Genomic DNA, 115,343 nt, shown 5'->3' with positions numbered 1-115,343 from the left:
GGCGGCGCTCGGCGATCGTCTCGGTGGGCGACGCGTCGTCGAGGCGGTTGTTCACGGTCAGCACGTCGACCCCGGCCCGGCCCAGCAGGCTCGGCAGCACGAGCGAGGACGTGCCGCCCGCGCAGTCGACCACGACCTTCATCTCGGCGTCCTTCACCCCGGACATGTCGATGCAGGCCAGCAGCTCCCTGGCGTACGTGTCGACGGCGCGGGCGGGGAAGGTCAGCTCGGCGATCTCGCCGGGGAAGGCGCGCCGGTATTCCTGCCGGGAGAAGACCCGCTCCAGCTTGCGCTGGGCCGCCTGGGACAGGTCGGCTCCCGTCTCGTCCATGAACACGATGTCGACGCTCTGAGGGTCGCCCGCCGTGGTGCGCACGGCGATGCCGCCCCGGACGTTCTCCCGCGAGGTGTTGAACCGGGCGACCGGCAGGGCGGCGGCCTCCAGGTCGACCACGTTGATCGCGCTGGAGTTCAGCGCGCTGATCACCGCCCGCTTGAGCGCCCGCGCCGCGCGGGAGGCGTCGCGGGAGGTGACGACCGTGTCGCCCTTGCGCAGCGTCGTGGCGTACGCGCTGGCCAGCCGTACGCACAGTTCCGGGGTGATCTCGACGTTGACCAGCCCGGAGACGCCCCGGGGGCCGAACAGGCTGCGCTGGCCGCGCGACTCCCAGATGACACTGGTGTTGACGACCGTGCCCGCCTCGATCGTCTTGAAGGGGTAGATCTTCACCCCGGAGGAGACGTACGCCTCGGACTCGATGACGCACTCGTCGCCGACGACGGCGTTCTCCTCGATCCTGGCGCCGGTCATCACGTCGGTGTTCTTGCCGATCACGCAGCCGCGCAGGTGGGCGGCCGGGCCGACGTACACGTTGTCGCTGACCACGGCCCGGTGCAGGAAGGCGCCCTCCTTGACGACGGCGTTGCTGCCGAGCACGGTGTATTCCCGCAGCTCGGCGCCCGCCTCGACCTTGGCGTAGTCGCCGATGTAGAGGGGGCCCTTGAGCACGGCCTCGGGGTCCACCGAGGCGCCCTCGGCGGCCCACACGCCCGGCGCCAGCTCGAACGCGTCGAAGTCGACCTTGACCTTGCCCTCCAGCACGTCCGCCTGCGCCTTGAGGTAGCTCTCGTGCGTGCCGACGTCCTCCCAGTAGCCCTCGGCCACGTAGCCGAACAGCCGGCAGCCGCGTTCGAGCATCCGGGGGAAGACGTCGGACGACCAGTCGACCGACTGGCCGGGGGCGATCTCGTCGAGGACCGACGGCTCCATGATGTAGATGCCGGTGTTGACCGTGTCGGAGAACACCTGGCCCCAGGTGGGCTTCTCCAGGAAGCGCTGGATGCGGCCGCTGTCGTCCACGATGATGATCCCGAACTCGAGCGGGTTGGGCACGCGCTTGAGCCCGATGGTGACCAGCGCCCGGTTCTCGCGGTGGAAGCGGAGCATGTCGGTCAGGTCGATGTCGGTGAGCGCGTCGCCGGAGATGACCAGGAAGCGGTCGTCGCGGAGCTTGTCGGCGGCGTTCTTCACGCTGCCGGCCGTTCCGAGGGGGACCTCCTCGGTGGCGTAGTGGAGGGTCATGCCCAGCTCGTCGCCGTCGCCGAAGTAGTTGCGGATCAGCGCGGCCAGGAACTGCACCGTCACCACGGTCTCGGTGAACCCGTGCCGCTTGAGCAGCCGGAGCACGTGTTCCATGATCGGCCGGTTGATGATGGGGAGCAGGGGCTTGGGCTGGTTCGCGGTCATCGGCCGCAGCCGTGTCCCCTCCCCGCCCGCCATGACGACGGCCTTCACGGGTCACCCCTTCGTTAGCTGGCGCACCTGTACGACATACAACACCCCCGCCCACCAATACAGACCAGTTCCCCAGATGGCGAAGGCCCATCCGAAGATCGCGGCAATCTCGGCGTACCATCCCTCGTGCGAGGCGAGAAACAGCAGCGGGAACGCGTACATCAGGGCGGCGGTGCCCGCCTTGCCGAGGAAGTGGACGGGCAGCGCGGGGCCATACCCGTGCCGCCGCAGCACCGGCGGGATCCACAGCATCAGCACGTCGCGCAGCGGCACCGCGAGCGCCAGCCACCAGGGGACGGCGCCGCGCAGCACCAGGCCGAGCAGGGTGGCCAGGATGTAGAGCCGGTCGGCCAGCGGGTCGATGAGCCTGCCGAGCCGGCTGATCTGGTTCCAGGCGCGGGCGAGCTTGCCGTCGAGCCAGTCGCTCACGCCGGCGAGCGCCAGCAGCGCGATCGCCCACCCGTCGGCATGGGGTCCCAGCACGAGCCAGAGGAAGACGGGGACGCCGAGCAGCCGCAGGGCGCTCAGCAGGTTGGGCACCGTCCAGATCCGGTCCTCGGCAGCGTTCACGCCCCAGACCCTACATGCCGCTCTCCCGGTCGTTCCGGGCAGGAGCCACGGGGTTGAACCCGGTGTCGACCAAGCCGAACCGGTGCGCCATCACCGCCGCCTGGGTGCGGTTGCGCAGCCCCAGCTTGTCGATGAGCGCGGCGACGTGACTCTTGACCGTCGTGACCCCGACGTGCAGCCGGTCGGCGATCTCGGCGTTGGACAGGCCGACCCCGACCAGGGTCAGCACCTGCGCCTCGCGCTCGGTGAGGCCCGGCGGAAGCGGCACCGCCTGCCGCTCGGCCGCCAGGGCCCGTTCGACGACGCGCCGCAGCACCGACGGCGCGAGCGGCGGCTCCCCCGTCGCGGCCCGCCGCACCGACTCGACCATCCGGGCGGGCGGGTCGTCCTTCACCAGGAACCCGAGCGCGCCCGCACCCAGCGCGGCGTAGAGGTTCTCGTCCTCGGAGAACGTCGTGAGCACGACGATCCGGGCGGACGGCTGGGCGGCGAGGATCCTGCGGGTGGCCTCCAGGCCGTCCACGCGCGGCATCCGCAGGTCCATCAGCACCACGTCGGGGCGGTGCCGCTCGGCCAGCCGTACGGCTTCCGCGCCGTCGGCGGCCTCGCCGCACACCTCCATGTCGCCGGCCGCCTCCAGCATCATCCGGACGCCCGCCCGCACCAGGGCCTGGTCGTCGGCGACCACGACGCGGATCACGCGAGCCTCCCGGTGACGCGGCACACCGGCCGGTTCTCGCCCGGCACCGGCAGCGAGGCGGTCAGCCGCCAGCCGCCGCCCTCGGCCGGGCCCGCGGTGACATGCCCGCCGAAGGCGCGGGCCCGCTCCCGCATGCCCGCGATGCCCTGGCCGTGCGACGGCAGCACCTCCGCGGCACGGGACGTGCCCGGGCCGTTGCGCACCTCGACCGTGAGCGCGTCCGGGCGCATCGCCACGTCGACCTCCGCCCGGGCTCCCGGACCGGCGTGTTTCAACACGTTCGTCAGCCCCTCCTGGACGATCCTCGCCGCCGAGGCCCGCACCACCAGCGGAGCCCGTTCCGCCTCGGGCGCGAGACGCAGATCCACCCGCAGGCCGGCCGTCGTCATCCGGGACACGGCGTCGCGCAGCACGTCGCCGGGGTCGGCCAGCATGTTCGCGAGCATGAGATCGGATCCGAGCGCCTCGCCGGGGTCGCGCAGCACGGACAGCAGGCCGCGCAGGTCCTCCAGCACGCGGTGGCCGGTGTCCCTGATGTCGGCCAGCGCCTCGGCCGCCGGGCCGTCCGCCCCCGCGTACTGCGCGGCGCTCGCGCGCAGCACCATCGCCCCCACGTGGTGGGCCACGATGTCGTGGACCTCGCGGGCGATCCGCTCCCGCTCGGCGAGCCGGGCGGCCCTGGCCCGCTCCGCGGAAAGTTCGGCGGCGTGCCTGGCCTGGGCCTGCCGTACGCCGACGTAGCGGCCGATCGCCACGGGCGCGGTGATCATCGTCATCAACGCCACCACCCGGAACGGAGTGATGTCGGCGGGGTCGTCCACGACCACGACCGCCGCGACCGAGCAGGTCAGGGCGTACGCCGCGGCGACCCACGGCCAGGTGGCGCGGGTCGCGAACACGCCGAGGGCCACCAGGGCGAGCAGCTGGAGGCTGCTGCCGGTCCTCGGCACGTACTGGTCGGCCGTGACCAGTGCGACGCTCTCCAGCAGCAGGACCGCGCCGGGCAGGTGCCGCACGACGCCCAGGGCGAGCCCCGCGAGCATCACCCCGAGCGCGACCGCCCACACGGGCGGCTCGCCGCTGTGCCAGTAGGGCCAGGTGGTCAGCACCGACAGCGCCACCCCGCCGCCCGCGAGCAGCAGGTCGAGCAGCGGCGCGGTGTCCTCCTTGCGGCGCCCCTCCTGACCGCGCAGGTATCGGCCGATCAGCACCGGGGCCGCGATCAGCCCGACGGAGTAGAACCAGGTGTTGCTCGTCAGCGCGACACCGGGGTCGGCGAGGTTCACGCCGGTCGCGGCGGCGGCGAGCACGGCGACCGGCGCCGTCCAGCCCCAGCCGCGCGACCGGGCCAGCACGCCCACCGAGATCGGCAGCAGGACCTGGAGGGTGTTGACGGTGAACGCGCCGAGCTGGTCGCAGATCACCAGCAGCACGGACAGATAGACGGCCACAGGACCGGGCCATCGGCGCAGCAGGCCCATCGGCAGACCGGCCAGCAGGGCGAAGCCCATCCCCACCCACACTGGGACCGGGGTGCTCCCGTCGCCCGAGAAACCCCAGGAGCCGGCGCTGACGAGCACGTCGAGCCCGGTCCCGCCGACCGCGAGGCCGATGTCGAGGGCCGAGCCGCGCGAGAGCGCGAAGGACCGGCCGGCGATGGGCCGGTCGGTGCGGGGACGCTCAATGACGGGAGGGTCGGTGGGGGGACGGTCGGTGAGAGGGCGGTCAGTGGGAGGGCGGTCAGTGAGGGAACGATCGGTGAGTGGACGGTCTGTTAGGGGGCGCCGAGCGACGAACCGGCGCGCCGAGGGCCACCGCATGAGGGAACGCTACCGCCCACCGGGGTGGAAACCCGTCCTCCGGCCGGAGGAGGCTTCTCCTCCTTCTGGCCGCTTCCGCCCGCCGATGGGCCGTACGCGGTGATCCGCCTGGCCACCAGGTCGGTCCGGACGGCGGGCGAGGCAGGCGGTCCGCGGCCATAGCGTCGCAGCATGGCGAACGAAACAGCGGTCTTCTTCGGGCAGTTCCTGCGCTCCCCCGCCGTGACCGGGGCGGTCGCGCCCAGCTCACGGCGGTTGTCCGAGACGGTGTGCGTGCCGGTGCCGGAGCGCGGCGACCCCGTCGTGGTCGAGCTGGGGCCGGGCACCGGCCCCTTCACCGCCGAGATCCAGCACCGCATCGGCGGGCGGGGGCGGCATCTGGCGGTCGAGATCAACCCGCGGCTGGCCGGCCACCTCGGCGCCCGCTATCCGGGGGTGGAGCTCGTGGTCGACAACGCCGCGCGGCTGCCCGAGCTGCTCGCCGACCGGGGCGTGGCCGCCGCCGACGTGATCGTGAGCGGGCTGCCCTGGGCGGCGTTTCCCCCCGCCCACCAGGCGGATCTGCTACGGGCCGTGGTCGCCTCGCTCGCGCCGGGAGGCGCGTTCACGACGTTCTCCTACGTGCACGCCCGCGCCCTGCCCGCGGCCCTGCGGTTCCGCCGCAGGCTGGGCGAGGCGTTCGAGGAGGTCGTGGCCGGGCGCACGGTGTGGCGGAACCTGCCGCCCGCCTTCGTCTACCACGCGCGCCGCCCCCGCCGATGATCTCGCGGCTCGCCGAATGACGTTCTAAAGTGACGGGCATGGACTTCACGCTGCCGGAGAGCGCGCAGGCGGTGCGCCGGGGCATCGCGGACATCTGCTCGCGATACGACATGGACTACTGGCAGCGTTGCGAGGCCGAGAAGCGCTGGCCGGAAGAGGTGTGGGCCGAGCTCGCCAAGGGCGGCTGGCTCGGCCTGGCCGTACCGGAGGAGTACGGCGGAGCCGGGCAGGGCCTGCTGGAGCTGGCCGTGGCCACCGAGACCCTGTCGGCCTCCGGTTCGGCCGGCGGTTCCGCGTTCATGTACGTGCTGACGCCGGGGTTCGGGGCGCTCACGCTGGCCAGGCACGGCTCGGCCGAGCAGAGGGCCGCGCTGCTGCCGAAGCTGGCGACGGGAGAGATCGAGACCTGCTTCGCGCTGACCGAGCCCGACGCCGGGTCCAACTCGCTGGCGATCTCGACCTTCGCCCGCAGGGACGGCGACGACTTCGTCGTCAACGGCCGGAAGATCTGGATCACCGGGGTTCAGCGGGCCTCCTGGATGCTGCTCGTCACCCGGACGATCCCGGCGGCGGAGGCCAGGCCGCGCAGCGAGGGGCTGACGGTGTTCCTGGTGAACGTGCCGGAGGCGGTGGCGGCCGGGCAACTGTCCTACCGGCCGATCCCCAAGATGGGCGCGAACACCACGCCGTCCAACATGGTCTTCATCGACGACCTGCGACTGCCCGCCTCCAGCGTGCTGGGCGAGGTGGACCGGGGGGCCGCCGTGCTGTGGGACGTGCTGAACCCCGAGCGGATCCTGCTGGCGGCCAGCGCCCTCGGCGGGGCCGAGGTGGCACTGCGGGTGGGCGTCGACTACGCGAAGCAGCGGGAGGTCTTCGGCCGGCCCATCGGGGCCAATCAGGCCGTCGCGTTCCCGCTGGCCCAGGTCAAGGCCAAGATCGAGCTGGCCAGGCTGATGCTGCACAAGGCGGCCTGGTCGTTCGACAACCGCCTGCCCTGCGGCACGGAGGCCAACATCGCCAAGCTGACGGCCTCGCAGGCCGCGTGGGAGGCCGCCGACGCGGCGTTCCAGACCCACGGGGGCATGGCGTACTCGCTGGAGTATCCCGTCGCGCGGCTGCTGGCCGACGCCAGGATCGGCCGGATCGCGCCGGTGACCGAGGAACTGCTGCTCAACTACCTGGCCACCCAGGTGCTCGGCCTGCCCAGGAGCTTCTGACCGCCTCCGATCATCTCCGATCGCCTCCGGTCACTTCCGGCCGCTTGCGCGCCGCCGCCGCGGGGCACCTACTTGAGGCAGCGGAAGGAGTCACACATGCGCGGTCCGTACGCCAGCACGGTGATCGACGCGGACGCCGGGGACGTCTGGGCGTTCCTGCGCGAGTTCGGCAACCTCCACGAGTGGCTGCCGGGCGTGGCCACCTGTGAGATCGAGGACGGCGCACCGCCCGCCCCGGGCGCGGTGCGGCGGGTCGAGGGGGCGGGCGGGGTGTTCCGCGAGCGGCTGCTGACCCTCGACGACGAGGCCCGCACGCTCACGTACACGACCATCGAGTCGCCGCTGCCCATGCGCGACTACCACGCGACCTGCCGCGTCGCCCCGGTGACGGACTCCGGGCAGGCGTTCGTGGAGTGGTACGCGACCTTCGAGGCCGACGACCCCGAGAAGATCGCGAAGATCCTTACACGCGGTGTTTTCGTCCCCGGCCTGGAGTCCCTGCGCAAACGCTTCGGCTAGGGCTGCCGGTCGGCGCTCACGACTCCGGGCGGAAGCGGGGCGGGCGCTTCTCGCGCAGTGCCCGCACGCCCTCGGCGGCATCGGGGCCGGTGAAGCCGAGGAACTCCATGGCCAGCGAGGCGTCGAACGACGGCCCGGCCATGCGCAGCCAGTTGTTCAGCGCATATTTGGTCAGCCGGATCGCCTCGGCCGACCCGGCGGCCAGCCGCGTCGCGATCTCCAGCGCCCTTTCGTGGACCTGGTCGTCGTCGACGCACAGGCTCACCAGGCCCATCGCCTCCGCCTGCTCGCCGGTGACCGGCTCGCACAGCAACAGGTGATATTTCGCCTTCGCCATCCCGCACAGGAGGGGCCAGATGATCGCCGCGTGGTCGCCCGCCGCGACGCCCAGCCGGGTGTGGCCGTCGATGATGCGGGCGGTCCGCCCGGCCACCGAGATGTCGGCCAGCAGCGCGACGGCCAGCCCCGCCCCCACCGCCGGGCCCTGGATCGCCGAGACGACCGGTTTGGAGCAGTTGAGCACGTTGTAGACGATGTCGCGGGCCTCGGCGAAGACCTCCAGACGCGTGGCGTGGTCGCGGATCATCTCCTCGATCATCGACAGGTCGCCGCCTGCCGAGAACGCCTCGCCCTCCCCGCGTACGATCACCGCCCTGACCTCGGCGTCGCGGTCGACGTCGCGCCAGATCTCGGCCAGCTCCCGGTGGCCGGTGCGGTCCACGGCGTTGCGCCGGGACGGCTCGCTGATCACGACCCGCAGCACGCCGTCGGCCGCCCAGCCGACCTTCAGCTTCTCGTACTCCCGCACGGCGCCACTCCTCGCCTGATCCCCGCGGCGGGGAAGCCGCGGCCCGCCACCGCCCGGGGGAACAGCATGAGACGACGCTCTTCCGCCTGGGGACGCGCCGCCATGCCCGCACAGTAACAGCGCCCGCCGACAGGACCGCCGAAGCGGCCGCGGCGCGCTTTCCATGCCACCCGCGCCGACCGCACCACCTCACGACGCCGCCTCACGACGCCTCACGCCGCCTCCGGCGACCGCACCGGCCCGGGGACGCGGTCCGTACGGGTCAGGGGCGGGCCGTGTCCACCAGGGCCTCGACCAGGCGGTTGTCCGCGCCGCGCTCGGGATGCCACTGGACGCCGACGGCGAACCGGTGCCCCTGCAGCTCGACGGCCTCGACGATCTGGTCGTCGGCCCACGCCACCGCGATCAGGCCCGTGCCGAGCCGCCGGACGGCCCGGTGGTGCGCGCCGGTCACCTCGGCGCGGTCGCCCACGGCCTTGCCGACCTTGCTCGACACGCTCACGGTGACCACGTGCGCGGCCGTCTCGTGGCGGTCGTGGCCGACGGCCTCCCGCAGCGACGTGATCAGCGTGCCGCCCTGGGCGACGTTCAGCACGTGCATGCCGCGCGAGATCGCCAGCAGCGGCACGTCCGCCTCGACCGCCGCCTGCGCCAGCGCAGTCTCGAACCGGTCGCGCTGGGGCTGCGGCCCGCCGAGCCCGTCGTCGTCCGGCTCCCCCGCCGCGACCTCGCCGTACAGGGCCGGATCGACCTCGACGCCCCCGGCGAGGATGACCGCGTCCAGGCGGCGGATGTAATCGCCCGCGGACACGGGGCTCAGCGGTGGCAGCAGGACGGGCGCGCCGCCGGCCTTCTCCACCGCGCGCGCGTACGCCTGGGGCGAGATCGCCGCCTCACGGACCCACGTGCCCCAGCGCGCGGCCTCTAGATAGGTGGTGATGCCGACGATGGGACGCGCCATGGCCAATCTCCTGAAGGTGTGCGAGCAGGCAGGCCCATCATGGCGCAGATCGTTTTCTTTTGTCAGTTTTCACATCAGTCACAGGCGTCACAGCGAGAGCGTCACGAAAAATAACGAAGTATTCACAGTCGGTTGCCTTGTGGGGAATCGGTTGTGACGCCCGAGAGCGAGTGAAACACTCACCGTTGAGCGATCGGTTGAGCCGGGGCCGCCGCCGCTCGTCACCCGGAGCCGTCAGGGAGGTGGATCGACAGACCGGAGCACTCCTCCGGTCCCTAGGGTGGGACACAACTGATGCCGCTGAATCCGCGCCTCGTCAAGGAGAGCTTCTCGGTCGTCGAGCCCGTCGCCGGGAAGGCCGCGGGATATTTCTACGGACGACTGTTCACGCACTGCCCGCACATGCGGGGCATGTTCCCGCCGGGCATGGAGGTGCAGCGCGACCGGCTCTTCAACGCGCTCACGAGGATCGTCTGGATGCTCGACAGCCCCGAGGGGCTGGCGTCCTATCTCGCCCAGTTAGGGCGGGACCATCGCAAGTATGGCGTGTCCCCCGAGCACTACAAAGTCGTGGGAAACGCCCTCCTCGCCACGATCAGGCACTTCGCCGCCGAGATCTGGACCGACGAGATCGAGGCCGCCTGGACCGAGGCGTACGCCATGGCGGCGAAGATCATGATCGACGCCGCCGACGCCGAGACCACGCCCGCCTGGTGGCTCGCGGAGGTGATCGACCACGAACCGCGCACCCGGGACATCGCGGTGCTCACGCTGCGGCCCTCGCAGCCCATGGACTTCGTCCCCGGGCAGTACGTCACGGTGCAGACGGCCAGGTGGCCGCGCGTGTGGCGGCGGTTCTCCATCGCCAACGCACCCCGGGCGGACGGCACGCTCCGCCTGCACGTGCGCGCCGTGCCGGGCGGCTGGGTGAGCACGGCGCTGGTCCGCCACACCCGTATCGGCGACCAGCTCCTGCTCGGCCCGCCGGTGGGTACGATGACGCCGCCCGAGCCGGGCCGCGACGTGCTCTGCGTCGCCGGCGGCACCGGCCTCGCGCCGCTCAAGGCCGTCATCGAGCACGTCATCGCCTCCGGGGATCGCCCGAACATCCACCTGCTGTACGGCGCCCGGCGCGCGTGCGACCTGTACGACATGCCGGACCTGGCGAGGATGGAGGCCGCCTTCCCCTGGCTGCGGGTCGTGCCGGCGGTCTCCGACGACCCGGCCTACGACGGGATGCGCGGCCGGCTTCCCGACGTGGTCGGGAGGTTCCACTCCTGGGCCGGCCACGAGGCGTACGTCTGCGGGCCCGCGGCGATGGTGAACGAGACCGTACGGCGCCTGCAGATGTCGGGGGTGCCGCTCGCGCGCATCCACCGCGACCCGATACACAGCGACCCGATACACAGCGACGCCGTGCACGGCGACCCATTGCCGGACGGCACGGTTCACGGCAGCACGGTTCACAGCGGCACGGTTCACAGCGGCACGGTCCACGGCACGTCGGTGCACGGCGTCCCTGAGCACGGCGACCCTGTACAGGGCGATCCGGTGCGCGGCGGCACGGTGCGCAGCGAGGCTTGACCGGAACAGCGGGCGAGGTGGAGGGTTTCGTGGCAGGATTCGAATCGAAAACATGATCGAAATCGGCACAGGGAGGATATATGCCCGCACTCCTCGCGATCGGTACTCGCAAAGGATTGTTCCTCGCCCGCTCCTCGGACGGCGGCTCGTTCGAGGTCGAGCCCGTGCGGTTCTCCACCATCGGGGTCCACTCGGTCGCGATCGACACCCGCGGCGCCACGCCCCGCCTCCTCGCCGGGATCGAGTACGGCCACTTCGGCCCGTCGGTGATGTGGTCCGACGATCTCGGCGAGACCTGGGAGGAGGCGACGTCCCCGCCGGTCGCCTTCCCCGAGCGCACCGGGGCCGCGCTGGCCCGGGTGTGGCAGCTCCAGCCGTCGCCGTCCGAGCCGGACGTGGTCTGGGCGGGCGCCGAGCCCGCCGCGCTGTTCCGGTCGGAGGACCGCGGGGCCACCTACACCATGGTCGACGGCCTGTGGGACCACCCCACCCGGTCTCAGTGGCAGCCCGGCGGCGGCGGCCTGTGCCTCCACACCGTGATCCCCCACCCCTCCGACCCGCAGCGCATCGCGGTCGCCGCCTCCGCCGTGGGGTTCTTCCGCAGCGACGACGCGGGGGCCACCTGGCGGCCGTCCAACAAGAACATCCGCGCGCCCTTCCTCCCCGAGGGGGCGCAGTATCCCGAGTTCGGGCAGTGCGTGCACAAGGTCGCCCAGCATCCCTCGGTGCCCGACCGGCTCTACCTGCAGCACCACTTCGGGGTCTACCGGTCCGACGACTTCGGCGACTCCTGGACCGAGATCGGGTCGGGCCTGCCCTCCGACTTCGGGTTCCCGATCGCGGTCGACCCGGGCGACCCGGACAGGCTGTACGTCTTCCCGCTGCACGGCGACGTCGACCGGACGCCGCTCGATCACCGCTACCGGGTGTTCCGCAGCGACGACGCCGGGGCCACCTGGCAGGGCTTCTCCGCGGGGCTGCCCGAGGGCCCGGTGCACTCCTCGGTGCTCAGGGACGCGATGTCCGCCGGGCCCGCCGGGGTGTTCTTCGGCACCCGGGACGGCGAGGTGTACGGCTCGGCCGACGCGGGCGAGACCTGGTCGCTGATCGCCCGTCACCTGCCCGACGTGCTGTGCGTGCGAGCGGCCGTCCTCTGACGACCTCGCCACCGCGGCCCCGCGGCGCCCTTCGGGGCGGCCGCGGGGCGAACACAGGGCCAAACCACAGGGGCAAACCACAGGGACAAACACAGTGCAAGCACAGAGACGAACACAGGGCGAGCACGGCGCGGCCGGCTCACGGCCTCGGCGCCCTCCGGCGGCTCAGGTGCCGGCGGCTCCCTAGCGGGCCGGGCTTCTAACGGCTCAGACCTTGCGGTAGCCGGGCACCCAGGCGCCGTCCTCGACGACGTAGTCGCCGAACAGGGCCGGGGCCTCCTCCCGCATGATCTCCCCGATGCGGTTGAAGACGAGGCGGATCTCCTCCTCGGCTCCGGCGGCCGTACGGGCCTCGATCGTGTGCCGCAGGGTGCGCACGTTGGCCGTCCAGACCAGGCCGGTCCCGACGCCCTCGGGGGCGAAGCGGCGCATGAACGAGGTGCGGTGCTTCTTCTCGGGGAAGGGCACGCCGTCCTCGTCCAGCCCGAAGTGGGCCGCCATCCACTTCTGGAACTCCTCCATGCGGTCGAGCATCTCGGTCGCCCGCTTCATCAGCTCGGCGTCCTCGCGTGCCCACTCGGGGATCCAGAACGGGATGTCGTTCAGCCGGACGTAGCGCAGCGACTCCTGCGAGATCGCCACCCCGGGCCGGTGGCGGACGAGCTCGTGCGTGAGCACCCGCGAGACGTTGTGCAGCACGAAGCTGAAGCTGAGGTGCTCCAGCACGGACCCGTGCGCGCTGGCCAGGATGTTGCGCAGGTACGCGTCCTGGTCCTGCCGGATCCGGGTGACGTTGGGGTTCAGGCCCGGCTCGAACGAGCGGTAGCACAGCCGCCCGGCGAACTCCGCCAGGTTCTGGGCGTCGAACTCGCCCCGCTCCAGCCGCTCAAGCCAGCTCTCCCCGCCGATCTCGTGCAGATAGCGGGCCAGCTCGTCGTAGTCGACAGACGGTTTGGCGACGAGGAAGACCTCGGGCTCGACGCTGCGCATTCACATTCCCCGTGAAGTGGTTGCCGATGGATGACCGTCCAAGCAAACCAGCTCGGGCCCACGATCGCGACCCGGCCCCCTCCCCCGGACCCCCGGCGGGATCCGGGGGCGGCTCCCAAGGCCTGTAGGCCCATACGGGTCAGGTGATGTCGCGGCGGACCGTGGTGGCGGTGGCGACGGCGGCGAAGACCAGGCCATAACCGACCAAGACGATGGCGCCCGCCCAGGCGGGCAGCCATTCCGGCCTGCCGAGGCCGGTGTCCACGTCGATGCTCATCAGCGCCTGCGCGGCGCCGCCCGGCAGCCACTTGCCCACCGAATGCAGGGCCGGGATGCCGGTGAATATGCTCTCGATCACGTACGCCCAGACGACCGCCGCGACGATGCCGGCGATCTGGTTGCGGACGAGCGCCCCCAGCCCGATGCCGAACACCGCGTACAGCGCGAGCGTCACGAGGATGCCGAGGCTGATCTGCGGGATGCGCGAGGCGGACAGGGAGAACTCGCCCCCGGAGAGCGTCACGGCCGGGATCACCGTGATCGCCTGGAAGATCAGCACGGCCAGCGCGAACACCGCGCCCACGAGCAGCCCGGCGATCACCTTGGCGACGATCACCAGGCCCCGCCGGGGGGTGGTGAGGAAGGTGCCGGTGATCGTCTGGTAGCGATATTCGGAGGTCATCATGACGACGCCGAGGATCATCACGAAGATCCCGCCGCTGGACGCGCTCGACCAGGCGACCTCGGCCCACGCCGCGGTGTCCCGCGCGGGCAGCGCGCTGCCGTTCTGCTCCACCCCCGCGAACGCGATGAGGAAGCCGAGCCCCACCCCGACCAGCACCAGCATGACGAGCAGCATGATCCACCACAGCCGCGTGGTGAACAGCTTGCGCAGCTCCGCCTTGACGAGCCCGCTCATCGCCCCTCCGTCAGATCGAGGAAGACCTTGTGCAGCCCGGACCGCTCCTGCGCCACCTCGGTGAGCACGACGCGCCGGTCCAGGGCGACCTGGCCGACGGCCTCCGGGTCCAGCCCGCGCACGCGCAGCAGGCCGTCCTCGACGTGTTCGACCACCCCGCCCGCCGCTTCGAGCGCGGGAGCGAGGTCGGCGGCCTGGGCGGCACGCACCCGTACGGCGTCCGCGCCGTCGCTGGTGAGCTCGGCCAGGCTGCCCTGGCGCACCAGCCGGCCCTTGGCGATGATCACCACGTTGTCGACGGTCCGCTCGACCTCGGCCAGCACGTGGCTGGAGACGAGCACCGCCGCTCCCTGGTCGTGGGCGAGGTGGCGCAGGAACCCGCGCAGCCACTCGATGCCCGCCGGGTCGAGGCCGTTGGCGGGTTCGTCGAGGATGTACACCCGGGGCTGCCCGAGCAGGGCGGAGGCGAGCGCGAGCCGCTGGCGCATGCCCAGCGAGAAGCCGCTCACGCGCTTGCCGGCGGCGTCCGCGAGACCGACCTGTTCCAGCGCCTCGTCCGCGCGGGCGTCGGGCAGCCCGGCGGCCGTGCACAGAATGCGCAGGTGGTTGCGGGCGGTGCGGCCGGGATGGAAGCTCGTGGCCTCCAGCACGGCGCCGATTTCGGCCACGGGATTGGAGAGCGCGACATAACGCTCGCCGTTCACGAGTGCCTCACCCGAATCGGGTGTGACGAGGCCGAGCAGGCAGCGGAGCGTGGTCGTCTTGCCGGCTCCGTTGGGGCCGAGATATCCGGTAACGGATCCGGCCTCCACGCTGAACGAAACGCCGTCCACGGCCTTCACCGGCCCGAACGACTTCACCAGATTTCGAATCTCAATGGCAGCCATCGGGCGCGATTATTCCGCGCGATAGATCGGAAATCATCCTCATAAAGGAGGATCGTTTCGGTTGGGACAAATCCACGAATTTTATAGGCGATAAACCCGGCGCGCGTTTCCAGAGCCGATCATGTGGGCGATCCGGGCGGCGTCGGCCGCGCTCCACTCGCCTTCGGCGATCCGGTCGGCGAGCACGCGGGCCAGGCCGCGGCGATGGCAGAGCGCGGCCAGGAAACACAGCTCGGCGGCGCCGTGGCAGCCGGAGCCGTACATCTGCTTGTGGAACGGCGCGAGTTCGAGCAGCTCGCGCAGCACGTGGGCGGAGCCGGCGGCGGTGTGGGCGACGGCGGGCCCGGCGTCCACGTACACGTGCGGGAAGACGCCCGCCAGGTACGCCGCCTGCCGGTGATAGGGATAGCAGTGCAGCAGGACGACGGGCACCCCGAGCGGGGCGAGGGCGCGGACGAAGCCGGTCAGCAGCGCGGGGTCGGCCAGGTGGCCGATCCCGACGCCGGACAGGCCGCCGCCGGACAGCCCCCAGCCCGACATGCTCAGGCCCGACAGGCCCCAGCCGGACAGACCACAGTGGAACTGCACCGGCAGGCCTCGCTCCCTGGCCACGTCGACCGCCGCCCAGAGCAGGTGCCGCACGAGGACGGGGTCGTCCAGGCGCGACTTGGGGTCGGCGAGCCTGCGCCCGGCCGCCGCGATCACGCTGCCGCGCGAGGGCCGGGAGGGATCGAAGCCGAGGCCGCAGCGGTGCGCCGCGACCGACTTGAGCGCGGTGGCGCGGGCCGCGCGGGCCGCGAGCTCGTCCCGCAGCAGCCCTGCGTAGTCGGCCGCGGGCAGCCCGGCCTCGGCGACGTCCTGCTCGACCTGCTCCAGCCGGACGATCTCGTCGGCGGCGGCGGAGCCGAGACGTCCCATCTCGGCGGGTGAGAGCAGCCCGGGGACGTCGAGCCCGGTGTCGACCAGGAAGGCCGACACTCCCGCGCCGCGCAGCAGCCGCCGGTTGACCTCTGCCGCGCCGAGCTCGGCGCGGCGTGACAGATAGACGGTGGCCGAGGCGTGCGGCTCCAGGCCGAGGACCGGCGCGCACCAGCGGCGGATCGCGGCGCCGGCCGGGGTGTCGAAGTGCGTGGTGCCCGGGGGCGCGGGTGTGCCGCCCTCGCCGATGAGCTGCTCGAATCCCGACCTGGTGGTGTCGTCGCGGCGCACGCCGCAGCAGTGCTGGTCGACCATGGGCGCGAGCAGGGCGGCGCGCACCGCGTCGGGAAGGGGCGTGGGCAGCATGTCGTGTGATCTCGGCTCCGGCACGGCAGTGGACTCTACGGCTCCCCCGCCGCGCCGGCGCCGCCCTAAACGGCCCCTTTACTCAGCCATGACGCGCGCAAAGCCGCAGGACGTTGGCGATGATCCGCGCCCCGGCGCCGCCCTGCGTGGTCAGGATCGACTCGGGGTGGAACTGCACGCCGAAGCGCAGGTTGTCGGTGTCCTCGATCGCCATGGCCGCGCCGTCCGGCGTGAACGCGGTGACCCGGAAGCCCTTGACCCCCGGTTCCTTCGCGTGCACGGAGTGATAGCGGGCCGCGACGAACTCGCCGGGCAGCCCGTCGAGCAGCGCGCTGTCGCCCTCGCGGCGGACCCGGCCGCGCTTGCCGTGCTCCGGGTAGGGCAGCAGTTCGAGCGTGCCGCCCGCCTGCTCGACCATGGCCTGCAGGCCCAGGCACACCCCGAACACCGGCAGGTCCCGGGCGTACAGCGCCTCGATCAGCGCCGAGCAGCCGAAGTCGGACGGCCAGCCGGGGCCGGGCGACAGCACGACGAGCGTCGGCGCGATCTCGTCGAGCTTGTCCAGCGGGAACCCGTGCCGCAGCGTGACCACCGACGCGCCCTGCTGGCGGAAGTAGTCGGCGAGCGTGTTGACGAAGGAGTCCTCGTGGTCCACGAGCAGCACGCGGTGACCCTCGCCCGGCAGGTCGGCCCGGGGCTCCGCCTTCACCGCCTCCTTCGGCCGGGCGGCCGCGGCGAGCGCGCCGAGCAGGGCGCTGGCCTTGAGCTCGGTCTCCCGCTCCTCGGCCTCGGGGTCGGAGTCGTACAGCAGCGTGGCCCCGGCGCGCACGGTGGCGACGCCGTCGCGGATCTGCGCGGTGCGCAGGGTCAGGCCGGTGTTCATCGAGCCGTCGAAGCCGATGAAGCCGACCGCGCCGCCATACCAGCGCCGGGTGGTCTCCTCGTGGTCCTCGATGAACTGCATGGCCCACGTCTTGGGGGCGCCGGTGACGGTGACGGCCCACATGTGGGTGAGGAACGCGTCGAGGGCGTCGAACTCGGGACGCAGGCGGCCCTCGATGTGGTCGACGGTGTGGATCAGCCGGGAGTACATCTCGATCTGGCGGCGGCCGATCACCCGGACGCTGCCCGGCACGCAGATCCGCGACTTGTCGTTGCGGTCCACGTCGGTGCACATGGTCAGCTCCGACTCCTCCTTCACGCTGGACAGGAGGGTGCGGATCGCCTCGGCGTCCTCGACGGGGTTGGCCCCGCGGGCGATGGTGCCGGAGATCGGGCAGGTCTCGACGCGGTCGCCGGTCACCCGTACGTACATCTCGGGCGAGGCGCCCACCAGGTGCTCGCCGTCGCCGAGGTTGAGCAGGAACTCGTACGGCGCGGGGTTCTCGGTGCGCAGCGAGCGGTAGAAGGCGGACGGGTCGGCGCAGGCGCCGTGGAAGACCTGGCCGGGGACGACCTCGAACAGGTCGCCGCGCTGGAACTTCTCCTTGGCCTTGGCGACGACCTCGGCGTAGGTCCCCCGCACCGGGTTCGGCGGGATCTCACGGGGCGCGACCAGTGGGACGGTCTCGCCGGTGCGCTCCAGGCCGCTGGTGGAGACGCCGTCGACGGTGAACTCGTAGCAGTGCTCCACGCTGGTCTCGCGGACGCGGTCGATCACGACGAGCCGGTCGGGCAGGTGCAGCACCAGGTCGCGCTGGTCGCCGGGGCGGGTCAGGCGATAGCGGATGGGCTCGAACTGGAAGGCCAGGTCGTAGCCGAAGGCGCCGTACAGGCCGAGGTGGGGGTCGTCGGACCGGAAGGCCGCGATGATCTCGCGGATGGCGGTGAACACGGTGGGCCTGCGGCTGCGCATCTCCTCGGGCAGCAGGTCCTCGGACTCGGGGACGTGCACCTCGATGTAGCCGTGGGCCGGCTCGGACACCGGCTTGCCCGCCGCCAGCAGGCAGGAGGCGACGACCGGCAGCACGACCTGTCCGCGCTCGTTGAGCGCGCGGGCGGAGATGCGCCGCCCCCGCGCCACGATCTCCAGGCAGGGATCGACGTAGCCGAACGCCCACCTGCTATAGCGGCCGGGGTAGTCCATGCCGGACGAGAAGGCCCCGCCGCGCCGCTCCCCCAGCGACGTGACGATCTCCTCCAGCGCCTCCTCGGGCACCTCGCGCACCCGGCGCTCGACCGCGATGCCGCCGGCCGTGGTATATCCGCTGATCTCCACTGTCCACGCCCCTTTTTTCGTATGCCCCGGGGCGGACATACAGAAGGCCGCCACTCACGGGGCGGCCGGTCTATTCGACGCGAATGCGAAAACGCCGCCTGTCAGCGGCGCCACCACTGCGAGGGTGCTTGAGTTCGCATGGGCCAAGGGTAGCGGCGGGAAGCGCGATCATGCAACGCGGCGCGACTGGAACGGCGAATGGCGGATAGATATTCTGTTACTGGTGGGGAAACCTCACTCTCGGCGCGGGTCGATCGGCCCGATGCCGGGGAAGGAGGGGGCATGGCCCGCGTGCCGGTGCACCGCCGCGGTCCAGCCCGGCAGGTCGGCCTTCAGGGCCACCGCGTCCGGGTCCGCCGCGACATGCCCGTACCGATGCCGGACGGCGTGACGCTCCTGGCCGATCACTACACACCGGTCGGCGCCGACCGGCCGCCGACGATCCTGATCCGCACGCCGTACGGCAGGAGCGGGGTGGTCGGCTGGATGTACGGCTGGACCTTCGCGCGGCACGGGTTCCAGGTGCTGCTGCAGAGCTGCCGGGGCGGCTTCGGCTCCGGCGGGCGGCTCGACCCCCTGGTCCACGAGCAGGAGGACGGCCTGGCCACGGTCGAGTGGATGCGGGAGCAGTCGTGGTATGGCGGCAGCCTCGCCATGCACGGGCCCTCCTACCTCGGCTACACCCAGTGGGCCATCGCGGCCGAGACCCCCGACCTGCGGGCGATGGCCGTCCAGGTGACCGCCTCCTGTTTCCGTGACGCGGCGTACGTCGGGGGGTCGTTCGCGCTGGAGTCGACGCTGATCTGGACGACGCTCACCGCGCACCTGGAGGGCCGGCTGGGCGGCGTGGCCGCCCTCATCGCGCCCCGGCGCACGCGGCGGGCCGTGCTGTCGGGCCGCCCGCTGCACGAGCTCGACCTGCTGTCGGCCGGCAGGCCGCTGCCGTTCTTCCGCGAGCTGCTGGCCCATCACGGCGAGAGCTACTGCTCTTACTGGGACAGGGTGGACTTCTCCGCGTCGGTGGAGCAGGTCGGCGCGGAGATCACGATGACCGGCGGCTGGTATGACGTGTTCCTGCCCTGGCAGCTCAAGGACTACGCGGCGCTGCGGAAGGCCGGGCGGCAGCCCTACCTGACCATCGGGCCCTGGTATCACGCCGACATCCGGCACGGGTGGGCCGCCAACACGGACGCCCTGGCCTGGTTCCGCGCCCACCTGCTCGGCGACCCGTCCGGGCTGCGTCCCTCCCCTGTCCGGCTGTACGTGACCGGCGCGGGCGAGTGGCGGGACGAGCCCGACTGGCCGCCGCCCGGCATGCGGCGCGAGCGCTGGCACCTCCAGCCGGGCTTCGCCCTGTCGCGGGACAACCCGGCGGGCGGCGAGCCGGACCGCTACCGCTACGACCCCGCGCATCCCACCCCGGTGATCGGCGGCCCGGTGCTGATCGGCAACTCCGAGCCGAGGGACAACCGGCGTCTCGAGGCCCGGCGCGACGTGCTCGTCTACACCTCCGAGGTGCTCGGCCGCGACACCGACATGATCGGCCCGGTGAGCGCCGAACTGTTCGTGCGTACGAGCAGGGAGCACACCGACTTCGTCGTACGGGTGTGCGACGTGCATCCCGACGGCACGTCGATGAACGTCTGCGAGGGCGTGCGCCGCCTGACCCCGGCCGACCGCTGCGACGAGGACGGCGTGCGCCGGGTGGAGATCGACCTGTGGCCGATGGGCCACCGGTTCCGCCGCGGCCACCGCATCCGGGTGCAGGTGGCCAGCGGGGCCTACCCGCGCATCGCGCGCAACCCGGGCACCGGCGCGCCGCTGACGGCGGGCACCCCGTTGGTCGCCTCCGACCAGGAGATCCTCCACGATTCCCGCCGCCCCTCGGCCGTGATCCTCCCCGTGCTGCCGTGAGCCGGCTCCCGGCGCCGTTGCTACCCTCGCGATCATGGCGATCAGGAACTCCCACTGCTCCTTCTGCGGAGCGGCTTACGCGCCCGGCCTGCCCTGGCCGCGGACCTGCCAGGAGTGCGGCAGCACCGCGTATCTCAACCCGCTGCCGGTCGCGGTCATGGTGCTTCCGGTGGACGACGGCCTGCTCGTGGTGCGCCGGGACGTCGAGCCGCACCGCGGCCTGCTCGCCCTGCCCGGGGGCTTCGTCGACATCGGCGAGTCCTGGCAGCAGGCCGCCGCCCGGGAGCTCCGCGAGGAGACGGGCGTCTCCGTCGAGGCGGCCGGGGTGCGGCTGTTCGACACGGTCAGCGCGCCCGACGGCACCGTGCTGGTCTTCGGCCTCGGGCCGCGCACGACCGCGGACGCCCTGCCGCCGGTCGCGCCCACCGCGGAGACCAGCGAGTGGCTGGTGATCGACGGCCCACGGGAGCTGGCCTTCCCGCTGCACACGCAGGTGGTGGCCCGCTACTTCGGCCGATCGTCGTGACGCGGCGGACGGGCGGTCAGCCTTCGTGGATCCGGCCGGCCTCGACGTCGATGCGCCGTGTCGTGTGGACCGCCTTGAGCATGCGCCGGTCGTGGGTGACGAGCAGCAGGGTCCCGGTGTAGGAGGCGAGCGCCGACTCCAGCTGTTCGATCGCCGGGAGGTCGAGGTGGTTGGTGGGCTCGTCCAGGACGAGCAGGTTGACCCCGCGGGCCTGCAGGAGGGCGAGGGCCGCCCTTGTACGCTCACCTGGCGACAGCGTGGCCGCCGGACGGAGCACGTGGTCGGCGCGCAGGCCGAACTTGGCCAGCAGCGTGCGGACCTCGGCGGGCGGCAGGTCGACGAGCGCGCCGAACGCGTCGAGCAGCGGCTCCCCGCCTTCGAAGAGGGCGCGGGCCTGGTCGACCTCGCCGACGACCACGCTGGGGCCGAGCGCCGCCGTCCCCTCGTCGAGGGGGATCCGGCCGAGCAGGACGCCCAGCAGAGTGCTCTTGCCCGAGCCGTTCGCGCCGGTGATCGCGACCCGGTCCGCCCAGTCGATCTGCAGGTCGACGGGCCCGAGCGTGAAGGCGCCGCGCCGCGCGACCGCTCCGCGCAGCGTCGCGACCACGGCTCCGGAGCGGGGCGCGGCGGCGATCTCCATCCGCAGCTCCCACTCCTTACGCGGCTCCTCGACGACCTCCATCCGCTCGATGAGTCTCTCGGTCTGCCGGGCCTTGGCCGCCTGCTTCTCGGTCGCCTCGGTGCGGAACTTCCGCCCGAGCTTGTCGCCGTCGGGGGCCTTGCGGCGCGCGTTCTTGACGCCCTTCTCCATCCAGGCACGCTGGGCCCGGGCGCGGGCCTCCAACGACGCCCTGGTGTCGGCGTACTCCTCATACTGCTCGCGGGCGTGCCTGCGGGCGACCTCGCGCTCCTCCAGGTAGGCGTCGTAGCCGCCGCCGTACGCGCGGACCTGCTGCTGGGCCAGGTCGAGCTCGACCACCCTGGTGACCGTACGGGCGAGGAACTCGCGGTCGTGGCTGACGACCACGGTGCCGGCGCGCAGACCCGTCACGAAGCGTTCGAGCCGGTCCAGGCCGTCGAGGTCGAGGTCGTTGGTGGGCTCGTCGAGCAGGAACACGTCATAACGGCTGAGCAGCAGCGAGGCCAGCCCCACCCGGGCGGCCTGGCCGCCCGACAGCGACGTCATCTCCTGATCCAGGCCGACCGCGAGCCCGAGGTCGGCGGCCACCTCCGCGGCCCGCTCCTCCAGGTCGGCGCCGCCGAGGGCGAGCCAGCGATCGAGGGCCTCGGCGTACGCGTCGCCGGGGTCGCCGCTCACGAGCGCCTCGGTGGCCGCGTCGAGGGCCCGCTGCGCGGCGGCGACCCCGGTGCGGCGGGCGAGGAAGGCGGCGACGGTCTCACCGGGCCGCCGTTCGGGCTCCTGCGGGAGATGCCCGACGTTGGCGGTGGGCGGGCTGAGCCGTACGCTGCCGTGCTCGGGGGCGGCGAGGCCGGCCAGCAGGCGCAGCAGCGTCGACTTGCCCGCGCCGTTCACCCCCACCAGCCCCACGACGTCCCCGGGTGCGACGACCAGATCGAGATCCGCGAACAGGACGCGGTCGCCGTGCCCGGCGGCGAGTTCCTTCGCGACAAGAGTGGCGCTCATCAGGACACCGACCTTACTGGGTCCCGCGTGAGCTCCGCCGTACGGCGTGGCGCCGCGACGGCGAGCCGTGCCGGAGTTCGAGGGCGAGCGAGCGCAGCCACGGTTCCGCGAAGGACGGCTCCCGCGCCATGACGCGGGCGAGCGCGGTGCGGACCTCCGGGGTTCGCCCGCGCCCGACGACGGCGACGGCTTCGGCCAACGCGTCCAGGGTCTTCTCGTCGTGACGGGGCCGGGCCACGGTCTCGTCGGTCCAGCGGGTGGGGCGGAAGGACGGCGTCAGCTTCTTCTGGTGGTCCCCAGGTAGAACCAGAAAAAGCGGCCGACGGAGACGTTGGTGACCGCGCTGCGCGGCAGGTCCGCCGTCCAGGCGCAGTCCTGCCACCAGCGCCACGTCTTCGGGCTGGTCTTCCCTCGTTCGGTGATACCGAGAAAGCGCAGCTTCAGCCGGATCACGTCCCACGCCTCGCGCTCCTCTTCGATCCAGTCGCGCAGGAGCTCGTAGAGACGGGTGAAGGTGTATCCCCGCTGCGGGCCAGGACCTTCGCGCCACACTCGACCAGGTCGTCCAGATAGGGCAGGGCGGGCTCGGAACGGCCGTCGAGAAGGGTGCCGAGCGGGTCGGGCCTGATGAGGTTCCAGCGGTAGGGCAGGTTCGGCGTCGTCATCGCCCTCATGGTGGCGTGCCGACTCGGCCCCGGTCATCCGGATATTTCCTCGCGGTCCTCGGCGAGCGCGAGCAGGCGGGTGACGGTGTTCCAGTTGCGCATGGTGGCCGGGCCCGTCGAGTGCTTCTCCAGGAGAGGCGGCAGCTTGGGCCGCCGCAGGCCGTCGGGGAAGTAGACGTAGAGCTCCCGCTCGATCGCGGCGGCGATCGAATCGGCGTCCCCTGCGGCGGTGAACAGGGCGTTCCCGCTGCGCAGGTGGGTGCGCACGCCGCCATACCCGAGACGTGTCAGCAGGGCCCTGAGATCGCCCATCGCCAGCGTGGTGGCGGGGTTGACGTTGATGCCGCGCAACAGCGCCACGTAGCACATCTGATCGCCTCCTTCCGATGGGACGTTAGCGCCCGTTCCTGTCAGACAGCGTCAGGTATCGGAATGTCAGGGGCGCCGGTCGTCGCTGGGCGCGCCAACACGACCGTTCGGCGATCAGTGATGTCCCTGTTACCTGTGCGTCCTTACGCTGCCGCCGATAACCGTCCCGCTGATCCGCGCGGCGGCCCGTCACGCGGATCAGCCGGGCACGCCTGGTCCGTGTCCGATTGGAGAACGTGTGACGACCCCCCGTGCCGACCACGGCCGAAACCCCGACAAGAGCCCGCTGAACTGGCTGCTCCTCTTGCCGATCGTCATCCCGCTCATCACGCCCCTGTTCAACGCCGAGGAACCGCGTCTGTTCGGCATCCCGCTGTTCTACTGGCTGCAGCTCGCCTTCATCATCCTCGGCGTGAGCTCCACCACCCTCGTCTACCGCGCCACGAGGAGGAGCCGGTGAAGACCACCGAGATCGTCATCTTCACGCTCCTGTTCCTGGCCGTCAGCGGCATGGGCTTCTTCGCGGCCCGCTGGCGCCGCCCCAGCGACCTCGCCAGCCTGGACGAGTGGGGCCTCGGCGGGCGCAGTTTCGGCAGCTGGATCACCTGGTTCCTGATCGGCGGCGACCTCTACACGGCCTACACCTTCGTGGCCGTGCCCGCCCTGATCTTCGGCGCGGGCGCCATGGGGTTCTACGCCGTGCCGTACACGGTGATCGTCTACCCGATGGTGATGCTCGTGCTGGTCCGGCTGTGGTCGGTCTCGCACGTGCACAACCTCGTCACTCCGGCCGACTTCGTCCGCGTACGCTTCGGCTCCCCCACGCTGGCGCTGCTGGTGGCCATCACCGGCATCGTCGCGACCATGCCGTACATCGCGCTGCAGCTCGTCGGCATCGAGGCGGTGCTCAAGACGATGGGGCTGACCGGCGACCTGCCGCTGATCATCGCGTTCGCGATCCTCGCGGCCTACACCTACCAGTCGGGGCTGCGGGCCCCCGCGCTCATCGCGTTCGTCAAGGACTCGCTGATCTACCTGGTGATCCTGGTCGCGATCGTCTACATCCCGGCCAAGCTCGGCGGCTGGGACTCGATCTTCGACGCCGCGAAGGCGAAGTTCGACCGCGCGGGCAGCGGCGGCATCACGCTCAACGCCAACAACCAGCTCCAGTACATCACGCTCGCGTTCGGCTCGGCGCTGGCGCTGTTCCTCTATCCGCACAGCGTCACCGGCATCCTCGCGTCGCGGAACCGCAACGTCATCAAGCGGAACATGTCGGCCCTGCCGGCCTACAGCCTGCTGCTCGGCCTGATCGCGCTGCTCGGCTACATGGCGATCGCGGCCGGGGTCACGCCGATCGGCAAGGACAACAACACGATCGTCCCGCAGCTGTTCGACAACGTCTTCCCCGACTGGTTCGCCGGGGTCGCCTTCGCCGCCGTCGGCATCGGCGCGCTCGTGCCCGCCGCGATCATGTCGATCGCCGCGGCCAACCTGTTCGCCCGCAACGTCTACAAGGAGTACATCAACCGGGACGCCGACGCGGCCCAGGAGGCCAGGGTCAGCAAGATCGCGTCGCTGGCCGTGAAGGTCGGCGCGGTGCTGTGCATCCTGCTCATCGACCCGCAGTTCTCGATCGACCTGCAGCTCATCGGCGGCGTGATCATCCTGCAGACGCTCCCGTCGGTGGGCCTCGGCCTCTACACCCGGTGGTTCCACCGGGGCGGCCTCATCGCGGGCTGGGCGGGCGGCATGGCGGCCGGGATGCTGCTGCTGTACAACATCTCCAACCCGGCCACCAACCACGAGCACTTCGGCGGCTCGGCCTTCCCGCTGTCGCAGCTCGGGTTCGACACCAAGATCACCGTGTACGCCGGGTTCCTCGCGCTGATCGTCAACCTGGTCGTCGCCGTGCTCGGGACCTTCGTGGCCCGCGCGCTCAAGAGCGCCGACGGCCCGGACGCCACCAAGCCGGAGGACTACTTCGCCGACCAGGGCGACCCGCGCGTCCACGAACTGGAGACGACGGCGCCCGCTTCCTGAGGTCCCCCAGCACCGTGACCTCCTGATCTGGCGCCTGATCGGGGCCCCGCCTGATCGGGCTCCGTACGGACTTGTGGCCGGCTTCACGCGGCGGCGCGCGCCGCGTGGAGTCGGCCACAAGCATGCGGTGGGACAAAGAGGCATCACCTCGAACGACCAAGGAGCCAAGGATGCCTCTCAGCAACGACCTCATCGTGACCGGCGGTCACGTGATCGGCATGGACCCGGCGGTGCCGGACGGCCCCGCAGACGTCGTCGTCCGCGACGGCGTGATCGTGTCGGTCGGCCCCGCCGCCGAAGCGTCCCCGGAGGCGGAGGTCGTGGACGCCTCCGGCTGCGTGGTGATGCCGGGCCTGGTCGACACCCACCGCCACACCTGGCAGTCCTCGCTGCGCCACATCGGGCTGGACTGGAGCCTGATGGACTACCTCGGGGCCGCGTTCCTCCAGCTCGGGCCGAACTTCCGGCCCGAGGACGTCTACGCGGGCACCCTGCTCGGCGCGCTCGGCGCACTCGAGGCCGGGATCACCACGCTCGTCGACTGGTCCCACATCCAGAACACCCCCGAGCACAGCGACGCCGCCGTGGCCGCGCTGCGCGACAGCGGCATCCGGGGCGTCCTCGCCTACGGCTGGCCGCAGATCGACCCGCTGACCTGGGTGGGCGACCACAGCGACGCGGAGCTCCCCGCGGACGTCCGCCGGGTCAGGGACGTGCTCCGCGACGACACCGCCCGCGTGACGATGGCCCTGGCGGCGCGCGGCCCCGAGATGTCGGCCCCCTCCGCCGCCCGGCGCGACCTGCTGCTCGCGCGGGAGCTCGGCCTGCGGGCCACCATGCACATCGGCTCGGCCGACAAGGCCGGCAGCGTCGGGTGGCTGCACGACGAGGGCCTGCTCGACGAGACGATCACCCTGGTGCACGCGAGCGCGACCGGCGACGACGAGCTGAAGGCCGCCGCGGACGCGGGCGCGACCGCGAGCGTGTCGCCGTTCATCGAGATGACCCTGCCCGGGCTCGGCACACCGGCGACCGGCCGTCTCCTGCGGGCGGGCCTCGTCACCGGCCTCAGCACCGACACCGAGGTCGCCACCTCGGGAGACATGTTCACGCAGATGCGGGCGGCTCTGGCGCACCACAGGTTCACGCAGGACCCGGCGCCGCTGACCGCCGCCGGCCTGCTGCGGATGGTCACCGCCGACGGCGCCGCGGTGGCGGGGCTGTCGGCCGTCACCGGCAGCCTCACACCCGGCAAGCGCGCCGACCTCATCGTGGTCGACGCCGGCACCCCCGCCATGGCCCCGATGCTCGACCCGCGCGCCGCCGTCGTCCTCGCCGGCCACCCCGGGCTGGTCCGTACGGTCGTCTGCGACGGCGTTGTCGTGAAGCGCGACGGCGTGCTCACCGGGCCGGTCGGGCGGGCCATGGAGGCCGCCGCCGCGAGCGTCGCCCACCTCTGCGAGGCCGTGCCCGGGGTGCTGGGCGCCTGAAAAGCGGATGCCGCGTGTGGAGGGGCAGCGGCGCGCACCGTCCGCGGGCTCAGTGCCGGCCGATGATCGTGGCACAATCCCGGCATGGCGGTCATGTTCCGGGTGCTCGGCCCGGTCGAGGCGTACGTCGACGGCGTTCCCGTCGACCTCGGCGGGCCGCGGCCCCGGCTGCTGGTGGCCCGCCTGCTGATCTCCAGGGGCGCGACCGTGTCGGTGGACGCGATCCTCGACGACCTGTACGACGGCGCGCCGCCGCCGCGCGCCCAGAGCACGTTGCACAGCTACATCTCCAACCTGCGCCGGGTGCTCGAACCCGGCCGCGCTCCGCGCACGCCCTCGTCCGTGCTGCTCAGCCGCCCACCCGGGTACGCGCTCGGGCCGCACGAGGTGGACGCCGACGAGTTCGTCCGTCTGTCCCAGGCCGGCGAGCCGGAACGCGCCCTGGCCCTGTGGCGCGGCACGCCGTACGAGGAGTTCGGCGACGTGCCCTGGCTCCGGCCGGAGATCGAGCGGCTCGCCGAGGCGCACCTGGTGACGCGGGAACGCCTCCTGGCCGGGCGGGTGGGCGACCCCCATGTGGTGGGCGAACTGGAGACCCTGGTGGCCGCGCACCCCCTGCGGGAGGGGCTGTGGGAGCTGCTCGCCCGCACGCTCTACGCCCTCGGCCGGCAGGCGGACGCGCTGGAGGCGCTGCGCACGGCCCGGGGCCACCTGGCCGACGAGCTCGGCCTCGACCCCGGCCCGGCGCTGCGCCGCCTGGAGGAGGCGATCCTCGCTCAGGACCCGGCCCTCGACGCCCCCGTACGGCAGCAGGCATCGGTCCGGACCGCACCGGCCGAGGCGGCGCTGGCAGAGACAGCGCAGCCCGGGACGGCGCAGCCCGGAACAGTAAGGCCCGGGCGGCCGGAACGGCGCGCCGTCGGCAGGGGGACGCAGGTCGACCGGCTCGACGAGCTGGCGCGCGACGTGGTCCAGGCGGCCCGGGGAGTGGCACAGCGCGGGCCGGGGATCGCCGTGCTCTCCGGCGAGCCGGGCATCGGCAAGACGTGGCTGGCGGAGGCGTTCGCGGAGCGGCGGGCAGCCGAAGGCTGGCTGGTCGCCTGGGGGCGGTGTCACGAGACTTCCGGCGCGCCCGCGCTGTGGCCGTGGCAACAGGTGGTGCGGGGTCTCGCCGCTCAGGTCCCCCCATCCCCCGCGCAGGCCGCCGCCCTGCGGGTGCTGCTCGGCGACGCCGCCCCGCAAGACGACGCGGCGACCGGGGCCGGACGTCCCTCGGAGGCGAGCGAGGCCAGGTTCCGGCTGCACCAGGCGACCGCGGCCTACCTGCAGACGGTCGCGGCGGATCAGCCGCTGCTCGTGGTGATCGACGACCTCCAGTGGGCCGACACGGGGTCGCTGGGCCTGCTGTCCGACCTCGCGCTGCTGCTGCGCGGCGCGGTCGCCGTCGTGATCACCGTACGGTCCGGCGACGGCCCGGCCGCGGTGCACGACACCCTCGGCCTGCTCGGGCGGCACGACGCCCTCCGTCTGCCGCTCGCCGGGCTCGATCCCGAAGCGGTGGCCGAGCTGTCGGGGCTGCGCGACGCGGCGAGCGTGGCGGCGCTCGCCGAGCGCACCCGCGGCAATCCGCTGTTCATCCGCGAGACCCTCCGGCTGGCCGAAGACCAGGGCATCGACAGGGCGCTCACCGGGGTGCCCGAGGGCCTGGCCGACGTGCTGCGCCGCCGCCTGCTCGACCTGCCCGCCCGGCACCGTCCCGCCGTCGACGCGGCGGCCGTGCTCGGCACCGGCGCGGACCGGTGGCTGCTCGCCGAGGTCGTCGCGAACGCCTGGGACACCCCGGACACCTCGGACACCTCGGACGCGGACGGGAACGTGGATGTGGACGAGGCGCTCGACGCCGCGACCGCCCTCCGCGTTCTCGGCGAGGACCTGCGCTTCACCCACGACCTGGTCCGGGAGACGGTCTACGCCGACATCCCGCCGCGCCGCCGGGCCGGGCTGCACCTGGCCGCGCTCCGGGCGCTCGAACTGCGGCCGGGGGCCGACCTCGCGCTCCTCGCCAGGCACGCGATGGCCGCCGGGCCCGCCGCCGTCGCTGACGCGGTGCGCTGGGCGTCGGCCACGGCGGGGCAGGCGGCGGGACGGCACGCGTACGAGGACGCCGCGCAGTGGTGGCGCCGGGCGGTCGAGGCGCACGGGACGCTGCCCGGCGCGGACCCCCACGAGCACGTCGAGCTCCTGCTCCGGCTCGTCCGCGCACAGCTCGCGGCCGGTCACGGCTTCGAGGCCCGGCAGACCCGGGCGGAGGCGGTGCTCGCGGCCGACAGGTCGGGCGACCCGCTGCTCGCCGCCCGGGCGCTGACCAGCCTGGACGCCCCGGGACTGTGGAAGTTCTACACCTACGGCGACGTCGAGCTGCACACGGTGCGGCGGATCGAGGACGCCCTCGCCGCACTGCCCGAGGGGGACTCAGAACTGCGCTGCCGGCTGCTCGGCTGCCTGGGGATGGAACGTTACGACGGCTCGAACGACCCCCGCTGCGACACCGCCACGGCCGAGGCGCTGGCGATGGCCCGCCGCCTCGTGGCCTCCGGGGAGGCCGGCCCGGAACTGCTGGCGATCACCCTGAACGCGCGCTATCTGGGCGTGCAGCTTCTCGAGCGCATGGCGGAGCTCGACGCGATCGGCGAGGAACTCACCCGGCTCGGGCTGCCCGGGTTCGAGCTGCTCGGTCACATGATCAGGGAGCGGACCCGGATCGACCTGTTCGACGTGGCGGGCGCCGACCGGGCCGCCGAGCGGGCGGGGGTGCTGGTCGAGCGGCTCGACCTGCCCTGGCCCCGGTTCCAGCACCTCATCTGGACCGGGACCCGGCGCCTGCTCGACGGGGACTTCGAGGGCGCGGGCAACGCGTACGCCGCGGCGGCCGAGGCCGGTGAGCGGCTCAACCTGTGGCACACGAGCGCCACACTCTCTTCGGCGCTGCTCGCCCGGCACTTCACGATGCGCGACTTCGAAGGCGCCGACGAGCTGATGACGCACTACTCGCCCTTCCCCGCGCACCAGCAGGTGATGGGTCTGCTCATCGCCGATTCGCGGGGCGACCGCACGGCGGCCGAAGCGGCGCGCGAGCAGGGCTGGCACGCGCTGCCGCGCGACTTCGGCGAGCTGCCGGGGCTGTGCCTGCTGGGCGAGGCCCAGATCGTCGCGGACGACCGGGAGGCGTGCGCCGTGACCTATCGCAGGCTCCTGCCGTACGAGGATCGGATCGCCTTCGGGGCGGGGACGTTCTGCGCCGGGCCGGTCGGCTACTACCTGGGGCGGATGGCCCACCTGGGCGGGGCGGCCCGGCCGGAGGCGGCGCGGGCGCACCTGGACACGGCCGCCAAGCGCTGCGCGGCGGCCGGACTCACCTGGTGGGCCGCCCGGATCGCCGCCGAACGCGAAGCCGTACGCGGCTGACAACCGGCCCGGGGGCGGGCCGCAAGTCGGCGTTGAGTGGCGGTGAAGGGGGCGGGGCCATCGTGGGCCCATGACAACACCGACGCAGACCCGGCGCCGACCGGGCGACCCCGCTCCCGACCTCGTCACGTTCCTCGTCTTCCACGCCGGCCTGCGGCGCGAGTTCGGCAGGCTGGCCGAGGTCCTCGACCGCTGCGACCCCCGCGACGAGCGGCGGCGCGCGGTCGTCGACGAGCACCTCGCGCTGCTGCTGCGCACGCTGCACCACCACCACACCGAGGAGGACGAGGCGATCTGGCCGCTGCTGCGCGGCCTGGTCCCCGAGGCCCGCGCCGTGCTGGACCGGCTGGAGGCCGACCACCAGGAGATGGACGCCGTCATCGGCAGGCTCTCCGGCGGCGGCCGGCCCGCCCGCGAGGTCGCGTCCGACCTGCGCTCGCTCGACCGCCTGCTGAACACCCACCTCGACCTGGAGGAGTCGGAGGTCGTCCCGCTCATCAGGGAGCACGTCAGCGCGGCCTGGTGGGAGGAGTCGGGCAAGAAGGTCACCAAGAGCCAGGGGCGCGACCTGCCGATGCTCGCCGCCTGGCTGCTCGACGTGGCCACCCCCGCCGACCGTGACCACATCTACGGCTCCGCTCCGGCCATCATGCGGGTCCTCTACCGGCTCTCCTGGCGCCGCGCCTACGAGCGCCGCGTGTCGCAGGTGTACGGGTGAGCAGGCGCGTACGGATGACGTGGACGGCGGCCTCCGCCGGGATCGTGCGGAGGCCGCGCCCGGGGAGCCCGGTCAGTAGCCGGGGCGCGAGAGGACCACATCGCAGTAGGCGGCGGCACGCCCGGCTCGGGTCCGTGCTGTGATCCACCCTTCGGCGTCCGGATCGCGGCGCTTCGTGTCATGCGACGTACGGCCTCAGCCTGCCGCTGATACTGCTGCGCCCCGGCCGCCGGCGCCGCCGGCGGATCGTCTTCGAAGGCTGAGCGGACAGAGCCCGGCGACCATGGCGGCACTGCCGCTGATGGTCTTGGCGCCGCGTCCCCGCTCCCGTGAGGACGAGGCGGGGACGCGGCGGTGCCCGTCAGGACTTCGTCGCGTCGGGTGCGGCGCCCCGGGGGTCGAACTGCTCGTCCGGGACGACGAGCTCGTTGCCGGCCAGGCCGGCCTCGCCGGAGACCGCGGCGAGCTCGGAGCCGAGCGACTCGTGGGCGGCGGCGCGGTGCCTGCGGCCGACACGGTCGGTCAGCAGCGACGACAGGGCGGCCACCAGGCACGCGGCCACGGCGAACCAGAAGGCGATGACCAGGCCCTGGTGGAAGGGGCCCGCGATGAGGTGGGGGAAGAACTCCTTGCTCGTCAGGTGGGCGCCGCCGTCGGGCAGCCGGTCGAGTATGCCGCCGAGGAGCTGCCGGAACGGGTTGTAGCCGAGGAAAGCCGCGAACAGCACGGCGATCGGCGGCAGCTGGGCGATGCCTTCGGCCTGCGCCGCGGGCACGCCCTGGGCCACCAGCTCGTCGTGCATCGTGTGCGGCAGCGACTGCGACAGGCCCGCGATCATCAGGCTGAAGAACACGCCGATGGACAGCACCATCGAGGAGTTCTGGAAGGTGGCGGTCATGCCCGCGCCGACGCCGCGGGACTCCGCCGGGACCGAGTTCATGATCTCCGCCCGGTTGGGTGAGGAGAACAGCCCGGACCCGACGCCGTTGATCAGGATGAGCACCGCGAACACGCCGTAGCCGAAGTCCGTGGGCAGGGTCATCAGGGCGTAGAAGCTCGCCGCGGTGACCAGCGCGCCGCCGACCGTGAACATCCGCGGCCCGACCCGGTCGGACAGCCAGCCGGAGACCGGCGCCGACAGCAGGAAGCCCACGGTCAGCGGGATCATGTAGATGCCCGCCCACAGAGGCGTCTCCTCGAAGCTGTAGCCGTGCAGCGGCAGCCAGATGCCCTGCAGCCAGATGATCAGCATGAACTGCAGGCCGCCACGGCCGAGGGCGGTCAGCAGGCTGGCGACGTTGCCCGCCAGGAAGGCGCGGCTACGGAACAGCGAGAGGCGGAACAGCGGCTCGTCCACCCTGGTCTCGATCCAGGCGAACAGCGCGAGCAGCAGGACGCCTCCGCCGAGCGCGGCGATCACCCAGGGGTTGCCCCAGCCCATCACGCCGGTCCCGTACGGCTGGATGCCGTAGGTGATGCCGACCAGTATGGCGATGAGGCCGACGGCGAAGGTCGCGTTGCCCCACCAGTCCATCCGCGCCCGGCGCCGCACGCCGTTGTCCTTGAGCTTGACGTACGCCCAGATCGTGCCGAAGACGCCGAACGGCACCGAGACCAGGAAGATCGCCTTCCAGTCGACCGGGGCGAGGACGCCGCCGATGACCAGGCCGAGGAAGGAACCCGCGATGCCGGCGATGGAGTTGATGCCGAGCGCGGTGCCGCGCTGGCGTACGGGGAAGGCGTCGGTCAGGATCGCGGTGGAGTTGGCGAACAACAGCGCGCCGCCGATGCCCTGCACGATCCGCCAGCCGATCAGCCACATCGCCCCGGCGTCGCCGTCCATCCAGGTCAGCGACAGCATGATCGAGCACAGGCTGAAGACCGCGAACCCGAGGTTGTACATGCGGACCCGGCCGAACATGTCACCCAGGCGGCCGAACATCACCACGAGCACGGCCGTGACGACCATGAAGCCCATCATCATCCACAGCAGGTAGCCCGTGTTGCCGGGATCGAGCGGGTTCAGATGGATGCCGCGGAAGACGTCGGGAAGGGCGATCAGCACGATCGACTGGTTGATCGTCACCATCAGGACGCCGAGGGTGGTGTTGGACAGCGCGATCCATTTGTACCGCGAGGACGGCGCCGACTGCGGCGACGCCCCCGCCAGGGGCTGGTTCGCTACGGCCACGGAGTGGTTCCCCTCCACTTGGTCCGTACGGCGCGCGGCCGGTTCCGCGCAGCCCGCCGTACGGACAGACAGTTAGTTAGCGCAACTAAATTACCCCGACCGGGTGACATCGATGTTTCGCGGGCATGCGGAACGAAAGCCCCAGAGGGGGCCTTTAATCGGATTTGACCCTTATATGACCTGGTTGGGGGCCGTCGGGAGGGGTCGCCGTCAGGACCGGAGCGCCCCGGCGATCACGTCGGCGAGGCTGTCCACCACCGTGTCGCGGTCGAGCCCGGGGTTCTCCAGCCACCAGTCGCCGATCGCCTGCACCATGCCGACGAACGCGTGGCCGAGCACCCGGGCGCGTACCGGGTCGGCGACGCCCTCCTCCGCGAGCGCCGCGCCCAGCTCCTCGCCGACGCTGCGGACGATGGCGGCCATCTGTGTGCGGGTGCGGCAGTCCTCGGCGCTGGCCCGGTGGAACAGGAAGCGGTAGAGGTTGGGGTTGGCCGAGATGGTCTCCAGGTAGGCCTCGATGGCGCCCCGGGCGCGGGCCCGGGGGTCGGACATGGCCCTGGCGAACTCCGGGCGCAGCAGGTCGATCACGACGCGGGTGTGACGTTCCGCGAGCGCCTGGTATAGGCCGCTCTTGTCGCCGAAGTGACGGTAGAGGATCGGCTTGGTGATCCCCGCCTCCGCCGCGATGGCGGCCATCGACGCCTGCGGGCCCTCTCTGCGGATCACCCGGTCGGCCGCGTCGAGCAGGTCCCTGCGCCGCTCCGGGCTCCGGCCTCCTGTCGCGGTGCCGCCTGGCGTGGTCCCTCCCGGCGTGGCGCCTCCCGTCGTGAGCCCCGTCATGAGCACAGCATAGGTGCCGATTCCGCGTCGCCTGGATCAAGACCGGGCCCTCTGGGCGATCACTCCGGTAATGTGCCGGACGCGGGTTTTACGGGCCGGATTCTCCGGCGCGGGATCCGCCCCTGAACGGTTCCGCCGGGTCCTCTGGAGGTGCGGGGTGGGCGAGGCGGGCGGGCCGCTGGTGCCGGGCTACGAGGTGCTCGGAATCCTGGGCCAGGGCGGCTTCGGGGTCGTCTACCGGGCCAGGCAGCTCGCGGTGGGCCGCGAGGTCGCCCTCAAGGTCGACAACCGGGTGCTCGTCTCCGACCGCGACCGGCGCAGGTTCATGCGCGAGGTGACGTCCGCCGGCGCCCTGTCGGGCCATCCGCACGTCGCCGACGTCTATGACGCGGGCGTGCTGCCCGACGGCCGGCCGTACATGGTGCTGGAGCTGTGCCCGAACGGTTCGCTGGCCGACCGGCTGCGCGACGCGGGCCCGCTCGGCCCCCGCGAGGTGCGCGACATCGGCATCAAGATCGCCGACGCGCTCGCCGCCGCCCACGCCGTGGGCGTCCTCCACCGTGACGTGAAGCCCGCCAACATCCTGGTCAACTCGTACGGCATGGTCGCCCTGTCGGACTTCGGGCTGGCGACGATGCCGGGGCAGGGCGGCGCGGCGGGCGGCGAGGTGTCGGTCACGCGCGAGTCGCTCACACCCGCCTACGCCCCGCCGGAGGCGTTCGACCTCACCGAGCCCACCGCCGCCGGGGACGTGTACGCGCTCTCTGCCACGTTGTACGCCCTGCTCCAGGGCAGGCCGCCCCGTTTCCCGGACAGCGGCGTGGTGAACATCGCGGCCATCATCGCGCTGCACCGGCTGCCGGTCCCCGACATCCCCGGCGCGCCCGCCGCGCTCACCGCCGTCCTGCGCCACGGCATGGAGACCGAACCGGCCCGGCGGATCCCGACGGCCGCCGCGCTGCGGGACGCACTCGCCGCCCTGGCGCCGGACGGCTCCGCTTCCGGGAATCACCCGCACCCCGCCGCCTCCCGGGATCACCCGCGCCCCGCCGCGTCCGGGAGTCCGGCCGGCGGCCCGGGATGGAGCGCTCCGTCCCCCTCCGGGCCCGCCTCGGCGCCCGGACCTCATCCCGGGGAGCGACGGCCCGGCGAGACCAGCGCCCCCTCCGCGCCGGGGCACTCGCTCACCGGCCCGGCCGGAGGCGTTCCCGCGATCGGTCAGGATCTGCGCCGCGCGACGACCGCACCGAACGCGGCCCCGGGCCTCCCGACGGGCGGGCACCGGCCATCCGAGCAGAGGCCATTTGATCAACGGCCACCCGGTCACAGTCCGGTCGGCCACGGTTCGATCGGCCACAGCTCACCCGGGCAGAGGCCACCCGAGCACCCGCCACTTGAGCAACGGCCACCCGGTCACCGGCCGGCGGGGCCCCGGCAAGGGTCCGCTCCCCCGCCTCCGCCGCGCACCATGTCCCGGCAGTCGATCGTGTTCGCCGTGATCGCCGCCGTCTTCGCCCTGCTGCTCACGGCGGGGATCGCGGCGCTGACGCTGGGAGACGGCGACCGGGAGGCGCGGACCCCTTCCTTCCCCGGTTACACGTCCGGCCTCGGCGCGGACCACACGGGACCGGACGGTACGCGCGCCCTCTTCTGACCGACGCCTTCCATGGGCCGGCCTGCGTGGCCTCAGGCGGACGGTGGCTCCGGAGGCTTGCGCGTCCGTCTCGGCTTCGAAACCGTGTCCTGCTCCTGGCGCGACCCGCCGGCCGCCTCCGCGCCGCGCACGCCCGCGCCACTCGTCCCCGCGCCCTTCGCTCCCGCGCCCGCCTTCGCCGTCCTTCGCGGCGTCCCGGCCTTTCCCCGCTCGGCGGCCTTTCCCCGCTCGGCGGCCTTCCCTTGCGCTGTGGCCTTCCCTTGCGCTGTGGCCTTTCCCTGCTCCGTGACCTTTCCCGGCTTCACGGCCTTACTCGGCTCCGCGGCCTTGCCGGCCTTGGCGGGTTTGGCCGGCTTGGCGGGTGCTACCCGCGTTGCAGGCGTGCCCGGCTCCGCCGCACCGGGCTCGTGCTGGGCCGCCAGCGCGCCATACTCGGCCAGCGAGTCGCGCAGGTAGTCGATGAGGTCCCACACGTCGGGCACCATCTCGCGGTCGGTGACGATTCCGAAGCAGAGCTTGCCGTCATAGGAGAACACGGTGATGTTGATCCCCCCGCTGACATCGGTGATCACCGACATCGGGTAGAGCGCGGTCACCCGCGCCCCGCACACGTAGAGCGGCGTCTGGGGCCCCGGCACGTTGGACACCAGCAGGTTCATGGCGGGAGCCGTACGCGAGGCGATCCGGAAGGCGGACCTGGCCGCCAGCGCGCTCAGCGCGGCCGGCATCGCCTGGCTGAACTCCAGGAGCCAGGCCGCCGGGGCCGCCGCGAGCCGTTCCTTGAGCAGGCGCATCGACCGGTTCACCGACAGCAGCCGTTCGCCCGGGTCGGCCACGTCCGTCGGCAGGGTCGTCATGGTCAGCATGACCTCGTTGGCGACCGTGCCGTTGCCGGCCTGTCCCCGGGTGGAGACCGGGACCCCGGCGACGAGCGGCTGACGGGGCAACTCGTCGCGCTTGGCCAGCCAGCGCCGCAGCGCAGTGGCGCACATCGCCATGACGACGTCGTTCACCGTGACACCGAAGGCGTTCTTGATCCGCTTGACCTCGTCGAGGGGCAACTGGCCGAAGGCGAACCGGCGGTGCCGCGAGATCGGCCCGGAGAACGGCGTGCGCGGCACCACCATGCGGGGCAGCTCGGGCAGGGGCTCGGCGTCCCCGCCGCCGATGCGCCGGACGAACCGCGAGAGCAGCCCCACCCCCGGAAGCTGCGCCACGAACGGCACCTCGTCGAGCCTCGGCATCGCCTCGGCGGCGAAACGCAGCAGGGCGAAGGGGTTGTCCAGCACCCGTGCGACGCCCCTGATCACCATCTCCACCGCGTCGGGGGCCGGCTGTGGCTCGGCCGTGGTCTCCGGGCCGGGAACGGCGGACGGCTCGGGCTCGAAGTCCATCACGGCGGCCAGCACCTCGGCCCCGGTGACCCCGTCGACGGCGGCGTGGTGAACCTTCGTGTAGATCGCCACCCGGCCCCCGGCCAGGCCGTGGATCAGGTAGATCTCCCACAACGGCCGTCCCCGGTCGAGCCGGGACCCGTGCAGCCGGGCGACCTGCTCGGCGAGCTTGTGGTCGTCGCCGGGAGGAGGCAGCGCGAGCTCCCGTACGTGGTAGTCGAAGTCGACCTCGCGATCCTCCGCCCAGTAGGGGTGATCGAGCCCGAAGGGCACCTCGACCAGCCGCCTGCGCAGCGGCGGCGCGAGGTGGAGCCGGCGCTTGAGCAGCCCGACCAGGTCCTCGCGCGTCAGCGTGCCGCCGGGCCTCCCGGAGGGGTCGAGAATGGTGAGCGCCGCGATGTGTGCGAGGTTGGTGCCCGTCTCGAAGTTGAGGAACTGCGCGTCGAAGGCGCTGACTTGCTGTGCCATGCCTACTCACCTGCCCCGAAACGCCGGGGTCGGACCGCCGGAGAACCGGGGCGTTTCCCATGGTCAGTGCCGGTGGTCGGCGTCGGGCTGGGCGGGGTCGGCCGGATGCTCGTGCCCCGGCGTGAGCACGACCGAGTCGGCGTGACGTGCGTCGAGCCACCGGGCGAAGGCCCGCTCCCCGCTCTCCTTCGCCAGCTCCGCGCGGATCGGCTCCCGCACGGCCGCGTAGGGCTCCCGCCGCGCCGCGTCGATCCGCTCGACCACCAGGGTCCAGGAACCGCCGGGGCCCTCCACGGGCCCGACCGTCTCACCTTGGCGGGCGGCGAAGACCGCGTCCTCGATCGGCCCGGCGATCTCCCCGCGCCGGACCGGCCCGAACGGACGGACCCAGCGCGTCTCGGGCGTCGTGAAACGGTCGAGGTTGCGCCGGTAGTAGTCGCGCACCTCGTCCTCGGCCGGTTCGTGGCCCGCGGCGAGCGCCTGGCACACCGCGCGCGCCGCCGGTGACGCCGCCAGCACCGCCGCCGCGACTCCTCCGGTGCGCAGCGCGCCCGCGAGCGTCAGCGCGGCCTCCTCTGCCGCGCCGGCACGCTCGGGCTCCAGGCCGAGGCGGGCCGCCTCCTGCTCGGCCAGCGCCTCGGCCACCATGACCTGCACCAGCCAGCGGCGCAGGTTGCGGCCCTCGGCGGTCTCCGGGCGCGGCAGCCGGGCGGCGAGCGGGCCGCCGCGCATCAGGCGCAGCCGCCGGTCCACCTCGCCGACCGTGACCATCCGATCCCCCGCCGTCGCCGCCACCGTGCCGCCGGTCAGGGAAGCGTGCGGACCGTTCACGGCTCGACCTCGGCTCACGGCTCGACCTCGACCTCGATGGTGTCGGTGTAGTGCAGCCACCCGGCGCAGGCGACCTTCACCAGCGCCCACCAGCGGCCAGGGCGAGCGCCGGGCGGCACGCGTACCGGAAAGCACACCTCCGCCTCGCCCTCGGGTGGCACGACGGCCCCGCCGTTCCACTCGGGGAACATCTCGAACGTCTGCCACGGGCTGACGAGCTGCGCCTGCGCGGCGACCGGCGACCGTGCCTCCGACCGCAGCCGCACCACGACCTCCGCCCGGTCGCCGGGCCGCAGCCGCAGGCGCGGCGGGTGGCCGAGACCTTCCAGCGACACCTCCAGCCCCGTTGACCGCCGCCCGCCCTCCCCCGGCCGGACCACGTGCAGCCGGGTCACGTCCTCGTACGCCTGGCCGCCGCACTCGATGCGCGCGGTGAGCGCGTAGAGACCGGCCTCGGCTTCGGCGGGCGGCGTGAGCCGGACCGGCACGGTGGCGTGGCCTCCGGGAGGCAGCACGTACGGCCGGACGGCGGGCGTCACCGACCAGCCGTCGGGGGCGGTGAGCGTGACCACGCCCTCCGCCCGGTCCTCCGTGAGGCCGGAGGCGACGGTCAGGGTCAGGTCGACCGGCCCCGAGACGTCCAGGTCGGACGGGGACAGGTGCACGGCGACCGGCAGGTCGCCCATCGGCGCGGGCCCCGTGTTGTTCAGCCAGTAGCGCGTGTGGACCGGCTGGTGCGGCTCGGTCTCCGGCACCACGGGCGCGCTGCCGCAGGCCACCGGCCGGCCGCCGGCATGCGCGCCCGAACCGCTCACGTCAGAGCCGCCTGCCCGCTCCCCCACCACCTCTTCAGGCGGCACGGGACGGAGCGGGGCGACGAGCGTGACGATCTCCATGCCGTCGAGCGTGCCGGGGGCGTCCCCGGTGACGTTCTCCAGGAGGTCGGCCCGCCGCCACGGCGCCGTTCCCCCGGAGCCCGCGTCCAGGGGCAGCGTCGTGGTGATCGACAGCGGGACGGTGCGGCCGCCCGCCTCGTACACGCGGGCGGTCAGCGCGGTCACCGCGCCGGGCGTCCGGCCCGAGGCGATCGGGTTGCCCGCCGCCTTGAGCGCGGTGAGGACCACGCCGGGCCCGGTCTCCAGGAACGACCGCGACGCGCCCGCCGGCCCGTCCCGGCCCACGGTCGCCGCCAGCGGGTGGTTGACGTCGTGGCCGAGCCGTACGAGATCGGCCGCCCGCCAGTCGCCCGGCCCCGCCACCAGGGAGCACTCGAACGTGTGGGTCCAGTGCTGGAGCTGGAAGCCGGAGCCGTCGGGCGCGGTGCGGCGCGGCGGGTCGATCCACACGCCGGACGGCCAGCCGGTGCACGACCGCATCAGCGACACGTGCATCGCCCCCGAGGGATCGATGGCGAAACCCGGGATGCCCCGGTTGATCAGCCCGATCGTGTAGTCGTCGAGGGAGGCGTCGGCCGGCTCGGCGTCCGTCACCACCTCCACGGCCGCGTCGGCGAGGTCGTCGATCAGCTCCCCCACCGCGCCCTCGCCGCAGACCACGAGCACCGGAAGGTCGCGGAGACCGGTGAGGTCCGCGCCCGGCACCCAGACCTTCTCCAGCGGCTCGTCGGCCGGCACCCACAGGCGGGCCCGGCCCTCGGCGTCGAGACGCGCGCGCAGCTCCGCCGCCTCCGCGTCGTCCAGCAACGCCGCGACGAACGGGTTCTCCTCGGGCGTGCCGACCGCGATGCGTACGTCGGGCAGGTTGGAGTCGACGGCCAGGTCGCCGTATCGGGGGCCGGGCCCGGTGGAGCACGTCGAGGTCACCCCCTGCCGCACGAGGGCGACGGCGAGGTCTCTCAGGTCGGCGTCGGCCGCGTCCTGCGGCGCGATGATCTCGGCGACGCCGACGGCCCGCGCGCCGAGGGGGCGTCCGGCGGGCGAACGCAGCACGACGCGGGCGGTGGACGACAGCGCGAACCAGTTGTGCGCGGGGTTGTCCAGCGTCCAGGGGTGCTCCGCGGAGTCGACGTCGATGAGGCCGAACCCGCGGCCGACGACGGCGCCCGCGACCTCGCTGACCGGCAGCGCCCCCGGCGCCCGCACCGGCCAGCGCAGCCGGAGCAGCACGTCGGAGCCGTGGAACTCGTCCACGTGGGTGGTGAGGTCCACCCGCGCCAGCCCGTCCCAGAGCGTGATCTCCTGCGTGTAGCTGACCGGGCCGACCCGGCCGGCGACGACGATCCGCCGGCCCGCCGGGCACTCGGCGACGTGGACCTCCGCGGGGGTCGCGGCCGAGCCGCTCACCCCGCCGCTCGGCACCAGGTGCCAGGGGCCCTCGCCGAAGCGGGGGTGCGCCGGGTGCTCGTCGTAGACGAGCAGTTCGTTGCCCACCCGGTCCTGTTGCAGCAGCTCGCGGCCCTCGACGGTGAGGCTTGACACCGTCCCGCCGCGCTCGGGGTCGACCTCCACCGCGTGTGTGGCGTTCGCGATCCGGGTCCCCTCGCGTACGGCCCAGCCGATCCGCGCGGGCTCACGGGTGGGAACCGGCCGGAACGTGCGATATCCGAGCGCGGGCACGTCGTCGGCGACGAAGACCGCGTCGACGGCCGCGAGGCTGCCGTCGGGGTGCCGCTCGGGATGCTCAAGCAGCAGCCCGCGGACGGGCGGGTCGAGCGCGACGCCGTACGAGCCGGGCTCGGGCAGCGTGAGCCGCACGCGGACGAGGTCGGTCCTGGGCCAGGAGGAGGGGTTCCAGACGGCGACGCCGGTCAGCCCCTCGCCGAGGCGGCGCAGCGACGCGTCGAGGACCTGCCCGCTCAGGTCGTAGGCCTCCCGCCAGCCCGTCATCAGGTCGAGGTAGACCTGGTCGGACTCCGATCCGGTGATGCCGTCGTGGTGCGCGCCGTAGGCGATCTGGCGCCAGGCCTTGTCGAGCGCGGCGTGCGGGTAGGGCGCGCCGAGGGTCGCGGTGGTGATCGCGGCGAACTTCTCGGCGTCGGCGAGCCGCGTCTCGGCGTGCCGCTGCGCCTGCTTGGTGTCGATGTACGACACGTCCTTGCCGGTGTAGATCGGGTTCATGTCGCGCGTCTGCGGTGTCAGGCGGACGCCCTCGGCCCGTACGGCGGCGAAGAACTCCCTGGGCAGCCCGCAGACGAACCGGGGCGAGACGTAGCGCCCGTTCCAGTCGCGCTGGATCTCCATGACCCACTTGTTCGGCGGGGTGTAGTCGGTGCCGACCGGCAGCAGCACGTTGCGGGTGGCGGCGACCTTCTTGAGCAGCGTGAACAGCTCGTAGACCGCGGCCTCGGCCTGTTCCAGTGTCGGCGCGGAGTCCATCCACCACCCGGCGCTGTAGTGGGCCGGCATGTAGTGCGTGATGACCCCGCGCCCCGACGGCGACACCCACTCGAACTCCGAGGGGAACTGCATCACCGAGGGGTCGCCCCAGCCGCCGCCGCGGAGCATCGGGCCCCACTGGTGGTAGGGCCCGCGCGCCCACGAGCTGGAGGTCAGCCCCGCCTCGGCGGCCAGCCCGGGAAACTGCGGGTCGTGCCCGAACGCGTCGAGCTGCCAGGCCGTCGCCGGGTCGCCGCCGAGCACGTCGCGCTGGAAGCCGATGCCGTGGACGAGGTTGCGGATCGTCGCCTCGGGCCCGGTCAGGTTGGTGTTCGGCTCGTTGTACGTGCCGCCCATGATCTCCACCCGGCCCTCCGCGAGCAGGCGGCGCAGGTATGCCCGGTCCTCCGGGTGGGCGTTCCAGTAGGGCTTGAGGTAGTCGGCCTCCGCGAGCACGAACGTGTAGCCGGGCTCCCTTCTGGCGGTGTCGAGGTGGAGCCGGACGAGGTCGAACCCCGCGTGCTGGAACTTCTGCCGGTTCGCCTGCGCCGCGCCGCCCGCGTGGTCCCAGGTGGCCGTGTAGGCGGCCTGGGTGTTCCACCAGACCGGGTCGTAGTGGAAGTGGGGGATCATCCAGACCGTCCACCCGGGCTCGGCCACGAGCAGCTCCCCCTCGGCCGTGCACCGCTCCCGCCCCGCGGCGGCCCGCACGGTGATCGGAACGCGCGCGCCCGGGAGCGCGGCGGGCGGGGTGACGCGCACCGGCACCGCCACCACGGTGCCCGGGGGACGCCCGTCCGGGGTGCGCCCGTCCGGGGTGCGTCCGTCCGGGGTGCGTCCGTCCACTGTGCGCTCGCCGCGCACCCCGGGGCCGGTGACCTCCACCGCCGGGGACGCGTCGTCCGGCACCTCGCCGAGGACGACCCGGACCACCTGGCGCGGGTCGTCCTCTCCGGTGGCCGGGTGGACGAACAGTTCGGTGGACTCGACGGCGGTGACGCGCATGCGCACCCCTAACTGCGGCCGACCGCGGCTCCCACGGCGGCCGCTGGGGGGACAGATGACGGTCGAGACATCCCCCGCCCGCGCCGGCCTCACCCCTGTGATCTTCCCCGCGGAGGGACCGTACGGCGTCAGCCGGTGAGGCGGGCCGCCGTGTCCCCGATGAGCCGGGAGGCGCCCTCCGTGACGGGCTCGCCGTGGCCGAAACAGGCGATCTAGACGTCGAGAGCCGCCTGCCGTACGAGCGAGGCGACGGCCGCGGGCGGGTCGGCGTTGAACACGCCGAGGATGACCTGGCCGTCGGGCGCGCGGGCGATGGTGTCGCCGGTGAACAGCACGCCCGGCTCCGGCAGGTGGAGCGCGAGGCTGCCCGGGGTGTGACCGGGCACGGCGAGCACGCGCGCCCCGCCGCCGAAGTCGAGCGTGTCGCCGTCGTCCAGTTCGCGGTCGACGCGCACGGGTGGCGCGGGCACGTGCGGCATGTCCGCGTGCACGTGGTCCCACAGCTCCTGCTCCCATCCGGACAGAATCGGCGCGGGTCCGGCCGCCTCACCCCGGACGAAGGGCGCGTCGTCACGATGGGCGCACACGGTGACGTCGCCCCAGGCGGCGATGCCGGCCGCCGAGCCGGTGTGGTCCTCGTGGAAGTGCGTCAGCACCAGGCGCCGTACGTCGGACGGCGCGTGCCCGAGCGAACGGACGGCGTCCGCGATGAGCGGCGCGGAGCCGGGAACCCCTGAGTCGATCAGGGTCAGCCCGTCGGGATCGCGCCACAGGTAGACGTGCCCCACGGGAAACCGCAGGAAATACAGGCTGGGGAGCAGTTCGACCAGATCCATGGGACGACGCTACGGCCGCCCCGCGGCCCACCGGCGCGATCTTCGCCGACAGCGGATCGGCAAGGCCGGTGTGGAACGTGAAACTTTCCTCGCCCACGGCTGGTGGGGAGTGTCCGGGAGTCACGTCGATTGACCCGGATTCCCGGCGATTCCTACGGTCGGCGGGAGCATCAAGGAGGACGTGATGACATCCCGGCTGAGACCCGTCTGGATTCCCGCGCTCGTGGCGCTGCTCGCCGTGGCGCTCGGCGCCGTCTTCGTCGGCTGTCGCGAGGCCGCGCGGGCGGCGGCGGACGCGCCCTACAAGGATCCGAGCCTTCCGGTGGCGACGCGGGTGGACGACCTGCTGTCGCGGATGTCGCTCGACGACAAGGTCGGGCAGATGACCCAGGCCGACCGGTCGGCCCTGACGACGATCTCCGACGTGGCGGCGTACCGGCTGGGCTCGATCCTGTCCGGCGGCGGCTCGGCGCCCTCCCAGAACACCCCGTCGTCGTGGGCCGACATGTACGACAACTTCCAGCGGCAGGCGCTGTCCACCCCGCTCGGCATTCCGATGATCTACGGCATCGACGCCGTGCACGGGCACAACAACGTGGCCGGCGCCACGATCTTCCCGCACAACATCGGGCTCGGGGCGACGCGCGACCCCGAGCTGGTGGAGCGCATCGGGCAGGCGACCGCCGAGGAGGTGTCCGGCACCGGAATCGACTGGACCTTCGCGCCCTGCCTGTGCGTGGCCCGCAACGACCGCTGGGGCCGCACGTACGAGTCCTTCAGTGAGGACCCGCAGCTCGTCACGCAGATGACGACGATCGTGGACGGCTTCCAGAACGCCGGGAACGCCGCCATCCTCGCCACCGCCAAGCACTACGTCGGCGACGGCGGCACCACGGGCGGCAGAGACCAGGGCAACACCGAGCTGAGCGAGGCAGATCTGCGCGCGATCCACCTGGCGCCGTTCAAGGCCGCCGTGCAGCGCGGGGTGGGCTCGGTCATGGTGTCCTACAGCTCGTGGAACGGCGTGCGGATGCACGGGAACCACTACCTGATCACCGACGTGCTGAAGCGCGAGCTGGGCTTCACCGGCTTCGTGGTCACCGACTGGGCGGGCATCGACCAGCTCGACGGCCAGAGCGGCTTCACCGCTAACGAGATCACCACGGCGGTCAACGCGGGCATCGACATGGTGATGGTGCCGACCGACTACAAGCGGTTCGTCACGCTCCTCAGGCAGGAGGTGCAGGCGGGCCGCATCGCGACGTCGCGGATCGACGACGCCAACCGGCGCATCCTGACCAAGAAGTTCGAGCTCGGGCTGTTCGAGAAGCCGCTGACCGACCGTTCCTACACCTCCACGGTGGGCAGCGCGGCGCACCGCGCCCTGGCCCGCGAGGCCGTACGCGAGTCGCTGGTGCTGCTCAAGAACGCGGGCAACGTGCTCCCGCTCGGCAAGAGCGGCGGCAAGATCTTCGTGGCCGGCAAGAGCGCCGACGACATCGGCAACCAGAGCGGCGGCTGGACGATCAGCTGGCAGGGCGCGTCGGGCAACATCACCACCGGCACCACGATCCTGCAGGGCATCCGCGACGCCGTCGGCTCCGGCACCCAGGTCACCTACAACCGCGACGGCAGCGGCATCGACTCCTCCTACCGCGCGGCGATCGCCGTCGTGGGCGAGACGCCGTACGCGGAGGGCCAGGGCGACCGCACCGGCTCGATGGGCCTCGACTCGACCGACCTGGCCACGCTGCAGCGGCTCAAGGCGTCCGGCGTGCCGCTGGTCGTGGTGCTCGTCTCCGGGCGGCCGATGGACATCGCCGGCCAGCTCGACCAGTGGAACGCCCTGGTGGCGGCCTGGCTGCCGGGCACCGAGGGGCGCGGCGTGGCCGACGTGCTGTTCGGCGACCACGCCCCGGCAGGGAAGCTGCCGATGACGTGGCCGCGCAGCGCCGACCAGGAGCCGATCAACGCCGGTGACGGCAAGCAGGGGCTGTTCGAGTATGGCTTCGGGCTGACCTACACGAGCGCCAGCCCGTCCCCGTCTCCCTCTCCGTCTCCCTCTCCGTCTCCCTCCCCGTCGCCTTCCCCCTCGCCGTCTCCGCCGGCCTCGCCCTCCCCGTCCCCGTCCCCGTCCCCGTCCCCGTCGCCGTCGCCCAGCCCGTCGCCGAGCGCCAGTGCGTCGGCGCCGACCGGCGGCTGCGTGGTGACGTACAAGGTGAACGACTGGGGCGGCGGGTTCACCGCGGACGTGACGATCACCAACAGGTCGTCGAGCCCGGTCAACGGCTGGCGGCTCCAGTGGACGTACGCGGGCAACCAGAGGATCACCGGCTACTGGAACTCGACGATCACGCAGTCGGGCCAGCAGGTCACCGCGTCCAACGCCGCCTGGAACGGAACCATCGGCGCGAACGGCGGCACGGCCGGCTTCGGCTTCCAGGGGTCCTACAACGGCGCCAACCCCGCCCCTGCCGCCTTCACGCTGAACGGTGCGGCCTGCACGACCGGATGACCCACACACCGCGGGGGGCGGGGACCGAGCGTGCGTGACTCGACGCGTGCAAGCTCGAAGGTGCCGGCTCAGATCGTCTGGGTCAGCGCCACCCCCGCCCCCACGGTGAACAACACGACCCCGACCGCGAGGAAGATGCCGCCGAGGAGCATGCCGTTCCCCGCCGCGCTGTCGATGCGGATCCGCGTCGGCCTGGCCGGGTCGTACAGCACCGTGACCTCCTCACCCGGCCGCGCGGGCGGTGGGTTGCTCCCGTAGGCGGTCTCGGCCTCGACCTGCTGTCCGTAGATGGTCGTGAACCGGATGGCCGGGTAGTAGACGGTGCCGTCGGTGGCCCGGCTCGCCCGCAGCCCGACGACCAGGCCGCGGGTGCGCTGCGCCCGGCGGCGGAACTCCCGGGCGTTCCTGGTGATGGCGCCGCCGATGAGGCCGAAGACAAGCCCGAGACCCGCGAGGATCAGTGTGGTTTGTGACACGATCGGACCTTAGGGCCCGGCGCTTGCGATCTGCTTGCATCGTTCCCGAACCGCGACGAACGTACGGAACGGATCAGGGGCGCATCCGCATGAGCGTCTCGGCCACGTCGACGACCGGCTCGCCGAGGTCGAACCTGCTGAACAGGTGGATCTGCTCGCCGGCGTCGATCTCCAGCAGCTGGGTCGTCAGGCCGTAGCGGCGGTGGGCGTCCACCCGGATGCGGTCCACGTCGTTCCAGGAGATGCGTTCCCGCCCGGACAGCCCGTTGACTACCAGCCCGTCCTCTCCCGCGGCGAGCCGCACCGGCGCGACCAGGTCCCGGCCGGTCAGCAGGCCGAAACCCAGGGTCGCCACGCCCGCGAGGAAGAGTTGCGCGCCGTCGCCGACGAGCGCCAGCACACCGCACAGCACCATGCCGGTGCCCTTCAGGGCAACGATCCCGCGCGGCACCCGCCATTCGTGCCGCGGCTCCTCAACTCCCGCCATCGGGGCAGCGTAACGAATGCGAGGACCTCTCGCGGCTTCTTTCCCGGCCCCCCCGCCGTGCGGCGGCGGCCCGGTCCTACGGCGTCTCGTCCTCCACGCGCATCGCCTGCTCCTCCGCCGTGTAGCCGCCGAGGTCCGGCCCCACGTCCTCGGCGATCATGTCCTTCTCGGTGTCCGCGCCCATGCCGCCGTCCGGATCGACGAGCCGGCCGGCCTGGCCGGGCTCATCCGTGCCGTACCTGCCGGGCTGTGCGGGGTTGGCGGTCGCGTAATCGGCCGGGTCACCGGACCCGTAGCCGCCCGCCTCGTCACCGGTGCCGGTGCGGTACCCCTCGTACGGCCGGTCGCCGCTCTCGCCGGGGACGTCGGCCTCGGCTCCCGGGGCCGGTTCGTCCTCGGAGGAGTCGAACAGCTCGTCGTCGGCCTCACCGGCCTTCTCCTCACGACGGCCACCCGCCGTGCCCGGCTCCGTGCCGTACCGGGCGTCCACATCGGGGACCTCGCGGGACAGGCGCCCGCCCATGGGCTCGCCCTCGCGCATCTCGTCGGGCGTGGTGCCGTACTCGTCGAGGCCCAGGGGCCGGTCGCCGGGCAGCGGCATCTCCTGCGGGTCCTCGGCCCACTGCTGCCCGGGCGTGCCCTCCTGCAGGTCCGGAATGCCTTCGTCCTCGAACCGCGAACGCGGGTCGGGCTGTGGTCTGTTCTCTCTCATACCGGCCCCCTGCCCCGCCATACGGCCCTTAGGCAGCTCAGGTGACGGGCACGATCTCGGCCCGCCGCAGCAGGCCGTCCTCGACGTCGAGGATTCCGATGGTGCCGTGCGGCTGGCGGCGGCGGTCGGTGGGCGAGCCGGGGTTGAACACCCGCACCCCGTCGCCCGTGAGGTCCATGGGAATGTGCGAGTGACCGAACACGACCAGGTCGGCCTCGGGGAATCGGCGCCGCATCCGCGCGGTCCGCCCGGCGGCCTGCCCGCTGTCGTGGATCATCGCCACCCGGAGCCCGCCGAGGTCGAAGCCGAGCGTCTCGGGGGCGCCCCAGGCCGCGACGTCCGGGCCGTCGTTGTTGCCGAGCACCGCGTGGACCGGAGCGTACGCGGACAGCTCCACCAGGACGTCCGCGGTGCAGACGTCGCCGGCGTGCAGGATCAGGCCGGCTCCCCGCAGGTGCGCGGCCACCGCGGGCGGGCAGGACTTCCAGCGCCGTGGAGCGTGGGTGTCCGCGAGCACGACCACCTTCACCGTTCCATCTTGCCCGGGAAGAAGAGGTGCCAAATCGCATATTCGGGGAATAGGGATTCAGGATCCGCACCACCCCCATGCCCTGCACCCCTACACCGGTCTCCCCGGCCGGTCCCGCTCGGGAGGAACGATGAGCAGGCAGATCGCCGACGGCTACCAGGCCCCCACCCTGTTCGAGCTCGAGGCGCGCGTACGCGGGCTGGAGGCTCAGGTCGCCCACCTCACCGAGCTGGTCGAGACGCTGTCCGGGCAGGGCAGGGAGGGCCGCTGACGGCCGCCCGGCCCGGCCGGGAGGCGCCCCGGACGACGGCGTCCCTGCCGAAGAATCCCTCAGAGAAGCCCTGACACGACGGCGTCCCCGCCAGGAGGACCTGACGGGGACGCGGACGCCGCGTGGGCCTCGCTATGCGCGACGCACGGAGGCGGCGACGGTGCGGACCTTCCGGCCCGCGGCCCGCCCGTTGACGTGTCCGTTGCCGGACCCGCCGACGGGCGTCTTGCCTGATCCGGCCGCAGGCACTGGGCCTGATCCGGCCGCAGGCGCTGGGCCTGATCCGGCCACAGATCCTTGGCCGGACCCGGCCGCAGATGCCTGGCCGGACTCAAGCACAGGCGCTCTGCCCGACCCGGGCACAGGCGCTCTGCCGGATCCGAGCGCGGGTGCCTTGCCGGATCCGCCGGCGGACGCACCGGTCGCCCCGGCCTCGGGCCGGGGGTTCCACGTGCGCCCGTCCGGGCCCGTGTCCTCAGGGACGGGCGTCGCACGCCCGTAGGACTCGCGCCCGGTGGTCATCGCCATCGCACCCAGCCATACGAGGGTCGCGATCGCGATCACCAGCACGGCTCCGAGCACCAGCACCGCCACCGCCGCCAGGGAGACCACGGCTCCCAGCAGCTCCACCATTGAGATTCCTCCAGAGGTCGACCCCGATTACGGCACTCCGGTGGCCGGCGGAAGATCACCCGCCACGTAGAGGAACGAAGATTGCCGGTTGTTGGTGCCTTGCCCCGTTTGGATGACCCTCATACCTTACTGATCGGCTACCGAGGGCCGCCCCATGGGCAGGCCGTCGAGCCTGCGCAGGATCACGCCCTCCCGCAGCGCCCACGGGCAGATCTCCAGCACCGGCAGCTCGAACAGGTCCATCGCGGCGTCCGCGACGACCGCGCCGGCGAGAAGCTGCGCGGCCCGCCCGGCGGACACCCCGGGAAGCTCCGCCCGCCGGGCAGCCGGCATCGTGGCCAGCCTGCCCGTCCACTCGACCAGGTCCTCGTGCGCCAGCGTCCGCTTGACGTACGGGCCCTCGCCCGACGACGCGGCCCCCGCGATGCGCGCGAGCTGGCGGAAGGTCTTGGACGTGGCGACCGCGTGGTCGGGCCTGCCGTACTTGGCGACCGCCCCGACCGTCCGCGCGATCTCGGCGCGTACGTGCCGCCGCAGCGCGCGGAGCTCCTCCGGATCGGGCGGGTCGGCGGTGAACCAGTCGCGGGTGAGCCGTCCCGCCCCGAGCGGGAGGGAGACGGCGACGTCGGGCTCCTCGTCGATGCCGGAGGCGATCTCCAGCGACCCGCCCCCGATGTCGGTCACCAGCAGCCGCCCCGAGGACCACCCGAACCAGCGGCGGACGGCCAGGAACGTGAGCCTGGCCTCGTCGTCCCCCGACAGCACCTGGATGTCGACCCGGGTGTCGGCCTTGATCTGGGCCAGCACGTCCTCGCCGTTGACCGCGTCGCGGACCGCCGAGGTGGCGAAGGCGACCAGGTCCTCCACGCCCTTGTCCTCGGCGATGCGGACGGCTTCGCGCACGAAGGCCCCGAGCCGCGCCGCGCCCTCCTCGCTGAGCCTGTCGCCGCCGATGAGATGCTCGGCGAGCCGCAGCTCCTCCTTGTGGGAGAACGCGGGCAGCGGACGGGCCCCCTGATGCGCGTCCATCACCAGCAGGTGCACCGTGTTGGAACCCACGTCCAGCACTCCAAGTCGCATGCCCCGACGCTACCGCCCGTGCGGGAAGATCCATCGCCTCTCCCGGCTCCCGGATTCGCCCGGCCATCCGGGCTTCGCCCCAGGGGTTCAGTCCGGCGCGACGTCGACGAGCACCTTGCCCACCGCGCCCGACTCGACCGCGTCGTGGGCGTCGGCCGTACGCTCCAGCGGGAAGTGGTGCAGGGGCAGCCCGGCCTCCTCGCCCACCCGCAGCGCGCCCGCCTCGACCGCCGCGCGCACGTCGGCCACGGCGGCGTCCTTGACCGCCTCGGGAACCGTGTAGACGAGCACGAACTGATAGCGGATGTTGCGGGTGAACAGGTCGCGCACCGACAGCGTGACCGCGTCTCCCCCGTTGTTCGCGTACACCGCGACCACCCCGCCGGGAGCGGTGACCGCCGCGTCGAGAGCGGCGTTGGGCGCCGGCGCGACCTCCACCACGATGTCGGCGCCGCCCGGGGCGACGCGGCGGATCTCGGCCGCCGGATCGCCGACGCGGTAGTCGACGACGTGATGCGCCCCCGCCGCGCGGGCCAGCGCCGCCTTCTCCGGCCCGCTGACGGTGGTCACCACAGTCGCCCCGGCCCAGCGGGCGAGCTGGATCGCGGCGTTGCCCACGGCCCCGGCCCCGCCCGCGACGAGGACGGTCCTGCCGTCGAGCGCTCCGGGGGCGAGCCGGTCCGGTCCTCCGTCGGCCACGGTCAGGCAGCGATGCGCGGTCAGCGCGGGGATGCCGAGGCTCGCGCCGAGGTCGAGGGAGGCTCCGTCCGGCAGCGGCACGACCTGCCGCTCGGGCAGGACGACGTACTCCTGCGCGGTGCCGTCCGGACGCCCCCAAGCGGCCTCCCACACCCACACCCGATCTCCCGGGGCCACCCCCGTCACGCCCGGCCCGGTGGCGTCCACGATCCCGGCGCCGTCCTGGTCGGGCACCGCCTCCGGATGGCTCAGCGTGCCGCGCCGCGCCTTCCAGTCGGTCGGGTTGACGCCCGAGCGCACCACCCGCACGCGTACCTCTCCGGGACCCGGCTCGGGCACCGGCCGTTCGGTCAGGCGCAGGACGTCGCTGTCCCCGGTCTCGGAATACACGATCGCTCTCATGTCCGCTCTAAGCGGCCGGGTCTGTACGGCTATTCCGGTTCGGCCCTTTCCGCTCGGGTAGTTGCTCGCCGATCGGGCGAGGGGGTGCGGCGGCATGAGCGTCAGGCAGAGGTACGGCGGCCTGTCCGGCGGAAGATCCGGTGACCGGCTCGGCGGCACGGCGGGCGGCTGGTCGAGGGACTGGTCGGGAAGCTGGGCCAGTGGCTGGGCGGGAGGCCGCTTCGGCCGGCGTTTCGGACGCAGGGGCAGGCGGCTGCGGGCCACGGCCAGGGAGGCGTTCGGCTGGCAGCAGCTGCGCCCCGGCCAGCAGGAGGCGATGGAGCACCTGCTGGCGGGACGCGACGTACTGCTGGTGATGCCGACCGGCGGCGGCAAGTCGGCCGTCTATCAGGTGCCCGGCCTGCTCCTGGAGGGCCCGACGGTCATCGTCTCGCCGCTCATCGCCCTCCAGCGCGACCAGGTCATGGGCCTGCTCAAGGCGGGGGCCGCGGGCGCCGTGGCGGTCAACTCGGCCGGCTCGGTCGAGGCGGGCCTCGACCAGGTCACGGCGGGCGACGCCGAATATGTGTTCCTGTCGCCGGAGCAGCTCGCCAAGCCCGAGGTGGTCGAGCGGCTGGCCGAGACCCGGCCGTCCCTGATCGCCGTGGACGAGGCGCACTGCGTGTCCGCCTGGGGCCACGACTTCCGGCCCGAGTATCTGCGGCTCGGCAAGGTGATCGAGCGTCTGGGCCATCCCCCGGTGATCGCGATGACCGCCACCGCCGCGCCGACCGTGCGCGAGGAGATCGTCGAGTCGCTCGGCCTGACCGGCGCGCAGCAGATCGTGCGGGGATTCGACCGGCCCAACCTCCGTCTCGACGTCCACCGGTTCACCGGCGACGACGACAAGCGCAGGGCCCTGGCCGACCACACCGCCGGGCTCGACGGCGTGGGGCTGCTCTACGTGGCGACGCGGCGCCAGGCCGAGGAGTACGCCGGCATGCTCAAGCAGCGCGGCCGCCGGGCCGAGGCGTACCACGCGGGGATGAAGGCGAAGGAGCGCCGCCGCATCCACGAGCGGTTCCAGGACGACGATCTCGACACCGTCGTGGCGACCTCGGCCTTCGGGATGGGCATCGACAAACCCGACGTGCGCTACGTGCTGCACGCCGCGCCCCCGGAGTCGCTCGACGCGTACTACCAGGAGATCGGCCGGGCGGGCCGGGACGGCAACCCGGCCGATGCCGTGCTGTTCTACCGGCCCGAGGACCTGGGCCTGCGCAGGTTCTTCGCCGGGGGCCACGCGGACGAGGCCCTGATGCGGCGCGTCGCGACGCTGGTGCACGAGCACGGCGGGGAGGTGGCCGCCGCCGACCTGCGGGAGCTCCTCGGCGTCGGGGCGGCCAGGCTGACCTCGCACGTCAACCTGCTCGAACGGGCCGGCGCGGTCGAGGTCACCCACGGCGGCGCCCTGCGGTACGCCCCGGACGGCCCGCCGCCGGACGAGGCCGCCGCCCACGCGGTGGAGATCGACGACCTCCGGCACCGGATGGGGGACTCCCGGCTGGAGATGATGCGCGGCTACGCGGAGACGACCGGCTGCCGGCGCCGCTTCCTGCTGGAGTATTTCGGCGAGCCGTACGAACGGTCCTGCGGCGACTGCGACACCTGCCGCTCCGGGACGGCGACCCCGCCGAAGACCGGCGACGGGCGGTTCCCCATGCACGCGGACGTCCGGCACGCCGAGTGGGGGCACGGGATCGTGATGAGCCGCGAGCAGGACCGGATCACGGTGCTGTTCGACTCCGTGGGTTACAAGACGCTGGCACTCGGCCTGGTCGACGAGCTGCTCGAAGTGGTCTGACGGAGCGGGAGACGCCGCCGGCGGGCTGGGCAATCATTACCGATCGTGTCCTTCGCACCACTTGCAGTGGTTTCACCCCGTGTTGAGACTCATAGGCGGGGGTCGTGAATTCGGGGGTGGTACCGGTGCGCGAGGCGATCAGCGCCAGGGAGACGTGGCCGTTCGAGTGCCTGCACTGCCTGCGTTTCTGGGAGGAGGAGTACGTCGTCCACCGCACGCGCGACGAGCAGGGCGTCGACGTCGTGATGTGGACCCGGGACGAGGTGGCCGTCCCGCCCCCCTGGTCCGGGACGACCTGCCCCGGATGCGGCCGCGAGATCGTGACCTCGTTCCCCACGGGCTTCCTGGCCCACCATCCGGAGACCCCGCCAGGCCGGGCCGCACCGAAGGCCCCGGCCGGCGGGACGCCCGCCAAGGGTGCGCCATTGGCGTCGCAGGCGCTGCTCACCCTCGCGCTCCTGCTGCTCGCCGGCGCCGGCCTTTACGAGCGGCTCCACGTCCCCTGAGCCACACGCCGGTCCGTACGCGCGGCTCCACGTGGGCTGAGCACGCGCCGGAGCCGCGGGGCCTCCGGCGCGTTGTGGCCGGCTTCTTTGTGGCCGACGTGCCGCTCCCCGATATGACCGGATATAGCCGGATATGGATGGCACACCACACGGCCGTGCGACGATTTCGCCGGGAAACGCATGGGGCCGGGAAACGCATGGGGCCGGGAAACGCATGGGGCCGGGAAACGCATGGGGCTGGGAAACGCGTGGGGCCGGGAAACGCGTGGGGCCGTCCACCAGGCCGCAATCGCGCGATTCCCGCCGCGCCGCGGGCCGCAATCGCCGCGTGCCCGCGCCGGGCGGGGTACCGGGACCTGTATGTGCGACGATAAGCCCGGGCTCCTTTCTCACCGATCCGCCGGACGGAGGATTTCCCACGCGGAAATGGATTTTCCGGGGGCGCCCGGCCGGCGGCGGACGCGGAGAAGCAGCAGACGCCGACGAAGCGGATCATCGCCGTCTCGGGTCGCGTGTGCCCGGCCGGCCCTGGGGCGCTCGGGTTATCCACAGGTTGAGTGAGGGGGCCCGGCGGATCCGGCAGAATGAGAGCCCCCCGGAGAGGGCGGACCCGGAAGAAGGCGGATCAGGATCGTGACGACGTCCATTCAGCAGCGGATCGCCGAAGAGCTCGGCGTGCGCGAGAGTCAGGTCACCGCGGCCGTCGACCTGCTCGACGGCGGGGCGACGGTGCCGTTCATCGCCCGCTACCGCAAGGAGGCCACGGGAGCGCTCGACGACGCGCAGCTGCGCACGCTGGAGGAGCGGCTGCGCTACCTGCGCGAGCTGGAGGAGCGGCGGGCCGCCATCCTCGACTCGATCCGCTCTCAGGGCAAGCTCGACGAGGCCCTGGAAGCGCGGATCATGGAGGCCGACTCGAAGGCCCGCCTGGAGGACATCTACCTGCCCTACAAGCCCAAGCGCCGCACCAAGGCGCAGATCGCCAGGGAGCTGGGGCTGGAGCCGCTGGCGGACGCGCTGCTCGGCGACCCGTCGCTGGACCCCCAGGCGACCGCGGAGGCGTACGTGCGCGAGGGCGTGGCCGACGCCGCCGCCGCGCTGGAGGGCGCCCGGGCCATCCTGGTCGAGCGCTTCGCGGAGGACGCCGACCTCATCGGCGACCTGCGGGAGCGCATGTGGTCCCGCGGGCGTCTGATCGCCCAGGTGCGGGAGGACAAGCAGGAGTCCGGGGCCAAGTTCTCCGACTACTTCGACTTCTCCGAGCCCTTCACCCGCCTGCCCTCGCACCGCATCCTCGCGATGTTCCGGGGCGAGAAGGAGGAGGTGCTGACGCTCACCCTCGACCCGGAGGCCGAGGAGCCGAACGACTACGAGGCGCGGATCGCCCGGCGGTTCGGCATCGCCGACCTCGGCCGCCCCGCCGACAAGTGGCTGCTCGACACCGTTCGCTGGGCCTGGCGGACCCGCGTCCTCGTGCACCTGGGCATCGACCTGCGGACCCGGTTGTGGCAGGCGGCCGAGGAGGAGGCCGTGCGCGTGTTCGCGGCCAACCTGCGCGACCTGCTGCTCGCCGCTCCCGCGGGAGCGCGGCCGACCATGGGCCTCGACCCGGGGCTGCGCACCGGCGTGAAGGTCGCGGTCGTGGACGGCACCGGCAAGGTCGTGGCCACCGAGACGATCTATCCGCACGAGCCCAAGCGGCAGTGGGACCAGTCGCTCGCGGTGCTGGCCCGGCTGGCGACCGAGCACAACGTGGAACTGATCGCCATCGGCAACGGCACCGCGTCGCGGGAGACCGACAAGCTCGCCGGTGAGCTGGTCAAGCACATGCCGCACGTCACCAAGATCGTGGTCTCGGAGGCCGGGGCCTCTGTCTACTCCGCGTCGGCGTACGCCTCGCAGGAGCTGCCCGGTCTCGACGTCTCGCTGCGCGGCGCGGTGTCGATCGCGCGTCGGCTGCAGGACCCGCTTGCCGAGCTGGTCAAGATCGACCCCAAGTCCATCGGCGTCGGCCAATACCAGCACGACGTGTCCGAGGTGAAGCTGTCGCGCTCGCTCGACGCGGTGGTGGAAGACTGCGTGAACGGGGTGGGCGTGGACGTCAACACCGCGTCCGCCCCGCTGCTGACCCGCGTCTCCGGGATCAGCGCCGGGCTGGCGGAGAACATCGTCGCGCACCGCGACGTCAACGGGCCGTTCCGCTCCCGGACCGGGCTGAAGGAGGTGCCGCGGCTCGGCCCGAAGGCGTTCGAGCAGTGCGCTGGCTTCCTGCGCATCCCGGGCGGCGACGACCCCCTCGACGCCTCCAGCGTGCACCCGGAGGCCTACCCGGTGGTGCGCCGCATCCTCGACTTCACCAAGAGCGACCTGCGCACGCTGATCGGCAACACCTCGGCGCTCCGCTCGCTCAAGCCGTCGCAGTTCGTCGACGACACCTTCGGCCTGCCGACCGTGACCGACATCCTCAAGGAACTGGAGAAGCCGGGCCGCGACCCCCGCCCGGCGTTCAAGACCGCCACGTTCAAGGATGGTGTCGAGAAACCGTCCGACCTGTCGCCCGGCATGATCCTGGAGGGCGTCGTCACCAACGTCGCCGCGTTCGGGGCGTTCGTCGACATCGGCGTGCACCAGGACGGCCTGGTCCACGTGTCCGCGATGTCCAACTCCTTCGTGAAGGACCCCCGCGACGTGGTCAAGCCCGGCGACATCGTGCGGGTCAAGGTGCTCGACGTGGACCTCCAGCGCAAGCGCATCTCGCTCACACTGCGCCTGGACGACGAGACGGCGGGCGGTGGCCGCAGGGGCGGGCCGAACGGCGAGGCCCGCGACGACCGTCAGGAGGGCCGGCGCGGCCAGCCGCGCCAGAACCAGTCCCGTCAGAACCCTTCCCGCCAAGGCCAGGGCGGCCAGAACCAGAACGGCAGGGGCGGGTCCGGCCGCGGCAACGGCCGGGGCTCGGGTGGCGCGCCGCTCGGCGGAGCCATGGCCGAGGCGCTGCGCCGGGCCGGTCTGACCGACCCCGGCTCCGGCGACCGTCGCTCCCGCTGACGCACCCCCGGGCCGGCCAAGCCCCGATCCACCGGCCTAGCGCGCCCGGCGCTCGCCTTCCGGGCGCCGGGACCGCGGCGGCGGGCGAAAGAGAATGCCCCGCGAGACGGTGGACGCGGGGCACGGTGTCGATCAGGCCCGATGAGCACGAGGTCGATCGGACCTGATGAGCACAGGGTCGATCAGGCGCGATGAACGGTCATCCGATCACTGCTGTTGCTGTTGCTGCTGCTGTTGCTGACCGCCGGACCCCTGCTGCTGCTGTTGTTGCTGCTGCTGTTGCTGAGCGCGGCCACGTTGCTGTTGCTGTTGCTGCTGCTGTTGCTGCTGACCGCCCGACCCCTGTTGCTGCTGTTGCTGCTGCTGTTGCTGCTGTCGCTCCCGGAGGTGGCGGCGGGGGCGATCGCGACCGTCCCAGCCGTCCCGATGGTGGCGGAAGTGCTCGTGGCGATAGCGGTGCCTGTCACGGCATCTGCCTCCCGGGCAGTCCCCCGTGACCGACGGCCGGACGACCTGCTCGGTCGTGCCGGCGGCGTTGGCCGGCTGCGTCTGAATCGCGACAGGGACGACGAGGGCCGAAGCCGTCATGACGGCAGCAGCCAGTGCTTCTTTGAACATGGGTATCCCTCCGTCGGCTCCGTGACGAGAAGGCGGATGACATCCGAATTCACGGAGCTCGAATCGATCCATCGAACCCTGGATCTGGACCCTGATTCTCACGCTAAAGGCAGCAAACGCCTCAGTCACCCATCACGGGGCAAACAAGCATTTTTAGCGACACAACGCATACAGCCCGAGAATGCGGGGCTATCCGCCCCTTTTCGAACAGGTCGGCGATCATCACTTTGCCAAGACCTGGAGCCGATTCCCCCTGATGGGGAATTCCACTTGCCACTTTCGGGGTAACGGACGTCTTCACGACCTTCCCGTCATCCGCCCGAGGCGGGGCCGCTCGCGCACGCAGCGAACGCCCCCATCAGAGCCCCGCCATCAGAGCCCCGCCATCAGAGCCCCGCCATCAGAGCCCCGCCATCAGAGCCCCGCCATCGCAGCCCATCCGCGCGCCCGGCGAAAACCCCGCCGCCGGCGCCGCCGAGCGCTCAGGAAGCCCCGCCGGGGCCGTCGGCGGCCGGTGTGAGCAGATCTTCCAGAACGGCGACGAGTGCGGCGACTCCGGCGAGGCAGTCGGCCTCGTCGGCGTGCTCGTACGGCGAGTGCGAGACGCCCGTGGGATTGCGCACGAACAGCATGGCCGCCGGGACCTCGCCGGCGAGAATGCCGGCGTCGTGCCCCGCCCCCGTGGGCAGCACCGGCGCGCCGCCGAGGACGCTCGCGACGCGGTCGCGCAGCGGCACGTCGAAGTCCACGACCGGCGTGTAGGACTCCCGGGTCACCTCGGCCCCATCGGCCGCTCGGACCGTCTCCTCGACGAGCCTGTCCAGCAGGGCGGCGTCCGGCGCCCGGCAGTCGAGCCAGGCGCTGACCAGCGACGCGATGGCGTTGGTGCCGTTCGGCTCGACTTTGATCCTGCCGAAGGTGGCCAGGGCCCCCAGGCGCTCGGCGTTCGCCCGGGCGGCCAGCACCGCCGCCGCGTACGCCGGCATGGGGTCACGCCGGTCCTCCAGTCGGGTGGTCCCGGCGTGGTTGGCCTCCCCCCGGAAGTCGAAACGCCAACGGCCGTGCGGCCAGATCGCGGAGGCGACGCCGACCGGATGCGGCGTGGCGGCGAGGTGGCGGCCCTGCTCGACATGCAGTTCCACGAAAGCGCCGATGCGGGTCAGGCGCTCGTGGTCACGCCCGGCGGCTGCCGGGTCGCGTCCCGCCCGCTCCATCGCCGCCGCCAGCGTGACGCCGTCCGCGTCGCGCAGCGCCCCCGCCGTCTCGGGACGGACGGCGCCGGTCATCAGCCGCGATCCCAGGCAGGCCAGGCCGAATCTGGCGCCCTCCTCCTCGGTGAAGTTCACGATCGCCAGCGGCCGCTCCGGCCGGAACCCGCGCGCCCGCAATGCGTCGAGCGCGGCGAACGCCCCCACGACCCCCAGCGGGCCGTCGTACGCCCCGCCGTCGGGCACCGAGTCAAGGTGGGAGCCGGTCACCACGGCATCGCCCGCCGCGGGATCGCCCAGCCAGGCCCATTGGTTGCCGTTGCGGTCGGTCTCGTACGCCAGGCCGCGCCGTCCGGCCTGTTCGGCGAACCAGGCCCGGCACTCCGCGTCGGCCGCCGTCCAGGCGTGCCGGCGATATCCGCCCGTCGCGTCGCACCGGCCCACGGGAAGCAGGTCGCGCCACAGCCGGCGGAACCCGTCCGCCACCTCCTCCGGCAGGACCCGCGCCGCCCCCTCAGACATCGGCGTCGGGGCCGGTCGGCTCCGCCCCGGCCATCGGGACGCGTACGCCGCGCTCCCCGGCCACCTCGACGGCCCGGTCGTATCCGGCGTCCACGTGGCGGATCACGCCCATCCCGGGGTCGTTGGTCAGCACCCGGCGGATCTTCTCCCCCGCCAGCGGCGTGCCGTCGGCGACGGTGACCTGTCCCGCGTGGATAGAGCGGCCGATGCCGACCCCGCCGCCGTGATGGATCGACACCCAGGACGCGCCGGATGCGACGTTGACCATGGCGTTGAGCAGCGGCCAGTCGGCGATCGCGTCGGAGCCGTCCAGCATGCCCTCGGTCTCGCGGTAGGGCGAGGCGACCGACCCGCAGTCGAGGTGGTCGCGGCCGATCACGATGGGCGCGGAGATCTCCCCCGAGGCGACGAGGTCGTTGAACCGCTCGCCGGCCCGGTCGCGCTCGCCATACCCGAGCCAGCAGATCCGCGCGGGCAGGCCCTGGAACCGCACCCGCTCCCCCGCCATCCTGATCCACCGGGCAAGCGGCTCGTTGTCGGGGAACAGATCGAGGATCGCGCGGTCGGTCGTCGCGATGTCGGCCGGGTCGCCGGACAGGGCCGCCCACCGGAACGGGCCCTTCCCCTCGCAGAACAGCGGCCGGATGTAGGCGGGCACGAATCCGGGGAAGTCGAACGCCCGCGCATACCCGGCGAGGCTCGCCTCGCCCCTGATCGAGTTGCCGTAGTCGAACACCTCCGCGCCCGCGTCCTGGAAGCCGACCATCGCCTCGACGTGCCGGGCCATCGACTCGCGGGCCCGGCGGGTGAAGCCCTCGGGATCCTTGCGCGCCAGCGCGGCCATGTCCTCGAACGCGACGCCCAGCGGCAGGTAGGCCAGCGGATCGTGCGCGCTCGTCTGGTCGGTCACGATGTCGATCTCCGCGCCTCCCGCCAGCAGCGCGGGCACGGCCTCGGCCGCGTTGGCCACGACCCCGATGGACAGCGGGCGGCGGGCGTCCCTGGCCTCGTACGCCAGGCGCAGCGCCTCGTCCAGGCTCTCGGCGCGGACGTCGAGGTAGCGGTGGCCGATGCGGCGCTCGACGCTGCGCGGGTCGCAGTCGACGCAGATCGCCACGCCGCCGTTCATCGTGACCGCGAGCGGCTGCGCACCGCCCATGCCGCCGAGCCCGGCGGTGAGCGTGATCGTCCCGGCGAGACTGCCGCCGAACCGCTTGGCCGCGACCGCCGCGAACGTCTCGTACGTCCCCTGCAGGATGCCCTGGGTGCCGATGTAGATCCACGAGCCGGCCGTCATCTGGCCGTACATCGTGAGCCCGAGCCGCTCCAGCCGCCGGAACTCCGGCCAGGTCGCCCAGTCGCCGACGAGGTTGGAGTTGGCGATGAGCACCCGGGGAGCCCACTCATGGGTGGTCATCACGCCGACCGGCCTGCCCGACTGCACCAGCAGGGTCTCGTCGCCCCGCAGGGTGGTGAGCTCGCGCACGATCGCGTCGTACGACGGCCAGTCTCGGGCCGCCTTGCCGCTGCCGCCGTAGACGACGAGCCGCTCCGGATGCTCCGCGACCTCGGGGTCGAGGTTGTTCATGAGCATGCGCAGGGCGGCCTCCTGCTGCCAGCCGCGCGTGTTCAGCGTGCCGCCGCGCGGAGCCCGGATCGGAGCCCGGCCACCGGAAGCCCCGACGCCCATGACATGGTCGCCGGAAACCTCGTCATGCGCGGCCCTGCCGTTGAGGGCGCCGCCGCCGTCGTCAGCCACGAGTTCTCCTCCCACCCGCGCCTGCGGCGCATGGTTCTATTCAGTGAGTCCCATCATCGTGGGTGAATGAATAGATTCAGTCAATGAGGAACACCCCACGGGCGGCGGCCGACGCCTCGAACGCCTCCAGGCGGGCCTGTGCCCCGGGCAGTTCGTCGCACATCGCCTCGAGCAGCACCCGGCCGAGCATCATCGGTGCGCACGCCGTGTCGAACACCAGGTGCGTGCCCACCGCGGCGGTGAGCAGAACGTGCGACAGGCCGGCGAGGGACGGCACGCGCCGGTCAGCGACCGTGACGACGGCGAGCCCGGCCGTGCGGGCGGCCCGGAGGGCGTCGACCAGTTCGGCGGGATAGCGGGGCAGGGCGAAGCACAGCAACGCCGTCGCCCCGGCCGCCGCCGCCTGCTCGACCCGGTCGGCGAGGAGCGACCCCGCCTCGTGCAGGGGGCGTACGTCGGGGTGGACCTTCGCCGCGAAGTAGGCGAATCCGGCGGCCTGGGCCGCGGCGGCCCGCAGGCCCAGCACCGGCAGCGGCCGCGAGGCGGCCAGCAGGCGGGCCGCCTCGGCGACGGGCCCGGGGTCGTCCAGCGACCGGGCGAGGGCGCGCAGGTTCTCGATCTCCGCCAGCACGGCCCGCCGATATCCGCCACCCGCGCCCGTTGTCCGATCCGGGCCCGGATCGGCATCCCCGGGCCCGATCTGCTGAGACCCGGCTTGCTGAGACCCGGCTTGCTGAGACCCGGCTTGCTGGGGCACGGGTTTCTGAGGCACGGGTTTCTGAGGCACGGAGCGCGCGGGCGCGCCGGGGTCCGACGACGGACGATGCGCGTCCTCCGGCGTGGCGATAAGCGTCGGCGTGGGCTCCTCCCCCCGGCCCCCGGTCCGCCCGTCCGCGCCGCCGTCGGAGAGCCGGGGCGCCACCGTGGAGGTGCGGGCATCCAGTCCGGCGTCCTCCCCGTTCCGGCCGGAGCCGTCCCGTTCCCGGCCCGGCCGTACGCCCAGCTCGCGGAACCTGCGCCGGAGACCGGGATATCCGCTGTAGCCCAGCGCCGTCGCGAAGCGGGTCACCGACGGCTGGCTGACCCCGGCCAGCTCGGCGACCTCGATGCTCGACAGGAACGGCGCCTCGGCGGCGTGCTGCGCGAGGCAGTGGGCGATCCTGCGCTGCACGGGCGTCAGCCGATGCCCCTCGAACAGCCGCAGCAGGCGGGACGCGGCGTCGCCGTCAAGGCCGCCGAGGTCCCCGGGGACGTCGCGATCGCCGTCCTGACGGCGGGCGTCACCCTGATCGCCCAGGTCATGATCGCCGCGGCCGTCACCCTGATCGGCGACGTCGCGGTGGGCGGCCGGGCTGTCGTCCGCGTGGTGGCCGGTGTTCATCGTCCTCCGCCTCGCCTGCCCGCGCCGGGCCGTTCGGTCTGCATGCTTTTATTCAACACGCAGTCTGCGGGGCGGGTTGTCCACAGGCAAGGCGCCGTCAGCGCGACACGCGCGGAGATTGCCTAGTCTGATCGGCAGAACCCAGCAAGGAGATTGCCGTTGATGACCGGTGGTGTGAGAAGTGGTGGCCTGGGCCGGCGCCTGGGGCTTGTCGCGGGAGCCGCCGCGCTGGCGGCGGCGGTGTGGGCGGTGCGGGACGTCCCGGCCGCGCTGGGGGCGCGGCCCTCGGGTGAGCGGGCGCTGCGGGTGCGGCGCTCGAAACAGTTCCGCGACGGCGCGTTCCGCAACACGAGCCCCAGCCCCGTCCTCCCGCCGGGGACCAGGCAGCAGGTCGTCCGCGAGTTCCTCCGCCGGACGCAGCGCAAGCCCCGGCTGCCCGTTCCCCTGATGACTCCCGGCCCGTCCCGGGGCGGCGACCTCGACGTCGTCTGGTACGGCCACTCCTCGGCCCTGATCGAGATCGAGGGGCGGCGGGTGCTGCTCGATCCGGTGTGGAGCGAGCGTTGCTCCCCGGCGTCGTTCACCGGGCCGCGTCGTCTGCACCCCCCGCCGGTGCCGCTGTATCAGTTGCCCGAGCTCGACGCGATCGTCATCTCGCACGATCACTACGACCACCTCGACATGGACACGGTGCGTCTGCTGGCCCGCACGCAGTCCGCGACGTTCCTGGTGCCGCTCGGGGTCGGCGCCCATCTCGAACGGTGGCGGGTGCCCGCGTCCCGGATCGTCGAGCTCGACTGGAACGAGGAGACCACGGTGTCCGGCCTCCGGTTCGTGGCGACCCCCGGCCGTCACTTCTCCGGCCGCGGGCTCCGCCGGGACCAGACCCTCTGGGCCTCGTGGGTCATCGCGGGCGAGCGGCGGCGGGTCTTCTACACCGGCGACTCCGGATACTTCGACGGATATGCCGCGATCGGCGAGACGTACGGGCCGTTCGACCTGTCGGTGATCCAGATCGGCGCCTACAGCAAGGGCTGGCCGGACATCCACATGACGCCGGAGGAGGCGATCCTCGCCCACCTCGACGTACGCGCCGGGGTGCTGCTGCCGGTGCACTGGGGCACGTTCTCGCTCGCCCCGCACGCCTGGAACGACCCGATCGACCAGCTGTGGCGGGAGGCCAAGGCACGCGACGTGCGCCTCGTGGTGCCGCGACCGGGCGAGCGGGTCACGGTGGACGACCCGCCGCCGGTGGACGGCTGGTGGCAGACGATCCTGTGAGGAGCCGGTCCGCGCCGGCCGGTCAGCTCACCCGGGCCGTGTCAGGGGGCATGGCCCCCGGATGGCTCAACGCGTCGGCGCGGGTCGGATACACGGTGAGCCGTGAGGTCAGGCCGAGCAGCGAGAACAGGTGACGCATCTGCGGGCTCATTCCGCAGAGCGCGCCGTCGCCGTCCTTCGGCGGGGTGCGGACGCAGGCGTCGATGAGCACTCTCATGCCGGCGCTGTCGATGAACCGCAGCTTCTCGACGTCGAACAGGATGCGCGTCGCGGGACGGGCCAGGAGGGGTGCCACCCGCTCACGCAGCCGGGGGACCGTGATCACATCGAGTTCGCCGCTGAGGGTGACGAGCGTGAAGGGAGGTGACTGCGCCACCGACACCTGGAAGTCGTGCATGGGTCCCACCTCCGTTGGTGAGACGACCCCACCGGAACAGCTTCCGGACTTGGCCATACTACGTGTAACCGGGCGATTAATCGCATATTGCCACCGAAAACTCTGTTCAGGTTTCACCTGCGCCTCTCGGGTACTCGCCGTTCATGGGCATACGGGCGGCGGTCGTCTGCCTCAGGCCGGTCACCGCACCGGTCGCGGCGCTGGTGACGGCGCTGGTGATGACGGGGTGCGCCTCGGCGCGGGACCCATCGGTCGCCGCGACGGCGCAGCGGTTCCTGTCCGCGGCCGGAGACGGCCGGGGCGGAGCGGCGTGCCGTCTCCTCGCTCCCGAGGCCGCGCGATCTCTGGACGACTGTGAGAAGGACATCGTGTCCATCGGGCTGCGAGCGGGCACGATCCGCGGCGTCGAGGTGTGGGGCAACGAGGCGCGCGTGCGGGTGGACGGCGACACGCTCTTCCTGCACCGGTTCCCGGACGGCTGGCGGGTGCGGGCCGCGGGCTGCAGGCCCCGGCCCGATCAGCCGTACGAATGCGAGGTGCGGACGTGAACGGCGCGCGAACGCTCTGCGTGGTGCTGCTGGTGATGATCGCACTGGGCCTCGCGTACGCGATCTTCGTCGGCCTGACGGGGGGGTGACGGCGATGAAGCGTCTGATCAGGGAAAACTCGCTCTCGCTGTGCTTCCTGCTGCTGTTCCTGGCGGCCCTGGCCGGGCAGTCGGTCGCGGGTGCGGCGGCCTTCAACGCGGAGCAGGCGGCCAACGGTGGCTCCCCCGTCGGCTGGGCCGAGTACGTCACCTCGTCGAGCTTCGCCGTCGACGTGGCGGAGAACTGGCAGTCGGAGTATCTGCAGTTCTTCCTCTACATCCTCATCACCGTCTGGCTCGTCCAGCGCGGCTCACCGGAGTCGAAGAAGCCCGGCGAGGAGGGCCTGGAGACCGATGCCGAGCAGAAGGTCGGCCGCTACGCCGAACCCGGCTCCCCCGCCTGGGCGGCGGCGCCCGGCTGGCGGCGGGCGGTCTACAGCCATTCCCTGGGCATCGCGATGGGCCTGATCTTCCTGCTGTCCTGGCTGGCCCAGTCGGTCGCCGGCCTCGCGGCGTACAACACCGAGCAGCTCGCCCAGCTGGAGGACACGGTCGGCTGGGGCGGCTACGTGGCCTCCCCCGACTTCTGGAACCGCACGCTCCAGAACTGGCAGTCGGAGTTCCTGGCGGTCGCCTCCATGGTCCTGCTGTCGATCTTCCTGCGCCAGCGGGGCTCACCGCAGTCGAAGAAGGTCGGCGACCCGCACGCCAAGACGGCGTCCAGCGGCTGAGGCTCCCGCCCAGGCCCCCACCCACGACCCCGCCCAGGGCCCACCCGCGGCCCCGCCCCACCGGATGACAATCTAGGTCAAAGGCTCCGAATGTCCACGTTTGTCGCATTCCACGGTTTGGGTACGCCCAGCGCCAATCGTGGGGAGGAGCACCCAGATGACGTTCAATCCGCTGCAGGAGCGGGGAGTCCCGCTGGATCGGCAGCTGCGCAACTGGCGCGAGCTGAATGTCACACCGATCGACCCCGACCGCGCCGATCCCTACACCCGGTGCCGGATCATCACGATGAACGGCATCGAGATCGAAGCGATCATGTTCAGCCATCATTTCGCCCGCCGCTGCCAGGACCTGGAGGTGCGGCAGCGCCTGGCCGAGGTGCGCTACATCGAGGCCCAGCAGCAGAAGGCGGTCAACTGGCTGCTGCCGGGGCAGTCCTCGGTGCTGGAGACGACCCTCGGCTACGAGCAGGTGGCGGTGGACCTGACCGCCTGGGTGGCCCGCATGGAGCCCGACCCCTATCTCAAGCAGGCCTACCAGTTCGGCGTGCTGGAGGACTTCGACCACCTCTACCGGTACGCCAACCTGTACGAGATGATCGAGCACCGCAAGGCCGAGAAGATCGTCGACCAGCTCACCGAGGTGATGCCGGGCCGGCCGACGAAGATGCACCACCGCCACCCGGTCGACAACGTCCGCGAGCACTACGACCGCAACAAGGCGAAGCCGATCTCCAAGCTGCACGCGCTGACCATCATGTCCGCCGAGCAGCAGACGATGAACTTCTACATGAACGTCGGCCCGACGTACATGGAGCCGATCGCGCGGCAGCTCTACCAGGAGATCGGGCTCATCGAGGAGGAGCACGTCACCCACTACGAGTCGCTGCTCGATCCGGGCGAGACGTGGTGGGAGCAGTGGCTCAACCACGAGTACAACGAGTGCTACCTGTACCACTCGTTCATGCAGACGGAGTCCAACCCCAGGATCAAGGCGATCTGGGAGCTGCACTTGAACATGGAGCTGGAGCACCTGCGGATCGCCGCGGACATGTTCCGCCGGCACGACGGACGCGAGCCGGAGCAGGTGGTGGCCCGGGAGCTGCCGAAGCCGGTGACGTTCGAGCCCAACAAGGAGTATCTGCGCGAGCTGATCTCCACGCAGATCGACTACACGACCCTGGGCACCGGGTATGTCCAGGAGGCCCACGAGCGGTTCCAGCGCTGGCAGGACCAGCTCATGGGCGGGGAGGAACCGCCCAGCGAGCGCGTCATCGACGACAACCGCGCCAGGTCGGGCGACGAGTACCGCCTGGAGACCGAGGGCACCCATCCCCTCTACAGCCTGCGCACCCACTGAGGACGCGCCCCGGCCCGGGCCCGTACGCGTACGGGTCCGGGCCGGGGGTCGTGCCCTTACCCGCGCATCGCCTGCCGGATCAGGTCGCGCGCCCGATCCATGATCGCCGCCGGCGGGCCCAGCAGCAGGTTGCGCGTCATCGACTCCACCCCCGGGCGCGGACGGGTGGGGGCCATCGCCTCGGCGGCCCGGACCCCGAGCGCCATCGCCCGCCGCTCGGCCGCCGTCGTCTCGGCCCGGAGCCTGGTGAACTCGTAGCGCTCCTCGGCCCGCGCGTGCGTGAGCACGGCCATCCGCAGCCGGTCGAGCTCGGACATGAAGCCGGGGTGCTCGGGGCCCATCTCGTTCAGCCTGAGGAGCATCTCCTTGGCCTCGCGCTCCTCCTTGAGCCGGTCGGCCACTACGCCCGTTCCCCCGTCCACCCGCAGCCGGGTGTAGGGGTGGACGATCTCCTCCTCCGCCGTCTCGTGGACGGCCAGCATGCGCACCAGCCGCCGGAACGGCTCGGCGCGCCGGTCCGGCGCGGCGTGCTCCACCTCGTCGAACATCTCCCTGATCAGCGCGTGCTGGTGGATGAGCAGGTCGACGACGTCGCCTTCCTTCATGAGTTCCGGCACCGGGTGCTGCGTCTCGGTCATGTCCCTCTCCCCTCTGATACGGCGCCCGGCCTCCCGCGGGAGGCCGGGCGCCGGACGAAACGGGACCACGGTCGAGCGTGACCGCACAGGGCGGACACCCGGCTATCTACCCCTGAAGGGCGCTGATCAGCAGCCGATCGGGCTCGACCCCAGCGCCACGTCGTCGTACCAGATGGTGTCGGAGTCGCTGCCGTAGCTCTCCCAGCCCAGGCGGAGCGTCGTCGGCCGGGGCGCGGTGGAGCGGCGCAGCCACTGGGCGTCCACGTCGGTGGTCGGCGTGCCGTCCACCCGCAGGCCGGCGATCTCCTGGTCGTCCAGGTACGTACGCATGGCCTGCTGCGTGGTGTCGATCTGGAAGCGCAGGCAGACCCAGCGGTTGACGGGCAGCGGGGAGCTCAGCGCGACGCCGGAGGGGCTCTGCTCGGGCAGCGTGGCGTCGTCGGACTCCCGGTTCCACTGGAGAGCGCCGTTCTGGCCGCCGATGCGCAGGTCCCTGCCGCCGTCCCTGGAGTCCGACATCGTGATCATCGAGACGTGGGTCGCCGGGAGCGCGGTCGTGTGGCGCACCCACATGCGGCCGTACACCACGGGCGCGATGCCGGAGACGTTCTTGGTGGTCGCGGCGAAGATGTGGTTGCAGTAGTTGCCGCCGCCGTTGATCCGCAGCGACTTGCCGCCGCTGTGCACGGTGGCGGTGTCGATCGTGGCGGTGCCGGTGCCCGAGCAGTTCGGGGTGGTCACCTGCCACTCACCCGACGGCGTGCCCGACTGGTCCTCGAAGCCCGAGCAGACGACCAGCCCGGTCCCGGAGCAGCCGGACGGCGTGGGCGTCACCGACGGGCTGGGCGAGGGAGACGGCGAAGGGGACGGAGACGGGGACGGGGACGGGGACGGCGAGTGGTCCACCGTGGGCGACGGGGACGGAGACGGGGACGGCGAGTGGTCCACGGTCGGCGACGGGCTCGGCGACGGGCTGGGCGAGGGCGAGGGGGAGGAGACGCCGCCGCACGGCACGCCGTTCAGCGACCAGTCGGACGGCGTCGTGAGGCTGCCCGACCAGGTGCCCTGGAACCCGAAGTCGGCCACGCCGCCCGTCGCCAGCGAGCCGTTCCACGCGACGTTGGTCGCGGTGACGCTCGTGCCCGACTGGCTGACCTGGGCGCTCCAGGCGTTGGTGATCTGCTGGCCGGTGTCCGCCGTCCAGCGCAGCGTCCATCCGCTGACCGCCGAGCCGAGGTTGGTGAGCCGCACCGAGGCGGTGAAGCCGCCGGGCCACTGGTTGGTCGTGTAGTCCACTTTGCAGACGGGAGCCGCGGTGGCGGTGCCGGGCACCAGCACGACCGCGAGGCCGGCGACCAGCGCGGCCAGGGCCGCGACCAGGCGCGCCACCGGAGAGCCCGGCAAACCGCGGGCCGCGAGGCGATGCCCTCGGACGGGACGGAACTGCTTCATGCGTACCTCGATTTCTGCGCATCTGCTCGTTCGGCACGCCGTCCCGCTCGCGGGCCGCGCCCCCTCACCGAGACAGGCGCCGGGCGCGCACGGTCGAACACGGGCAGGCGCGGGCACGCACGGACAGGCGAGGGTAGGCGCGCTCCCGCTCGGGGCCGCGGCCACTGGGACAGATGGGTCGCGACGCTGCGGCCCCCGGACGCAGATGTTTTCTCCGGGTCGCGGAACGGGTCAACGGACCCCGCCGCCCCCGGTCCGGGCCCGCCCCGGCGGCGGCGACGCCCGCGCAGCTCAGGGGCACGGCAGGGGCCGCGGACGGCCGGGCACGGGCCACGGCGCGAACTGAATCTTTCACCGCCGGCACCCGCGCGTCGTCACGCCCGGGCCCCTTGCTCCCCCGCCGCCCGGATTGTTGCGAGGGGGCCGGTGCCCCGCGCGCCCGACTCTCGTAGTCTTCGCACTGAAACGCGCGAACGCAAAGGACAACCCCCAATGGCAGATGCAGGGTCCTGGGTCGTCGTCGGGCTCGACAACGGCGGCACAAGCAACAACGCGACCGTTCTGGACGCCTCAGGGCGGTTCCTGGTGGACCGGTTGGTCGAGACCCCCAGCCTCGTGCGGGAGGGTCCCGAGGTCGCGGTCGAGCAGCTTCTGCTCGCCCTCGACAACGTGCTGGAGCTGACCGGCACGCCGCGTTCCGCCGTACGCGCGGTGGGCCTGGACACCCCGGGCCCGGCCAGCGCCGACGGGGTGATCTCCTCCAAGGGCGCGACCAACTTCGTCGATCCCGGCTGGTTCGGCTTCGACTTCCGCGGGGCCCTGGAGTCGCGGCTGGGGCTGCCGGTCGTCTACAACAACGACGGCAACGCCGCGGCGCTCTACTCCCACCACGTACGCTTCGGGCCGGACGCCTGGCAGCACTCGTCGGTCTCGGCGATCGTCGGCACCGGGCTCGGCGGCGGCGTCATCCAGTCGGGGCACGTGGTGAAGGGCGCCGCCGGGATGGCCGGCGAGCTCGGGCACGTCCACATCCCGCTGCAGGGCCTGCTTGAGGACGGCCAGCCGCTTCCCGAGTGCAACTGCGGCTTCGTGGGGGACGCCGAGAGCGTCGCCTCGCTGACCGGCATCGAGAAGAACCTGCTGCCCTACTGGCTGACCCGTTTCCCCGATCACGAGCTCCACAAGGTCGAGCCGGTCGGGAAGGCCGCCAAGCTGCTGCGCGGCTACGCGGAGAACGGCGACCCGCTCGCGCTCAAGGTCTTCGAGCAGCAGGCGATGGCCATCGGCAGGCTGTTCACGATCGCGGCCAACTTCACCGACCCGGACGCGTACTTCCTGGGCGGCGGGGTGGTCGAGGCGGCCCCGGACTTCCGCGAGTGGTTCCTGGAGAAGGTCCGTGAGCACACCCTGCTGCGCGAGGAGCAGCGGCGGGTGGCCTCGGTGACGCTGGTCGAGGACCTCGACATGGCGGGCGCCCGGGGTGCGGCGCTCGCCGCCCTCGCCGAGATCGTGGGCCGCTGACACCCTGTCGCGTCCGGGCCCGGTCACGGCGGGTGATCTGGACGGATCACCCGCCCGGACGGGGTCCGGCGGACGGAACGTCCAGAGCGGGTTGCGAATCTCGTTCGGTTCGGCACGATGCGGACTCGTGAACGACACAGACCTGCTCAACGGCCGCCGCTTCGTCATGGTCAGCTCCACGGCCAGCGTGGTGGACGCCGACGCGCCGACCGAGTTCGCCTACGAGGAGTCGGGCGGCGTCATCTGGGGGCACTACACGGGCGACACCGTCGTCCACGGCCGGTTCGTGGGCACGCGGGACAGCGACCGCATCGAGCTGTCCTACGTCCACCTGCTGAAGACCGGCGAGCGCGCGAGCGGCCGCAGCGTCAGCCGCATCGAGACGGCCGAGGACGGGCGGCTGCGCCTGGTGGAGGAGTTCCAGTTCGAGGGCGACGACGCCACCCACGTCAGCGTCTGCGCCGAAGTCGCCTGACACCTACGATTCGTCGCGCAGCGCGGCGCGGCCCTCGGCCGCGCCGACGAAGCGCATCTTGCCGAGCGGCAGGCCCTGTCCCTGTCCCTGTCCCTGTCCCTGTTCGGGCTCCGGGGAGGCCGAGGGGGCGGGCCGCCGCTGGGCGCCCCGGCCCCGGTCGCTCGGCAGCACGTACGGCCGCCTGAGCACCTCGTCGAGGATGAACACGGTCTCGGTGGCCTTGACGGCCGGGATGTTGGCCAGGCGTTCGGTGACCATCGCGTGCACCTCGGCCACATCGGCCATCCGCACCTGGATCATGGCGTCGTGCTGCCCGGTGGTGATGGCGCAATACTCCACCTCCGGCATCTGCGCGAGCTGGGCGCGGAACTGCCGCCACATCTGCTGGCGCACGGTCACGAAGATCAGCGCGACGATGCCGAGACCGGCCCGCTGGTGGTCGATCTCAGCCGTGAAGCGCTTGATCACGCCGTCGGCGCGCAGCGCCTCGAACCGCGTGTAGGCGTTGGCCCGGGAGATCCCCACGCGCTCGGCGAGTGCGGAGACCGAGACCCGCCCGTTGTCCCTGAGCACCTCAAGGATCTTCAGGTGAGTGGCGTCCAGCTCCAGGCCGATGCCGATCCGTCCAGTGGCGCCGCCCCCGGACCCCGAGTTGCTTGACATTTCGGTCACTGCTTCATCCTCCGTGGGAGATTCGTCTCGGCCTGGCCGCACGAGCTGGACTTTCTGCCGGACAATCCTGGACGATCGGCGACCAAACGTCCATACGGCCAAGAGTTGGCCTGTTTTCGGAGGACACATAATGACGACCCGTTCGTGGCAGGTGAGGGCCGGCCTGCTCCCGGTTGTGCTCACCGGCGCCCTCGCCCTCGCGGCCTGCTCCGGCGGCGGCTCGTCCAGCAGCACCCCCAGCGGCGCCGCGGGCAAGACGCTCGTGATAGACACCTCGTTCGACCTCAAGACGGCGGACCCGGGCCGGACCTACGAGCCGACCGGCCTGATCGTCGACAAGGCGACCTACGACACGCTTCTCACGTTCGACGGCTCCGACGTCACCAAGCCGGTGCCGTCGCTCGCCGAGTCGTACGAACTGTCGCCCGACGGCAAGACGCTCACGCTCAAGCTGCGGCAGGGCGCGAAGTTCGCCGACGGCTCCCCGGTGACGGCCGACGACGTGGTGTTCTCGCTCACCCGCGTGCGCGATATGAAGGGCACGCCGTCGTTCCTGCTCGACGGCGTGGAGATCGCCAAGACCGACGACTCGACCATCACGCTGACGTCGAAGACCTCCAACCCGGCGCTTCCGTACATCCTGCCCAACCCCGCGCTCGGCATCCTCAACGCGAAGGCGGCCAAGGAGCACGGCGCGACGGACGACCCGGGCGACAAGGCCGAGCAGTACCTCAACTCCACCTCGGCCGGCTCGGGGCCGTACACGATCGAGTCGTTCAACGTGAGCAGCCAGGTCGTGCTGAAGGCGAACGCGAACTACTGGGGCGCGAAGAAGCCGTACTACGACAAGGTGGTCATCCGCAACGTCGAGTCGGCCACGCAGAAGCTCAACGTGCAGCGCGGCGACAGCCAGGTGGCGCTGAACCTGTCCGGCGACCAGGTCGGCGGCATCTCCGGCGGCCTGCAGGTCAACCGGACCACCTCGGCGTACGTGTTCTTCCTGCTCGCCAATCAGGACTCGGGCGTCAGCAAGGTCACCTCCAACCCCAGGTTCGTCGAGGCGGTGCGCAAGGGCATCGACTACCAGGGTCTGCTGGAGCTGGCCGGCGAGGGCTCGACCCAGGCGTCGGGCATCATCCCGTCGATGTTCCTCGGCGCGCTCCCCGCCGGCCAGGCGGCCACGCGCGACGTCGAGGGCGCCAAGGCGGCGCTCGCGGCGAGCGGTGTGACCGACCCCACGGTCAAGCTGGAGTATCCCAGCGAGCTGACCGTGAACGGCCTGTCCTTCCAGCCGCTGGCCGAGCGCATCCAGGCCAACCTCAAGGACGTCGGCATCACGGTCGAGCTGACCCCCGCGCCGGTCACCACCGCCCTGGACAACTACCGCAACGGCAAGGAGGAGCTGGGCCTGTGGTACTGGGGCCCCGACTTCCCCGACCCCAGCAACTACCTGTCGTTCGCGCCGGGCAAGCTGGTCGGCCTGCGGGCCGGATGGAAGGCGGGCGCGGACAAGGACGTCGAGGCCGCGGCCGACAAGGCGGCCGCCGCGGTGACCGACGACGACCGCACGCAGGCGTACACCGACTTCCAGCAGAAGCTCAACGCGACCGGTCCGTTCATGCCGCTGATCCAGCCCGGTCAGAACATCGTGGCGGCCGCGTCCGTCACCGGTGTGGCGTACCACCCCGTGTGGACGATCAATGTCGCCGACCTCGGCGCCAAGTAGACGTCGTACGGGGAACCGGGCGGTGCGCAGCCCGCTCGCCCGGTTCCTGGTGCGCCGCATCGTCACGGCGGTGCTGCTGGCGCTGGGGATCACGCTGGTCACCTTCGTGCTGACCAACCTGGTGCCGGGCGACCCCGTGGCGGCCAACCTCGGCCAGCGGGCGCTCGGCGACCCGGGGATCGTGGCCCAGTGGCGCGCCGACCACGGCCTCGACCGGCCACTGCCGCAGCAATACCTGCTGCACCTCGAAGGGCTGCTGCACGGCGACCTCGGGACGAGCCAGCAGAGCCACCGCCCGGTGCTCGACGACCTCTCCGAGGCGGTGCCGGCCACGCTGGAGCTGGCCGGGGCCGCGATCCTCGTCTCGCTGATCCTCGGCGTGGGATTCGGCGTGATCGCGGCGCTGCGCCGCGACCGGATCTCCGACCACGTGCTGCGGGTGCTGAGCCTGATCGGCATCTCGGTGCCGACGTTCTGGCTCGCGCTCGTGGCGTTCTACGTGTTCTTCTTCCGGCTCCAGATCACCCCGGGCAGCGGCCGCATCGATCCCGGGATGACCCCGCCGCCGCAGGTCACCGGCCTCCTCACGGTCGACGCCCTGCTGTCGGGGCGCTGGGACGTGCTCTCCTCGGCCGTCGGCCACCTGGCCGCGCCGGCGCTCGTGCTGGCCCTCTACACGATCGGCCTGCTGACGCGGTTCACCCGCTCGGCCGTGCTGGAGGTGCTCGGGCAGGACTACGTGCGCGCGGCCCGCGCCAAGGGCCTGCCGGGCCGCGTGGTGCTGTTCCGCTATGTGCTGCGCCCCGCGCTGGTGCCGATCATCACCGTGGCCGGTCTGGCGTTCGGCAGCCTGCTGTCCGGCACCGTGCTGGTGGAGGCCGTCTTCGCCTGGCCGGGCGTCGGCCAGTACGCCTACAAGAGCGCCACCACCCTCGACCTGCCCGCCGTCATGGGCGTCGGCCTCGTGGTGGGCGTGGTCTACCTCGTCATCAACCTGGTCGTCGACGTGCTGTACGGCGTCATCGACCCGAGAGTGAGGGTCTCGTGAAGCGCGCCGGCCTGTTCGCGCGCACCCGCGTGAGCCGGCTCCCGCAGGCGTGGCGGCGGCCGCTGGCGATCGTCGGCACCGTCGTCGCGCTGATCTGGATCGTGGTCGCGCTGGCCGCGCCCGTGCTCGCGCCGCACGACCCGCTGGCGCAGGAGCTGCCCCGGCTCGCGCCGCCCGGCCCCGGCCACTGGCTCGGCACCGACCAGCTCGGCCGCGACATCCTCAGCCGGATCATGTACGGCGCGCGGGTGTCCATCCCGCTGACGCTGCTGCTGGTGGCGCTGTCGGTGGTGATCGGCGGCCTGCTCGGCGCCTGCGCCGGCTACTTCGGCCGGTGGGTGGACGAGACGATCATGCGCCTGGCCGACCTCGTGTTCGCCTTCCCCACCGTCATCCTCGCGATGGTCGTCGCCGCCGCCCTCGGCGCGAGCCTCGGCAACGCGGTGCTCGCCGTGCTCGTCGTCGCCTGGCCGGCGTACGCGCGGGTCACCCGCGGCCTGGTGCTCGGCGTACGGGAACGGGAGTTCGTGCTGAGCGGCAGGCTGCTGGGCTTTTCCGCCTGGCGGTCGCTGCGGGTGGACGTGCTGCCCAACGTCACCGGACCCGTGCTGGTGCTCGCCACCCTCGACATCGGCACCGCGCTGCTGCTGCTGTCGGGCCTGTCGTTCCTCGGGCTCGGCGCCAAGCCGCCGTCGCCCGAGTGGGGCGCGATGGTCGCCGGAGGGGTGGAGGTCTTCGACAGCTGGTGGGTCGCGACGTTCCCCGGGCTCGCGATCCTCACGGTCGTCCTCGCGTTCAACTTCCTCGGCGACACGCTGCGCGACGCGCTCGACCCGCGTACCGCCCGGGCGATCAAGGAGCGTGCACTGTGACGGCCGCACCGAAGACGGCGGCGCTGACGATCGAAGGGCTGCGGGTCTCGATCGGCGGCCACGACGTCCTGCACGGCGTCGACCTGACCCTGGAGGCCGGCCGCGTGCACGGCCTCGCCGGCGAGAGCGGCTCGGGCAAGACCATGACCGGGCTCGCCGTGCTCGGCCTGCTCCCCCACGGCTCCCGGGTGTCGGGACGGATCGCCTTCGGCGGCCGCGACCTGCTGGAGATGCCTGCCCGCGAGCTCAACGAGGTGCGCGGCGCGAAGATCGCCATGGTCTTCCAGGACCCGGCGACCAGCCTGCACCCGATGCTGACGGTGGAGCGGCAGCTCACCGAGCACATGCGCCACCACCTGGGCGTCGGCAGGAAGGAGGCGCGGGAGCGGGCCGCCGGCCTGCTCGCCAAGGTGCGCATCCCGGGCCCCGAGGAGGCGCTGAAGCGCTACCCGCACCAGTTCTCCGGCGGCATGCGGCAGCGCATCGCCATCGCCGTCGCGCTGGCCTGCGAGCCCGAGGTGCTCATCGCCGACGAGCCGACGACCGCGCTCGACGTCACCGTGCAGGCCGGGATCCTGCGCCTGCTGCGCGGCCTGTGCGACGACCTCGGCCTCGCCGTCCTCCTCGTCACCCACGACCTCGGCGTGATGTCGGCGGTCGCCGACGAGGTGAGCGTGATGAAGGACGGGCTGGTCGTGGAGACCGGCCCGCGCGGCCGGGTGCTGCGCGAGCCGAGCCACCCCTACACCCGTTCGCTGCTCGACGCCCTGCCCGTGCCGCCCGCGGAGGAGTCACGATGACCGCGCCCCTGTTGTCCGTGGAGGACCTGGTCGTGGAGCACCGCACGCCGGGCCGCCCGGTCGTGCGAGCGGTGGCCGGGGCGAGCCTGCACGTCGCCGCCGGCGAGGTCGTCGGCCTGGTCGGCGAGTCGGGATGCGGCAAGTCCACCCTGGCCAGGGCGGTGTGCGGGCTGCACGGCGCGGCCTCGGGACGGATCCTCGTCGGCGGGCGGCCGGTGACGCCGCTCGGGCTGCGCCGCAGAGACCCCGCGCTCACCGGCGTACAGATGGTGTTCCAGGATCCGTACTCCTCGCTGAACCCGCGCCGCCGCGTGGGCGCGCAGATCGCCGACGGGCTGCGGACCGCGGGCGACAGCGCGACCAGCCCCGCCGACCTGCTCGAACGGGTCGGCCTGCCACGCGACTTCGCCGGCCGATATCCGCACGAGTTCTCCGGCGGGCAGCGGCAGCGCGTCGCGATCGCACGGGCGCTCGCCGCCCGGCCGTCGCTGCTGATCGGGGACGAGCCGATCTCGGCGCTGGACGCCTCCGCCCAGGCGCAGGTGGCCCGGCTCATGCGCGACCTCGCCGTGGAGTCCGGCGCGGGCCTGCTGTTCATCAGCCACGACCTGTCCGTCGTACGGCTGATCGCCGACCGGATCGCGGTCATGTATCTCGGCAAGGTGGTGGAGACCGGCCCGACCGCCGAGGTGTGGGCCGACCCCCGGCACCCGTACACGCGGGCGCTGCTCGCCGCGATCCCCTCCCCCGACGGCGCGGGCGTGCTGCCCGCCGAGCTGCCCGGGGACGTGCCCGACCCCGCCGATCCCCCGGCGGGCTGCCGGTTCCACCCCCGCTGCCCGCTGGTCATGGACGTGTGCCGGGAGAAGGAACCGGACTTCGGGCCGGTGGCCTGCTGGCTGCACGCGCCGGAGCCGTCCTCCGCGTCATGATCGACCCGCTCATGCTGGAGGACGTGCGCGCGGGGATGACCGGGGCGGGGGTCGACGCCCTCGTGCTGCGGCCCTCCCCGGACTTCCGCTACCTGCGGGCGGGCCCGCCGGCGGGCGCGGACGGCGAGAGCTACCTCGTGGTGGCGCTCGACGGGCCGCCCGCCCAGGCCGGTGACCCCGCGCAGGCGGCGGCCCTTGTGCCGCCGACGGCCCGCCGTGTGGCGGTGGACCCGCAGATGCCCGCCGCCGAGCTGTTCGCGCTGCGCCTCGACGCGGAGCTCGTGCTGGCCTCGGCCGTCCTCGCGCCGCTCCGCCTGCGCAAGCGGGCCGACGAGGTGGCCGCGATGCGGCACGCCGCCGCGGCGGCCGACGCCGTGCTGCTCGCCGCCCGCGAGCTGGCGTGGTTCGGCGCCACCGAGCTGGCGATGGCCCGCAGGCTGCGGGCGATGCTCGCCGAGACGGGCTGCGAAGGGACCCCCTCCGTGCTCGTGGCGGCGGGCGAGCACTCCGCCGGCCCGCGCCACCGGCCGTGCGACCGGGTGATCAACCCCGGCGACGCGCTGCTCGTCTCGATCGGCGGGCGCTGGAACGGCTACTGCGCCGAGGTCGCCCGGGTCTTCGCGGTCGCCGAGCCGCCGGAGGACTTCGACGCCATGTACTCGGTCGTCCTCGCCGCGCAGCGGGCCGCCGTCGACCTCGTACGCCCCGGGGTCGCGTGCGCCGAGGCCGCGGCGGTCGCCCGCGAGGTCATCGACGGAAGCGGCTACGGCGCCTACGCCGCCGCCCGCGCCGGCCGGGGCATCGGGCTGAGCCCGGCCGAGGGGCCCTGGCTGGCGGCCGGGGAGAGGTTCGAGGCCGGGATGACCGTCTGCCTGGAGCCCGCCATCTATCTGCCCGAGCTCTTCGGCGCCCGCGTGGCCGACGTGGTCGTGTGCGGCGAGGACGGGCCGGAGCTGCTCAGCACCGGCTCCCGCGCGCTGCACGTCCTCGACCGGTAGACCGGCTCCCCGGGGGGACCACCGGGCGGGCCGTCAGACCGGGGGCTCGGGGTCGTACTGCATGCGCCGGCGCACCTCCCGGGCCCGCTCGACCCCGGCGAGCCGTGCCACCAGGTGGAGCGCCATGTCGATTCCCGCCGACACCCCGGACGAGGTGACCACGTCGCCGTCGTCGACGAAACGCTCCTCGCGCCGGACGTCGATGGTCGGGTCGAGCTCGGCGAGCAGGTCGAGGGCGCCCCAATGCGTGGTCGCCGGACGGCCCGCCAGCAGCCCGGCCGCGGCGAAGACGAGCGACCCGGTGCAGACGCTGGTCATCAGGGGCACGCGTCCACGCAGGTCCCGCACCCAGGCGAGGTGGTCGGGGTCCTTCAGCTGGGGACGGGTCCCGGCGCCGCCCGGGTGCAGGAAGACGTCCAGGTCACCGACGTCGGCCGCCGACCTGTCGGCGTGCAGCATCAGCCCCTTCGACGCCCGTACGGCTCCCGCCTCGGGCGCGAACGCGACGACCTCCGCCTCGTCCGGGCGCAGTTTGGCCCACACACCGAAGACCTCCCAGGGGCCGACCGCGTCGAGTTCCTCCACCTGGTCGAACAGCAAGATCCCGATCCGTGTCATGCCCCCATCCTCGCGCAGGGGGCGTACGGAGACGAAAGCACCGGCAAGAGTGGGCAAATAGTCGCTATCCGCACCAGCAACCCCAGGAGGCTCGATAGAGGATAGAAAGGTCATTTTCCCGAAGCTCTCGCGGGTCGGGCAGCGATCCGCGTCGGGACACGTCATCGGGGAGGATCCATGACCACGACCGAGGCGACGCCGGGCACGACCACGGCTGGCACGACCGCCGGCACGACCACGACCGGCACGACGACCGCCCGGGGCCGGACGACCCGCGCCCGGACGACGACCACGCGGCCCACGACAACGCGGCCCACGACCACTCCGGCTCCGCGCGCCGGCAAGAGCATGGAGACGAAGGAGGAGCACCGGCCCCAGCTGGACCTGAACCTGCCGTTCATGCGCATCCAGTTCCGGCCACCCGAGATGCACCTGCCGCACGTCGGCATGCCGCACATCAGCGGCCGCGACGTCGGGCAGGCCATGGACGTCGCCCGCACGTTCCTGCCGCCGCCGGAGCGAATCATGTACTACGGCGGGCTCGGGGCGCTGGCCGCGCTCGGCATCCTGGAGTGGCCGGTGGCGGCGGCCATCGGCGCGGGGACGATGATCGCCCAGCGCGCCAGGGGCCGGGAGCAGCGCTGGTCCCCGTTCGGCGGTGCACAGAAGGAGACCCCCGGGCGGACCACGCCGAGAACGGCCGCCACCGGAGCCGGAGCCACGCAGGAGCCGGCGGCGCCGACAGGGCGGACGACCGGGAGGAGAAGCACCACGGCCAAGGGCGAGGCGAAGACTCCCGCCACCACCACCGCCCGGCGCACCAAGGCCGGCGCCAAGTAACGCGGGGCGCCTCCCGCGGTCCGCGCCGGCGGCACCGCGCGATCGGCGCGTGCCCAGCATGCTTCGATCGGCACGCTGCCGGCGCACGATCGGACGCTGCCGGCGTGCACCCGGGGAACATCAAGCGGCATTCGGGAGCATTCAGGGGCATCCGGCCGGACGGTCGGCGAGCGGGCGACCGAGCGGCGGGCGAGCCGCGCCGGCCGATGCGCGGCGACCGGCACGCGCGGCACGGGCCGGCCCGTGAGTGGTCGCGAATCGTCCGCGCGTCACTCATCCGCACGCGCGACGGATCCGCGCGCCTGACCGATCCGCGCGCGTGACCGACCCGTGTCCCTGACCGACCCGAACGCGCGACCCACCCGCGTCCGTGACCGACCCGAACGCGTGACCGACCCGAACGCATGACCGACCCCGACGCGTGACTGATCGCCGCGCCTGAGTGATCCGCGCGTGACCCGCACGCACGACGGACCACCTGTGACCGACCCGCGTGACCGATCCTGCGTGCGTGAGCGATCCGGGGTACCTGGCTGATCCGCGCGCGTGGCCGATCGGGTGTGGCCGGGGCACGCTGACGGCCCTTTTCGCGGCGCCGTGGGGGCGGCATGATGCCCGGAACCGATGATCGCGCTTCATGATCGGGGACACGGCGGGGTACGCATGATCAGACGTGTATCCGCAACGGTCATCGACCGTTCACCGAACGGTAACCTTAACTACGCCGTTTTGGGAGGTTGGTGCGTCACTCTTCCCTAGAAGCCGATTTGTCCTAACGAGGTGTGAAGTGTCTGAGTTCCTCGCCGCCGTACTCTCCCGGGCGGCCATCATGGTCCTGGAGGCGCTGCTCGTGCGTCTCATTCAGGCTCTTGTGACGTCGACCTTCCGCATGCCGATGCCGCACGCGGCCTGACCGGGGGCGTCTTCCACCGTCACGGGCCGGCGCCGACCGGCCCGGAAGCACGGGCTCTCCCCGAGACGACGACCGTCGCGCCAGGCGAACAGCCAGGTGAACAGCCAGGTGAACAGCCAGGCGAACCAGCCGGTCGACTCCCCTCGCGAAGCCGCCGCCTCCTGCCGACCGCCACCCCCAGGCTCCGCCGACCGCTAGGCTCCGCCACCTGCCGCGCCCTGCCGGCTCCTACGCCGCCGACTCCTGCGCCCCGGCCATCTGCTGTCGGGCCGCGAACGGTCGTGCCGGGTGAACACCCGGTGAATGCGGAAGCCGGCCCCCTCGGGGGGCCGGCCGCTTGCCGCACCATCGCGCGCACCGACATGCACGCCGTCCAGCGGGGACGGGAGCGCCGGGAGATCGTCCCCGGCTCGGCGGCCCCTCGTCCCCCGGCGACGATCGCCACCCGATCGTCCGGGTCCCGCGGATCGTCGCCCCCGCGCGGGTCAGTCCTTGAAGGCGTCCTTCACCTTGCCGGCGGCGTCCTTGATCTTCTCGCCGGCCTGCTTCATGTGGCTCTCGGACTGGTCGGCCCGGCCCTCGGCCTCAAGGCTCTCGTCGTCGGTGACCTTGCCGAGCCCCTCCTTGGCCTTGCCGGCGACCTCTTCCGACTTGTTGCGGAACTTGTCCTCCGTGCTCATCCGGACACTCCTCTCGGTTCCAGAAGCTGACCAACCCCCCCTTTCCCCAGGTGAAGGGGCTAAACGCCGCACGGCGCGCCGTCGCACCCGCCCCATAAACACAATCCCGCCAAACCGGGAAAAAGTGACGAATCGGGCGTACGCTAGGAATAAGGACTACAGCACACACCTCTGAAGGGTGGTGTGACGTATGACACACGGCGCCGACATCGGGACGCATCCCGACATCATGCAGATGCGCGCTCGCTACGAGGCCGCCGCGGCGAATCCCGCCGCGCAGCTCGCCGACGGTCTCACGCTCCTGAGCGGCCTGTATCTAGCGCTCTCGCCGTGGATCGTCGGATTCAGCGGCACGCGGACTCCGCTTGCCGTGAACAACCTGATCACAGGCCTGGCCGTGGCGCTCCTGGCGATGGGGTACAGCTCGGCGTTCGGGCGCACCTACGGAATCTCCTGGGTCGCCCCGCTGCTCGGTATCTGGACCATCATCGCCCCCTGGGTGATCCGCGGAGGCATGGCGACCACGTCGACGATCGTCAGCAACGTGATCGTCGGCGCGCTCATCCTGCTCTTCGGCCTGGTGACCATGCGGTTCGGCATGATGGATCGCGGGCGGTCCGGCGGCGGCTTCCGCACGACGGGATCGGGGCACATGGGACCGGCCCACTGACCGGTCCGCCTGACCGGTCCGCCTGACCGGTCCGCCTGACCGGTCCGCGGCCTCCGGCGGGCGGCGCCCGCCCCGTGCCGGCCACCCGCGCGGGGGCGCGGCACCGCCATCCTGGGGATGTGCCGCCGCAGCCGACGCCGTGGCCGTCGTGTCAGCGGCTCCCGTTACTCTCGTCTCGTCGGAGACGAGAGGACGGTGGCGGCGTGACGACAACGGCCCCCGTCGCGAGTCCGGTGGACTTCGCGGCTTACGGCGATTACGGGATCAAGGCGGCCACCCGGCCGGACGGATCGTTCGAGCGGCCCCTCTACCGGTTCCGCGACCGCGTGACGGCCGACGGAAGCGGCGGATATCCCGCCGAGCCCGGGCGCTATCACCTGTACGTGTCGCTGGCCTGCCCGTGGGCCCACCGCTCGGTCATCGTCCGGGCGCTCCTCGGCCTTGAGGACGTCGTGTCGATGTCCGTCGTCGATCCCGTGCGCGACGGACGCGGGTGGGCGTTCCGCGAGGGCCCGGGCCACGGCCCGGACGAGCTCAACGGGTTCACGCTGCTGCGGGAGGCGTACGAGGCGACCGAGCCCGGCTACGACGGCCACGTGTCGGTGCCCGTGCTGTGGGACCGGAGCACCCGCCGGATCGTCAGCAACAACTTCCCCGACATCAGCCTCGACCTCGGCCAGGCGTTCGCGCGCTGGGCCAGGCCGGGCATCGACCTCTACCCCGAGGACCTCCGGGGCGACATCGACGCGCTCAACGAGCGCGTGTACGCCGACGTCAACAACGGCGTGTACAAGTGCGGCTTCGCCGAGAGCCAGGAGGCGTACGACGCGGCCGTGACGACGTTGTTCGCGGCGCTCGACGAGCTCGACGAACGCCTGGCCGGCGGCCGCTACCTGTTCGGCGACCGGCTCACCGAGGCCGACGTCCGCCTGTGGGTCACGCTGGCCCGGTTCGACACGGTCTACGTGACCCACTTCAAGGCGAACGTCCGCCGCCTGGCCGACTACCCCAACCTCTGGCGCTACGCCCGGGACCTCTACGCGAACCCGGCCTTCGGCGGCACGACGAACTTCGACCACATCAAGCGGCACTACTACGGCACCCACCCGAAGATCAACCCGCTGCGCATCGTGCCCGCCGGGCCGGTCATCGACTGGAGTCTGTAGCTCACGCGGAGGGCAGCGCCTCGCACAGCCGGTCGAGCTCGTCCTCGGTGTTGTAGTAGTGCACCGAGGACCGCACCAGCGAGGGCAGCGCGCGGGCCTCGAAGTCCCACCGGGCCGAGGACGCGGCGGACACCGAGACGTTGACCTTCGCGACCGACATCCGGGTGGCCACGTCCTGGCTGTCGTGCCCGTCCACGGTGAACGTCACGATGCCGCACCGCCGCGCGCCCCGGTCGTGCACGGTCACCCCGCGGATCGCGGCCAGCCGCGCGCGCAGCGCCTCGGCGAGACCGGTCACCCGCTCCTCGATGGCGTCGAGCCCGAGGCTTAGCGCGTACTCGGCCGCCACGCCGAGACCGATCTTGCCGGCCACATAGCCCTCCCAGTTCTCGAACCGCCGGGCGTCGCCGCGCACCTCATAGGAGTCCGGGGACGTCCAGGTGGCGGCGTACAGGTCGAGGAACGGCGGCTCCAAGCGGTCGAGCATCCGCCGCGAGCAGTACAGGAAGCCGGTGCCGCGCGGCCCGCGCAGGAACTTGCGGCCGGTCGCCGACAACGGGTCGCAGCCGATCTCGCGCACGTCGACCCGCAGCTGCCCGACCGACTGGCAGGCGTCCAGCAGGAACGTCACCCCGGCCTCCCGCGCCACGGCCCCGATCTCGGCCGCCGGGTTGACCAGCCCGCCCTGGGTCGGCACGTGGGTGACGGCGATCAGCTTGACCCGCTCGTCCATCATGTCGCGCAGCGCCTCGACGGACAGCGCGCCGGTCTCGTCGTCGGGCACCACCTCGACCCGCACGTCGTGGCGCCGGGCGGTCTGCAGGAAGGCGATCGCGTTGCTGGCGTACTCGGCCCGCGAGGTCAGGATGCGGTCGCCCGGCTTCCACGGCAGGGAGTAGAAGGCCATGTCCCAGGCGCGGGTGGCGTTCTCGACGAGGGCGATCTCGTCGCGGTCCGCGCCGACGAGCTCGGCCACCGCGTCATAGGTCCGCTCCGACCGGTCGAGGGCGGCGGCCGCCGCCTCGTAGCCGCCGATGCGCTCCTCCAGGCGCAGGTGATCCACCACGGCGCCGGTCACCTGACGCGGCGGCAGGGACGAACCCGCGTTGTTGAGGTGGACGACGTGCTCGCATCCCGGCGTGTCCGCCCGCACCTGTTGGACGTCGATGGTCACCTGAAGCCTCCCGGAAGACCCTGAAAGCCCTATTCTGTCGGACATGCGGGCCGCTCCCCGGTAGGTGGTGATGTTCCTCGACCTGCCGCGCGGCGCCCTGTCGCGCTTCTCGTCCTGGGGGGGTGCGGCCGTCAGGCCCGGGGCCCCGACCTCGGTTTCGTGAATCGCCCATCGCATAATGAGGTATGAGCACCTCCTCCCCGGCGGGCGGCTGGACGTTCCTCACCAACCACGCCCACGTCCTGCTCGCGGTGTCCCGTGATCCCGACGCGCGGTTGCGGGACGTCGCCGAGTCGGTCGGCATCACCGAGCGGGCGGCTCAGGCGATCGTCTCGGACCTGGAGGCGGCAGGTTACCTGCGCCGGGAGCGTGTAGGGCGGCGCAACCACTACACGATCAACCCGGAGGCCCCCTTCCGTCACCCCGTCGAACGGCACCGGCACATCGGCGAGTTCCTGGAGCTGTTCGGGTCCCCGGTTGACGTATGAAGCTGATTTCGTGAATACTTGAACATAGTTCGAGGGGGAGTACCCGGCTTCCTCAGCGTCGTCATCACGGCCGCCGCATAGGGCGTCCCGGCGCGGAGGGTCACCGCTGGCGGTGGCACGGGGAGACCGTCGGCCTGCCGAGCCCGCCCATGCGGCGGTGAGGAGGTTGACGATGTCCGTACCCCTGTGGACCTGGGCCGCGGTTCTGGCGGTCATCCTCGCCATGCTCGCGGTGGACCTGTTCGCGCATCGCCGGGCCCACGTGGTGCGTGTCCGTGAAGCGCTGGGCTGGTCGGGCGTGTGGATCGCGCTGGGCCTCGGCTTCGGGGTCGTGGTCTGGCTCGTCTGGGGGCCGGAGGCGGGCGGAGAATACCTGGCCGGTTATCTCATCGAGAAGTCGCTGGCCGTCGACAACGTCTTCGTGATCGCGCTGCTGTTCTCGTACTTCGCGGTCCCGCGCGAGCTGCAGCATCGCGTGCTGTTCTTCGGCGTGCTCGGGGCGCTGGTCTTCCGCGCGGGGTTCATCGGCGCGGGCGCCGTCCTGCTCGACCGCTTCCACTGGATCCTGTACGTCTTCGGGGCGTTCCTGCTCTACACGGGCGTGAAGATGGCCAGGCATTCGGCGATCGAGGTGCACCCCGACCGCAACCTGGTGCTGCGGGCGATGCGCCGGCTCATCCCCGTCACCGGCTCCTACCAGGGCCAGCGGTTCCTCGTACGGCAGGACGCGGACGGGCGGACGGGCGGCCGGTGGGCCGCGACGCCGCTGCTGGCCGTCCTGGTCGCGGTGGAGACCAGCGACATCATCTTCGCCGTCGACTCGATTCCGGCGATCTTCGCCGTGACGTCGGAGCCGTTCCTCGTCTTCACCTCCAACGCGTTCGCGATCCTGGGACTGCGGGCGATGTACTTCCTGCTGGCCGGGGCCATGCACCGGTTCGGCTATCTGCGGTTCGGCCTGGCGGCGATCCTCGTGTTCGTCGGCGCGAAGATGCTCCTGGCGGACGTGTACAAGATCCCCGTATGGCTGTCGCTCGCGGTCATCTGCGCCTGCCTCGTGGCCGCCGTGGGCGCGAGCGCGTACCGGAACCGCCGCGAAGAGCACGCGGGGACGAACCCGACCATCCCGAATCACCGGTAGCGGCCGTCCCCCTTTCGCCGCCGGCCTTTTGGCTCCCGCGGACGCCGGGCCGTGCGGCACCTGAATCGATCTTCCGCTGCGGCGCGGGGATCTGTACTCTCCACGCATGGCCGCGTCGGTGAAGGGGATGTCAACGTCGCCGGGGACGGCCGCATGATCGACGAGATCCTGCCCTCGTGGGTGGCGTCGGCCGAGAAGTTCGGCGACGTGCCGGAGGACACGCTGTTTCCGGAGGAGAGACCGCTCATCGCGCGTGCCGTCGACCGGCGGCGGCGGGAGTTCGTCACCGGACGCCACTGCGCCCGGCTCGCGCTGGCCCGGATCGGCGTCACGCCGGTGCCGATCCCGCGCGGCGAGCGGGGCGCCCCGATCTGGCCCTCCGGCACGGTCGGCAGCATCACGCACTGCTCGGGCTATCGCGCTGCGGCCGTCGCCTCCGCCGACGTCGCGCGCGCCGTCGGCATCGACGCGGAACCACACGAACCCCTCCCGGATGGGGTCCTTCCCACGATCGCCTCCCCCGGGGAGATCGCCGCCCTCCGCGCGATGGGCGACGCGTACGGCGAGGTCTGCTGGGACAGGATCCTGTTCAGCGCCAAGGAGTCGGTCTACAAGGTGTGGTTCCCCCTGACCGGCCGCTGGCTCGACTTCTCGGAGGCGGTCGTGGACATCGAGCCCTCGGGCACGTTCCGCGCCCGGCTCCTGGCCGCGGACCCCGCCGTCGGGACGGACGTCCTGCCGGGCCGGTGGACGGTGCGCGACGGGCACATCGCGACCTCCATCGCCCTCCCCCGGCCCTGACGCCCCCGCCCTGGACCGTCCGGCCCTGACCATCCGACCCCGACCGTCCGACCCTGACGACCCCGCTCTGTTCACTTCGCGCGGAAGTAGTGGCCCTTGCCGAGGTCGTCGATCAGCCCCGGCTGCACCGGCTGCCACCCCAGCAGTTCACGGGTCAGCGCGCTCGTCGCCGGGGCGTCGAGCCCGATCATGCCGCCCAGCCAGGAGAAGTGCTCGCTCGCCTGCTCACGGGGAACCGAGACCACCGGCAGGCCGAGGTGGCGGCCGATCACCTCGGCGACGGCGCGGATCGGCACACCCTCGTCGCCGGCGGCGTGCAGCACCGTTCCCGCCGGGGCCTTCTCCAGCGCGAGGCGGAACAGGTGCGCGGCGTCGAGCCGGTGCACACCGGGCCAGCGGTTGGACCCGTCGCCGACATAACCGGAGACGCCCCTGTCGCGGGCGATGCCGACCAGGGCCGCCATGAAGCCGTTGTCTCCCTCGCCGTACACCGTCGGGGGCAGGCGCAGCACCGACGAGCGGACGCCCTCGGAGGCGAGGTCGAGCGTCCTCAGCGCGGTGGCCTGCCGGGCGCTCGGGCCGTCGCCGTGTCCCCCGGCGGCGCCGGAGTCACGTCCGTTCCTTTCGGTCAGAACCCGCCCCGGGGTGAGCCCGAGCATCCCGGAGGCGAGAACGAAGGGGCGATCGGAGCCCGCGAGCGCCTCGGCCAGCGTCTCGACGGCGCGGCGATCCGCCTCGGCGGCACCCCGGAAGTCGCCGGAGAAGGCGATGTCGTGCTTGAACGCGAGGTGGATCACACCATCGGACGCCGCGGCGGCGTCGCGCAGGGTGCCGAGATCGTCGATGGTGCCGCGGCACACCTGGGCCCCGGCCCTGGTGAGCGCGGCGGCCGAGGCGTCGGACCGCGCCAGGCCGACGACCTCGTGCCCCGCGCCGATGAGTTCGGGGACGACGGCCGATCCTATCCAGCCGCTCGCGCCCGTGACGAACACACGCATGACACAACTCCAAGTGGTCGATCGCCCCCGCATCGGAACCCCCAAGCGGGTAGCCATGTCAGTGACTGTCATCAACGTAGCACTCGATGTCAGTCGCTGTCATCAGAGTAGGGGCGCGAGCTGATCAACGCGGGTGGAGATCACTCGCGAAGACCAGGGCCAGGCCGTGCCCGGCGACGGCGCGCGGGTTGGCGGACATCACCGCGTCGCGAAGGGCCGGCGACGGCAGACCGACATCGAGGGCGTCAGGCGACGGCCTCGGGAAGGCAGAGGCCGAGCTGGCTGAACAGCTCCAGCTGGTCGTAGTAGTCCCGGTCGCTGATGATCAGCCCGTTCTCGATGATGCACAACCCCGCGCCGCGGACCGCGATGCGCTGGCTGGTCGCCTCCAGCGCCGAGCCTCCGGGCAGCAGGAGCGGCCCGAGGTGGGTGCCGGTCATGACGTACTCGCAGACCGCCGAGACGGCCGGATCGCACACGGGCACCTTGCACCACGGTGTGAGTTGAAGATCCGGAAAGGCCTGCAGCAGGTGCTGGAAGTACCAGGCGATCTGCTCGTGTCCCTCGGCCGAGCCCACCGGCCCGACGTAGACGGCGTCTCGGGCGAAACACCGCATCGTCGCTTCAAGATCATGATCGTTCAGAGCCGCGAACACCCGGTCTTTGAGCTCTCGAGCGGTGACCATCATCTTCGCTCCCCCTGGATGCGACCATCACCGGCTCCTACGTCACCACCGTAACGCGGTGCCTCCCGGCGGGCCCATACCCCCGTCATCCGGAAGACGGACGACGGGCTCGCGAGCCCGCGTGAGGCCGACGCGCCGTACCTTCCGCCGGAAGATCCCGGAGTGGACCTTTTCTCCCGCCCGAAATCAGCTCTAGGATCCCGAACATGACCATGCTTCCGCTCGCTCCGCCGCGGGCGGTTCCCGGCGGCCCGCCGTCCATCCGCGCGATCACCGCCGGCCAGGAGGCCCTATGACCAGGCAGTTCACCGCCACTCGGGCCTCCGGCGAGGTGTACGCCCTCGGGGAGGGTCCCGTGTGGGATCCCGCCAGGCAGCGCCTGCTGTGGGTGGACATCGACGCGGGAGCGGTGCACGAGGGACGGCTCGACCCCGACACCGGCGCGATCACCGCCACCGCCGCGCACACCTTCGGCGCGGCGGGCAGCACAGCGGTCAACCCGGCGGGCAACACGGTGGGCAACACGGTGGGCAACACGGTGGGCAACACGGTGGGCAACACGGTGGGCAACACGGTGGGCAACACGGTGGGCAACACGGTGGGCAACACGGTGGGCAACACGGTGGGCGCGGTCGCCGTCTCCGCCGACGGGCAGCTCGTCGTCGCCGAGCGCGAGGTCCTCACCCGGGTCGACGCCGCGGGCCGCCGCACCGAGCTCGCCCGGGTGCTGCCTCCCGGCGCGCCGAGCCGGCTCAACGACGGCGCCGTGGACCCGGCCGGGCGCTTCCTGATCGGCAGCATGGCGCTCGACGACCGGGAGGGCCAGGATGTTCTGGCCCGCCTCGACGGCACGACCTGCGTCGTCCTCGACGACGACCTGACCCTGTCGAACGGCCTGGCCTGGAGCCCCGAGGGCGACCGCCTCTACAGCATCGACAGCACGCCACACGTGGTGTGGGAGCGTGACTACGACCCGGCCACCGGACAGGCCGGGCCGCGGCGGGAGCTGTTCCGGGTCACCGGCGGCATGCCCGACGGGATGTGCGCCGACGCCGAGGGCAACCTGTGGATCGCGATCTTCGGCGGCGGCCGGGTGGAGTGCCGCGATCCGGGCGGTCGTCTGCTCGCCACGGTCGAGGTCGGCGCGCCCAAGGTCACCTGCCCCGCCTTCGCCGGGCCGGATCTCGACGTCCTCGTCATCACCACGTCCACCCATGGCGTCGATGTGGCCGAACACCCCGGATCCGGGCACCTGTTCACCGCCCGGGTGGGCGTACGCGGCCTGGCGACGCCCTACTGGGCGCCGCCGCGATGACGATGCCCGACCGCCGTCAAGGAGACACGACCTTGCCCCTCACCCGCGTCGGCGCCGTCGCGCCCGTCCCCGGCTCCCGGTAGTGCGGGCACTGGTCATCACCGGCCCCGGCAGGGCCGAGGTCGTGGACGTCGATCCACCCGCCGCCGCGCCCGGGCAGGTGGTCGTCGACGTCGAGCGGGTCGGCGTCTGCGGCACCGACGTGGAGCTGTTCACCGGCGAGATGAGCTATCTGCACTCCGGCCACGCGTGGTATCCGCTGCGTCCCGGCCACGAGTGGTGCGGTGTCGTCACGGCGCTCGGGGAGGGCGTCGACCCCGGCTGGCTGGGCCGCCGGGTCACGGGCGACACGATGCTGGGCTGCGGGCGCTGCCGCTTCTGCGGCGACGGGCTGCACCACGTCTGTCCCGACCGGGCGGAGATCGGCATTCGCCGGGGCTTCCCGGGGGCGCTGGCCGAGCGGCTCGCCGTACCGGCGGAGGCACTGCACGCGCTGCCCGAGACGATCGACGCGACGATGGGCGCGCTGGTCGAACCCGGCGGCAGCGCCCTGCGCGCGGTGCGCGGCGCCGCCCTGCACCCCGGCGCCCGGCTGCTGGTGCTGGGAACGGGCACGATCGGCCTGCTCGTCGCGCTGCTCGCGCGGGCGCGGGGCGCCGGCGTGCATCTGATGGGCCGCGACGAGCCCACGCTCCGGCTGGCCCGCGACCTCGGCTTCGCGGGCGCGTGGACCCAGGAGTCACTGCCGTCACTGCCGTGGGACGCCGTGGTCGACGCGTCCAACGCGGCGGACCTGCCGGCGCTCGCGCTCGACCTGGTCAGGCCCGCGGGCCGGGTAGTCTATGTCGGTCTCGCGGGGTCCCCCAGTCGCATCGACACCCGCGACCTCGCGCTCAGAGACGTCACCGCCGTCGGCGTGCTCAGCGGATCGGCCGGTCTGGCCGGGACCATCGAGGCGTACGCGGACGGGTCGGTCGACGCCCGCCCGCTCGTGGCCGCCACCGTCGGCCTGGACGACGCCGCCGGTGTGCTGGCGGGGCGCCGCCCGGCCGGCGCGGGTCCGGGCCCGAAGATCCATATCGACCCTCGGCGATAGAGGGGGCGCAGCGCCGCCCCGGACGGAAGCCTTCACATCATGAGCCTCATCCACGTGGATCCCCCGCACCGCATCGCCCCGGCGGACCCCGCCGTCCTGGCGGCGGTGGAGGCCGCCGTGCCGGGGATCACCCGGTCCCGGGTGAGCGACCGGCTGGGCATGGCCCACGACGCCTCGCACTACCTGCTGACGCCGCAGGCTGTCGTGGTGCCGGAAAGCGCCGCGCAGGTGGCGGCGCTGATGCGGGCCGGGTTGCCGCTGACCTTCCGCTCCGGCGGCACCAGCCTGTCCGGGCAGGGCGTCACCAGTCATCTGCTGGTCGACACCCGCCGCCATTTCCGGGGCGTCGAGGTGCTCGACGGCGGTGAGCGGGTGCGGGTGCAGCCCGGCGCCGTGCTGCGGCAGGTCAACGCCCGGCTGGCCGCCTATGGCCGCAGGCTGGGCCCCGACCCGGCCAGCGAGTCGGCGTGCACGATCGGCGGCGTCGTGGCCAACAACTCCAGTGGGATGACCTGTGGCACCCACGCCAACACCTATCGGACGCTGGAGTCGATGACGCTGGTGCTGCCCAGCGGCACCGTGATCGACACCGGCGCGCCGGACGCCGACGCGCGGCTGCGCGCCCTCGAACCCGACCTGGCCGAGGGGCTGGAACGGCTGCGCGACCGGGTCCGCGGCAACCCCGACTCGGTGCGCCGGATCACCGCCCAGTTCGCGATCAAGAACACCATGGGCTACGGCCTGAACAGTTTCCTCGATCACGACAGCCCGGCGCAGATCCTCGCCCACCTGGTGGTCGGCAGCGAGGGCACCCTGGGTTTCGTCGCCGAGGCGGTGCTGCGCACCGTGCCCGCGCACCGTCTGGCCGCGACCGGGCTGCTGGTCTTCCGGACCCTGCGGGAGGCGATGGCCGCCACGCCCGAGCTGGTCGCGGCCGGGCCCGCCGCCGTCGAACTGCTCGACGCCGAATCGCTGCGGGTGGCCGCCACGGACCCCGGCGCCGACGACGTGCTGCGTACGCTGGAGGTGCGCGATCACGCGGCGCTGCTGGTGGAGTGGCAGGAGTCCGACCCCGAGCTGCTCGCCGGACGCGAGCGGGAGGCCGGGCAGGTCTTCGCCGGGATGGATCTGGCCGCCCCGGCCCGGCTCAGCGGCGACAGCGCCGGCCGCGCGGCCCTGTGGCGCATCCGCAAGAACCTGTACGCCTCGGTCGCCGGCGCCCGGCCGTCCGGCACCACCGCGCTGCTGGAGGACGTCGCCGTCCCGGTGCCGGCGCTGGCCGATCTCTGTGACGAGCTGGCCGGGCTGTTCGACCGCTACCGCTACGAGCGGAGCGTGATCTTCGGGCACGCCAAGGACGGCAACCTGCACTTCATGCTCAACGAGCACTTCGGCACCGACCTGCGGCGCTACGCCGACTTCACGGAAGATCTCGTGGACGCCGTGCTGTCGCGGGGCGGCACCCTCAAGGCCGAGCACGGCACCGGCCGGGTCATGGCCCCCTTCGTCCGCCGCCAGTACGGCGAGGAGCTGTTCGAGGTGATGCGGGAGGTCAAGCGGCTGTGCGACCCCGGCGGCACGCTCAACCCCGGCGTCGTGCTCACCGACGACCCCGAGGCGCACCTGCGCGACCTCAAGCCCGTCGCCACCGTCGAGCCCGAGGTCGACCGGTGCGTGGAGTGCGGCTACTGCGAGCCGGTCTGTCCCAGCCGCGACCTGACCACCACGCCGCGCCAGCGCATCGTGCTGCGCCGCGAGCTGGCCGCGGCCCAGGCGGCCGGCGACCACGCGCTCGCCCGGCAGCTCATCGAGGAGTACGGCTACGACGCCGTCGACACCTGCGCTGTGGACGGCATGTGCGCCACCGCGTGCCCCGTCCTGATCAACACCGGTGACCTGACCAAACGCCTGCGCGCCGAGCGGCACGGCCGCACCGCGCGGGCGGGCTGGAAGGCCGCCGCGAAGCACTGGGACGCGGTGACCCGCGCCATGGACCTCGCGATGGACGTGGCCGCCGCGTCCCCGGCCCGGCTCGCCGAGGGCGCCGGCCGGGCCGCCCGCGCCGTCGCAGGCCCCGATGCCGTTCCCCAGTGGAGCCGCGACCTGCCGCGCGGTGGCACGCCCCGGCGCGCGGCGCCGCGTCGCGATGCCGACGCCGTCTATGTGCCATCGTGCCTGAACACCCTGTTCGCCCCCGCCGACGGCGGGCCCGGCGTCATGGCCGCACTGCTGCGGCTGGCCGAGCGGGCCGGCCTGCGGCTGCACGTGCCGGAGGGCGTCGGCAGCCTGTGCTGCGGCACCCCGTGGTCCTCCAAGGGCTTCGGCGACGGCTACGAGGTGATGCAACGCCGGGTGCGCGAAGCGCTCCTGACCGCGACCGACGGCGGCAGGCTTCCGGTCGTCAGCGACGCCGCCTCGTGCACGGAGGGGTTCGAGCGGCTCACCGCCGCGGGGTCCGGACCGGCCAGCGGCCCGGGCTCGCCCGCCGTCCGGGTGCTCGACGCGGTGACCTTCGTGGCCGAGCACGTCCTGCCGCGCCTGCCGCAGCCGCCGGAGGACCGCAGACTGGCCTCGCTCGCCCTGCACCCGACCTGCTCGTCCACCCGGCTCGGCCTCGACGCCGCCATCGCCAAGGTCGCCGAGGCGGTCGCGAAGCAGGTCGTCGTCCCGGACGGCTGGCAGTGCTGCGCCTTCGCCGGCGACCGGGGACTGCTGCACCCGGAACTGACCGCCTCCGCCACCCGCGCCGAGGCCGCCTCGGTGGCCGAGGGCGGCTTCGCCGCGCACGCGTCGGTCAACCGTACGTGCGAGATCGGCATGACCCGCGCCACCGGGAAGACCTATCACCACCTGCTCGAACTGCTCGACAAGATCACCGCCTGAGAGGCGCTGAGGCCGTCTCACGCCGAGGGCCCCGGACGCCGGTGCCACCCGCCGGGCGAGTATCGTCGCGCCCGGACGGAACAGGCCGGAACGGACAGGAGTGCCGATGAAGTTCATGAAGGCCCGGGAGGTGCCGGGGCGGGTGGCCACGGGTGCGTACATCCTGCACTCCGGCCTGGAGAAGTGGAACGGCGGCGACGAGCAGGCCGCCGGCCTCCACGGCACGGCCGCCAACGCCTTCCCGTTCCTGAAGAACGTCCCGCCGCGCCGTTTCCTCAAGCTGCTGTCCGCGGCCGAGATCGCGACGGGCGTGGCGCTCCTGACGCCGTTCGTGCCGGCCGCGGTCGCCGGAGCCGCGCTCACCGGATTCTCCGGCAGCCTGGTCGCGCTCTACCTGCGTACGCCCGCGCTGCACAAGCCCGGCAGCATCTGGCCGACCCCGGCGGGCGTCGGCATCAGCAAGGACGTGTGGATGCTGGGCATCGGGCTCGGGCTGCTCGCCGACGCCGCGACCCGGCGGCGCGACGGCTGACCCGCCGCCCCGGAAGCCCGTCAGCGCCCTCGCAGCGCACGGCGCAGACGACTCGGCAACGTGAGGGGCTCGTCCTCCTCCGGCGCGGCGTCGTCGTCCGGCAGGTCGTACCAGTGCGTGTCGCCGGGGAACGGGTCCGGCTCCGCACCGAGCTCGTCCTCGGCTGCGGCGTCGGCGTCCGGTGCCGCGAACGGCGGGAACTGCTCGGAAACGGCCACTGGTGCGGTCCTCACGGGTGAAGCGGGCGCGTCCCGGGGGACGCCTGCGAGAACTGTACGCGTGGCTTCTGGACCACTGCCCCGGTTTGTCCCCTCCGATGTTCGTCCCCGGCTACAGAAGATCCGCCGGGCGGGCATGGAGGATGCGGGCCAGCAGCGCGGTCATCTGCTCGCGCTCCACCGGCCCGAGGCAGGCGAACCACTCCCGCTCCCTGCGGGTCTGCTCGGCGAACGCCTCACGCACGGCCGCCTCGCCCGCCTCGGTCAGCGCGACCACCACCGCGCGGCCGTCATCGGGCACCCGTCGCCGTTCGACCAGGCCGCCGCGTTCGAGGGTGTTGACGGCGTTGGTCACCGCGGACCTCGACATGGCGGAGATCTCGGCGAGCCGTACGGGCTGGGTGGGGCCGAGCAGCCAGAGCTTGAACATCAGCCGGAAACCGGGCAGCGTCAGGCCGCGCGGCCGGTGGATACGGGTCTCCAGGTCGGTGACCAGCACGTAGGCGAGCTGGAGCAGATGATAGGCCAGCGCGAACGCCTCCGCGTCGGCCGGAGGCGACATCTCCGCCAGGCGCTCGCGCGCGTAGGCGGCGTACCGCAGGTCGGGTGGCGTCGCCGCGCCGGGATCCGGCCGGATGCCGGGCTCGCTGTCCATCGGTCAAGTCTTGCGCAGCCGCAGGAGTGCCGTGAATATTGTTACGGCCATAACGACCTCTCCTCATCTCTCCCCGGAGGCCCTCGTGCGCATCGTCATCGCCGGAGCGGGCATCGGCGGGCTGACCGCCGCGCTCAGCCTGCACGCGGCCGGGTTCGAGGACGTGACCGTGCACGAGGCCGCCCCCGAGATCCGGCCGCTCGGCGTCGGGATCAACCTCCTCCCCCACGCCGTACGGGAGCTGACCGAGCTGGGGCTGGCCGACCGGCTGGCGGAGATCGGCGTGGCCACGGCCGAACTGGCCTACTTCAACCGCTACGGCACGCCGATCTGGTCCGAGCCCCGGGGACTGGCCGCAGGCTACGCCTGGCCGCAATACTCCGTCCATCGCGGGACGCTCCAGATGCTCCTGCTGAAGGCGGTCGTCGAGCGGCTCGGCCCGGACTCCGTACGGAGTGGCAGCAGGATCACCGGCCCCGGTGACGAGGACCTGCTGATCGGCGCGGACGGGATCCACTCGGCCGTGCGCGCCCATCTCTACCCGGGCGAGGGTCCGCCGCCGTGGAACGGCCTGGTCCTGTGGCGGGGCGTCACCTACGGCGAACCGTTCCTCACCGGCCGGTCCATGATCATGGCCGGTGACGGCACGCAGAAGTTCGTCGCCTATCCGATCGAGACCGGCGAACGCACACTGATCAACTGGATCGCGGAGCGGCCGCTGGACGGCGAGGCCCCGGACCGGGGGAACTGGAACCGCCCGGCCGACCTGACCGAGATCGGCAGGCACTTCGCCGGCTGGCGCTTCGACTGGCTCGACGTGCCCGGGATCATCGCCGGGGCCGAGGCCGCGTACGAGTACCCGATGGTCGACCGCGACCCCCTGCCCCGCTGGACCTTCGACGGCATCACGCTCCTCGGCGACGCGGCGCACGCCATGTATCCGATCGGCTCCAACGGCGCCTCCCAGGCGATCATCGACGCCCGCGTGCTGGCGTACGCCCTCGCCCAGGGCGACCTGGCGGCGTACGAGGAGACGCGCCGGCCGGCCACCACGGCGCTTCAGCTGTCCAACCGCGAGATGGGCCCGGAGGTCGTCATGAAGCTCGCCCACGAGCGGGCGCCCGAAGGGTTCGACGACATCGAGCAGGTCATCCCCCACGAGGAGCGGGCGGAGATCGCCGCCTCCTACAAGCGGACCGCCGGATTCGACCCCGCCTCGCTCAGCGAACGCCCCTCGTGGAGCGTAGATCGGAGTGCCGCCTCGTGAATCTCGAACCGCTCGCCACCTTCCACGTGGATCTCGATCCCGTGCTCGACCTCGGCGACTCGCAGTGGGGCCACCGCCGCGTGGTCAACATCGTGGGCGGCACGTTCGACGGTCCCCGCCTGTCGGGAACCGTGCTGCCCGGAGGGGCCGACTGGCAGGTCGTCCACGCCGACGGCATGATCAGCATCGACACGCGCTACACGCTGCGCACCCACGACGGCGCGCACGTCTACATCACCACCAGCGGAGTCAGGCACGGCTCCCCCGAGGTGCTCGACCGCCTCGGGCGGGGCGATGACGTGGACCCGTCGGAGTACTACTTCCGGCTGTTCTGCCGCTTCGAGACCGGCGACGATCGATATCTGTGGCTCAACCGCACCCTCGCCGTGGCCTCGGCCGCCCGCGTGGCCACCGCCGTACGCTACGACGCCTACGCCCTGACCTGACCTCGTCCTGAGGAGCCCGCATGCCGAAGCTCGACCGCCCCCCGCTTCCGGTCACCGTCGAGCACGACACCCCCATGCCGATGCGGGACGGCACCATCCTGCGCGGCACCGTGCACCGGCCGGCCGAGGGCGGCCCGTTCCCCGCCCTGCTCGTGCGCACGCCGTACGGCGAGGACTCGTTCCGCACGGAGCCGGTGACGCCCGCGCTCCGGGCCGGGTTCGCGGTGGTGCTCCAGCACTGCCGGGGGCGCGGGAGCAGCGACGGCGAGTTCCGGCCGTGGGCGGACGAGGGCGCCGACGGCCACGACACGATCGCCTGGATCACCGCGCAGCCCTGGTCGAACGGCGAGGTCGTGATGAGCGGCATGTCCTACCTCGCCGGATGCGCGCTGCAGGCGGCGGCGACGCGCCCGCCGGGCCTCAAGGCCGTGGTCGCCGCGATGACGCCGCACGACTTCCACGACGGCCTCAAATATCACGGCGGGGCCTTCGCGCTGGGCTCGGCCCTCAACTGGGGTGCCTTTCAGTCCATGCTCGGCCTGCTGCACGCCGCCGAGGCGGGAGAGGACGCCGGCGCGGGGCTCGCCGCGGTTCTTCCCGTCCTGCACGACCAGGACGCCGCGGCGCGCACCCTGCCGGTCGGCGACATCCCCGGCATCCCCTGGTGGCGCGACTGGACCTCGCATGTGGAACGCGACGCCTACTGGGAGGATCTGGCCGAGACCCTGCGCCACGATCGCGTCGAGGTGCCGGTCATGCACGTGGCGGGCTGGTTCGATCTCTTCCTCGGCGGGACGCTGGAGAACCACCGCCGCCTTGGCGGTCCCCTGGTCATCGGTCCCTGGTCCCATCTCGCGCCGGGCGCCGCGGGCACCGGACGACTGTTCTTCGGGCCCGCCGCCTCCGGGCAGGCGATCGGGCTGGAGCAGCGGGAGCTCGCGTTCCTCAAGGGCGAGGACACCGGCCCCGCTGTGAAGATCTTCGTGATGGGCGACGACGTCTGGCGGGACGAGGACGCCTGGCCGCTGGAACGCGCCGTCGAGACCCCTTACTACCTGCACACCGGCGGGCTCCTCTCCCCCGAGCCTCCCTCGGCGTACGAGCCGGCGACCTTCACCTTCGACCCGCGCGACCCGGTCCCGACCGTCGGCGGCCCGACCCTGCTGGCCGATCCCACCAACGTGGGCCCACAGGACCAGCGCGACATGGAGCGGCGGGCCGACGTGCTCTGTTACTCGACCGAGGTGCTCGCCTCCGACGTCGAGGTGACGGGCCCGGTGTCGGTGACCCTGCACGCGGAGACCTCGGCCGCCTCGACCGACTGGACGGCCAAGCTCGTGGACGTCCATCCCGACGGCCGGGCGATGAGCGTGATCGACGGCATCGTCCGCGTCGCCGAGTCGTCCGGGACGTTCGTCATCGATCTGGTCGCCACGAGCCAGGTCTTCAAGGCCGACCACCGGATCCGGGTGGAGATCTCCAGCTCCAACTTCCCCCGTTTCGACCGCAACCCCGGCACCGGCGGGAGCGTGGCGACCGAGGCGGACCTGGTCGTCCAGCACCAGAAGGTCTTCCCCGACTCGTACATCACGCTGCCGATCGTCCCCCGCTGACCCCGGCGGTCAGTCGATCCACGCGTCCGCCACATCCGGCCGCTCGCAGTCCCGTACGCCCAGTCACGGTGGTCGAGGAAGGCCATTGCCACGGGCCGGAACCTGCGGCGACGCCCGCCGGGGCGGTCTGGGTGCTGCCGGGAGTCAATGAAGTTGTCCGATTTGGTGCAGGTGATCGAAAATGATCTGATCGACCGGAGACACACGGTCACGGTCGGCGTAACTCAGCCAGGCGATTTCTTCGATCTCACTGCTGGGCGTCGGTTTTCCGTGATGGTCGGCAACGTAACAGGTCATCTGCACGGTGACGCCCTCGGTGTGGCCGTGCGCTTGGGCCTGGTAGGTCCCTACGTGGGTGGCGGTGGCGGGGATGATGGTGATGGAGAGTTCCTCGTCGATCTCGCGGACGAGAGTGTCGATGTCGGTTTCACCGGGTTCGCGTTTGCCGCCGGGGATGTAGTAAGCGTTCTTGCCTCGTGACCGGGTGCTGAGGATCCTGCCGTTGTCCAGATGGATCCAAGCGATCTTGTCGATGGTGCTGTTCACCGTGTGCTCCTGTCGTGGGAGAGAAGTGTGGGGCATGCGGCCGGGTTCGTCGGGGCATTCGACGGTAGCGCCCGCTCGGTCATCCGGGACACTTGTCCTCGATCCGGCCTGTGCGGCGAACATCTGCTGGCGGCTGATTCCGCGACGTTGCGACGCCCTGGCACAGTTGATCACGAACGTGCACAATGACCTCCGTGAAGGTGTACGTCGGGGTGACTGACGACAGGTGGTACCGCTTTCTGGCGGGACGTCCCGACCTGAGCGAGGTCAATTTCTGGCGGCCCTCCAGCGGACGGGAGTTCCGCGCGATCGACCATGGCGAACCGTTCTTCTTCAAAACACACCATCCGCACAACCGTGTGGTGGGCGGTGGCTTCTTCAGCGGGTTCGCGCCTCTCCGAGTGTCCGAGGCCTGGGAGTTCTTCGGACAGGGCAACGGCACTGTGAGCCTGGAGGAACTGCGTCAACAGGTGGGCAAATACCGCAGCCAACCCATAATGCTCGGCGAGGACCCGGTCATCGGCTGCGTCATCATCCGCGACGTGTTCTTCTATCCCGAGAACCGGGTTGCCGGGCCGCCACCGGACTTCGCTTCCAACATCGTGCAGGGCAAAAGCTACGACCTGGCCGCTCACCCGGCCGCCGGTTACTTCTACGACTTACTGAACCGGGCCGGGATCGGCGGGGACGTCGACCTGTCCGGGCCGTGGCATCGCGACGGGCCCGTCTTCGGCGACCCCAGGATGGCCCCACGAAGGCTCGGTCAGCAGGCGTTCCAGGCCGTCGTCCTCCATGCATACGAACGGCGTTGCGCGATCACCGGCGACCGGATCAGGCCGGTCCTGCAGGCCGCGCACATCCGTCCGGTCACGAAGGGCGGCGAGCACCGGCTGGACAACGGGCTCCTGCTCCGCTCGGACGTGCACACGCTCTTCGACCGCGGCTATCTGGCGGTCGACCCCAAGCATCGGTTACTGGTAAGTCCGCGCCTGCGCGAGGAGTTCGGCAACGGCGAGGAGTTCTACCGGCGGGCCGGACAGGAGATCGCGGTCCCCGACCGGCTCCGCGACCGGCCGAACCGGGAATCCATCGAGTGGCATCTCGACGAAGTCTTCCTCCGTACGTAGGCCCGCCGGCACCCGGAACGGCGGGGCCGCGTCACCGCGGCGGCCAGTGTCAGGAAATGTCTCCGAGCAGCTTGTCGGAGGAGTCCACCGTGGCGGCGGCCCGGAGCCAGGCACTCAAGCGATCGAAGTCATGGCATTTCCGGATCCGCTCGGAAAAGTCGTCGGACACCTCGATGCCCCGGGCCGACAGGACCGTCAGGATCGCCTCGGCCTGACCCTCCGCCTTGCCTTCCGCCTTGCCCTCCACTCTGCCTTCGGCTTTGCCCTTGGCGATGTTCTCGCGGGCCCAGTCGCTGAGGTATTCGTAGGTCTCGCTCTTCAAGTGCTCCTCCAAGTGATCCCAGACCTCTCGAGGCAGCGCCGCACGAACCATGTCAGCGTACATACCCCCCAGGTCACGGTCGAGATTGTGCAGCGCCGCGAACAGGGCGTTGAGGATCTCGGGCCCCTCCGGCGTGGCGGCATGGTGGATCGCCGAGAGCACCGCGAGCTCGATGTCCTCGGCCGCCTGAGAAGGGTCGGTGATGACCGGCACCTCGTTCGGGCCCGCGACCAACGGCGTCAGCACCAGACCGGGATGGCCCAGGTCGATCGGGCGGGCACACCAGCGGGCGACCGACGCCTCCGGGCACACCACCAGCAGGATGACCGGGCATTCGAGGCGGCTGCGCAGGCTTACCAGATACATCGGCCAGGACCACATCTTGCCCGGGTCCTGGCGACGCTGGACCTCGACGATCACGGCGAGTACGGGCTGAGGGTCGGCCTCCGGCCGTTTACGGCGGAACACGACGACCGAGTCCGCGCGGCGTTCGGCAGGGGTGACCTCGGTGAGATCGGCCGATTCCAGGCCCGCGTAGTCGTAGTCGGGCAGCTCGACTCGAAGGGACCGAGTCAGCAGGTCGGCGGCGAGGTCGGGTCGTTCGCAGAACAGGCGAACGAGGGCTTCGTGTTCGGCTAGTGCCACGGCGGGACCGTACCGACACGGAGAGCGACCATAAGGTCACCATAACTTTCCGTTACCGATTCGTTACTCCCCGCAACGCAAGCTCGCGCTTTTCGGCTGCTGCAGCGACAGGGGGACCGTTCGCCGCCCGGGCGGGTGAGGAGGGCTCGGACGCTGAATATGCCAGCGGACCCTTACGGGCCCACCTGGAATCGAACCAGGATTGAGAAGGAAGCCTCCGAATGGCCTCACCCGCCGGGATGCAAGGAACGGGGTGCAAGGAAAGCGGAAGAGCTGGAACCATACCGGCGCCTGTACGGGCAGACCGGTTCCGAATGAGGTGAGAAGGAAGCCCTCCCATGGCCTTGCGATCAGCACCGTATCAGGCCGGAATCAGTTCGTGCAGCGTGGCTGGCGTATAGATCCGCGCCCCGTCCGGGAGGTCGGCGGGTGCCTCGAGCCCGATGTACGTGACGTGTCCGCCCGTGGAGGCGGAGGACCTGGCCCGCAGCAGGTCGGCCAGGTAGCCGACCCGGAGGTAGTCGCGCTCCACGATCGAGCGCACGAGCAGCGACGTGGTGACCCGGTTGCCCTCCACCTGGTTGAACGACGGATGGCCCGACGCATAGAGGTGCAGCCACTTCGCCCGCCAGGCATCGTCGTCCCCGCGCAGGAAGACGAGCGGGAGCGCGATGCGGCCGGATCCACGCAGGTCGGACTTCATCCGCACAGTACGCGGTTCGAACGGCCTGCCCTCCTGGGCGGCGTCCCTGGTCATGTAGCCGAAGAACGCCTCGGCGGCCTCGTCGAACCGCTCCCCCGCGTAGATGTCGACCTGCGGAATGATGATCGGCTTGGTGGCGCGGGACAGACGCACGTCGATGAACTCCGAGGCGCCGTCGGGGGCCTCGGTGAGGTCGCCCGAGTAGGTCGCGAAGTCGTTGGCGTAGGACGTCCACGAGATGTGGGCCGGGTTGTCATAGTCGGCGTCGAGCATCAACGCGGACAGGTCGTAGTCGGTGCGCTGCTCGCGCTGCCGCCAGTGCACGAAGAACCGCAGCAGCTCACCCTCCACGGGCGACAGCGAGCCGCGGGGCAGCATCCCGAGCCCGGGCGCGACCGCCTTGCCCGAAAGGGGCAGCGCCACGTCGAGCACGGCGGGGTCGACGATCAACTCGCCGGGGTCGGGCAGGCGGCGGCCGATCTCTTCGTCCAGGATGGCGAGCACCCGGTTGAGGGCGTCTTCCTTGAGCGGGGCACGCGTGTCGGCCGCCGTCCACGCTCTGCCGTACCGGTTGGTGAAGACCCGGTCCACGAGAGCGAGCCGGTTCTGCAGGTGCTCACGCAGGGAGAGCAGCACGCGGCCGGAGGCATGGGCGGCGGCTTTCTCCGCTGCCTCCAGCACGGCGCTGCCGCCACCCGCGCGCATCAGGTGGTCGAGGCGCCGCAGCAACGCGCCGGGCGTGTGCTCCAGCAGTGAGACGGCCTCCTCCGTACGGCCCGCGGCCAGCGCGGCCTCGACCCGGCTGTCGAAGCTCGACGCCTCGCGGACGCCCCTGGCCACCTCGAAGACCTGAGCCGCCCGGGGGAACTGCGGATACTCGTGGGGGTGCAGCCGCTCGCCGAGCCGCTTCCACTGCTCCCGGTGGCGGAGCACGTCTCCATGCTTGGCGGCCGGGACGGTATCCAGGGCGGCCAGCAGGACGCGGCGTTCGGCACGGCGGAAGGAGCGCAGGCGGGTGGGGGTGGCCAGGGTGACGTCACCGCCGGAGCAGAGCGCGGCCAGCCGGAGCACGTCCGTCACGGTGTCGACGAGCAGCGGCCGCCCGGCGGCCAGCCGCACTTCGTTGACGACGGCCCGGTTCTCCCGCACCGGCACGCGCTCGGGCTGGTCTTCACTGCAGAAGGCGGCCAGTTCGCGCAGAGCGGCCAGATCCTCGGCGGCGAGCGGGACCTCGGACCCGGCCAGCGAGAGGTAGAGCTCTCGCGCTTCGTCCCGCAGGCTCCCGCCCAGCTCCAGTACCGTCACCCGGTCCTTGGCCAGGGGGACCAGCTCGGCGTGCGCGGCCAGCAGGTCGGCGTAGGTGTGCTGGTAGCCGCCGTACCGCGGCAGCGTCAGCAGGTTGAGGACGCCCGGCTGGAGCCGTGCGGCGGCGACCGGGTCGAGCATGGCCTCGCACAGCAGCCCGGCCCAGAACTCCAGGGTGTCCGGGACGTTTCTCGGGAAGTCGACGAAGTAGGCGTTGTGCTCGACGTGGTCGCCGACCAGGCGGCGCACCGCGGCCAGGACCCGCACGCCGAGGTCGATCACCTGCGCACCGGGCAGCCGGGCCAGGCGGTCGAGCAGCGCCGGCGAGCAGGCGAACCCGACGCTGAGCAGCGCCGCGTCGAGCTGCCGGGCGGCCGCCTGACCCCATTCGGACGTCTCGTCCCCCGCGCTGTCGATGGGAACGCGGAGACGCCGGGCGATGATCAGATCTTCCACGCCCGCACGATATAGGGCGGATATGGGCTGTTCGCCACTGGAATAAGCAGCCCGTGCTCCCCTATCGGCTGCTCCTTCACCAGCGGATGAAGTCCGGCGGGACGTGGTCCACCAGCCAGACGCCGTTGGCGCTCACCCGGAAATGATGCCCCGCCGCGTGCATCGCACCCGCGTCGACCACGAGCACCACGGGCTTCCCCCTGCGTGCGCCGACCCGGGTGGCGGTCTCCCGGTCCGGTGACAGGTGGACGTGGTGGCGGGCCATCGGCCGCAGCCCTTCCGCGCGGATCGGCTCGACGTACCGGGCGACCGTGCCGTGGTAGAGCACCGGAGGCGGCTCGACCACCGGCAGGTCGAGGTCGACGGGCACCGAGTGTCCCTGACTGGCCCGGATGCGATCGCCCTCGATCACGTATCGCCGCTTGTCGTTGCCGGCGACCACCTGCTCCAGCTCGGCGCGGGAGATCGGGAACCCGTGCGAGGACGCCGCCGTCAGCAGCGCGTCGATGTCCACCCAGCCGTGCGGGTCGAGTTCGACGCCGATGCGCTCGGGCTGGTGGCGCAGATGCTTGGCGAGGTACTTCGAGACCCGCACCAGCCGCTGTTCGTCCACACCTTCCTCCAGTCCCCGAGGTCTCGACGTCGAGATCACCCTATGGTGCCGGTCATGGACTGGGTCGAGCGTTTCGCGAACATCCGCCGCTGATCGAGTGGCACAGCCGCCAGGTCTTCCGCACTCCGGCACGACACGGATAGCCGATAGGCTTCAGGCCCTATGGACAGCTCGATCCTGGAGAAGGTCCGCGAACTGCGCGGACAGGGCAACTCCCCCAAGCAGATCGCCCGGGCCCTGGGCATGGCGCCTGCGGCGGTCGCGCCGTACATCAGGGCGGTGGCCGAGCAGACGGGCGGGCAGGCCGCCGAACCCGCACTCGCGGGGTGCTGGATCAACGCGGGCTGGAGTGAGGGGCTGACCGTCCCGGACACGACCGGATGGGCGGACGACGCCCCGGACGGCCAGGAGACCGCGGGCACGGTGAGCGTCATCGTGGCGCGCAAGCACGGCTGGGACAAGCTGTCGGTCTGCGCCTACCTCGTCGACGTCTACTGCCTTGGCGTCAAGCACGCCCTCGGCCCCGACGTGATGAGCGAGGTGGAGCTGCACCGCTTCCTCCCCAGGTATTTCCGGATCTACCCGCGGGGCTGGCGGGAGGCGCAGCTCGACCTGGTGCGGCACCTCGTCTTCGGCGCGGTCGACTACGCCCGCGATCTCGGCTTCGAGCCGACGCAGGACTTCGCCGCGACGGCCGGGCACCTCGGCACGTGGGAGGAGAAGTCCGCCATCACGTTCGGCAAGGACGGCAAGCCCCTCTACGTCGCGGGCCCGGACGACGACGTCAGGCACGTGGTGAAGACGCTGGAGCGGAGGGTCGGCCCGCCGCCCAACTTCGACTTCTTCGCCCCGATGCCGGAGTCGCAGATCTCTCTGGGCGGTCACCGGCTCGCCTGACCTCTTCGGCCGCGTTCACCGATCGCGAAGCGGTGGGCGTCGAGGACGGTGGGCGGGAACGACTGAGAGAGCGGGCGCGTACGAGACCTGGCGGCACGTCCCGGCGGGGATCTCGCCAGCCGCATCGCAGAGATGGCCGGCACCGTCGGGAGATGATCCACGGGTCCGCGCAAGGACGTCGTCCGCAGCCGCCACCGACGGTCGCCGTGGTCGGTCAGAATGGCACGGTGGCAACCCCAGCCGAGACGACCCGCGCTCAGCCGTTCGCTCATCTGAGTACCCCCAACGCGGCGCTCTACCGCGCGGTGCTGAGCGCGTTCGCGCACGCCAAGGACCGGTTCATCGTGCACCTGCGCCCGGAGGACGTGGCAGCGGAGCTCGGGCAGGAGAGCGACGAGCCGCTCGCCCAGGCCCTGAACAAGCTCGTCGAGTGGGGCAACCTCCGGGCCGACGCCGACACGAGCCGGGTCACCACGGTGGAGGACTTCCACCGCAGGCGCCTGCTCTTCCAGCTCACGCCCGAGGGACAGGCGGCAGAACAGGCGATCGCCTTCTACGAGGAGGCGATCGGCCACAGGGGTTCGCTGCAGTCGGTGGCGCTGAGCGACATCGCCGAACAGCTCTCCTCTTTGGCAGTCCTGGCGGGGCAGCCCGATCCCGACCCCGCTAAGACCCACCTGCTCCTGCTCACTCTCGCCGAACGGTTCTCCTCTCTCGCCGACAACGCCCAGGCGTTCATGGCCTCACTGCGGCGGGCGATCGACTTCTCCGACAGCGACGTCGAGGGTTTCGTGGCGTACAAGGAGCGGCTCATCGACTACATCAACCGCTTCATCGCCGACCTCGCCAACATGGGCGCCCGGATCGCGCGTCTGATCGGTGAGCTCGAAGGCTCCGGCCACGAGCGACTGCTGATGCTGGCGGCGCGGCGCGAGGCGGCCGACGCGGTGCCCGAGGGCGCTGACGCGGACGAGGCCTACGCCAGGGCCGAGGCCACGGCGTTCGCCTCCTGGCGCAACCGCTGGCGCGGCCTCAAGGACTGGTTCGTCTCGCGTGGAGCAGGCCACCCGTCGCAGGCACGGCTCCTGCGGCAGGCCGCGGTCACCGCGATCAAACAGCTCATCGACGCCATCGGGCTACTGAACGAGCGGCGCTCCGGGCGGTCGGACCGCTCCGCTGACTTCCGGACATTGGCGAGGTGGTTCGCCGAGGCTCCGGACGAGGCGGCCATGCACCGGCTGTGGCGGGCCGCCTTCGGCCTGTCGTCCTCGCGGCATCTGACCGTGACCCCGCAGACTGTCGACCTCTGGCAGGAGGAGGACGTCGCGCCGTCCACCCCATGGCGGGACGCGCCGCCGATCCGGATCAGCCCCCAGTTACGCAGGACCGGGTCGTACGAGCGCCGCGGCAAGCCCAATCGGGTGCAGGATCGTTCGCAGGCCCGCACGTTCCTGCTGGAGCAGGCGGAGCGCGAGGCCGCCGAGACCGCGGCAGCGCGGGCCCGGCTGCGCACGGACGGGCCGACGCTGCTGTCCGAGCTGGACGTGCTGGAGCCGAAAGCGTTCCGGCTATTCCTGTCGTTGCTGGGCGACGCCCTGGCCGCCCGCCGCCCCGGCGACACGGAGGTGACCGTCGTCACCGGCGACGGGTCGATGGAGGTGCGGCTCTCGCCGGTGGACGGCGGCGGTGTGGTCGAGATCCGCACCGAGGACGGCGTACTGACCGGCCCGCAGCACGTCATCGAGATCAGGGACCTGGCGGTGAGCCGATGATCGGCGGAGCGGTGCGGCGTTACCCGAGAGATCCGGTGAGGAGAGGATGATCGCTGACGAGGAGGCGGCGCAGCGCCGCGCCGCGCTGCGCGCCCTGCTGGCCAAGCCGCTGCTCACCGCCGAGCATGACGCGGACGCGCTCGCGCTGGTCCGGCGCCACTTCACCGCGCTGCGGGAGTGGTTGAACCGCGAGACCGGTTGGCGGCTGACAGCCGACACGGAGACGGCGCGGCTGTTCAAGACGGCGCCGGGCACCGCCGACACCACCTATCCGGCCCGTGGCCGAGCGAAGGAACCGTTCGGCAGGCGGCGCTATGTCGCACTGTGCCTGGCGCTCGCCGTGCTGGAGCGCGCGGACGCGCAGACCACGCTGGGCAGGCTCGCCGAAGAGGTCCTGAACGCGGCGGCCGAGCCGGAGCTGACGGCGACCGGGTTCGCGTTCACCCTGGACAGCCGGGCGGAGCGGGCCGATCTCGTCGCGGTCGTGCGCATGCTGCTCGACTGGGGGGTGCTGCGCAAGGTGGCCGGAGATGAGGACGCCTACCTGTCCGCGACCGGCGACGTCCTCTACGATGTCCGCCGACCGGTGCTCGCTGCGCTCCTGACCGGTTCCCGCGGACCGTCCACGATCAGTGCCTCCTCCTTTGAGGAGCGGCTCGGCGAGCTCACCGCCGAGCCCGTCGCCGACACCGACGATCTGCGCAACCAGGCGCTGCGGCGGCGTCTCACCCGCAGGCTGCTGGAGGACCCCGTCGTCTACTACCGTGAGCTGAGCCAGGACGAGCTCGCATATCTCACCTCACAGCGTCACGCGATCCTCCGCAGGATCGAGGAGGCGACCGGCCTGGTGCCGGAGGTGCGCGCAGAAGGCGTCGCGATGGTCGACCCGGAGGACGAGCTGACCGACGTGCGCATGCCCGAGCAACGCACCGACGGCCACGTCACGCTCCTCGTCGCCGAGCATCTGGCCGGTAGGGAGCGGGCGTCCCTGGAGAGCCTGCACGCCTTCGTACGGCAGGCCGCGCGCGAGCACGCGGTCTATTGGCGCAAGGGCGTGACCGGCCCCGGCGCAGAGGAGGAGCTCGTGGAGGTGGCCCTCGGCAAGCTGGCCGCGCTGCGGCTGGTGGAGGTCGACGACGGCCCGCCCGGTGAGGTTCGGGCGCTGCCGGCGATCGCACGCTACGCGCTCGACGCGCCGCGCGTCCGCGAGTCCCGGCGCCGCGATTCGGGCGAGGCGGTGACCGTGTGAACCTTCCGGTTCCCGCAGCGGAACGCTGGAAGCCCTTACGGGCCGGGCTCGTCGACATGTTCTACTACGACGTCGAGGAGTTCCACTTTCACGACGGACGGCTGCTGCTGCGTGGCAACAACGGCACCGGCAAGTCGAAGGTGCTCGCACTCACCCTGCCGTTCCTGCTCGACGGCGAGCTGGCTCCGCACCGGGTCGAGCCGGACGGCGACCGGCAGAAACGGATGGAGTGGAACCTGCTGCTCGGCGGCAGGCACCCGCATCCCGAACGGCTCGGCTACACCTGGATGGAGTTCGGCCGCCGCACCGCCGACGGCGGTCTGGAGTTCCGGACGATCGGCTGCGGTTTGAAGGCGGTGAAGGAGCGCGGCATCGCTCGGCACTGGTTCTTCGTCACCACCCAGCGGATCGGCGCGGACCTGTCGCTGGTCTCCCCCACTGGGGTCACGCTGACCAGGGAGAAACTGCGCGAGGCGCTCGACGGGCACGGCCTCGTCTACGACCGGGCGTCCGACTACCGCAGAGCTGTGGACGAGGCCCTGTTCGGCCTCGGCGAGCATCGCTACGAAGCCCTGGTCAACCTCCTCATCCAGCTTCGCCAGCCGCAGCTGTCGAAGAAGCCGGACGAGCGGCTGCTGTCCCGCGCGCTCACCGAGGCCCTGCCGCCACTGAGTCCCGCCCTCGTCGCGACGGTGGCCGAGGCGTTTCACGGGCTTGACGAGGAGCGGGACGCGCTGCGCGCGCTGGAGGAGGCGCGCACGGCCGCGAACGACTTCCTCGTGCACTACCGCAGGTATGCCCGCGTCGCGGCCAAACGCAAGGCGGCGGCTCCCCGGCTGACGCAGAGCCGCTACGAGCACCTCGGCCGGGATCTCGCCGAGGCCGAGACCCGGTACGCGGCCGCCCAGATGGAGCTGGACGCCGCGCGAGAACGCCTCGCCGAACTCGCTGCGGAGAAGAACAGGCTGGAGGCCCGTCGGGAGGCACTGCAGCGGAGCCCGGAGATGCGGGACGCCGAGCGACTCGAGCAGGTCGGCGAGCAGGCGCGCCGGCTGGCGGAGCACGCCCGTCTGCGGGAGCGGGAGCGAGACGGCGTCGCGGAGGAGTCCCGGCGGCGCGGGGAGCGAGCCGAGCGGTCCCGCCTCGGGGCGGAGCGGGCCGAGGCGGCCCTGCGAACGGCGCAGGAGAAAGCCGCCTCCGCCGCCCGGCGGGCGCTGTGCGAGGACGATCACCTGCGGATCGCCGGCTGGTCGGAGGCGGATCTGCCTGCGGCGCGCCGGGAGGCGGACGCGCTCGCCGAGCGGCGTGCCCAGGCGATGGCCGAGATGGGCCGCCTGCTCGGGGACGTCGAACGGGCGCGGAACCGGCTTGACGGGGCCCGCGCGGAGGTCGACCGGTTGACCGGCGAGCTGCAGGCCGCCGCCGAACGGGTGGCCACCGCGGAGGGAGCGGTCGAGGCGGAGACGGCCAAGCTCGCCACCGCCTATTTCACCTACCTCGCCGGGCTGACGGAGCTGCGGATTTCCGACCCGGACGGCCTGCTGGCCGCGATCCAGAGCTGGACGGCCACCGCCGACGGGCCGAACCCGGCGGTCGCCGCCGTGGATGACGCGGTACGTGCGGCGACGGCCGAGCTCACCCGGCGGGAGACGGAGCTGGAGACCGCTCTGCGGGCGCAGCGAGAGTCCGGTCAGGAGATCGAGAACGAGATTCGTCGCCTGGAGGCCGGTGGCCACGACGCCCCGCCCGCCCCGCATACGCGCGCCGGGGATGCCCGGGCGAGCCGGCCGGGCGCACCGCTGTGGAAGGTGGTCGACTTCACCGACGCGGTTCCCGCCGCCGACCGGGCCGGACTTGAGGCGGCCCTCGAAGCGGCCGGAATCCTCGACGCGTGGGTCACCCCCGACGGCCGACTCGTCGCCGCAGACGACCCCGACGACACTGTGATCCACGCCGGCCCCGTCGTGGCCGGCCCGAACTGCTCCGCCGTCCTGCGTCCGGCGATCGACCGCGCCGACCCGCAGGCCGCCGCCCTGCCGGACACCGCGGTCGGTGCCGTGCTCGCCTCGATCGGCCTTGAGCCCGGGACACCAGCGGGTCGGAGCGCTCCGGTCACCTGGGTCGCCGCCGACGGCCGCTGGTGCAACGGTGTCCTGGCCGGAGCCTGGCGCAAGGAAAGCGCCGACCACATCGGTGAGGGCGCCAGAGAAGCGGCCCGCCGGGCCCGCCTGGCGAGGCTACGCGAGGAGCTCACCGACGTTCAGGCGCAGATCGCCGCCCTTCGCGACGCCCTGGCCGTGCTGACCGTACGGCACCGCACGCTCGCGGAGGAGCAGCGGGCGCTCCCGTCGGACACACGGCTGCGCGAGGCCCACGTCAAGCTGGCCGCCGAGCGCGAGCGCCGGCGAGAGCTGGACACGGCGCACCGCGCGGCCGCCGACAACGCAGCGCGCAGGCGGGCGGAGATGCAGGCCGCGGGCGCCCGGGCGGCGGAGTTCGCCGCGGACGTCGGCCTGCCCCTGTCCCCGGACGCGCTCGACGAGATCAGGAACGGCCTGTCCGACTACCGCCTGGCCCTCGCCGCGCTGTGGCCGGCGGCGGAGGCGTTCGGCACGGCCCGGGCTGCCGCGGGCGAGGCCGAGGAAGAGCTTCTGCTGGTGCTGCGACGGCTGGAGGAGGCCGACGCCCTGGCGATCGAGATCCGGGGGCAGGCGCAGGCGGCCGACGAGACCTACCGGGCTCTGAAGGAGACCGCGGGCGCGGCGGTCGAAGAGCTCTACCGCAGACTTGAGGCCGTACGGCGGGAGATGGCGGAGCGGGAGGAGACCGAACGGACTGTCCGCCGCCGCGAGCAGGACGCGCTCATCGAGCGGAGCAAGGCCGACGGCGCGCGTGAGACGCTCCGGGGTGAGATCGAGGAGGCCGGTAAGGTCCGCGACGGCGCCGTGGCCGACTTTCAGGCGTTCGCGGCGACGGGTCTGCTCACCATCGCGCTGCCCGAACTGGATGTGCCAGAGACGGGTTCACCGTGGGCTCCGACCTCCGCTGTGCTGCTCGCCCGCGCCGTCAACGCCGCGCTCGACGGCGTCGACGACGGCGACGGGCCGTGGGACAGGATCCAGAAGCGTGTCACGGAGCAGCACAAACTGCTGTCGGACGCGATGGCGCGGCACGGCCACCCGGTTGGGCTGACGCTGCGGGACGGCGTGCTGGTGGTGGACGTCGTCTTCCAGGGGCGGACCAGGGACATCCCGGAGCTGGCCCGGGCTCTGGAGGAGGAGACCGGGCATCGCGGGCTTCTGCTGTCCGCACGGGAGCGGGAGATCCTGGAGAACCACCTGCTGAACGAGGTCGCCGGGACGTTGCACGAGCTGATCGCGGGGGCCGAGGAGGAGGTGCGGGAGATGAACGGGGAGCTGGAGTCCCGCCCTACCTCTACCGGGATGCGGCTGCGGCTGGTCTGGAAGACGGCCAGGCAGGCACCGGACGGGCTCGACCGGGTCCGGGAGAAGCTGCGGCAGACCCTGGACGCCTGGTCGGCCGACGACAGGGCGGCCGTCGGGGCCTTCCTGCAGCGGCAGATCGTGCGGGAGCACGCGGAGAATCCGGCGGCGGGCTGGACCGAGGCCCTGACCAGGGCGCTGGACTATCGGAACTGGCACGAGTTCGCGATTCAGCGCCTCCAGGACGGCCAGTGGCGACCCGCCACGGGCCCGGCCTCCGGCGGTGAGCGTGTGCTGGCCGCGTCCGTGCCGCTGTTCGCCGCGGCCTCAGCCCACTACAAGTCGGCGGGCAGCCCCCACGCGCCCCGGCTGGTGGCGCTCGACGAGGCCTTCGCCGGGGTCGACGACGACTCGCGCGCCAAGTGCCTTGGGCTGCTCGCGACATTCGACCTGGACGTGGTGATGACCAGCGAGCGCGAGTGGGGGTGCTACGCGCAGGTGCCCGGCCTAGCCATCTGCCAGCTCTCCCGGCGCGACGGGGTCGACGCGGTGCTGGTCACGCCGTGGCGGTGGGACGGCCGCGAGCGGCGAAGGGTTCCGCGGCCGGTCTCCGGAATGCCCGTGGAGCGCCCTGAGCCGTCCGCGCCGGATCAGGAGGGTCTGTTCGGGTGAGTGAGCCTGCGGACACGCCCCAACCGGATGCTCGCCCTGCGGGCACCGCCTGGGCGGACACCGCCCGACCAGATACAGCGCATGCGGACGCCGCGGACACGGCCCGACCGGATACGAGCCGAGCGGACGACACAGCGGAGCGGCTGCGGCGGCTGCTCGGCAGTGCGGAGACGGCGTGGCTCGTCGAGCGAATCCGCCGCAGGCTCGAACTCGGCAAGCCGCTCACGGGCATCGTCACGCTCGGCGGCGCCTCGGCCGCGCAGCGCCGCGCGATCGAGCGGCTGCTCGGCCGCAGGGCCGGGGCCGGAGCCTCGCTGTCGGTCTCGCTTGACGAGGTGAACCGGCTTCTGCGGGCCAGCGGCGCTGCCCCCGGTGGCCTGGCCGAGGCGGTGGTTCGCCTCGGTGGTCCGGTACGCGACCTGCGGCGCGAGCGCGCTGAGTGGGACGCCGCTTGGCGCTCGGCGTTCGCCCGGCTGGATCTGACAGTCGCCTCGCGGCCCGAGCTGTCCGGCTGGCGTTCCTGGCTGGAAGCGACCGGGATGGTCCGGCGGCTCGCCACAGGACCGGAGGACGCGCGGGTCCTTCTGGACAGCCTGGCCGAGGTGCTGAGCCGACTGCCCTCGCCCGGCATTCCCGTTGGCCGACTGGCCGCGGAGTGCGCCAACGACGCGCACGCCCTCGACGAGGGCCGGGCGCTGGGCACGCTCGCGCTGTCCGCCGCCCGGGCCCTGGGCGGCCTGCCATACGTGGGCGAGACCACGGCCGACGCCCGGCGCCGCGCGTGGGCGGCGGTCGGAGTGCATTTGGACGACCTGTCCTCGCTCGTCCTCTGCCTGAATGTTCCCGGGGACGGCCGGAGCCCCACCGGGCGTATGCTCGACGCCGCCCGCGCGGCCGGCGAGCCGTGCGTGCTGACCCTCCGTCAGCTGCGCCGTCACGAGACCCCATTGCGTGCGGATCTGGTACGCGTGTGCGAGAACCCCATCGTGGTGGCCGCCGCGGCGGACGAACTGGGGGCCGGTTGCCCGCCCCTCGTCTGCGTCAACGGCAGGCCCTCGGCGGCGGTGTGGCGCCTGCTGGGATTGCTGGCCGAGAGCGGCGCCGAGTTCGCCTATCACGGTGACTTCGACTGGGGCGGCGTCGGCATTGCCGCAGCCGTGTACGAGCGTCTCGGCTGGCGCGCCTGGCGCTACGACGCCGCGGCCTACCTGGCGGCGGCCTCCGCCGCCCCGCTGACGGGGCGTCCGCGCGCCACGCCCTGGGACCCTGCCTTGTCGGCCGCCATGGTGCGGCGGGCCGTACGGGTGGAGGAGGAGATCGTCCTCGGCGATCTGCTCGCCGACCTGCGGGCGGGGTGAGGCGGGCCTTGGCCGGAACCGGCACGGGTCCGTCCGCCCAGGACAGCCTCAGCGCGGGGGTTGCAGCAGGTGCCGGGCCCACCGGGGCAGGGCACGGACGGCGGGCGGCCCGCCCCGGCGGATACATTGCTCGCGAGTGAAAAACACGATCAGACAGGCGATGCTGGTCGAAAGGCTCTCCGCGCACCAGGCGATGCCGATGCTCTACCGTGCCGGCGGCCGGCTCCGCTGCACTCCACGGGCGTGGGACTGGTCCTGCCGGCCTTCGTCGAACCCGGTGCCAGGAGGAGATCCTCGCCCGGCCGCTCGTGCACGAGCCGGAGCGGAGCGCGGTTTCCCCCGCCGAGTTACGGCGGACGCCGGCGGAGGTGCGGCGGGAGGCTGGCCAAGGTCCGCCGCCGCACTCCCGGGCCGCCGGTCACCCTGGCGGCCCGAGAAGGTGACCGCTCGCTCATCTGTGCGCGAACAGACGGTCCGCCGGACGTCCCGGCGTGCCAGACTGCCAGGCATGGCAGTCTCGGGCCGACCAGTGGTCATCGACATCCGGACGCGCCGGGCCGCCGAGGAGCGCGGCAAGGCGACCCCCGACGGCTCGGACCCGTTGCTGCGCACGGTGTACGGGGAGATCCTCCGCGACGAGCGGCTGGACCAGGACCGCACACTCGATGACGTGGCGCGTGCGGTGGGCATGTCGAAGCAGTATCTGTCGGAGGTCGAGCGCGGCCGCAAGGAGCCGTCGTCGGAGATGCTGCATTCGGTGTGCGACGCGCTCGGGCTGCCGATCGAGCACCTGCTCACCCGTGCCGTCCGGCGGATCACGGCGTCGCGACGGATCGCGACCGGCAGGTCGTCCGGCACGCCACGGGTGGAGCTGCTGGCGGCGTGAGCGCTACGACGGCTCGCGCGCGGAGATCACCTCGTCGGCCAGGCCATACTCGACGGCCTCGCGGGCGGTGAAGATGCGGTCGCGATCGGTGTCCTCGCGCAGCCGGGCGACGTCCACCCCCGTGTGGCGGCTGAGGATCTCCTCGGTCTGCCCGCGCACGCGCAGCACCTCGGCCGCCTGCAGCGTCAGGTCGGAGATGGTGCCCTGCCCCTGCGTGGACGGCTGGTGCAGCAGCACGCGGGAGTGGCCGAGCATGAACCGCCGTCCGGGGGCGCCGGCGGCGAACAGCACCGCGGCGGCGGAGGCCGCCTGGCCCATGCAGTACGTCGCGACCTTCGCGCGGATGAACTGCATGGTGTCGTAGATCGCGAGCATCGCGGTCGACGAGCCGCCCGGCGAGTTGATGTACAGGTTGATCTCCTGGTCCGGGCTCTCCGCCTCCAGGTGCAGCAACTGTGCCATCACGACGTTGGCGACGCCGTCGTCGATCTCCGTGCCGAGGAAGATGATCCGCTCGTTGAGCAGCCGGCTGAAGATGTCGAACGACCGCTCCCCCACCGGGGTCTTCTCGACCACGTACGGAATCGTGTACTGGCTCATGACGTGAACCCCATCCGGTTGGAAACGGCGTACGGCGCGATGGCCGGGAAGGAGTCGACGATCGAGTCGATGATCCCGTAGTCGCGGGCCTGCTCGGGGGTGAACCAGCGATCCCGGTCGCTGTCGGCGGCGATCTCCTCGATCGTGCGTCCCGTCTCCGCGGCGAGGATCTCCTCGGACTGCCGCTTCATGTACTTGAGGTTCTCGGCCTGGATGGAGATGTCGATCGCCGTGCCGCCGATGCCGGCCGACGGCTGGTGCATCATGATCCGGCTGTGCGCGAGGCTGATCCGCTTGCCGTGCGTGCCGGACGCCAGCAGCACCTGTCCCATGCTCGCCGCCATCCCCAGCGCGACGGTGACGACGTCGTTCGGCACCAGTTTCATCGTGTCGTAGATCGCCAGCCCGGCCAGCACCGATCCTCCCGGCGAGTTGATGTAGAGGATGATGTCGCTTTCGGGGTCCGCCGAGGCGAGCAACACCATCTCGGCGCACGCCCGCTCGGCCATCTCGTCGTCGACCTCTCCGGTCAGCAGCAGGGTCCGTTGCTGGAACAGCCTCTCGTTCAGCCGATCCCGGTAACTCGTGCTCGGTGAAACACTCATGGCGCAGTTGTATCCGCCGCGACCCCGCTACCTGTCGATATGTCTGCTGTCGGCAGACCGAATGGTACGTCGGCGACCGGCCGCCCATCGCGGCTAGTGGCTCGTCACCGAACCTCGGCCGGGGAATTGATCTCCTGGGGGTGTACCCGTCAGGCTGGCTGCCTCTGCGATGTTGGGAGGTGGTCA

100 protein-coding genes (1 of these 100 running past the window's edge) are annotated in these 115,343 nt (G+C 72.2%); 53 read left to right on the top strand and 47 right to left on the bottom strand.

Annotation, left to right across the window (positions count from 1 at the left end; genetic code table 11):
* The 4 genes in view from FLX08_RS19925 to FLX08_RS19910 are tightly spaced (at most 10 nt apart) and all read right to left on the bottom strand, a layout consistent with a single transcriptional unit that may run on beyond the window.
* On the bottom strand, positions 1–1,795 hold the 5' portion of the coding sequence (locus FLX08_RS19925; protein WP_142620379.1) for a mannose-1-phosphate guanyltransferase. Its footprint begins 710 nt before the window's first position; only the first 1,795 of its 2,505 coding nucleotides appear in the window; it begins with the start codon at positions 1,793–1,795; the stop codon falls past the left edge of the window.
* 3 nt (positions 1,796–1,798) lie between these two features.
* Entirely contained in the window at positions 1,799–2,365 is a 567-nt protein-coding gene (gene clsA / locus FLX08_RS19920; protein ID WP_142620378.1) for a cardiolipin synthase ClsA, read from the bottom strand.
* Positions 2,366–2,375: 10 nt separating this feature from the next.
* Positions 2,376–3,065: a response regulator gene (locus FLX08_RS19915; protein ID WP_142620377.1), complete on the bottom strand. Its 690-nt coding sequence runs from the start codon at positions 3,063–3,065 to the stop codon at positions 2,376–2,378.
* Positions 3,062–4,645 carry a sensor histidine kinase gene (locus FLX08_RS19910; protein WP_244312767.1) on the bottom strand — a complete coding sequence of 528 codons (1,584 nt, stop codon included), beginning with the start codon at positions 4,643–4,645 and terminating at the stop codon, positions 3,062–3,064. Before FLX08_RS19910 ends, FLX08_RS19915 begins: the two co-directional genes overlap by 4 nt.
* Positions 4,646–5,056: 411 nt before the next feature.
* Here FLX08_RS19910 and FLX08_RS19905 point away from each other — a divergent pair, with 411 nt between their 5' ends.
* The 3 genes from FLX08_RS19905 to FLX08_RS19895 all read left to right on the top strand — a co-directional run bounded on the left by FLX08_RS19905 (position 5,057) and on the right by FLX08_RS19895 (position 7,386).
* The gene (locus tag FLX08_RS19905) at positions 5,057–5,647 is read left to right on the top strand and encodes a class I SAM-dependent methyltransferase (protein WP_142620376.1); all 591 of its coding nucleotides are present in this window, start codon (positions 5,057–5,059) and stop codon (positions 5,645–5,647) included.
* Positions 5,648–5,685: 38 nt separating this feature from the next.
* The gene (locus tag FLX08_RS19900; RefSeq protein WP_142620375.1) at positions 5,686–6,867 is read left to right on the top strand and encodes an acyl-CoA dehydrogenase family protein; all 1,182 of its coding nucleotides are present in this window, start codon (positions 5,686–5,688) and stop codon (positions 6,865–6,867) included.
* 96 nt (positions 6,868–6,963) lie between these two features.
* Entirely contained in the window at positions 6,964–7,386 is a 423-nt protein-coding gene (locus tag FLX08_RS19895) for an SRPBCC family protein (protein ID WP_142620374.1), read from the top strand.
* 16 nt (positions 7,387–7,402) lie between these two features.
* Here the strand turns inward: FLX08_RS19895 and FLX08_RS19890 are convergent, their stop codons facing one another.
* Together FLX08_RS19890 and FLX08_RS19885 are read right to left on the bottom strand one after the other, a co-directional pair.
* Positions 7,403–8,194 (bottom strand): enoyl-CoA hydratase/isomerase family protein, encoded by a 792-nt coding sequence (locus tag FLX08_RS19890; protein ID WP_142620373.1) that lies wholly within the window; start codon positions 8,192–8,194, stop codon positions 7,403–7,405.
* Between the two features lie 262 nt (positions 8,195–8,456).
* Complete coding sequence (locus FLX08_RS19885; RefSeq protein WP_142620372.1) at positions 8,457–9,155, bottom strand: gamma-glutamyl-gamma-aminobutyrate hydrolase family protein; 699 nt, start codon at positions 9,153–9,155, stop codon at positions 8,457–8,459.
* A gap of 294 nt (positions 9,156–9,449) precedes the next feature.
* Between FLX08_RS19885 and FLX08_RS19880 the strand changes: the two genes are divergently transcribed.
* The gene (locus tag FLX08_RS19880; protein WP_142620371.1) at positions 9,450–10,739 is read left to right on the top strand and encodes a globin domain-containing protein; all 1,290 of its coding nucleotides are present in this window, start codon (positions 9,450–9,452) and stop codon (positions 10,737–10,739) included.
* A gap of 80 nt (positions 10,740–10,819) precedes the next feature.
* The gene (locus FLX08_RS19875) at positions 10,820–11,896 is read left to right on the top strand and encodes a WD40/YVTN/BNR-like repeat-containing protein (protein ID WP_142620370.1); all 1,077 of its coding nucleotides are present in this window, start codon (positions 10,820–10,822) and stop codon (positions 11,894–11,896) included.
* A gap of 207 nt (positions 11,897–12,103) precedes the next feature.
* Here the strand turns inward: FLX08_RS19875 and thyX are convergent, their stop codons facing one another.
* From thyX to FLX08_RS19850, 5 genes are all read right to left on the bottom strand, one after another.
* Positions 12,104–12,886: an FAD-dependent thymidylate synthase gene (gene thyX / locus FLX08_RS19870; RefSeq protein WP_142620369.1), complete on the bottom strand. Its 783-nt coding sequence runs from the start codon at positions 12,884–12,886 to the stop codon at positions 12,104–12,106.
* A 139-nt stretch (positions 12,887–13,025) separates the two neighbouring features.
* Positions 13,026–13,805, bottom strand: coding sequence for an ABC transporter permease (locus tag FLX08_RS19865; protein ID WP_142620368.1), 780 nt, complete (start codon positions 13,803–13,805; stop codon positions 13,026–13,028).
* Positions 13,802–14,692, bottom strand: coding sequence for an ABC transporter ATP-binding protein (locus FLX08_RS19860; protein ID WP_142620367.1), 891 nt, complete (start codon positions 14,690–14,692; stop codon positions 13,802–13,804). Before FLX08_RS19860 ends, FLX08_RS19865 begins: the two co-directional genes overlap by 4 nt.
* An 81-nt stretch (positions 14,693–14,773) precedes the next feature.
* On the bottom strand, positions 14,774–16,000 hold the full coding sequence (locus FLX08_RS19855; protein ID WP_244312766.1) for an amidohydrolase family protein: 1,227 nt from the start codon (positions 15,998–16,000) through the stop codon (positions 14,774–14,776).
* Between the two features lie 58 nt (positions 16,001–16,058).
* Positions 16,059–18,233, bottom strand: a complete 2,175-nt coding sequence (locus tag FLX08_RS19850) for an anthranilate synthase component I (protein ID WP_425280632.1) — start codon at positions 18,231–18,233, stop codon at positions 16,059–16,061.
* A gap of 243 nt (positions 18,234–18,476) precedes the next feature.
* Here FLX08_RS19850 and FLX08_RS19845 point away from each other — a divergent pair, with 243 nt between their 5' ends.
* Together FLX08_RS19845 and FLX08_RS19840 are read left to right on the top strand one after the other, a co-directional pair.
* Positions 18,477–20,108, top strand: coding sequence for a CocE/NonD family hydrolase (locus FLX08_RS19845; protein WP_208761547.1), 1,632 nt, complete (start codon positions 18,477–18,479; stop codon positions 20,106–20,108).
* A 34-nt stretch (positions 20,109–20,142) separates the two neighbouring features.
* Positions 20,143–20,634: an NUDIX domain-containing protein gene (locus tag FLX08_RS19840; RefSeq protein WP_142620365.1), complete on the top strand. Its 492-nt coding sequence runs from the start codon at positions 20,143–20,145 to the stop codon at positions 20,632–20,634.
* Positions 20,635–20,650: 16 nt separating this feature from the next.
* On the opposite strand, the gene FLX08_RS19835 is transcribed toward FLX08_RS19840, so the two are convergent.
* The 4 genes from FLX08_RS19835 to FLX08_RS19825 all read right to left on the bottom strand — a co-directional run bounded on the left by FLX08_RS19835 (position 20,651) and on the right by FLX08_RS19825 (position 23,313).
* Positions 20,651–22,279, bottom strand: coding sequence for an ABC-F family ATP-binding cassette domain-containing protein (locus tag FLX08_RS19835; protein ID WP_142620364.1), 1,629 nt, complete (start codon positions 22,277–22,279; stop codon positions 20,651–20,653).
* A gap of 13 nt (positions 22,280–22,292) precedes the next feature.
* Entirely contained in the window at positions 22,293–22,517 is a 225-nt protein-coding gene (locus FLX08_RS42180; protein WP_244312765.1) for a hypothetical protein, read from the bottom strand.
* A 38-nt stretch (positions 22,518–22,555) separates the two neighbouring features.
* Positions 22,556–22,831: a hypothetical protein gene (locus FLX08_RS42175; RefSeq protein WP_244312764.1), complete on the bottom strand. Its 276-nt coding sequence runs from the start codon at positions 22,829–22,831 to the stop codon at positions 22,556–22,558.
* A gap of 146 nt (positions 22,832–22,977) precedes the next feature.
* Entirely contained in the window at positions 22,978–23,313 is a 336-nt protein-coding gene (locus tag FLX08_RS19825; RefSeq protein ID WP_142620363.1) for a DUF1697 domain-containing protein, read from the bottom strand.
* A 238-nt stretch (positions 23,314–23,551) separates the two neighbouring features.
* Here FLX08_RS19825 and FLX08_RS19820 point away from each other — a divergent pair, with 238 nt between their 5' ends.
* The 5 genes from FLX08_RS19820 (at position 23,552) to FLX08_RS19800 (ending at position 31,029) form a co-directional block, all read left to right on the top strand.
* Entirely contained in the window at positions 23,552–23,773 is a 222-nt protein-coding gene (locus FLX08_RS19820; protein ID WP_208761546.1) for a DUF3311 domain-containing protein, read from the top strand.
* Positions 23,770–25,356 carry a monocarboxylate uptake permease MctP gene (mctP, locus tag FLX08_RS19815; protein WP_244312763.1) on the top strand — a complete coding sequence of 529 codons (1,587 nt, stop codon included), beginning with the start codon at positions 23,770–23,772 and terminating at the stop codon, positions 25,354–25,356. Before FLX08_RS19820 ends, mctP begins: the two co-directional genes overlap by 4 nt.
* Before the next feature lie 170 nt (positions 25,357–25,526).
* Positions 25,527–26,846, top strand: coding sequence for an amidohydrolase family protein (locus FLX08_RS19810; protein WP_167530489.1), 1,320 nt, complete (start codon positions 25,527–25,529; stop codon positions 26,844–26,846).
* 84 nt (positions 26,847–26,930) lie between these two features.
* A complete protein-coding gene (locus FLX08_RS19805; protein ID WP_142620360.1) occupies positions 26,931–30,311 on the top strand; it encodes an ATP-binding protein in 3,381 nt (1,126 codons plus the stop codon).
* A gap of 70 nt (positions 30,312–30,381) precedes the next feature.
* A complete protein-coding gene (locus tag FLX08_RS19800) occupies positions 30,382–31,029 on the top strand; it encodes a hemerythrin domain-containing protein (protein WP_142620359.1) in 648 nt (215 codons plus the stop codon).
* A 361-nt stretch (positions 31,030–31,390) separates the two neighbouring features.
* Here FLX08_RS19800 and FLX08_RS19795 read toward each other — a convergent pair whose 3' ends face one another.
* Positions 31,391–33,220 (bottom strand): MFS transporter, encoded by a 1,830-nt coding sequence (locus FLX08_RS19795; protein ID WP_244312762.1) that lies wholly within the window; start codon positions 33,218–33,220, stop codon positions 31,391–31,393.
* A 210-nt stretch (positions 33,221–33,430) separates the two neighbouring features.
* Positions 33,431–34,060, bottom strand: a complete 630-nt coding sequence (locus FLX08_RS19790; RefSeq protein WP_142620358.1) for a TetR family transcriptional regulator — start codon at positions 34,058–34,060, stop codon at positions 33,431–33,433.
* A 157-nt stretch (positions 34,061–34,217) separates the two neighbouring features.
* On the opposite strand from FLX08_RS19790, the gene FLX08_RS19785 reads away from it, so the two are divergent.
* Positions 34,218–35,714, top strand: a complete 1,497-nt coding sequence (locus tag FLX08_RS19785; protein WP_208761545.1) for a serine/threonine-protein kinase — start codon at positions 34,218–34,220, stop codon at positions 35,712–35,714.
* A 32-nt stretch (positions 35,715–35,746) separates the two neighbouring features.
* On the opposite strand, the gene FLX08_RS19780 is transcribed toward FLX08_RS19785, so the two are convergent.
* The 4 genes from FLX08_RS19780 to FLX08_RS19765 all read right to left on the bottom strand — a co-directional run bounded on the left by FLX08_RS19780 (position 35,747) and on the right by FLX08_RS19765 (position 43,583).
* On the bottom strand, positions 35,747–37,576 hold the full coding sequence (locus tag FLX08_RS19780; RefSeq protein WP_244312761.1) for a WS/DGAT/MGAT family O-acyltransferase: 1,830 nt from the start codon (positions 37,574–37,576) through the stop codon (positions 35,747–35,749).
* 63 nt (positions 37,577–37,639) lie between these two features.
* Positions 37,640–38,407, bottom strand: a complete 768-nt coding sequence (locus FLX08_RS19775; protein ID WP_142620356.1) for a peptidylprolyl isomerase — start codon at positions 38,405–38,407, stop codon at positions 37,640–37,642.
* Positions 38,408–38,421: 14 nt separating this feature from the next.
* Positions 38,422–42,747, bottom strand: coding sequence for a glycoside hydrolase family 38 N-terminal domain-containing protein (locus FLX08_RS19770; protein WP_142620355.1), 4,326 nt, complete (start codon positions 42,745–42,747; stop codon positions 38,422–38,424).
* A 212-nt stretch (positions 42,748–42,959) separates the two neighbouring features.
* Complete coding sequence (locus FLX08_RS19765; protein WP_142620354.1) at positions 42,960–43,583, bottom strand: MBL fold metallo-hydrolase; 624 nt, start codon at positions 43,581–43,583, stop codon at positions 42,960–42,962.
* 184 nt (positions 43,584–43,767) lie between these two features.
* Here FLX08_RS19765 and FLX08_RS19760 point away from each other — a divergent pair, with 184 nt between their 5' ends.
* Complete coding sequence (locus FLX08_RS19760; protein ID WP_142620353.1) at positions 43,768–46,098, top strand: glycoside hydrolase family 3 N-terminal domain-containing protein; 2,331 nt, start codon at positions 43,768–43,770, stop codon at positions 46,096–46,098.
* A 68-nt stretch (positions 46,099–46,166) separates the two neighbouring features.
* On the opposite strand, the gene FLX08_RS19755 is transcribed toward FLX08_RS19760, so the two are convergent.
* From FLX08_RS19755 to FLX08_RS19740, 4 genes are all read right to left on the bottom strand, one after another.
* Positions 46,167–46,574 carry a DUF3592 domain-containing protein gene (locus tag FLX08_RS19755; protein ID WP_167530488.1) on the bottom strand — a complete coding sequence of 136 codons (408 nt, stop codon included), beginning with the start codon at positions 46,572–46,574 and terminating at the stop codon, positions 46,167–46,169.
* Positions 46,575–46,647: 73 nt separating this feature from the next.
* A complete protein-coding gene (locus FLX08_RS19750) occupies positions 46,648–47,061 on the bottom strand; it encodes a PH domain-containing protein (RefSeq protein WP_142620351.1) in 414 nt (137 codons plus the stop codon).
* 76 nt (positions 47,062–47,137) lie between these two features.
* Positions 47,138–47,773 (bottom strand): DUF5709 domain-containing protein, encoded by a 636-nt coding sequence (locus FLX08_RS19745; protein WP_142620350.1) that lies wholly within the window; start codon positions 47,771–47,773, stop codon positions 47,138–47,140.
* 37 nt (positions 47,774–47,810) lie between these two features.
* A complete protein-coding gene (locus tag FLX08_RS19740) occupies positions 47,811–48,302 on the bottom strand; it encodes a metallophosphoesterase family protein (protein WP_142620349.1) in 492 nt (163 codons plus the stop codon).
* A 130-nt stretch (positions 48,303–48,432) separates the two neighbouring features.
* Here FLX08_RS19740 and FLX08_RS40725 point away from each other — a divergent pair, with 130 nt between their 5' ends.
* Both FLX08_RS40725 and FLX08_RS19735 read left to right on the top strand, forming a co-directional pair.
* On the top strand, positions 48,433–48,573 hold the full coding sequence (locus FLX08_RS40725) for a hypothetical protein (RefSeq protein WP_167530487.1): 141 nt from the start codon (positions 48,433–48,435) through the stop codon (positions 48,571–48,573).
* A 514-nt stretch (positions 48,574–49,087) separates the two neighbouring features.
* Positions 49,088–49,276, top strand: a complete 189-nt coding sequence (locus tag FLX08_RS19735) for a hypothetical protein (protein WP_142620348.1) — start codon at positions 49,088–49,090, stop codon at positions 49,274–49,276.
* 56 nt (positions 49,277–49,332) lie between these two features.
* Here the strand turns inward: FLX08_RS19735 and FLX08_RS19730 are convergent, their stop codons facing one another.
* Both FLX08_RS19730 and FLX08_RS19725 read right to left on the bottom strand, forming a co-directional pair.
* Positions 49,333–50,286 (bottom strand): Ppx/GppA family phosphatase, encoded by a 954-nt coding sequence (locus FLX08_RS19730; protein WP_142620347.1) that lies wholly within the window; start codon positions 50,284–50,286, stop codon positions 49,333–49,335.
* A gap of 87 nt (positions 50,287–50,373) precedes the next feature.
* Complete coding sequence (locus FLX08_RS19725; RefSeq protein ID WP_142620346.1) at positions 50,374–51,387, bottom strand: NADPH:quinone reductase; 1,014 nt, start codon at positions 51,385–51,387, stop codon at positions 50,374–50,376.
* Between the two features lie 94 nt (positions 51,388–51,481).
* Here FLX08_RS19725 and FLX08_RS19720 point away from each other — a divergent pair, with 94 nt between their 5' ends.
* From FLX08_RS19720 to FLX08_RS19705, 4 genes are all read left to right on the top strand, one after another.
* Positions 51,482–53,230: a RecQ family ATP-dependent DNA helicase gene (locus tag FLX08_RS19720; protein WP_142620345.1), complete on the top strand. Its 1,749-nt coding sequence runs from the start codon at positions 51,482–51,484 to the stop codon at positions 53,228–53,230.
* 125 nt (positions 53,231–53,355) lie between these two features.
* Positions 53,356–53,736 (top strand): hypothetical protein, encoded by a 381-nt coding sequence (locus FLX08_RS19715; RefSeq protein ID WP_142620344.1) that lies wholly within the window; start codon positions 53,356–53,358, stop codon positions 53,734–53,736.
* Between the two features lie 633 nt (positions 53,737–54,369).
* Entirely contained in the window at positions 54,370–56,784 is a 2,415-nt protein-coding gene (locus tag FLX08_RS19710; protein WP_142620343.1) for a Tex family protein, read from the top strand.
* Positions 56,785–57,000: 216 nt separating this feature from the next.
* Positions 57,001–57,690 carry a hypothetical protein gene (locus FLX08_RS19705; RefSeq protein WP_142620342.1) on the top strand — a complete coding sequence of 230 codons (690 nt, stop codon included), beginning with the start codon at positions 57,001–57,003 and terminating at the stop codon, positions 57,688–57,690.
* 194 nt (positions 57,691–57,884) lie between these two features.
* Here FLX08_RS19705 and FLX08_RS19700 read toward each other — a convergent pair whose 3' ends face one another.
* The 3 genes from FLX08_RS19700 to FLX08_RS42170 all read right to left on the bottom strand — a co-directional run bounded on the left by FLX08_RS19700 (position 57,885) and on the right by FLX08_RS42170 (position 62,272).
* The gene (locus FLX08_RS19700) at positions 57,885–59,132 is read right to left on the bottom strand and encodes an allantoate amidohydrolase (protein ID WP_142620341.1); all 1,248 of its coding nucleotides are present in this window, start codon (positions 59,130–59,132) and stop codon (positions 57,885–57,887) included.
* Positions 59,125–60,822, bottom strand: coding sequence for a urocanate hydratase (gene hutU / locus FLX08_RS19695; protein ID WP_142620400.1), 1,698 nt, complete (start codon positions 60,820–60,822; stop codon positions 59,125–59,127). Before hutU ends, FLX08_RS19700 begins: the two co-directional genes overlap by 8 nt.
* Before the next feature lie 145 nt (positions 60,823–60,967).
* Complete coding sequence (locus tag FLX08_RS42170; protein WP_142620340.1) at positions 60,968–62,272, bottom strand: MurR/RpiR family transcriptional regulator; 1,305 nt, start codon at positions 62,270–62,272, stop codon at positions 60,968–60,970.
* A gap of 162 nt (positions 62,273–62,434) precedes the next feature.
* Between FLX08_RS42170 and FLX08_RS19685 the strand changes: the two genes are divergently transcribed.
* A complete protein-coding gene (locus tag FLX08_RS19685) occupies positions 62,435–63,553 on the top strand; it encodes an MBL fold metallo-hydrolase (protein WP_142620339.1) in 1,119 nt (372 codons plus the stop codon).
* A gap of 22 nt (positions 63,554–63,575) precedes the next feature.
* Here the strand turns inward: FLX08_RS19685 and FLX08_RS19680 are convergent, their stop codons facing one another.
* Positions 63,576–63,950, bottom strand: coding sequence for an STAS domain-containing protein (locus FLX08_RS19680; RefSeq protein WP_167530486.1), 375 nt, complete (start codon positions 63,948–63,950; stop codon positions 63,576–63,578).
* A 143-nt stretch (positions 63,951–64,093) separates the two neighbouring features.
* Between FLX08_RS19680 and FLX08_RS19675 the strand changes: the two genes are divergently transcribed.
* From FLX08_RS19675 to FLX08_RS19665, 3 genes are all read left to right on the top strand, one after another.
* Positions 64,094–64,498, top strand: a complete 405-nt coding sequence (locus tag FLX08_RS19675) for a hypothetical protein (protein ID WP_142620337.1) — start codon at positions 64,094–64,096, stop codon at positions 64,496–64,498.
* Positions 64,499–64,592: 94 nt separating this feature from the next.
* Positions 64,593–65,267 carry a DUF6766 family protein gene (locus tag FLX08_RS19670; protein WP_142620336.1) on the top strand — a complete coding sequence of 225 codons (675 nt, stop codon included), beginning with the start codon at positions 64,593–64,595 and terminating at the stop codon, positions 65,265–65,267.
* Between the two features lie 157 nt (positions 65,268–65,424).
* A complete protein-coding gene (locus FLX08_RS19665) occupies positions 65,425–66,624 on the top strand; it encodes a hypothetical protein (protein WP_142620335.1) in 1,200 nt (399 codons plus the stop codon).
* A 56-nt stretch (positions 66,625–66,680) separates the two neighbouring features.
* On the opposite strand, the gene FLX08_RS19660 is transcribed toward FLX08_RS19665, so the two are convergent.
* Complete coding sequence (locus FLX08_RS19660) at positions 66,681–67,262, bottom strand: hemerythrin domain-containing protein (protein ID WP_142620334.1); 582 nt, start codon at positions 67,260–67,262, stop codon at positions 66,681–66,683.
* 126 nt (positions 67,263–67,388) lie between these two features.
* Positions 67,389–68,714: a cellulose-binding domain-containing protein gene (locus FLX08_RS19655; RefSeq protein WP_142620333.1), complete on the bottom strand. Its 1,326-nt coding sequence runs from the start codon at positions 68,712–68,714 to the stop codon at positions 67,389–67,391.
* A gap of 492 nt (positions 68,715–69,206) precedes the next feature.
* Between FLX08_RS19655 and FLX08_RS19650 the strand changes: the two genes are divergently transcribed.
* Together FLX08_RS19650 and FLX08_RS19645 are read left to right on the top strand one after the other, a co-directional pair.
* Complete coding sequence (locus FLX08_RS19650; protein ID WP_142620332.1) at positions 69,207–70,235, top strand: ROK family protein; 1,029 nt, start codon at positions 69,207–69,209, stop codon at positions 70,233–70,235.
* Between the two features lie 127 nt (positions 70,236–70,362).
* On the top strand, positions 70,363–70,710 hold the full coding sequence (locus FLX08_RS19645; RefSeq protein WP_142620331.1) for an avidin-fold protein: 348 nt from the start codon (positions 70,363–70,365) through the stop codon (positions 70,708–70,710).
* Positions 70,711–70,713: 3 nt separating this feature from the next.
* On the opposite strand, the gene FLX08_RS19640 is transcribed toward FLX08_RS19645, so the two are convergent.
* Complete coding sequence (locus FLX08_RS19640) at positions 70,714–71,373, bottom strand: Lrp/AsnC family transcriptional regulator (protein ID WP_244312768.1); 660 nt, start codon at positions 71,371–71,373, stop codon at positions 70,714–70,716.
* 139 nt (positions 71,374–71,512) lie between these two features.
* On the opposite strand from FLX08_RS19640, the gene FLX08_RS19635 reads away from it, so the two are divergent.
* The 6 genes from FLX08_RS19635 to FLX08_RS19610 are packed head-to-tail and all read left to right on the top strand — an operon-like array spanning position 71,513 to position 77,758.
* Entirely contained in the window at positions 71,513–73,108 is a 1,596-nt protein-coding gene (locus FLX08_RS19635; RefSeq protein WP_142620329.1) for an ABC transporter substrate-binding protein, read from the top strand.
* Positions 73,109–73,130: 22 nt separating this feature from the next.
* A complete protein-coding gene (locus FLX08_RS19630; protein WP_244312760.1) occupies positions 73,131–74,156 on the top strand; it encodes an ABC transporter permease in 1,026 nt (341 codons plus the stop codon).
* The gene (locus FLX08_RS19625) at positions 74,153–75,028 is read left to right on the top strand and encodes an ABC transporter permease (protein ID WP_244312759.1); all 876 of its coding nucleotides are present in this window, start codon (positions 74,153–74,155) and stop codon (positions 75,026–75,028) included. The genes FLX08_RS19630 and FLX08_RS19625 overlap by 4 nt, the downstream gene beginning before the upstream one ends.
* Positions 75,025–75,828 (top strand): ABC transporter ATP-binding protein, encoded by an 804-nt coding sequence (locus tag FLX08_RS19620; protein ID WP_142620327.1) that lies wholly within the window; start codon positions 75,025–75,027, stop codon positions 75,826–75,828. Before FLX08_RS19625 ends, FLX08_RS19620 begins: the two co-directional genes overlap by 4 nt.
* Positions 75,825–76,760: an ABC transporter ATP-binding protein gene (locus tag FLX08_RS19615; protein WP_142620326.1), complete on the top strand. Its 936-nt coding sequence runs from the start codon at positions 75,825–75,827 to the stop codon at positions 76,758–76,760. The genes FLX08_RS19620 and FLX08_RS19615 overlap by 4 nt, the downstream gene beginning before the upstream one ends.
* Complete coding sequence (locus FLX08_RS19610) at positions 76,757–77,758, top strand: M24 family metallopeptidase (RefSeq protein WP_244312758.1); 1,002 nt, start codon at positions 76,757–76,759, stop codon at positions 77,756–77,758. The genes FLX08_RS19615 and FLX08_RS19610 overlap by 4 nt, the downstream gene beginning before the upstream one ends.
* Before the next feature lie 33 nt (positions 77,759–77,791).
* Here the strand turns inward: FLX08_RS19610 and FLX08_RS19605 are convergent, their stop codons facing one another.
* Complete coding sequence (locus FLX08_RS19605; RefSeq protein WP_142620325.1) at positions 77,792–78,376, bottom strand: DJ-1/PfpI family protein; 585 nt, start codon at positions 78,374–78,376, stop codon at positions 77,792–77,794.
* Positions 78,377–78,553: 177 nt separating this feature from the next.
* Here FLX08_RS19605 and FLX08_RS19600 point away from each other — a divergent pair, with 177 nt between their 5' ends.
* The gene (locus FLX08_RS19600; RefSeq protein ID WP_142620324.1) at positions 78,554–79,216 is read left to right on the top strand and encodes a hypothetical protein; all 663 of its coding nucleotides are present in this window, start codon (positions 78,554–78,556) and stop codon (positions 79,214–79,216) included.
* A 787-nt stretch (positions 79,217–80,003) separates the two neighbouring features.
* Positions 80,004–80,129 (top strand): hypothetical protein, encoded by a 126-nt coding sequence (locus tag FLX08_RS42960; protein WP_280117120.1) that lies wholly within the window; start codon positions 80,004–80,006, stop codon positions 80,127–80,129.
* Between the two features lie 485 nt (positions 80,130–80,614).
* Here the strand turns inward: FLX08_RS42960 and FLX08_RS19595 are convergent, their stop codons facing one another.
* Positions 80,615–80,809, bottom strand: coding sequence for a CsbD family protein (locus FLX08_RS19595; protein ID WP_142620323.1), 195 nt, complete (start codon positions 80,807–80,809; stop codon positions 80,615–80,617).
* Between the two features lie 190 nt (positions 80,810–80,999).
* Here FLX08_RS19595 and FLX08_RS19590 point away from each other — a divergent pair, with 190 nt between their 5' ends.
* Both FLX08_RS19590 and FLX08_RS19585 read left to right on the top strand, forming a co-directional pair.
* Positions 81,000–81,479, top strand: a complete 480-nt coding sequence (locus tag FLX08_RS19590) for an SPW repeat protein (protein ID WP_142620322.1) — start codon at positions 81,000–81,002, stop codon at positions 81,477–81,479.
* Between the two features lie 203 nt (positions 81,480–81,682).
* Positions 81,683–82,645 (top strand): glutathione S-transferase family protein, encoded by a 963-nt coding sequence (locus FLX08_RS19585; protein ID WP_142620321.1) that lies wholly within the window; start codon positions 81,683–81,685, stop codon positions 82,643–82,645.
* A 1-nt stretch (position 82,646) separates the two neighbouring features.
* Here FLX08_RS19585 and FLX08_RS19580 read toward each other — a convergent pair whose 3' ends face one another.
* Positions 82,647–83,819, bottom strand: coding sequence for an aminotransferase class V-fold PLP-dependent enzyme (locus FLX08_RS19580; protein WP_244312757.1), 1,173 nt, complete (start codon positions 83,817–83,819; stop codon positions 82,647–82,649).
* Between the two features lie 185 nt (positions 83,820–84,004).
* Here FLX08_RS19580 and FLX08_RS19575 point away from each other — a divergent pair, with 185 nt between their 5' ends.
* The 3 genes from FLX08_RS19575 (at position 84,005) to FLX08_RS19565 (ending at position 86,249) form a co-directional block, all read left to right on the top strand.
* Positions 84,005–84,307: a helix-turn-helix transcriptional regulator gene (locus FLX08_RS19575; RefSeq protein WP_142620319.1), complete on the top strand. Its 303-nt coding sequence runs from the start codon at positions 84,005–84,007 to the stop codon at positions 84,305–84,307.
* Positions 84,308–84,479: 172 nt separating this feature from the next.
* The gene (locus FLX08_RS19570; RefSeq protein WP_142620318.1) at positions 84,480–85,448 is read left to right on the top strand and encodes a TerC family protein; all 969 of its coding nucleotides are present in this window, start codon (positions 84,480–84,482) and stop codon (positions 85,446–85,448) included.
* 153 nt (positions 85,449–85,601) lie between these two features.
* Complete coding sequence (locus FLX08_RS19565; RefSeq protein ID WP_142620317.1) at positions 85,602–86,249, top strand: 4'-phosphopantetheinyl transferase family protein; 648 nt, start codon at positions 85,602–85,604, stop codon at positions 86,247–86,249.
* 71 nt (positions 86,250–86,320) lie between these two features.
* Here FLX08_RS19565 and FLX08_RS19560 read toward each other — a convergent pair whose 3' ends face one another.
* Positions 86,321–87,247: an SDR family oxidoreductase gene (locus FLX08_RS19560; protein ID WP_142620316.1), complete on the bottom strand. Its 927-nt coding sequence runs from the start codon at positions 87,245–87,247 to the stop codon at positions 86,321–86,323.
* A gap of 245 nt (positions 87,248–87,492) precedes the next feature.
* A complete protein-coding gene (locus FLX08_RS19555) occupies positions 87,493–87,936 on the bottom strand; it encodes an ester cyclase (RefSeq protein WP_244312756.1) in 444 nt (147 codons plus the stop codon).
* Between the two features lie 289 nt (positions 87,937–88,225).
* Between FLX08_RS19555 and FLX08_RS19550 the strand changes: the two genes are divergently transcribed.
* From FLX08_RS19550 to FLX08_RS19535, 4 genes are all read left to right on the top strand, one after another.
* Positions 88,226–89,248: an SMP-30/gluconolactonase/LRE family protein gene (locus FLX08_RS19550; protein WP_142620315.1), complete on the top strand. Its 1,023-nt coding sequence runs from the start codon at positions 88,226–88,228 to the stop codon at positions 89,246–89,248.
* 82 nt (positions 89,249–89,330) lie between these two features.
* The gene (locus FLX08_RS19545) at positions 89,331–90,344 is read left to right on the top strand and encodes a zinc-dependent alcohol dehydrogenase (RefSeq protein WP_208761544.1); all 1,014 of its coding nucleotides are present in this window, start codon (positions 89,331–89,333) and stop codon (positions 90,342–90,344) included.
* 39 nt (positions 90,345–90,383) lie between these two features.
* A complete protein-coding gene (locus tag FLX08_RS19540) occupies positions 90,384–93,227 on the top strand; it encodes an FAD-binding and (Fe-S)-binding domain-containing protein (protein WP_142620314.1) in 2,844 nt (947 codons plus the stop codon).
* A gap of 106 nt (positions 93,228–93,333) precedes the next feature.
* Positions 93,334–93,759 carry a DoxX family membrane protein gene (locus tag FLX08_RS19535; protein ID WP_208761543.1) on the top strand — a complete coding sequence of 142 codons (426 nt, stop codon included), beginning with the start codon at positions 93,334–93,336 and terminating at the stop codon, positions 93,757–93,759.
* A 20-nt stretch (positions 93,760–93,779) separates the two neighbouring features.
* Here FLX08_RS19535 and FLX08_RS19530 read toward each other — a convergent pair whose 3' ends face one another.
* Entirely contained in the window at positions 93,780–93,977 is a 198-nt protein-coding gene (locus FLX08_RS19530) for a hypothetical protein (RefSeq protein ID WP_142620313.1), read from the bottom strand.
* A 112-nt stretch (positions 93,978–94,089) separates the two neighbouring features.
* Positions 94,090–94,632 (bottom strand): MarR family winged helix-turn-helix transcriptional regulator, encoded by a 543-nt coding sequence (locus tag FLX08_RS19525; protein WP_208761542.1) that lies wholly within the window; start codon positions 94,630–94,632, stop codon positions 94,090–94,092.
* Positions 94,633–94,717: 85 nt separating this feature from the next.
* Between FLX08_RS19525 and FLX08_RS19520 the strand changes: the two genes are divergently transcribed.
* The 3 genes from FLX08_RS19520 to FLX08_RS19510 are packed head-to-tail and all read left to right on the top strand — an operon-like array spanning position 94,718 to position 97,958.
* Positions 94,718–95,899: a flavin-dependent oxidoreductase gene (locus FLX08_RS19520; protein WP_142620312.1), complete on the top strand. Its 1,182-nt coding sequence runs from the start codon at positions 94,718–94,720 to the stop codon at positions 95,897–95,899.
* Positions 95,896–96,345 (top strand): DUF3237 domain-containing protein, encoded by a 450-nt coding sequence (locus FLX08_RS19515; protein ID WP_142620311.1) that lies wholly within the window; start codon positions 95,896–95,898, stop codon positions 96,343–96,345. Before FLX08_RS19520 ends, FLX08_RS19515 begins: the two co-directional genes overlap by 4 nt.
* A 20-nt stretch (positions 96,346–96,365) precedes the next feature.
* Positions 96,366–97,958, top strand: a complete 1,593-nt coding sequence (locus tag FLX08_RS19510) for a CocE/NonD family hydrolase (protein ID WP_142620310.1) — start codon at positions 96,366–96,368, stop codon at positions 97,956–97,958.
* A 144-nt stretch (positions 97,959–98,102) separates the two neighbouring features.
* On the opposite strand, the gene FLX08_RS19505 is transcribed toward FLX08_RS19510, so the two are convergent.
* Positions 98,103–98,504, bottom strand: a complete 402-nt coding sequence (locus FLX08_RS19505) for an NUDIX hydrolase (protein ID WP_208761540.1) — start codon at positions 98,502–98,504, stop codon at positions 98,103–98,105.
* Positions 98,505–98,716: 212 nt separating this feature from the next.
* On the opposite strand from FLX08_RS19505, the gene FLX08_RS19500 reads away from it, so the two are divergent.
* Positions 98,717–99,631 (top strand): HNH endonuclease, encoded by a 915-nt coding sequence (locus FLX08_RS19500; protein WP_244312755.1) that lies wholly within the window; start codon positions 98,717–98,719, stop codon positions 99,629–99,631.
* A 49-nt stretch (positions 99,632–99,680) separates the two neighbouring features.
* Here the strand turns inward: FLX08_RS19500 and FLX08_RS19495 are convergent, their stop codons facing one another.
* The 3 genes from FLX08_RS19495 to FLX08_RS19485 form a co-directional block, all read right to left on the bottom strand.
* Positions 99,681–100,598: an RpnC/YadD family protein gene (locus FLX08_RS19495; protein WP_142620308.1), complete on the bottom strand. Its 918-nt coding sequence runs from the start codon at positions 100,596–100,598 to the stop codon at positions 99,681–99,683.
* 361 nt (positions 100,599–100,959) lie between these two features.
* The gene (locus tag FLX08_RS19490; RefSeq protein ID WP_208761539.1) at positions 100,960–103,062 is read right to left on the bottom strand and encodes a TerD family protein; all 2,103 of its coding nucleotides are present in this window, start codon (positions 103,060–103,062) and stop codon (positions 100,960–100,962) included.
* Between the two features lie 76 nt (positions 103,063–103,138).
* A complete protein-coding gene (locus FLX08_RS19485) occupies positions 103,139–103,675 on the bottom strand; it encodes an RNA 2'-phosphotransferase (protein WP_142620306.1) in 537 nt (178 codons plus the stop codon).
* 162 nt (positions 103,676–103,837) lie between these two features.
* On the opposite strand from FLX08_RS19485, the gene FLX08_RS19480 reads away from it, so the two are divergent.
* The 6 genes from FLX08_RS19480 (at position 103,838) to FLX08_RS19455 (ending at position 113,952) form a co-directional block, all read left to right on the top strand.
* Complete coding sequence (locus FLX08_RS19480) at positions 103,838–104,572, top strand: helix-turn-helix domain-containing protein (RefSeq protein ID WP_142620305.1); 735 nt, start codon at positions 103,838–103,840, stop codon at positions 104,570–104,572.
* Between the two features lie 227 nt (positions 104,573–104,799).
* Entirely contained in the window at positions 104,800–106,344 is a 1,545-nt protein-coding gene (locus tag FLX08_RS19475) for a TIGR02677 family protein (RefSeq protein WP_208761538.1), read from the top strand.
* Positions 106,345–106,390: 46 nt separating this feature from the next.
* Positions 106,391–107,593 (top strand): TIGR02678 family protein, encoded by a 1,203-nt coding sequence (locus FLX08_RS19470; RefSeq protein WP_142620303.1) that lies wholly within the window; start codon positions 106,391–106,393, stop codon positions 107,591–107,593.
* Complete coding sequence (locus tag FLX08_RS19465) at positions 107,590–111,708, top strand: TIGR02680 family protein (RefSeq protein ID WP_244312754.1); 4,119 nt, start codon at positions 107,590–107,592, stop codon at positions 111,706–111,708. The genes FLX08_RS19470 and FLX08_RS19465 overlap by 4 nt, the downstream gene beginning before the upstream one ends.
* Positions 111,705–113,066, top strand: a complete 1,362-nt coding sequence (locus tag FLX08_RS19460) for a TIGR02679 family protein (RefSeq protein WP_244312753.1) — start codon at positions 111,705–111,707, stop codon at positions 113,064–113,066. Before FLX08_RS19465 ends, FLX08_RS19460 begins: the two co-directional genes overlap by 4 nt.
* A 508-nt stretch (positions 113,067–113,574) precedes the next feature.
* Positions 113,575–113,952, top strand: coding sequence for a helix-turn-helix domain-containing protein (locus FLX08_RS19455; protein ID WP_142620302.1), 378 nt, complete (start codon positions 113,575–113,577; stop codon positions 113,950–113,952).
* Between the two features lie 3 nt (positions 113,953–113,955).
* Here the strand turns inward: FLX08_RS19455 and FLX08_RS19450 are convergent, their stop codons facing one another.
* Both FLX08_RS19450 and FLX08_RS19445 read right to left on the bottom strand, forming a co-directional pair.
* On the bottom strand, positions 113,956–114,552 hold the full coding sequence (locus FLX08_RS19450; RefSeq protein ID WP_142620301.1) for a ClpP family protease: 597 nt from the start codon (positions 114,550–114,552) through the stop codon (positions 113,956–113,958).
* A complete protein-coding gene (locus FLX08_RS19445) occupies positions 114,549–115,157 on the bottom strand; it encodes a ClpP family protease (protein WP_142620300.1) in 609 nt (202 codons plus the stop codon). The genes FLX08_RS19450 and FLX08_RS19445 overlap by 4 nt, the downstream gene beginning before the upstream one ends.
* Positions 115,158–115,343: the final 186 nt, after the last annotated feature.

Origin of the sequence: Microbispora hainanensis, from assembly GCF_006874475.1 — a bacterium.
In the GTDB taxonomy this organism is placed as follows: Bacteria; Actinomycetota; Actinomycetes; order Streptosporangiales; family Streptosporangiaceae; genus Microbispora; species Microbispora hainanensis.
This window is presented reverse-complemented; position numbering and strand designations above follow the sequence as displayed.

Excerpts from the sequence above, each read along its gene's own strand:
- hutU (WP_142620400.1), bottom strand. The coding sequence starts at position 60,822 with ATGGGCGTCGGGGCTTCCGGTGGCCGGGCTCCGATCCGGGCTCCGCGC.
- FLX08_RS19660 (WP_142620334.1), bottom strand. The coding sequence starts at position 67,262 with ATGACCGAGACGCAGCACCCGGTGCCGGAACTCATGAAGGAAGGCGAC.
- FLX08_RS19635 (WP_142620329.1), top strand. The coding sequence starts at position 71,513 with ATGACGACCCGTTCGTGGCAGGTGAGGGCCGGCCTGCTCCCGGTTGTG.
- FLX08_RS19845 (WP_208761547.1), top strand. The coding sequence starts at position 18,477 with ATGGCCCGCGTGCCGGTGCACCGCCGCGGTCCAGCCCGGCAGGTCGGC.
- FLX08_RS19685 (WP_142620339.1), top strand. The coding sequence starts at position 62,435 with ATGACCGGTGGTGTGAGAAGTGGTGGCCTGGGCCGGCGCCTGGGGCTT.
- FLX08_RS19655 (WP_142620333.1), bottom strand. The coding sequence starts at position 68,714 with ATGAAGCAGTTCCGTCCCGTCCGAGGGCATCGCCTCGCGGCCCGCGGT.
- FLX08_RS19780 (WP_244312761.1), bottom strand. The coding sequence starts at position 37,576 with ATGGCACAGCAAGTCAGCGCCTTCGACGCGCAGTTCCTCAACTTCGAG.
- FLX08_RS19725 (WP_142620346.1), bottom strand. The coding sequence starts at position 51,387 with ATGAGAGCGATCGTGTATTCCGAGACCGGGGACAGCGACGTCCTGCGC.
- FLX08_RS19595 (WP_142620323.1), bottom strand. The coding sequence starts at position 80,809 with ATGAGCACGGAGGACAAGTTCCGCAACAAGTCGGAAGAGGTCGCCGGC.
- FLX08_RS19510 (WP_142620310.1), top strand. The coding sequence starts at position 96,366 with ATGCCGAAGCTCGACCGCCCCCCGCTTCCGGTCACCGTCGAGCACGAC.
- FLX08_RS19605 (WP_142620325.1), bottom strand. The coding sequence starts at position 78,376 with ATGACACGGATCGGGATCTTGCTGTTCGACCAGGTGGAGGAACTCGAC.
- FLX08_RS19610 (WP_244312758.1), top strand. The coding sequence starts at position 76,757 with ATGATCGACCCGCTCATGCTGGAGGACGTGCGCGCGGGGATGACCGGG.
- FLX08_RS19770 (WP_142620355.1), bottom strand. The coding sequence starts at position 42,747 with ATGCGCGTCACCGCCGTCGAGTCCACCGAACTGTTCGTCCACCCGGCC.
- FLX08_RS19535 (WP_208761543.1), top strand. The coding sequence starts at position 93,334 with ATGAAGTTCATGAAGGCCCGGGAGGTGCCGGGGCGGGTGGCCACGGGT.
- FLX08_RS19790 (WP_142620358.1), bottom strand. The coding sequence starts at position 34,060 with ATGACGGGGCTCACGACGGGAGGCGCCACGCCGGGAGGGACCACGCCA.
- FLX08_RS19900 (WP_142620375.1), top strand. The coding sequence starts at position 5,686 with ATGGACTTCACGCTGCCGGAGAGCGCGCAGGCGGTGCGCCGGGGCATC.
- FLX08_RS19455 (WP_142620302.1), top strand. The coding sequence starts at position 113,575 with ATGGCAGTCTCGGGCCGACCAGTGGTCATCGACATCCGGACGCGCCGG.
- FLX08_RS19905 (WP_142620376.1), top strand. The coding sequence starts at position 5,057 with ATGGCGAACGAAACAGCGGTCTTCTTCGGGCAGTTCCTGCGCTCCCCC.
- FLX08_RS19880 (WP_142620371.1), top strand. The coding sequence starts at position 9,450 with ATGCCGCTGAATCCGCGCCTCGTCAAGGAGAGCTTCTCGGTCGTCGAG.
- FLX08_RS19540 (WP_142620314.1), top strand. The coding sequence starts at position 90,384 with ATGAGCCTCATCCACGTGGATCCCCCGCACCGCATCGCCCCGGCGGAC.
- FLX08_RS19760 (WP_142620353.1), top strand. The coding sequence starts at position 43,768 with ATGACATCCCGGCTGAGACCCGTCTGGATTCCCGCGCTCGTGGCGCTG.
- FLX08_RS19875 (WP_142620370.1), top strand. The coding sequence starts at position 10,820 with ATGCCCGCACTCCTCGCGATCGGTACTCGCAAAGGATTGTTCCTCGCC.
- FLX08_RS19550 (WP_142620315.1), top strand. The coding sequence starts at position 88,226 with ATGACCAGGCAGTTCACCGCCACTCGGGCCTCCGGCGAGGTGTACGCC.
- FLX08_RS19895 (WP_142620374.1), top strand. The coding sequence starts at position 6,964 with ATGCGCGGTCCGTACGCCAGCACGGTGATCGACGCGGACGCCGGGGAC.
- FLX08_RS19670 (WP_142620336.1), top strand. The coding sequence starts at position 64,593 with ATGAAGCGTCTGATCAGGGAAAACTCGCTCTCGCTGTGCTTCCTGCTG.
- FLX08_RS19800 (WP_142620359.1), top strand. The coding sequence starts at position 30,382 with ATGACAACACCGACGCAGACCCGGCGCCGACCGGGCGACCCCGCTCCC.
- FLX08_RS19600 (WP_142620324.1), top strand. The coding sequence starts at position 78,554 with ATGACCACGACCGAGGCGACGCCGGGCACGACCACGGCTGGCACGACC.
- FLX08_RS19650 (WP_142620332.1), top strand. The coding sequence starts at position 69,207 with ATGGCAGATGCAGGGTCCTGGGTCGTCGTCGGGCTCGACAACGGCGGC.
- FLX08_RS19840 (WP_142620365.1), top strand. The coding sequence starts at position 20,143 with ATGGCGATCAGGAACTCCCACTGCTCCTTCTGCGGAGCGGCTTACGCG.
- FLX08_RS19675 (WP_142620337.1), top strand. The coding sequence starts at position 64,094 with ATGGGCATACGGGCGGCGGTCGTCTGCCTCAGGCCGGTCACCGCACCG.
- FLX08_RS19555 (WP_244312756.1), bottom strand. The coding sequence starts at position 87,936 with ATGATGGTCACCGCTCGAGAGCTCAAAGACCGGGTGTTCGCGGCTCTG.
- FLX08_RS19680 (WP_167530486.1), bottom strand. The coding sequence starts at position 63,950 with ATGCACGACTTCCAGGTGTCGGTGGCGCAGTCACCTCCCTTCACGCTC.
- FLX08_RS19700 (WP_142620341.1), bottom strand. The coding sequence starts at position 59,132 with ATGTCTGAGGGGGCGGCGCGGGTCCTGCCGGAGGAGGTGGCGGACGGG.
- FLX08_RS19665 (WP_142620335.1), top strand. The coding sequence starts at position 65,425 with ATGACGTTCAATCCGCTGCAGGAGCGGGGAGTCCCGCTGGATCGGCAG.
- FLX08_RS19570 (WP_142620318.1), top strand. The coding sequence starts at position 84,480 with ATGTCCGTACCCCTGTGGACCTGGGCCGCGGTTCTGGCGGTCATCCTC.
- FLX08_RS19565 (WP_142620317.1), top strand. The coding sequence starts at position 85,602 with ATGATCGACGAGATCCTGCCCTCGTGGGTGGCGTCGGCCGAGAAGTTC.
- FLX08_RS19750 (WP_142620351.1), bottom strand. The coding sequence starts at position 47,061 with ATGGCGGGAGTTGAGGAGCCGCGGCACGAATGGCGGGTGCCGCGCGGG.
- FLX08_RS19860 (WP_142620367.1), bottom strand. The coding sequence starts at position 14,692 with ATGGCTGCCATTGAGATTCGAAATCTGGTGAAGTCGTTCGGGCCGGTG.
- FLX08_RS19730 (WP_142620347.1), bottom strand. The coding sequence starts at position 50,286 with ATGCGACTTGGAGTGCTGGACGTGGGTTCCAACACGGTGCACCTGCTG.
- FLX08_RS19850 (WP_425280632.1), bottom strand. The coding sequence starts at position 18,233 with ATGTCCGCCCCGGGGCATACGAAAAAAGGGGCGTGGACAGTGGAGATC.
- FLX08_RS19575 (WP_142620319.1), top strand. The coding sequence starts at position 84,005 with ATGAGCACCTCCTCCCCGGCGGGCGGCTGGACGTTCCTCACCAACCAC.
- FLX08_RS19885 (WP_142620372.1), bottom strand. The coding sequence starts at position 9,155 with ATGGCGCGTCCCATCGTCGGCATCACCACCTATCTAGAGGCCGCGCGC.
- FLX08_RS40725 (WP_167530487.1), top strand. The coding sequence starts at position 48,433 with ATGAGCAGGCAGATCGCCGACGGCTACCAGGCCCCCACCCTGTTCGAG.
- FLX08_RS19640 (WP_244312768.1), bottom strand. The coding sequence starts at position 71,373 with ATGTCAAGCAACTCGGGGTCCGGGGGCGGCGCCACTGGACGGATCGGC.
- FLX08_RS19525 (WP_208761542.1), bottom strand. The coding sequence starts at position 94,632 with ATGGACAGCGAGCCCGGCATCCGGCCGGATCCCGGCGCGGCGACGCCA.
- FLX08_RS19445 (WP_142620300.1), bottom strand. The coding sequence starts at position 115,157 with ATGAGTGTTTCACCGAGCACGAGTTACCGGGATCGGCTGAACGAGAGG.
- FLX08_RS19865 (WP_142620368.1), bottom strand. The coding sequence starts at position 13,805 with ATGAGCGGGCTCGTCAAGGCGGAGCTGCGCAAGCTGTTCACCACGCGG.
- FLX08_RS19590 (WP_142620322.1), top strand. The coding sequence starts at position 81,000 with ATGACACACGGCGCCGACATCGGGACGCATCCCGACATCATGCAGATG.
- FLX08_RS19825 (WP_142620363.1), bottom strand. The coding sequence starts at position 23,313 with ATGTGCTACGTGGCGCTGTTGCGCGGCATCAACGTCAACCCCGCCACC.
- FLX08_RS19810 (WP_167530489.1), top strand. The coding sequence starts at position 25,527 with ATGCCTCTCAGCAACGACCTCATCGTGACCGGCGGTCACGTGATCGGC.
- FLX08_RS19450 (WP_142620301.1), bottom strand. The coding sequence starts at position 114,552 with ATGAGCCAGTACACGATTCCGTACGTGGTCGAGAAGACCCCGGTGGGG.
- FLX08_RS19560 (WP_142620316.1), bottom strand. The coding sequence starts at position 87,247 with ATGCGTGTGTTCGTCACGGGCGCGAGCGGCTGGATAGGATCGGCCGTC.
- FLX08_RS19615 (WP_142620326.1), top strand. The coding sequence starts at position 75,825 with ATGACCGCGCCCCTGTTGTCCGTGGAGGACCTGGTCGTGGAGCACCGC.
- FLX08_RS19805 (WP_142620360.1), top strand. The coding sequence starts at position 26,931 with ATGGCGGTCATGTTCCGGGTGCTCGGCCCGGTCGAGGCGTACGTCGAC.
- FLX08_RS19745 (WP_142620350.1), bottom strand. The coding sequence starts at position 47,773 with ATGAGAGAGAACAGACCACAGCCCGACCCGCGTTCGCGGTTCGAGGAC.
- FLX08_RS19835 (WP_142620364.1), bottom strand. The coding sequence starts at position 22,279 with ATGAGCGCCACTCTTGTCGCGAAGGAACTCGCCGCCGGGCACGGCGAC.
- FLX08_RS19470 (WP_142620303.1), top strand. The coding sequence starts at position 106,391 with ATGATCGCTGACGAGGAGGCGGCGCAGCGCCGCGCCGCGCTGCGCGCC.
- thyX (WP_142620369.1), bottom strand. The coding sequence starts at position 12,886 with ATGCGCAGCGTCGAGCCCGAGGTCTTCCTCGTCGCCAAACCGTCTGTC.
- FLX08_RS19720 (WP_142620345.1), top strand. The coding sequence starts at position 51,482 with ATGAGCGTCAGGCAGAGGTACGGCGGCCTGTCCGGCGGAAGATCCGGT.
- FLX08_RS19480 (WP_142620305.1), top strand. The coding sequence starts at position 103,838 with ATGGACAGCTCGATCCTGGAGAAGGTCCGCGAACTGCGCGGACAGGGC.
- FLX08_RS42170 (WP_142620340.1), bottom strand. The coding sequence starts at position 62,272 with ATGAACACCGGCCACCACGCGGACGACAGCCCGGCCGCCCACCGCGAC.
- FLX08_RS19765 (WP_142620354.1), bottom strand. The coding sequence starts at position 43,583 with ATGGATCTGGTCGAACTGCTCCCCAGCCTGTATTTCCTGCGGTTTCCC.